This is a genomic window from Enterobacter sp. DSM 30060, from assembly GCF_013375955.1.
Taxonomy (GTDB): Bacteria; Pseudomonadota; Gammaproteobacteria; order Enterobacterales; family Enterobacteriaceae; genus Enterobacter; species Enterobacter intestinihominis.
In genome coordinates, this window is record NZ_CP056118.1 from 4404825 (window position 1) to 4520167 (window position 115343).

Consider the following 115343-nt stretch of genomic DNA (forward strand, 5'->3'; position numbering starts at 1 on the left):
ATTCAGTTGTAGAGTTCTCTCGTGACTGGTGCGATGACATGACAAATTCGAACGATTTTTCACGAAAATTTAACATCTGGTTATTATTTAGCACATTCGTCTGGGTCAGCGTCGAAATTACTAATATCATTTCGGTTATCTGTCAGCAAGCCCCAGAGTATCATGTGAGTAAAATAACAGAGCGTTTGAAGGATTTATGGGCAGAGAAGCAAACTGAAAATAAACAACCTCTTGAAAATCAACAAAAGAGGGTTATTAGTAGAACTTATTATGGCTAGTGCGTATTTCAACTTTATTTATATGATTTGCTGATATTCACGTAAAAAAACGGAGCCGCTGGCTCCGCTCTTTCAAACGAAAGTCAGTGTACTAATCCGGGGAATATACTTTTTATACCGGTAACGATAAATTCGATGCCTAACGCCATTAACAACAGACCCATGATACGGGTAATCACGTTGATGCCCGTTTGTCCCAGCAAGCGAACCAGCCATGGTGCAATACGAAATACGCCCCAGCAGCAAAGTGCGAACAGGGCAATGGCGACAGAGAAGCCAATCAGGTGCATCAGGCTGTGATAGCGTGTTCCCCATACAATGGTAGAGCTGATTGCCCCCGGGCCCGCCATCAGCGGCAGTGCCAGTGGCACCACGCCGATGCTCTCGCGGATAGCTGTCTCTGATTTTTCCTGCTTGTTCTGTTTATCCTCCCCCAGCTTGCCGCTGATCATCGACATGGCAATCGTCACCACCAGGATCCCGCCTGCTATTCGGAACGAATCAATCGAGATGCCGAACACCTGAAGAATGGCGTCCCCCAGATAAAGAGACGTAAGCAAGATAATCGCCACCGACAGGTTTGCCGTCAGGTTGGTTTTATTTCGCGCGGCAGCTGTCTGATAACTGGTCATACTGATGAAGACAGGGATAATCCCTACCGGGTTGACCAGGGCAAACAAGCCAATAAAAAACTTGAAATATGTAGGGAAATCAAAGAGCGTTTGAATCACATTAAGCTCCGCAATTGAGCATGGTCAGGGAGAGACAGCGTGTAATGATAAATCCGCGCTGAAGATACGCTTTTTAGCCGCACACTTCACCAGAAATCTGTTCTAAAACGTTATCAATTCATGATGTTAAACATTTGTATAATCAATGATAGCGCCACTTCCAATAGTTACTTAATTATTTAACACTGGAATAATTAGCACAAAATAACCCTGCTGAAAGGTATCAGCTTAGGACAAAATTGATCTTGATCATAATTTTCGTACTCAGAAGTGAGTAATCTTGGTTACGCCGCCAGGGAGATCACCTATCAAAAAGGTATGATGCTAAGGTAAGGCTCTTTTAGTAAATTAGTGAGCGGAAGCAGTGAGTAATCCTTTGTTTTACTGTGTGTTACGCAAGTGGGATCGGCTCTGACTATACTGTCAGACGTATCGAGCGCTGGTTTACTAAAAGAGTTTAAACATTATCAGGAGAGCATTATGGCTGTTACCAATATCGCTGAACTGAACGCCCTCGTCGAGCGCGTGAAAAAAGCCCAGCGTGAATATGCCAATTTCACCCAAGAACAGGTTGATAAAATCTTCCGCGCGGCCGCTCTGGCTGCTGCAGATGCTCGAATCCCTCTCGCTAAAATGGCCGTTGCCGAATCCGGTATGGGTATCGTTGAAGATAAAGTGATCAAAAACCACTTTGCTTCAGAGTATATCTACAACGCCTATAAAGATGAGAAAACCTGCGGTGTGCTGTCAGAAGACGACACTTTTGGCACCATCACTATCGCTGAACCCATCGGCATTATTTGCGGTATCGTTCCAACCACTAACCCAACCTCTACCGCCATCTTCAAATCTCTTATCAGTCTGAAAACACGTAACGCAATCATTTTCTCCCCGCATCCACGTGCGAAAGACGCCACCAACAAAGCAGCGGATATCGTGCTTCAGGCTGCCATTGCTGCGGGTGCGCCAAAAGATCTGATCGGTTGGATCGACCAACCTTCTGTTGAACTGTCCAATGCCCTGATGCATCACCCGGACATTAACCTAATCCTGGCGACCGGCGGTCCTGGTATGGTTAAAGCAGCATACAGCTCCGGTAAACCAGCCATCGGCGTAGGCGCAGGTAATACTCCTGTTGTGATCGACGAAACGGCAGATATCAAGCGTGCAGTTGCCTCTGTGCTGATGTCGAAAACCTTCGATAACGGCGTTATCTGTGCATCTGAACAGTCTGTTGTCGTGGTTGATTCGGTATACGACGCCGTTCGTGAACGTTTCGCCAGCCACGGCGGCTACCTGTTGCAAGGTAAAGAACTGAAAGCCGTTCAGGACGTGATTCTGAAAAATGGTGCACTGAACGCAGCTATCGTAGGTCAGCCAGCGTATAAAATCGCTGAACTCGCCGGCTTTAGCGTCCCTGCTACCACCAAGATTCTGATTGGTGAAGTGAAAGTCGTTGATGAAAGTGAGCCGTTTGCTCACGAAAAACTATCCCCGACACTGGCAATGTACCGTGCGAAAGATTTCGATGACGCGGTAGAAAAAGCAGAGAAGCTGGTGGCGATGGGCGGTATCGGCCACACCTCTTGCCTGTACACCGACCAGGATAACCAACCAGAGCGTGTTGCTTACTTCGGTCAGAAGATGAAGACGGCACGTATCCTGATCAACACCCCTGCTTCTCAGGGTGGTATCGGTGACCTGTATAACTTCAAACTCGCACCTTCCCTGACTCTGGGTTGTGGTTCCTGGGGTGGTAACTCCATCTCTGAAAACGTTGGTCCAAAACACCTGATCAACAAGAAAACCGTTGCTAAGCGAGCTGAAAACATGTTGTGGCACAAACTTCCGAAATCTATCTACTTCCGCCGCGGCTCTCTGCCAATCGCGCTGGACGAAGTGATTACTGATGGCCACAAACGTGCGCTCATCGTGACTGACCGTTTCCTGTTCAACAATGGTTATGCAGACCAGATCACCTCTGTTCTGAAAGCTTCTGGCGTCGAAACTGAAGTTTTCTTTGAAGTTGAAGCTGACCCAACCCTGAGCGTTGTACGTAAAGGCGCTGAACTGGCTAACTCCTTCAAACCTGATGTGATCATCGCACTGGGTGGCGGTTCCCCAATGGACGCCGCGAAAATTATGTGGGTCATGTACGAGCATCCGGAAACCCACTTCGAAGAACTGGCGCTGCGCTTTATGGATATCCGTAAACGTATCTACAAGTTCCCGAAAATGGGCGTGAAAGCGAAAATGATCGCCGTCACCACCACTTCCGGTACCGGTTCAGAAGTGACGCCATTTGCTGTTGTGACTGATGACGCAACGGGTCAGAAATATCCGCTGGCTGACTACGCACTGACGCCAGATATGGCTATCGTTGACGCCAACCTGGTCATGGAAATGCCGAAATCACTGTGTGCGTTCGGTGGTCTGGATGCGGTAACTCACGCCCTGGAAGCTTACGTTTCCGTACTGGCTTCTGAGTTCTCTGACGGTCAGGCTTTACAGGCACTGAAACTGCTGAAAGAAAACCTGCCAGCTTCTTACAACGAAGGTTCGAAAAACCCTGTAGCTCGTGAACGTGTACACAGTGCGGCAACCATCGCGGGCATTGCATTTGCTAACGCCTTCCTGGGTGTTTGTCACTCCATGGCGCACAAGCTGGGTTCACAGTTCCACATTCCTCACGGTCTGGCGAACGCCCTGTTGATCAGCAACGTTATCCGCTATAACGCCAACGACAACCCAACCAAGCAGACTGCATTCAGCCAGTACGACCGTCCGCAAGCTCGTCGTCGCTACGCTGAAATCGCAGACCACCTGGGTCTGAGCGCACCGGGCGACCGTACTGCAGCGAAGATCGAGAAACTGCTGGCATGGCTGGAAAGCCTGAAGGCTGAACTGGGTATTCCTAAATCTATCCGCGAAGCAGGAGTTCAGGAAGCTGACTTCCTCGCTCACGTAGATAAGCTGTCTGAAGATGCATTCGATGACCAGTGTACTGGTGCTAACCCGCGCTACCCACTGATTTCCGAACTGAAACAGATCCTGCTGGATACCTATTACGGTCGTAACTTCACTGAAAGCGATGTCGCTGCCGTAAAAGTAGACATCCCCGCAGTTGTAAAAGCTGACAAGAAAGCGAAGAAAAATGCTTGATTGACAGTGTGAAAAAAACCCGCCGCTGGCGGGTTTTTTTATATCTGAGGATCCGTAAGACATTTTTTTTATTTGCGATTGTCGCCCTGTAACGCCGTCAGCGAGCCTACAGCCAGCGCCTCTTTATAATGCTTGCGGCAGACCGAGACATAACGTTCATTGCCCCCTATCACCACCTGCTCGCCATCAGCATAAGGCTTGCCCGACTGGTCCAGGCGAAGAACCATACTTGCCTTGCGGCCACAAAAGCAGATAGTTTTCAGCTCAACCAGCTTATCCGACCAGGCGAGCAGATACTGGCTACCGGCAAATAACTCACCGCGAAAGTCAGTGCGTAATCCATAGCAAAGAACGGGAATATCCAGCTCATCAACGACCTCTGAAAGCGCATGGACCTGCTCACGGGTCAGGAACTGGCTTTCATCTACCAGCACGCAATGGACAGGCTTAGAGGCATGCTGGGCACGAATGTCCTCAAGCAGGTCCGTTTCAGGGTTAAACAGCCTTGCAGGCGACGAGAGCCCTATTCTTGAGCTTACCTTCCCTGCCCCAAAGCGATCGTCGATTTCGGCGGTATAAACAACGGTACGCATCCCCCGCTCCTGATAATTGTATGAGGATTGCAGTAACGCCGTCGATTTCCCTGCATTCATTGCCGAATAGTAGAAATAAAGTTGTGCCATTGGCCGAAGAACCCTAATCAATGTGTAATATTCCCGATGGATCATTGTACCATATTTTGTATTGTCATCAGCGGCGGGCTGCGTGCTCCAGGCTGTTCTGCACCAATAAACTCTTCGTTGATAGCGCAAAATAATGCGTTAAAACAGACAGTAAAGGCTTTTAGCACGGACAATAAGGTGAGCTCGACACCGGAGATAACACTTCTTTTTATAGTGGCTTCTGCAATCTTTAAAATTCACTATTTATTAACTATTCTTCTGTTCGCTGCGCTTAGCCGGAGTAATACGAAAGGCTGATATTTATCAACCGCAACTATAATTCCTGAGGTAAAAGTCACAAAACAAACATGCAAATGACGCGCTTTTGCCGTTTGAAACGATATCTCATCGCCCCAGCAAACAATGAAATTTAAGTTAGCGTAATTAATAATAGCGTCATTAATTTTGTATTTTTTGAATTCCTTACATTCCAACCTATTGCACAAGTGAAATTAACGCTCTATTATTAGGACAACAAACCCACCCCCATTATAAGTTTGAGATTACTACAATGAGCGAAGCACTTAAAATTCTGAACAACATCCGTACTCTTCGTGCGCAGGCAAGAGAATGTACCCTTGAAACGCTTGAAGAGATGCTCGAAAAATTAGAAGTTGTCGTTAACGAACGTCGTGAAGAAGAAAGCGCAGCAGCGGCTGAAATCGAAGAACGTACACGTAAACTGCAACAGTATCGCGAAATGCTGATTGCCGATGGTATCGATCCAAACGAATTGCTGAACAGCATGGCTGCGGCTAAAACCGGTACCAAAGCAAAACGCGCAGCACGTCCTGCTAAATATAGCTACATCGACGAGAACGGCGAAGAGAAAACCTGGACCGGCCAGGGTCGTACTCCTGCTGTAATCAAGAAAGCTATGGACGAACAAGGTAAACAACTGGATGACTTCCTGATCAAAGATTAATCTGGAAAGATTCTGAAAAATCCCGCTTAATGCGGGATTTTTTATGCCCATAATATTCCCCAAACATCTCCTTACATTCTGTCATATTGCCTGGCTCACTATTTAACGTCCTTGACAATCTCCAGCCAATTACGGATCGACAGGCATAAAAAAACCGGTGGGCATCGCCACACCGGTCTTGTTCACTGGTCCGTGAGTTTATTACTTAATACCCACGCTACCTTTGAGCCAGGCTTTAAATTCTTCACCCAGGCTGTTATGGCGAATGCCATATTCGACGAATGCCTGCATATAACCGAGCTTATTACCGCAGTCATGGCTCTTACCTTTCATGTGGTAGGCTTCCACGGTCTCTTTCTCGATCAGCATATCGATAGCATCCGTCAGCTGGATTTCATCGCCCGCACCCGGAGGCGTTTTGGCCAGCAGCGCCCAGATTTCAGCACTCAGTACGTAACGGCCAACGACAGCAAGGTTAGACGGCGCGACGTCCGCTTTAGGTTTTTCAACAACGCCAACCATTGGTACGCTTTCACCAGGTTGCAGGGCAACACCTTTGCAGTCAACCACACCGTAAGCAGTCACATCGTCGACTGGCTCAACCATAATCTGGCTGCTGCCGGTTTCGTCGAAGCGTTTAATCATTTCCGCCAGGTTTTCCTGGGAAAGATCGGACTCATACTCATCAAGGATCACGTCTGGCAGAATAACCGCGACCGGCTCATCACCCACTACTGGATGTGCACACAATACTGCGTGCCCCAGGCCCTTCGCCAGGCCCTGACGAACCTGCATAATGGTAACGTGTGGAGGGCAAATAGACTGCACTTCCTCCAGCAGCTGGCGCTTTACGCGTTTTTCCAGCATTGCTTCGAGTTCGAAACTGGTATCGAAATGGTTTTCGATAGAGTTTTTAGATGAATGCGTCACCAGTACAATTTCGGTGATACCTGCCGCAATACACTCATTCACGACATACTGGATTAATGGCTTATCAACCAGAGGCAGCATCTCTTTTGGGATCGCCTTCGTCGCTGGCAACATCCTGGTACCCAATCCCGCCACCGGGATAACGGCCTTTCTGACTTTCGAATTTAGGGCAGCCATTGAAATTCTCCTGAACTGTTCAAGTTTTGAACTTTTATGCATTGAATAACGCGTTGAGTATACAGTCTCAGCCACTAATACGGGTCTGAAAAGAACGCGTTGCCGATCAATTAAGACAAATACGCATGAAACTTGCAGCGATAGTAGCACTGCCAGCAAAAACACAGGTAAAGCAATCTGAAAAATAAAATCTGACTGCTTACTCCGTGGACAACATTAAGCGTAACCGCCCACCGGCACCCCAAATTTGGCACTGCCAGGAGGTGCAGCGATGGCTAATTTGATTAAGGTAAGTATTACCCAACGTTCCCAACGGCACACCGTTACTCACCTGTATATGGTGTTCGCCGGTATTCAGCGTGGCATTTAATCCAGCAGAGACCAGAATAAGGTTATTCAACCCGCTGTGATAATAGCCAACCAGAAGCGGGAACTGCCCCGGCAAATTGGCCTGGCGAAAAAGTTGGTTGACCTGTTTTAGTAAACTGCCTAACTCAGGAAGTCGTTGCCCCTGATGAGATAATTGTTCCTGTAGCAATCCATTAAACAGCGCACGGAGTAATAAGGCCGCCAGAACGCCGTTATCTCCCGCTCGGGTAACATCCAGGCAATAAAAAGCGAGGTCGGAATCTGATAGCGGCGCAATATCCAGCACCAGTCCAGGCTGGTCAGCCGCTACCAGCTGGCGATAATTTACTCTGCAATGAGAGATATTTTGCTGCACCGGCGGCTGAAGTTCCTGAAGCAGCTTCGCGGCCGCGAGCGGATTACTGACTAAAGCATCCCAGTCCTGGAAAAGACGTTCTTCTTCTTCCACCCGGGAATTAAACATATTGGGATACAGGCAGGCCAACACCGTTTCACGCAGTCGGTTTAAATCTTTAACCGGTTTGAGCAGGATATCCTGCACACCCAAACGCAACGCCTTAGCAATATCCGCCATATTTTCGGTCGCCGAGATCACCAGTATCGGTGTCTGATAACCTTCGTTACGCAGGTTTTCCACCAGCATTAATCCGTCCATGCGCGGCATCTCGAGATCGCAGATCATCAGATCAGGCGCCATGCTGGCCATTTTTTCCAGTGCCTCGACGCCATCTTCGGCAAGGGACGTGGTTGCACCCAGTGAGGATAACCACGAATCCAGTAGCGATCGGAAAACGGGCTCGTCTTCTACTATCAAAATATGTTTTCCGGCCAATGGCTGTGTCATGGTTCCTCCCCTGGCTGACAGTTACTCAATAGTGGCATGCTATTGGTACTATCGCCTGTCAGATTTTGCTGAAGTAATCAAAAAAGTGCTTAACGTGCTGTACGCACAAAAGGCAACAGTTCATCTATTTTCTTTTCGACGGCTAACGAGCCCGCTGCTATGGCGGCCTCAGCCCGGTGGAAATCAAGGGTAGAGATTTGTGGACAATAGGGCTGAATAAGAATATCCGGAGGATCGCCAGCCATACGGTTTCGCTTCAGGCGATTCTCAAGAATTTGAATGGAGGTCGTCATGATTTCAATGGCGTTCGGCGCGGTCACCGTGCGACGGGCAGTCAGGCGCCCTATTCTGCCGCGTAAACGCGCATGCCAGGCAAGTTTCTCTTCTTCCGCATCATCGCTCTGAAGATTAACCGGCATCAAATCCTGCTGCATAAGGTGAGCGTCGTGCTGTAAATCCACTGCTATGACGATATCTGCCCCCATGGCGCGCGTCAGAGAGATGGGGACAGGATTCACCACGCCACCATCAACGAGCCAGTAGCCATTATGAGGCACAGGCGCCATTAACCCAGGCATGCTACAGGATGCGCGAACGGCGAGATGAATATCCCCTTCGGTGAGCCATAACTCCCTGCCCGTACTGAGGTTGGTTGCAACGGCGCCGAAAGGCATTTGGCAGTGGCTGAAGTCAGCGAGGGGCATTATCTTACGAAACTGATTGAATACGCGTTCGCCGCGCAGCAGGCCGCCACGCTGCCAGGAGAGATCCATCAGGCGCAGTACATCCCAGTAACTAAAGGAGCGCACCCAGCTTTCAAGCTGCGGGAGCTTACCGCAGGCGTACGCGGATCCGACCAGCGACCCGATAGAACATCCTGCGACAATATCAACGTCAATCCCCATCTGGTTTAAGGTATTGATAACGCCAATATGTGACCAACCCCGGGCTGCACCTGAGCCCAACGCCAGTCCAATTTTTACCTTTCTCATTAGCCCTGTTTTACTTCCCCTGGATTCCCGACATAGCGTCAACGCACCTGCTCAGTTAACATATTGCTACCTTAAGCGTTTAACGCCTTATTTTTTGTTCCAGGAAGAGAATCGTGTCTCAACTCTGCCCCTGTGGTAGCGCTCTGGAGTATAGCCTATGTTGCCAGCGATATCTTTCTGGCGAGCAGGTTGCACCAGACCCGTCACACCTTATGCGCTCGCGGTATACTGCTTTTGTGATCAAAAACGCAGACTACCTGATTAAAACCTGGCATCCGTCCTGTGATGCTGCCGATTTTCGGCAAGAGATTGAAGCCGGATTTGCCAACACCGTCTGGCTGGGCCTTACCGTCTTTGATGCCGCTCCCGGCCGCGATGCCAACGAGGGCTATGTCAGTTTTGTCGCCCGCTTTAGCGAACAAAACAAACCCGGCGCCATCATTGAACGCTCACGGTTCTTAAACGACAGCGGGCAATGGTATTATATTGACGGCACACGTCCGCAATTCGGTCGTAACGATCCCTGCCCCTGTGGTTCAGGAAAAAAATTTAAAAAGTGTTGCGGCAGTAATGCCTGACAACTCAGATTTCGCAAATACATAAACAGGATTTCCCGGCGATGCAATCATTACAACGTAAAGTTCTGCGCACTATCTGTCCCGATCAAAAAGGACTGATCGCACGAATTACCAACATTTGCTACAAGCATGAACTGAATATCGTGCAGAACAACGAGTTCGTTGACCACCGTACCGGTCGCTTCTTTATGCGTACCGAGCTGGAAGGTATTTTCAACGACACAACCCTGCTTGCCGATCTGGACAGCGCCCTGCCGGAAGGCTCGGTGCGCGAGCTAAACCCGGCGGGTCGTCGCCGCATTGTCATTCTGGTCACCAAAGAGGCGCACTGCCTGGGCGATCTGCTGATGAAAGCCAACTACGGTGGCCTGGACGTCGAAATTGCCGCCGTCATTGGCAACCACGAGACGCTGCGTACGCTGGTTGAACGTTTCGACATTCCGTTTGAACTGGTCAGCCATGAAGGTCATACCCGCGAAGAGCACGACAACCTGATGGCTGCTGCGATTGAAGCGCATAACCCGGACTACGTGGTGCTGGCAAAATACATGCGCGTGCTGACGCCATCCTTCGTGGCGCGCTTCCCGAACAAAATTATCAACATCCACCACTCCTTCCTGCCAGCCTTTATTGGCGCGCGTCCGTACCACCAGGCGTACGAGCGTGGGGTGAAGATCATTGGCGCAACCGCGCACTACGTGAATGATAATCTGGACGAAGGCCCAATCATCATGCAGGACGTGATCCACGTGGATCACACCTACACGGCAGAAGATATGATGCGAGCTGGCCGTGACGTTGAGAAGAACGTACTGAGCCGTGCGCTTTATCAGGTACTTGCTCAGCGCGTCTTTGTGTACGGCAACAGAACGATTATTCTTTAATCCTTCGGAAAATGAATTGATTAGCTTTACGCCTTTACGGATAAAAAGCAGGCAAACAGCTTCATTTTCCTAAAGGAATGCTTTACAGGGGCGTCTCATTTGATATGATGCGCCCCGCTTCCAACAGGAAGCAGGCCAGTCAAAAGCATTACCCCGTGGTGGGGTTCCCGAGCGGCCAAAGGGAGCAGACTGTAAATCTGCCGTCATCGACTTCGAAGGTTCGAATCCTTCCCCCACCACCATCTCCAGCTTTACCTCAAAATATGAATTACCCCTGGTGGGGTTCCCGAGCGGCCAAAGGGAGCAGACTGTAAATCTGCCGTCATCGACTTCGAAGGTTCGAATCCTTCCCCCACCACCATCACTTCCAGATTCTTAAGCACTCACTCAAGCACAATGCTCCATATTTCTCGATGCCGGGAGTAATCCTTCCCTGCCTGTTTTCCCCGGTGGCGCTTCGCTTACCGGGGCTACAAATAGGGTCTGTAGGCCGGGTAAGGCGCAGCCGCCACCCGGCATCCGCACGCCCCCCTGGATCGGGGACAAAAAAAACCCCGCAAATGCGGGGTTGTATTAATACAGCGAATCACCGACGGGCACGCACAACCTGATATTTGCGCGTCAGGTACTCCACCGGCGCACTCCAGATGTGCACCAGGCGAGAGAACGGGAACAGCACAAACAGGGTCATACCCAGCACCAGGTGAACGCGGAAGATGAACGCCACGCCGTCCAGATGCTCAGAGGCACCACCGCGGAAGGTCACGACAGACTGCGCCCATCCCACCAGCTTCATCATCTCGCTGCCGTCCATATGCTGCGCAGAGAATGGAATGGTCAGCAGACCCAGCGCACACTGCACCATCAGCAGGGAGAGGATCAGGATGTCCGCTCCGGTCGTGGTAGCCCGCACGCGTGGGCTGAACAGACGACGTTTCAGCAGCAGCAGCCCACCCACCAGGGTCATCACGCCGCAGGCGCCACCGGCGAGCATCGCCATCTTCTGCTTCACTTCAATCGGCAGCCACGCTTCGTACATCCAGTGCGGCGTCAGCATCCCCAGGAAATGACCGGCGAAAATACCCAAAATCCCGATGTGGAACAGGTTTGACGCCAGGTTCATCCCTTTACGATCCAGCATCTGGCTGGAGGCAGCACGCCAGGTGTACTGGCCATAGTCATAACGCAACCAGCTTCCCACCAGGAACACGGTGCCCGCGATATACGGGTAAATGTCAAAGAAGAACATATTCAGGAAGTGCATTAGTGCTGTCCTCCGTTAGAGATATTCAAATATTGCGGAGCCACCGCTCCGGCAAAACGACGCTGATGCGCGGAGATTTCAGATTCGCCACAGCTCTGGTCAGCAAAGAATTTCACCTGTTCTTCTTCCCAGACGGCATCCAGTGCTTGTGGGGTGTCGTCACGGGCTTCATCCGCAATTTTTTCCGCCACTTTTTGACTGTCAACCGAGGCGTTAGCCAGTTTCACCAGTAGATCGAACAGGACTGCATAATTGCTCTCACGTTGCTGGAGACGTGCGCCGAGCAACGCCAGAATGGGAGCGATGTCCTGCAACCCGCCCAGCGCTTCCTCTTTCGGCAGCTGCGCCAGATATTCCAGGTACAGAGGCAGGTGATCCGGCAGCTCGCGGCTGTCGAGTTGCAAACCGTGCTGCTCGTACTGGGCCATCAGATCCACCATCGCCTGACCACGGTCGCGGGATTCACCGTGAACGTGTTCGAACAGCAATAGAGACGTGGCACGACCACGGTCAAACAGCTGGCTGTAGTCCGCCTGCGCATCAAGAAGATCGCGCGCCAGCAGGTCGCGGAGGAAAATGCCCAGCGTCTGGGCATCCTCTTTATCCAGGTTTTCAGATGACGCGAGTGCATCAAAGAGTTCCTGCTGATGCTGCACAAGCGCAGCATCAGGGTACTCGAGCAGACGCGAAACAATGACGAGTTCAATCATTGGTGCGGCTCCGTTTTGCTGGTCACATCCATCGCGTCGATGCGGCGGCTGTTGAACAGGTTGAATTTGCTGTCTGACCCGTGGCAACCGTCGCCAAAGGTAAAGCCACACCCACTTTTCTCCGGGAAGGCCTCGCGAGCCAGCTCGCGGTGACTGCTCGGCACCACGAAACGATCTTCGTAGTTAGCGATTGCCAGATAGCGGTACATCTCCTGCGCCTGCGCTTCGGTCAGGCCGACCTCTTCCAGCGCGCGGGTATCGTTAACGCCGTCAACGGTTTCCGCACGTTTGAAGTGACGCATCGCCAGCATACGTTTCAGCGCCAGCAGCACCGGCTGGGTATCCCCTGCGGTGAGCAGGTTGGCCAGATACTGAACCGGAATACGCAGGCTTTCCACGTCCGGCAGAATGCCGTTGCTGCCCAGTTCACCTGCGTCAGCCGCAGACTGAATAGGAGACAGAGGCGGCACGTACCAGACCATCGGCAACGTGCGGTATTCCGGGTGCAGCGGCAGCGCCAGCTTCCAGTCCATCGCCATTTTGTACACCGGGGACTGCTGTGCGGCGTCAATCACGCTCTGCGGAATACCGTCTTTCAGCGCCTGCTCGATCACCTTCGGATCGTTCGGATCGAGGAAGACGTCCAGCTGACGCTGATACAGATCTTTCTCGTTCTCGGTGCTTGCGGCATTTTCAATCGCATCCGCGTCGTACAGCAGCACGCCGAGGTAGCGGATACGCCCTACGCAGCTCTCTGAGCAGACGGTCGGCATACCGGCTTCGATACGCGGGTAGCAGAAGATACACTTCTCAGACTTACCGCTCTTCCAGTTAAAGTAGATTTTTTTGTACGGGCAGCCGGTGATGCACATACGCCAGCCGCGGCACTTGTCCTGGTCGATCAGCACAATGCCATCTTCTTCACGCTTGTAGATGGCGCCGCTTGGGCAGGTCGCCACGCACGCCGGGTTAAGGCAGTGTTCGCACAGGCGCGGCAGATACATCATGAAAGTGTTTTCGAACTGGCCGTACATCGCCTTCTGCATGTTCTCGAAGTTCTGGTCTTTAGCGCGTTTTTCGAACTCGCCGCCCAGAATTTCCTCCCAGTTTGGACCGCTGGTAATTTTGTCCATGCGCTTACCGGTGATCAGCGAGCGAGGACGGGCGATCGGCTGGTGTTTGCTTTCCGGCGCGTTGTGCAGGTTCTGATAGTCGTAATCAAACGGCTCGTAGTAATCGTCGATGCCCGGCAGATGCGGGTTAGCAAAGATTTTACCGAGCAGCATCGCACGGTTACCCATGCGCGGTTGCAGTTTGCCGTTGATTTTACGGATCCAGCCACCCTTCCACTTCTCCTGGTTTTCCCAGTCGGTCGGGAAGCCGGTGCCCGGCTTACTTTCCACGTTGTTGAACCAGGCGTACTCCATACCTTCACGGCTGGTCCAGACGTTTTTACAGGTGACTGAGCAGGTATGACAGCCGATGCATTTATCCAGATTCAGCACCATGCCGACTTGTGAACGAATTTTCATTTTACGCTCTCCTGTACCTGGTCATTACCTTCGCCATCTAACCAGTTAATATTCTTCATCTTACGTACCACCACGAACTCATCGCGGTTTGATCCTACAGTGCCGTAGTAGTTAAAGCCGTAGGCCAGCTGGGCATAGCCGCCGATCATATGCGTCGGTTTCGGCGTAATACGGGTCACAGAGTTGTGAATACCGCCGCGCTGCTCGGTGATCTCTGAACCCGGCAGGTTAACGATACGTTCCTGCGCGTGGTACATCATGGTCATCCCGGCTGGTACACGCTGGCTCACCACCGCACGTGCCGTCAGGGCACCGTTGCTGTTGAACACTTCGATCCAGTCGTTATCTTCGATACCCAGATCTTTGGCGTCCGCTTCGCTCATCCAGACAATCGGCCCCCCGCGTGACAGCGTCAGCATCAGCAGGTTGTCGCTGTAGGTGGAGTGGATACCCCACTTCTGGTGCGGCGTCAGGAAGTTCAGCGCCTTCTCAGGGTTACCGTTTGATTTCGCCCCCATCACCGCTTTCACGGAGCGGGTATCGATTGGCGGACGGTAAACCAGCAGGCTTTCACCGAAGTCACGCATCCACTGGTGATCCTGATACAGAGACTGACGGCCAGAGAGCGTGCGCCATGGGATCAGCTCGTGAACGTTGGTGTATCCGGCGTTATAGGACACATGTTCATCTTCGAGGCCAGACCAGGTCGGGCTGGAGATAATCTTGCGCGGCTGAGCCTGAATATCGCGGAAGCGGATTTTCTCTTCTTCTTTATTCTTCGCCAGATGCGTATGGTCACGGCCGGTAAATTCACTCAGAGCCGCCCACGCTTTCACCGCCACGTGGCCATTGGTTTCCGGTGCCAGGGTCAGGATCATTTCCGCTGCATCAATTGCCGTGTTCAGCATTGGCTGGCCTTTGGCCGGGCCGTCTGCTTTGGTGTAATTGAGCTTGCGCAGCAGGTCCATTTCGCTCTGGGTGTTCCAGGCGATGCCTTTACCGCCGTTACCGATCTTCTCCATCAGCGGACCGATAGAGGTAAAGCGCTCGTACGTAGCCGGGTAATCACGTTCAACCGGAATAATGTGCGGCGCGGTCACACCCGGGATCAGATCGCATTCGCCTTTTTTCCAGTCCTTCACGTCAAGCGGCTGCGCCAGTTCGGCAGCGGAGTCGTGCTGGATTGGCAGCGTCACCACGTCGGTCTCTTTGCCCAGGTGCCCTACACAGACTTCGGAGAATTTCTTCGCGATGTCTTTATAGATTTCCCAGTCGCTTTTTGATTCCCACGCCGGGTCAACGGCCGCAGACAGCGGATGAATAAACGGATGCATATCCGACGTATTCATGTCGTCTTTTTCGTACCAGGTGGCGGTAGGCAGCACGATATCGGAGTACAGGCAGGTACTGGACAGACGGAAGTCCAGCGTTACCACCAGATCCAGCTTGCCGTCCAGACCGTTGTCTTTCCATTCAACTTCTTCTGGCTTCACGCCGCCCTGCTTGCCGAGATCCTTACCCTGAATACCGTTTTCGGTACCGAGCAGGTATTTCAGCATGTACTCATGGCCTTTACCGGACGAACCCAGCAGGTTGGAGCGCCAGATGAACAGGTTACGCGGATGGTTTTTGCCGTTCTCAGGCTGTTCTGCCGCAAAACGGATTGAGCCATCCTTCAGCGATTTCACGGTGTAGTCCACCGGTGACATGCCCGCTTTCTTCGCCGCTTCCGCAATACGCAGCGGGTTAGTGCCCAACTGCGGTGCAGACGGCAGCCAGCCCATGCGTTCAGCGCGCACGTTGAAGTCAATCAGATGGCCGCTGTAGCGGGATTTATCCGCCATCGGCGACAGCAGCTCCTGCGCGGTCACCGTCTCGTAGCGCCACTGGCTGGAGTGGTTATAGAAGTAGGAGGTGCTGTTCATGTGACGAGCCGGACGCTGCCAGTCAAGGGCAAACGCCAGCGGCTGCCAGCCGGTCTGCGGACGCAGTTTTTCCTGGCCCACGTAGTGCGCCCAGCCGCCGCCGCTCTGCCCGACACAGCCACAGAAGATCAGCATGTTGATAAGGCCGCGATAGTTCATATCGAGGTGATACCAGTGGTTCAGACCGGCACCGACGATGATCATGGAGCGACCGTGAGTTTTGTCTGCGTTTTCCGCAAATTCGCGGGCGATACGGGTGATTTGGGCGCGTGGCACACCGGTGATCTGCTCCGCCCAGGCTGGTGTATAAGCCTTCACGTCGTCATAGCTGGTCGCGCAGTTTTCGTCGTTCAGACCGCGCTCTAGGCCATAGTTCGCCATGGTCAGATCGTAGACCGTAGTGACCAGAGCGGTAGAACCGTCCGCCAGTTGCAGGCGCTTAACCGGCAGTTTGTGCATCAGAACGTTTTGCAGCTCAACCTTGTTGAAGTGCTCGGAACCTTCACCACCAAAGTACGGGAAGCCGACATCGGCGATTTCGTCCTGGCTGCCCAGCATGCTGAGGCGAAGTTCTGTCTCTTCACCCGTGTTGCCGTTACGCTGTTCCAGGTTCCATTTGCCTTTTTCGCCCCAGCGGAAGCCGATAGAACCGTTTGGTGCCACCAGCTCGCCGTTGCTGTTGCAGGCGACCGTTTTCCACTCCGGGTTGTTTTCCTGACCCAGCGCGTCCACAAGATCCGCAGCACGCAGCATACGGCCAGCGGCGTAATAGCCGTCACGCTCTTCAAGCATCACCAGCATTGGCATGTCGGTGTAGCGACGCACGTAATCGGTGAAATACTGGCTTGGCTTGTCGAGGTGGAATTCACGCAACATGACGTGGCCCATCGCCAGCGCCATGGCGGCATCAGTACCCTGTTTCGGTGCCAGCCACAGGTCGCACAGTTTGGCGATTTCGGCGTAGTCCGGGGTCACGGCAACGGTTTTGGTCCCTTTGTAACGTACTTCGGTAAAGAAGTGCGCATCAGGGGTACGGGTCTGCGGAACGTTAGAGCCCCAGGCGATGATGTAGCTGGAGTTGTACCAGTCAGCGGACTCCGGCACGTCGGTCTGTTCGCCCCAGGTCTGCGGCGACGCTGGCGGCAGGTCGCAGTACCAGTCGTAGAAGCTCAGACAGGTACCGCCGATAAGTGAAAGGTAGCGCGCGCCGGAGGCGTAAGAGACCATCGACATTGCCGGGATTGGCGAGAAGCCTGCCACGCGGTCAGGACCGTAAGTTTTCACGGTATAGACGTTGGAGGCCGCAATCAGCTCGTTCACCTCTTTCCAGGAAGAACGAACGAAACCACCGCGACCACGCGCCTGTTTGAAGCTTTTCGCTTTGTCGGCGTCCTCGATGATGGATGCCCAGGCATCAACCGGATCGCTGTGCTGCACTTTCGCTTCACGCCACATTTTCATCAGGCGTTTACGCATCAGCGGGTATTTCAGACGGTTGGCGCTGTAGAGATACCAGGAGTAGCTGGCCCCACGCGGGCAGCCGCGCGGTTCATGGTTCGGCATATCCGGACGGGTACGCGGATAGTCGGTCTGCTGCATTTCCCAGGTCACCAGACCGTTTTTAACGAAAATCTTCCAGCTACATGAGCCAGTGCAGTTTACACCGTGGGTAGAACGGACAACTTTGTCATGCTGCCAGCGTTGACGGTAACCGTCTTCCCAGTCCCGGTTGGTATCCAGAACCTGGCCGTGCCCATCGGCAAAAGTTTCACCCTTCTGTTTGAAGTAGCGAAACCGGTCCAAAAATTTGCTCATCGGGTATCTCCTGTGTGGAGCCTGTGGCTCTCTAAATCGACATTGCTGATTTGCAGCGAAGGTAACGCTATGAAAGATGGTGAGAATTGATAACGATCAAGACGGAGGGGGGTCTCTGAAGGGGGGATTAGATCAAATACCACCAAAGCGGTAGCTGTTAATATTTTTTAACTTAATGATTTATATGGATATATTTTATTTATCGTACAATAAGCGGAGCAAAATTTAACATCTTAGGTATTAAGGGGTAGAGACACCTGTAAAGCGATGGCGATCACAGCGTTACCTGCGTGCGACTACGGGAAACGCTATTAGTATGTTGTAACTATTAAGCGATTAAAAAAAGCGCGGCACTCAGGCCGCGCAAACGGATAATCAAGCTTACTTGTTTTTCTTGGTATTACGGCCATATACCAGCCAGGTGATGACCACACAGGCGATATAGAAGACGAGGAATACCTTCATCGCACCCGCCGGAGAGCCGGTCAGATCCAGTGAGATACCGAACGCTTTTGGAATAAAGAAGCCGCCAATCGCGCCAATCGCAGAGATAAACCCAAGCGCCGCAGCGGTATCGGTGGCGGCTTCACGCATCGCCTGCTCGTCGCTCCCGCCCTGCGCTTTCACGCGGTCCATGGTCAGCTTGCGGAAGATGACAGAGATCATCTGGAAAGTAGACGCACTGCCCAGCCCGGCGGTCAGGAACAGCACCATGAAGACGCCGAAGAAGGCAAAGAAGTTACCTCCCTCACCACCCGCAGGCAGCGTCAGGAACAGCAGCGCACAGAAGATGGCCATCAATACAAAGTTCACCAGCGTAACGCGCGTTCCGCCCAGACGGTCGGAGATCATCCCGCCCAGCGAACGTGCCAGCGCGCCAATAAACGGACCGAAGAAGGCAAACTGAAGGATCTGTACGTCCGGGAACTGGGTTTTCGACAGCATGGCAAAGCCTGCGGAGAAACCGATGAACGAGCCGAAGGTCGCCAGATACAGCAGTGCCATTACCCACAGGTGGCCACGTTTCAGAACCGGCAGCTGCTCGCTCAGGGACGCTTTGGACGCGGACAGGTCGTTCATGAAGAACCATGCCGCCAGGGTAAAGACCACCAGGAACGGTACCCAAATCCAGGAGGCATTTTGCAGGAACAGCACTGAACCGTCGGGCTGCGTCACACCGCCGCCGCCAAACGCCGCAAAGATGGAGACCGAGATCGCCAGCGGAGCAATCAGCTGCATCACGCTCACGCCCATGTTACCCAGACCGCCGTTAATGCCCAGCGCACCACCCTGCTTCGCTTTCGGGAAGAAGAAGCTGATGTTTGCCATACTGGACGCAAAGTTCGCCCCCGCAAAGCCGCACAGCAGAGAGATAATCACGAACACGCTAAACGGTGTAGAGGTATCCTGCACCGCAAAACCGAGCCACACGCACGGCACGATCATGATCCCGGTACTGAAAGCCGTCCAGCGACGACCACCAAAGACCGGCACCATAAACGCGTAAGGAACGCGCAGCAGTGCGCCTGAAAGCGACGGCAACGCAGTCAACATAAACAGCTGATCGGTGGTAAAGGTAAAGCCCACTTTTGGCAGGTTAACCGCAACCGCACTGAACAACATCCAGACGCAAAACGCCAGTAACAGACATGGCACGGAAATCCACAGATTACGACTTGCTATACGGTGGCCGCGCTGTTGCCAGAACGCCGGATCCTCTGGACGCCAGTCTGTAATAACGGCACCAGTTTCCCTTTCGGGAGCGGAAGAGTGACTCATAGACACCTCTGATTCTCGAATGATGCTGCAAACATTAGGGCTTTAGGGCGGCGGTAAGTTGATATAAATCAAAGGAAAAGTGGGAGGTTTTGCGGCGAAAAAAAAGCCATCACTCTTAATGAGTAGATGCAAAACGTAAAAAAGGTGTGGTTTTTCACGGTGCTGACGCATCCCTGCTTCGTCCACCCACTAACCGTTACCTGTCTGGCAATTTAGAGGTAATCCTTTATTGGTATGGGTATACTCCAGGGTATGCACCAGAATAGCGCCATTCCTGCAATCAGGTCACGTCAGGAGCCCGGCAACTCTATGTTAAAAAGATGTTTATCTCCGCTGACGCTGGTTAACCAGCTGGCGCTTATTGTTCTGCTGTCCACCGCTATCGGTGTGACCGGCATGGCTATTTCTGGCTGGCTGGTACAGGGTGTGCAGGGTAATGCGCATGCCATCAACGAGGCAGGCTCGCTACGTATGCAGAGTTACCGGCTGCTGGCGTCGGTGCCGCTGACGCAGGCTGACCAACCGCTTATCGACGAAATGGAGCGTACCGCATTCAGCCCTGAACTGGAAAGAGCCGCCATCCGTGACGGCCAGCAATCTCAGCTTAAGGCGCTTCAGGGCTACTGGCATACTCAGCTGGAGCCCGGGTTAAAGCGGGCGGAAGACCGGGAAACGGTCGCCCAGGATGTCGCCGGGTTTGTTTCACGCATCGATCATCTCGTCTCCTCGTTCGATCGCACCACAGAGTTACGCATTGACCGCGTAGTGATGGTTCACCGCGCAATGGCGCTGTTTATGGGTTTGCTGCTGATTTTCACGGTTATCTGGTTGCGCGCGCGGTTGCTTAACCCCTGGAAGCAACTCCTGGCGATGGCCCGCGCCGTCACACAGCGCGATTTTACCCAACGCACGCACATCAGCGGGCGCAACGAAATGGCGATGCTCGGCGAGGCGCTCAACACCATGTCGGCGGAACTATCTGAAAGCTACGCGGTACTGGAAAAACGCGTCCAGGAGAAAACCGCCGGGCTTGAGCAGAAAAACGAGATCCTCTCTTTCCTCTGGCAGGCGAACCGTCGCCTGCATATGCAAGTACCGCTTTGCGAGCGTCTCTCGCCGGTACTGAACGGCCTGCAAAACCTGACTCTGCTCCACGATCTTGAGCTACGGGTTTACGACGTTGAAGATGAGGAAAACCATCAGGAATTTACCTGTCAGTCGGACATCTCCTGCGACGATAAAGGGTGTCATCTTTGCCCGCGCGGCTTGCCGCCGCTTACCACCAGCGGCACGACCCTCAAGTGGCGGCTGATGGACAGCCATACCCAGTACGGTATTTTGCTGGCCACCCTGCCCGCCGGACGTCACCTGAGCCACGACCAGCAGCAGCTGGTCGATACTCTTGTAGAGCAGCTCACGGCCACGCTGGCGCTCGACCGTCACCAGGAGAAACAGCAGCAGCTGATCGTGATGGAGGAGCGCGCCACTATCGCCCGCGAGCTGCATGACTCCATCGCCCAGTCCCTCTCCTGCATGAAGATGCAGGTGAGTTGCCTGCAAATGCAGGACGAAGGCATGCCCGAGAGCAGCAAACAGCTGCTCAGCCAGATCCGCAACGAGCTTAACACCTCGTGGATTCAGCTTCGCGAGCTGCTGACCACCTTCCGTTTACAGCTCACCGAGCCGGGGCTACGCCCTGCGCTGGAGTCCAGCTGTCAGGAGTTTAGTGCCCGGCTGGGCTTCCCGGTGAAGCTGGATTACCAGTTGCCACCGCGTTTTGTCCCCTCTCACCAGGCGATCCATTTGCTGCAAATTGCCCGTGAAGCCCTGAGCAACGTGCTCAAGCATGCCGAGGCGACGGCCGTCACGGTCACCGTCAGCTGCCAGGATAATCAGGTGAAGCTCAGGGTTCAGGATAACGGCCGCGGCGTGCCGGAAAATGCCGAACGAACGAACCATTATGGTTTAATCATCATGCGAGACCGCGCGCAAAGCCTGCGCGGTGATTGCCAGGTTCGCCGGGGAGAGTCAGGTGGCACCGAAGTCGTGGTCACCTTTATACCCGAAAAGCCCCTCATAACTGCTCAAGGAGAAAACCATGACTAATCAGGAACCGGCATCTATCCTGTTGATTGACGATCATCCGATGCTGCGCACTGGCGTTAAACAGCTTGTCAGCATGGCGCCCGATATCACCGTCGTCGGGGAAGCCAGCAACGGCGAACAGGGTATTGAACTTGCCGAATCGCTCGATCCTGATTTGATCTTGCTCGATCTCAACATGCCGGGCATGAATGGCCTGGAAACCCTCGACAAGCTGCGGGAGAAATCCCTCTCTGGCCGGGTGGTGGTCTTCAGCGTCTCAAACCATGAAGAAGACGTGGTCACCGCCCTCAAGCGGGGGGCAGACGGCTATCTGCTGAAAGATATGGAGCCGGAAGATCTGCTCAAGGCGCTGCAACAGGCTGCCGCAGGCGAGATGGTGCTGAGTGAAGCGTTAACGCCGGTACTGGCCGCCAGCCTGCGTGCGAACCGCGCCACGTCTGACCGTGACGTCAGCCAGTTGACCCCGCGCGAGCGCGACATTCTGAAGCTGATTGCTCAGGGTCTGCCGAACAAAATGATCGCCCGCCGTCTGGACATCACCGAGAGCACGGTCAAAGTGCATGTCAAACACATGCTGAAGAAAATGAAGTTAAAATCCCGCGTCGAAGCCGCCGTCTGGGTGCATCAGGAGCGCATTTTTTAACTTACTCATCCGGCAGCAACTTCCACCGTGGATCGTCGGCAGGCATTGCGACGAGCGGTTGCACCACGGAAAGCGTGATCTCATTGGAGGAGACACGCTGCCCATCCTTATCTTCCACCACGGCCGTAAGCCGCCATTCGTTTTTCGCCCCTTCCGCGTCGTTCCAGGCGGGCATGATTATGCTCCAGCCTTCGCTGCTGTTGCTGTTTGCCGGTGAGGTCAGGCTGAGCGCCTGGGTATCACCCAGCCAGTGGATCTGACGGATACCGTGCGTGCTGCGAATTTGCAGCTTCAGCATCACAGTTTCGCCTGGCTTAAGATCCCACGGCGGCGTGGCCAGATAGACCGAGAGGGTTTTACGCTGACGGAATTCCATCACGGGCAGATTATCACGCTCAGGTGAATCATAGCGGCTGCCCCGCAGCGAGCGCGTCGCCGCCACTTCCCCGGCGGAAAGCTGTTTCGCCAGCGGCACGCCAAAGCGATAGTTGAGCTTCAGCCCGAGGTTATTCTGGCTAACGCCGCTCTCTCCCTGCTTATGGGCAGCCGTCAGGGTGACCAGCGGAACGGGGGTATAGTTCAGCCCCAGGTTGACCGCAACCGGGTTGTGATACCCCGTACCGCTGTTAAACAGATCGACGTTATCGCCAAAATACTGTTCAAAGCTGACGCTGGTGTTCAGGTGATGAAACCAGGGAAGCCAGGCTTTGGCCGTTACGTCGTACCCGCGCGCCATGCGCTGCTCCCGGATGTCGGAACGCGGCTGCCAGCCAGCGAACGGCTGGTAGTAATTGGCCGACAGGCGAAGGTTTTCGCCCCACGCCTCTGCGCCCAGTCCGGCACGTTGCAGGTTGTCTTCCAGCAGGTTGTCGTAAAAGGTGTTGTAGCCCAGCAGCCAGTTTCCGGCAACCCAGCGCTGCCCGATCCCGACGTTGCTCACCAGCCCGTCTGTCTGCTGCGTCAGGCCAAGCTGGCTCCAGCTCAGATAGCGGGTGTTGTCGTTCCAGGGGATAAACCAGCTTCCGCTGCTGCCGTTAAAGTTGCCGTCGTCATCCACCAGTACATTGACGTTGGCGTTACCCCAGGGGGAAAGCCAGGATTCAATCTGCTCGTTGACTTCCCCGCTGACGGCATCCCGCACCTTGCCAAACGCGAACTGTCGCGCCTGCTGACCGGCCGTCAGGCCGTTATCGATCATACTGGCTTCACCGAAGGCCTTTGCCATTTCAGCCAGGTGCTTTTCGCCTTCGGTAGTCGGTTGCGCCATACCGAGATCCGGCAGACTATCGCCGTTATTATCAAACGGGTTTTGCGCCTGCTGCACGAAGGATTTCGGCGCACCGTGAACGGCTCCAGCCGTAAGAAGGGGGAGTAACAGCAAAAAATGGATGCGGGACGATACAGCCTTCAACGTCGTCAATCAGAACCTGTGTTTATGAACAAACACTTATTATGTTAACGCCATAAGCCCTGAAAACCAGTCTTAACAGAAATTTCAGGAATATCCTGAACAGAATTGTCGGGTGGCGGCTTCGCCTTACCCGACCTACAAATTCGTGCCGGTGCGAAGCCGCCACCTGACGCCTTTACACTATTATCCCAACAACCCTTTCAGCTCCGGCAGGCAGGAGCCGCAGTTCGTACCGCAACGCAGCTTCACGCCCAGCGCTGCGGCAGAATTACAGCCTCCGGCTATCGCCTTACGTATCGTATTTTCACCCACGCTAAAGCAGCTACAGATAATTCGCCCGGGATCGGCATCTTCGCCCGGCCGTTGTCCGTGCAGCAGCGCGTGGCGTTCAGCGAGTTGTACGGGCGCAGCAGCAAAGGCTTCTTCAATAAACGCATGCGCCAGCGCCGGCAGCGTCTGGCCTTCCCAGTAGCCCAGCATCAGCTCGCCGTGATGCCAGGCAAGCACGCTGCTGCGTTCTCCCGTCTGTGCCACCTGTAACTGCCAGCCCCGACCGCTGGCGTACGCCATGACCCACGACAGCAACGGCTGCTCCCCCGCCACCGTCAGACGTGAGGCTTTACGCCACCAGCATACCGACGGCGGCAGCGCTGGCAACTCGCGGGCATACAGCTCCCCCTGCCAGGCGGGTAGCCAGGGCAGGATCCTCACCGCGGTTTGTTTACTCTCCGGCTGGCCGGACCAGGCATCAACCCGCCCTTCCACCAGCGCGTTGACCTTCCCCTGCCGGGCAAACTGCGCGTTCCAGTGCATCGGCGCAAACAGCTCGCCCGCACGCTGTGCGGTAGAGATACGTACTCTGGCAACCATGACCCCGCGCGGGGAACTTATCCGCGCCAGCTGGTCGTCAGTCAGCCCCGCGCGCGCCGCATCGGTTGCGTTCATCTCAATAAAAGGCTCATCGATATGCTGCATCAGGCGCGAAACATACCCCGTGCGCGTCATGGTGTGCCACTGATCGCGGATCCGCCCGGTATTCAGTATCAAGGGGTACAATTCGTCGACGCCTGCCCCATGCGAGGAAGGGTCAACCGGTACAAGCTTTCTTTGCGGGAAATCACCGGCATGCCACTGATAAGGCGCCAGCTCGTCCCACGCCTCTCGCGACAGCGACGCCAGTTCGCGCAGGTTTAGCGCCCGTTCGCCGTTATTTTCAAACGCCGTCAGCGCCGCATGTTCACAAAATATCTCATGAGGGTGTTCCCAGGCGAAGGCATCGCCATAACCGAGCTGCTCTGCGATCCGGGCGATGATCCACCAGTCCGGTCTGGCCTCGCCCGGCGCAGGCAGAAACGCGCGCTGGCGCGAAATACGCCGCTCGGAATTGGTCACCGTTCCGTCTTTTTCGCCCCAGCCCAGGGCGGGAAAACGGATATGAGCAAACCGGCTGGTGTCCGTCTCCTGCATCACCTCAGATACTATTACCAGCGGGCAGGCTGCCAGGGCCTGGCACACCGCGTGGCTGTCGGGAAGTGACACGGCAGGATTGGTGCCCATGATCCACACCGCCTTCACCTCGCCGCGGGCAATCGCGTCAAACAGCTCTACCGCCATCAGCCCCGGCGTTTGTGCCAGCCGCTCGGTTCTCCAGAAACGCGCCACGCGCGAAAGATCGTCCGGCTCGAAGTTCATGTGCGCCGCCAGCTGGTTCGCCAGCCCACCCACTTCCCGCCCGCCCATGGCGTTTGGCTGTCCGGTCAGCGAAAACGGGCCGCAGCCCGAACGATTGAACTTCCCGCTGGCAAGATGCACGTTAATGATGGCGTTACACTTGTCGCTGCCGCTGGAGGACTGGTTGATCCCCATGGTGTAGAGCGTGATCGCGCGTGGCGCAGTGACAAACCAGTCGTAGAAGGTGCCAATCTCGTCTGAAGGCAGATCGCAAAACGCGGCCACGTGAGGAATCTGCCACTCGCCGCTCCCCTGAATCAGATTGAGCAATCCTACAAACAGCCCGGCGTCGCTGCCGGGCTTAAGCGCCAGATGCAGGTCAGCGACATCGCAGGTGGCGGTTTTGCGCGGATCGATCACGATCACTTTCATCTGCGGGTTGCTGCGTTTTGCCTGCACCAGCCGCTGATACAGCACCGGATGCGTCCAGGCCGCGTTTGAGCCAACGAGTACCACCAGATCGCTGTTTTCCACGTCCTCGTAGCTGCACGGCACAATGTCTTCACCGAAGGCGCGTTTGTAGCCCACCACCGCTGACGACATGCACAGCCGCGAGTTGGTATCAATGTTCGCCGCCCCGATAAAGCCTTTCATCAGCTTGTTGGCCGCATAGTAATCCTCGGTCAACAGCTGGCCGGAGGCATAAAACGCCACCGCCTGCGGCCCCCATTCGTTGATGATCTTCCGTAGCCGCTCGCCCGCTTCACCCAGCGCCTGCGGCCATGCCACCTCCATGCCGTCAACAACCGGGCGCAGCAGACGTCCCTGCAACCCCGTCGTTTCCCCGAGGGCAGATCCTTTTACGCACAGGCGACCAAAGTTCGCCGGATGAGTTTCATCCCCACGAACGCTTACCGCGCCATCTTCCACACTGGCGACCACGCCGCAGCCCACCCCGCAGTAAGGGCACGTTGTACGGGTTTCCGTCATGAGGCCTCCGCACGCATCACCAGCTCTTGGCTTCCAACCCAAACCTTGCCGTTTTCAATTTTTACCGGCCAGGCGCGCACCACGGGTTCGCCGTTCTCCACCTGACATCCATCGCGCAGACGTATGCGCTGCTTGTAAAGCGGGGAAATCACCACCGGCTCGCCCGCGGCATCGCCAAGGATGCCGCGCGAAAGCACGTTCGCGCTGCTGCCCGGCTCCAGGTCGTCCAGGGCATAAACGGACGTTCCAAAGCGGAACAGCGCAATCGGTTTTCGGCCAAGCCGCGCGCCGATGCCCGCCTGCTCGGGGATATCATCGATGCCGCAAATTTCCTGCCAGCGCTTGCTCTCCGCCGCGGCAGGTACATTCACCGCGGTACGGAACAGCGCCAGGCGATCAGGATCGTTGAGGGTGGTTTGCCATTCGCACTGATAGGTCTCCACCACCCGGGCCATCTCCTGCTCCAGCTCGTGGGCGATCCCAAGGCTGTCGTTCAGGATCACCTCGCGCAGATAGTCGAGGCCGCCTTCCAGGTTATCCATCCAGGTACTGGTGCGTTGCAGACGATCTGCCGTGCGAATGTAGAACATCAGGAAACGGTCAACGGTGCGGATCAGCGTTTCGTCGTCCAGATCGCTGGCAAAGAGATCCGCGTGGCGCGGCTTCATCCCGCCGTTGCCGCACAGATAAAGGTTCCAGCCCTTGTCCGTGGCAATCACCCCCACGTCTTTGCTCTGCGCCTCTGCGCACTCACGGGTACAGCCGGAGACCGCCATTTTGATTTTGTGCGGCGCACGTAACCCCTTGTAGCGATGCTCCAGTTTGACCGCAAGGCCGGTGGAGTCCTGCACGCCATAGCGACACCAGGTCGACCCGACGCAGGATTTCACCGTGCGCAGGGATTTCCCGTACGCATGACCGGTCTCAAATCCGGCCTCCACCAGCGCCTGCCAGATTTCCGGCAACTGTTCGAGCGTCGCGCCAAACAGGTCAATACGCTGTCCGCCGGTGATTTTGCTGTAAAGGCTATAGCGTTTCGCAATCTGGCCTATGGCGATCAGCCCGTCGGCCGTAACTTCCCCGGCAGGCATGCGCGGCACGATGGAATACGTTCCGTCCTTCTGAATATTGGCAAAGTAGCGGTCGTTGGTGTCCTGCAGCGGCAGATGCGCCGGTTTCAGCAGGTATTCGTTCCAGCAGGAGGCCAGCACTGATCCCACCAGTGGTTTACAGATCTCACAGCCGTGCCCTTGTCCGTAACGGCTGATAAGCTGGTCGAAGGTCCGGATATGGTTGACGCGCACCAGGTGGTATATCTCCTGACGCGAGTACGGGAAGTGCTCACAGATATCTTTTTTCACCTCCACGCCCTGCTCCGCAAGCTGGAACTCCATCACCTGCTTCACCAGCGCGCTACAACCTCCGCAGCCGGTCGCTGCTTTGGTGCACTGCTTAATGGCGCCGATATCCGTTGCGCCCGCGCTTACCGCCAGGCAGATATCCCCTTTGCTGACGTTATGACACGAACAGATCTGCGCGCTTTCCGGCAGCGCCGCCACGCCCAGCGCTTTCGGCGTGCAGCCTGACGACGCGGGTAAGATCAGCGTTTCCGGCTCTTTTGGCAGACTGATGCCGTTAAGCATCATCTGCACCAGCGTGGCGTATTCGCTGGCATCGCCCACCAGCACGCCACCCAGCAGGGTTTTGCTGTCGTGACTGACCACAATTTTTTTGTAGATTTGCTGCGGCCCGTGCGTCCACTGGTAGCTCAGCGCCCCCGGCGTGCGCCCGTGGGCATCACCAAACGACGCCACATCCACCCCCAGCAACTTGAGTTTGGTACTCATATCCGCGCCGGTGAAGCGCTTCTCCTCACCCGCCAGCACAGCGGCGGCCACGCGCGCCATCTGGTAGCCCGGGGCCACCAGGCCAAAGATTTTCCCCTCCCACAGCGCGCATTCCCCGATGGCAAGCACGTCCGGATCGGAGGTCCGGCAGCCGTCGTCAATACAGATCCCGCCGCGCTCGCCAATAGCCAGCCCGCTGCTGCGCGCCAGCGCGTCCTGCGGACGAATACCGGCAGAGAAGACGACCATGTCCGTTTCCAGCTGTTCACCATCGGCAAAACGCAGCACCAGCCCGTCGTCTGCGGTGGCAATCTCCGTCGTCGATTTACTGGTGTGTACCCCTACGCCCAGCGCCTCAATTTTCCTGCGCAGCATTGCCGCACCGTCGCTGTCGAGCTGCACCGCCATCAGGTTCGGCGCAAACTCCACCACGTGGGTTTCCAGCCCTAGCTGCTTAAGCGCATTCGCCGCCTCCAGCCCCAGCAGGCCGCCGCCAATTACCACGCCGCGGCGAGAGCCTGCCGCATGGGCCGCAATGTTGTCCAGATCGTCGAGGGTGCGGTAGACAAAACAACCCGGCAGATCGCTGCCCGGAACGGGCGGTACGAACGGGTACGAGCCGGTCGCCAGCACCAGCTTATCCCAGTGGGTTTCATGGCCGCTGGCGGTACGCACAACGTGTGCATCACGATCGATAGCGACAATCTGCTGCGAGAGGCGCAGCTCTATACCGTTATCGGCAAAGAACTCCCCCGCCACCAGCGAGAGCGAGTCCGCGCTGCGTCCGCCAAAATATTCCGACAGATGCACGCGGTCATAGGCGGCATAGCGCTCTTCGCCAAAAACAATAATCTGATACTGCTGATGCAAATTGCGGTTAACGCAGTCTTCGAGGAAATGATGGCCGACCATACCGTGCCCAACCACCACCAGAGTAGGTTTTGTCATAGCGTTCTGTCCTGCAACCTGCGGTTGCGTTGTGAAACGATCGAACAGCCAGTCCGCGTGGGCGGGCGCAGCCGTTGCCAGTAAATCGGTAAAGGTTGCCGCGCTGCGGCAGTCACCCAGCAGCAGCACGCCAGCCAGCGTCCCCTGATGGATCAGTAAACGTCGATAGTGACGGGTCAGCGGATCCCATGAACTCCATACCACATCGTCCGCCTGCGCCGTCGCGCGTCCGAGGCTGAACAGCTCCACGCCGGTCACCTTAAGACGCACGCCGTTGTCGGTCCGGGTAAACGGCGCGGTGATCTCCCCGGCCAGCCGCGCGGCGAGAATATCCGCCTGCGCCAGACAAGGGGCGACCAGGCCAAATGTCTGGCCGTCAATTTCACAGCACTCGCCGATGGCGTAGATATCCGGCACGGAGGTTTGCATCTGGTGATCCACCACGATGCCGCGCGCGCAGTGAATGCCGCTGGCTTTTGCCAGCGCAACGTTGGGTTGTACACCCGTGGCCAGCACCACGCGCGCGGCGGTGACGCTGTGCCCGTTGAGTAGCGTCACGCTCTTGCCGTTAATCGCCGCGATGCCAGAGGCGAATTCACAGCTAACACCCCGCGCCGCCAGCGCCTCTTCAAGCAGCAGTCCCGCCTGCTGATCCAGCTGCTGTTCCATCAGCCAGGGACCACGATGGATAAGCTTGACGTTGTCACCGTTGCGCGCCAGCGCTGCCGCTGCTTCCACGCCAAGTACGCCACCGCCCAGCACTACCGCCGGACCGGAGAGGTTCTGGATGGCGCGGGCCTCTGCCAGGGTGCGAAAGGTGAACACATGCGGCGCATCGCCGCCGGGGATCGGCGGCACTACAGGGGTAGACCCGGTGGCAAACACCAGCGCATCCCAGCCCAGCGTGCGAGCAGAGGTACGCACTTTACGCGCGTTAACGTCTACTGCGAGCACCGTTTCTCCTCGCAGCACCGTCACGCCTCGTGCCGTGTACCAGTCTTCATCGTGCAGACAGATGTGCTCCGCCTGCTTTTCACCACTCAGCACCGGCGAAAGCTGGATGCGGTTGTACGCCTGCTCCGGCTCGTCACCGATGACGGTGATAGCAAAACGACCGGGCACACGCCCGGTGAGCGATGCAATCAGCCGGGTTGCCGCCATACCATTACCGATAATGACCAGTCGCATCGTGCCCCCTCATTACGCCGCTTTCGGCTGTTTTTCGTAGAGGAAATGGAGGATCTGCTGGCGCATATGGTGATAGCGGCTATCGTCCGCCAGCTGCACCCGGTTGCGCGGGCGCGGCAGATCGACGCGCAGGATCTCACCCACGGTGGCCGCCGGGCCGTTGGTCATCATCAGTACGCGGTCAGAGAGCAGTACCGCCTCGTCCACGTCGTGAGTGATGAGCACGATGGTGGTGTTCAGCGCCTGCTGGATCTGCATCACCGAGTCCTGAAGATGGGCACGCGTCAGCGCATCGAGCGCGCCAAACGGCTCATCCATCAGCAGCACTTTCGGCTTCATTGCCAGCGCCCGGGCAATACCGACGCGCTGCTTCATACCGCCGGAGATCTCCCCGGGGCGCTTATGCAGCGCGTGGCCCATCTGCACCCGGTCGAGATTGTGCTCAATCCACTCTTTGCGCTCGGCCTTACTCATGGTGCGACGGAAGACCTGATCCACCGCCAGCGCCACGTTGTCGAAACAGGTTAACCACGGCAGCAGCGAATGGTTCTGGAACACTACCGCACGCTCAGGCCCCGGCCCGGCGATTTCGCGGTTGTCGCAAATCAGCCCGCCTTCCGTCGGCAGCGTGATCCCGGCGATCAGGTTTAACAGGGTCGACTTGCCGCAGCCGGAGTGACCAATCAGACTGACGGTTTCGCCCTCGTGGATATCAAAAGAGACGTTTTGCAGTGCCAGAAACTCGCCGCTGGCGGTGGAAAAACGCTGGCTCACGGCCTGGACCTGAATTAAAGGTTTCATCTTCACTCCTTATTTTTCCTGCCAGCTAAAGCGACGGGCGATCAGCATCAGCCCCTGCTCCAGCAGCAACCCGACCACGCCAATGATGACGATGGCGATGAGAATGTTTTCGACGTTGAGGTTGTTCCACTCATTCCAGATCCAGAAGCCAATGCCTAAACCTCCGGTGAGCATCTCGGCGGCGACAATCACCAGCCAGGCAATGCCAATGGAGAGACGTACCCCGGTCAACACCGCAGGCAGCACGGCGGGGAAAAGAATGCGGCGCATGATGGTCCACTCTGAGAGTTGCAGCACCCGGGCCACGTTGAGGTAGTCCTGCGGAATACGGCGCACCCCTTCGGCGGTGTTAATGACCATCGGCCAGATGGAGCAGATAAAAATGGTCCAGCTCGACGCGGGCTCCGCTTTCTGGAACAGCAGCAGGCCGATAGGCAGCCAGGCCAGCGGGCTGACCGGACGCAGGAGCGCGATCAGCGGGTTGAACATGCGGGAGAAAAAGGTGAAGCGCCCAATCAAAAAGCCCAGCGGAATGCCCGCCAGCGCCGCCAGACCGAAGCCGATGGCGACGCGCTGCAACGACGCCAGCACGTTCCAGCCAATGCCCATATCGTTTGGCCCGTCGCGATAAAACGGATCGGCAAACAGGGTCATGGCCGAATCAAGCGTGCTGAGCGGCGTCGGGAAACCTTTACTGTTTATCGCCGCCAGCTGCCAGAGCACCACCAGCAGACCGAGACCGAGCAGCGCCGGGATGACGCGCTGTAAAAACTCATTCATCCGACGCGTAAACGCTGGCGCACGACGGCGAACCTGTAGCGGAGGCAGGACAATCACTTCCCCGCTCTCTGACTTCTCTTGTGGTTGCGTATTTTGCAGATGCTGCATACTCAGGCCCCTTTACGGTGAATGGCGAAGCGGTTGGCGTACCCTTCCGGATCGGTGCCGTTCCAGACGGTGCCGTCCATCAGGGTACTGCTGCGATACGGTGATGACGGTGTGGACATGCCGCCCACGGCGGTCGCGGCATCCTGCCAGACCGCGGTCTGGTTAATGCGCTGTGCGATGCCCGCATAATCCGGCGCGGCGTTGAGCAAGCCCCAGCGACGGAACTGGGTTAAGAACCACATGCCGTCGGAGAGATACGGGTAGCTCACGGCACCCTCATTGAAGAAACGGATCGGGTGCGCATCCTGCCAGCGCTGACCGAGCCCGTTGTCGTATTCGCCGAGCATGCGTCCGGTGAGGTATTGTTCCTTGCAGTTGAGCCATGCGCGGCGCGAGAGGATCTGCGCGGTTTCACGTTTGTTTTCCGCTGACGCCTCGATCCAGCGCGCGGCTTCCATCACGGCGCTCACCAGCGCCCGTGCGGTGTGCGGATTTTTCACCACCCAGTCGCGTCGGGTGCCGAGGATCTTTTCCGGGTGATCGGCCCAGATGGACTGTGACGTGGCGGCGGTAAACCCGATGCGGTCGTTAATCGCCCGCGCGTTCCACGGCTCGCCGACGCAGAAACCGACCATGTTGCCGATGCGCATGTTCATCACCATCTGTGGCGGCGGGACCACCACAGTGCGCACGTCGTCAAACGGGTTAATGCCCGCACTGGCCAGCCAGTAGTAGAGCCACATAGCGTGTGTCCCCGTCGGGAAGGTATGCGCGAAGGTGTAGGTTCCCGGTGCCTGCTGTGTAATCAGCTTTTTCAGCCCGTCGAGATCACGAACGCCCTTCTCCGCCAGATCGCTGGAGAGCGTAATGGCCTGACCGTTCTGGTTGAGAGTCATCAGGTTCGCCATCTGCTGCGGCTTGCCCGCGATACCCAGCTCCAGTCCGTACAGCAGGCCGTAAAGAATGTGTGCGGCGTCCAGCTCCCCTGCCACCAGCTTGTCGCGCACCGCCGCCCAGCTCGCCTCTTTAGTAGGTACAATGGTAATGCCGTGTTTTTTATCGAACCCTTTCAGGGCCGCGATAACCACTGGCGCGCAATCGGTCAGGGGGATAAACCCGATACGCACGGTATCCTGCTCCGGCTTATCTGACCCCGCCGCCCATGCGGCCTGCATGACACCCGGCAACAGCATCGCACCACTCGCCAGCATGCTGGCCTGCAATAACCGCCGTCTCGACAAATCCGCCATAATTGCTCCTGAAAAAAGGCAAAAAAAAGCGCCCGACGGTGCTGAAGCACCGCTGGACGCCTTTATCCCGAAGACGTATGCACCGCCGTTGGCGCATCGTCAAAAATAGTTAATCTGTTAATGCAAAGGTGATGCCAGCTTTTTAACCCCGGCTTTACGGGGTTTCTGCAAGGAGAGCGCTCTTTTACGCACCTCAATCAGGCATTAAATGCCCACTGACTGTGCAACTACTCCCCAGGGGGTACCTTCCACAGATTTTTCACCGTAAGGAGCGCACGGGCGATATCCACCATGCGTTGGTTTTTATCCATCGCCATTTTGCGCAGGGCTGTCCACGCCTGCTCCTCGCTCATGTTCTGATGCGTCATTAGCACGCTTTTGGCTTTGTCGATGGTCTTGCGCTCCTCCAGCGTGTCGCGCAGGGAAGCAAGCTGACGGGAGAGTTGCTCAATTTCACGCGCCTGCTGGCGCACCAGCGGCAGCAGTGGTCTATCCGGAAATCGCGCCAGGATATCGTCGTACTCATCGTCTACGTGCAGGTTTTCGCTATAGCGACGCTCCTCAACTGCCGTCATCAGATCGGCAATGGCCACCTCCTCCAGCGTGCGCAGATGCTCAAGGCGCGCGGTTTGCAGGGCAAACCATTTGAGGGCGGTATCGCCATTATCTGCCGGAGGCTGGCGGGTGCACGCTTCACGCCTGAGTTTTTCAGTCTCCAGACCCGGCTGACAGTTGAGGGTAAACGTCTCCTGCACGTCTGGAGTGCAATGGGAGATAAAAACCTCAAAGCAGGCCTGCTGGCCATCAATGCGATCCACCAGCCGCTGGCGAGTTTCATCGTCAAAGAAGCCCTGGGTAAAACCAATAGCCCCTAACGCCCGCTCTTGTCCCACAAGTTCTTTGCCCTGCATCAGGCTGTAAAGGGCCACAAATCGGCCCGCGATGTGCGGATCGTCAATGCTGTCGCTGAGTTGAGGTACGATATTGAGCAGATGACGCAGTATGCGGCTGTAGTGTTCCATCGCCTGCGGCGCGGTGACGCGTTGACCTGTAACGCAATCACGCAGCACCGTCAGCGTTTCAAGGCCGTGCAGTGCACTGGCGATACGTTCGCAGAGGGCGCTGCCCGGCAGCGGTTCGTTAAACAGGAGGTGCAATGCCGCAAGGTTTTCATCCACCAAAGCCCTGCTGGCCTTGCATTCAGGCCCGTACAATTTACCCTGCGAGCAGAGCCAGACATTTGACGCACCGCGTTCGCACTGTAGCATATGCACCAGTCGACTGATGCCGTTCACCAGTGCGCCCAGCTGCGCTAATCTGCCGAGCTGTTCCTCCCGCAGCATTCTTGCACGCTGGAACCATTCGGTCGCGCCAGGCGAACTGCCAGCCACTATCGTCATTGTTTCTCTCTCCGATACATATTCTTCGGTATGAGAAGCAATATTCGTGCCTTTTCAAAGAACAGGAGTCAACATGCAGAAGATTGTGATCGTCGCCAACGGTGCGGCCTACGGCAGTGAATCCCTTTTTAACAGTCTGCGCCTGGCAATCGCGCTGCGCGATAAGGAGAGTGAGCTGGAGCTGCGCCTCTTTTTGATGTCCGATGCCGTCACGGCCGCGCTGAAGGGGCAGAAACCCGCTGAGGGCTACAACATACAACACATGCTGGAGATCCTGACCGCGCAAAACGTTCCGGTCAAGCTGTGCAAAACCTGTACCGACGGTCGCGGCATTACCGGGCTGCCCCTGATTGATGGCGTGGAAATTGGCACGCTGGTTGAACTGGCTGAATGGACTCTTACCGCTGATAAAGTATTAACTTTTTAATAATAAATCGCTAAAAATATTATTTTCTTATGGACGCGGTTTCAGCATCAAGTTTACCTGCGCCATTGCCGATAGGCATGGAAACAACACAGCAGGTATTACACTTATGTTCAGATCCATTCGCGCCCGCATTATTGCGGCGACGACAGGCTGTATGGTCGTCGCCCTTCTTCTTAATACCATTATCAACTTTCATGTCACGCGCCAGGATAATCAGCAGTCGCAGCGCGATATACTGACCAGCACCAGCGCCAGCCACAATATGGCGATTGCCGACTGGGTCAAAAGCAAAATGACGGTGATTGCCTCCGCGCAGAGCATCGCGCTGGCTGACGATCCGGTTCCGGTGTTTAAGCAATTAGCCCAGGCGGGCGGCTTCACCAACGTCTACGCAGGCTACGCCAGCAAGACGGCGAAATTCTCCGATCCTGCGGGGGTCCCGGCGGATTATGACCCAACCATTCGTCCCTGGTATCAGCAGGTGGTGAGCACGGATGGCCCGGTTGTGACGGCGCCCTACGTTGATGCCGGGACCGGGAAGCTGGTGGTGACGTTTGCCGTACCGGTGAAGGAGAATGGTACTCTGAAAGCGGTGGTAGCGGGCGATGTCGCCATGGATAGCGTGGTGGCGAACGTGCGCGGGATCCACCCAACGCCTGCCAGCAGCGGGTTGCTCCTGAACAGCGACGGCACGGTTATTGCCGCCAACGAGCCAACCCTGACGCTGAAGCCGTTTACCGGGACGATCAAAGGCATCGACCTTACGGCGCTGAAGAGCGGTAATCCGGTCGACGGGACGCTGAATGATGAGAAAAAAACCTTTATCGCCTCAGCCGTGCCGGGCACGAACTGGCTGCTGGTCGTCGCCCTCGACAGCAGCGACGCCACCTCCGGCATGCGTTCCTTGCTGAAAGCGTCGGCAATCTCGCTGGTGATTCTGGCGCTTCTGAGCGGCGCCATTGTCCACCTCCTGATAGCCCGCCTGCTTAAGCGCCTGTCCGACATTCGCGACGCGATGCACAGCATTGCCAACGGCACCAACGATCTGTCCCAGCGTCTGCCGGATAGCGGTGATGACGAAGTGGCGCAAATTGCGCAGGCGTTTAACGCCTTCAGCAATAAGCTCTCGGTGGTGATGGTCCAGCTTCGCGACGCCAGCGCCTCAGTGAAAAACGCCGCGCAGGAGATTGCGGCAGGCAATCAGGATCTCTCCGGACGTACCGAGCAGGCCGCGTCCAGCCTGCGTGAGACCGCCAGCGCCGTGGAAGAGATAACCGCCTCCGTCACCCAGTCGAATGAATCGGCCGAAGAGGCCAACGACCAGGCCAGTAAGGCCTCTGCGGCCGCAGCGCGCGGCGGCGAAGTTGTCTCGCAGGCAATCAGCACCATGCAGTCCATCGAAGTGGCTTCTGCAAAGATTGGCGATATCACCAGCGTGATTGACGGCATCGCCTTCCAGACCAACATTCTGGCGCTTAACGCCTCCGTCGAAGCGGCTCGTGCCGGTGAGCAGGGCCGTGGGTTCGCGGTCGTTGCGGGGGAAGTGCGTAATCTGGCCAGCCGCAGCGCTCAGGCGGCGAAAGAGATCAAATCCCTTATTGACTCCACTACCGAAAGCGTTGCAACCGGCTCCCGGTTTGTGCACCTTGCGGGCGACAGCATGGATGAGATCCGCGCCAGCGTCGGGAGCGTGTCTGGCATTATGCGTGAAATATCTATTGCCACCCGCGAGCAGATGAAAGGGATCCATGAAATTAACCACGCGGTGACTCACCTGGATCTCATGGTGCAGCAGAACGCTGAACTCGTTGTACAGTCTGCTGCGGCGGCCAGCGCGCTGCAAAGCCAGGCGGGCGACCTTGCTGAGACCGCTGGCCATTTCCGCATATAATTTTTCCCGGACGCGCGTTAAGCAGGGAAAACGCGCGTCCGCTGAAAGGTTTCAGGGATTTTGTCATTTTTGTTTAATCGTTGCGCCATTTTTTGATCGAAATCAGCATCACCCACCTTCCCCTTTGGTGTTATGCAATGAGTAAATTGTGAACAACATCACGCTCGGGATGGGCAAAAACGACGGGGTATAAAAAATGGCACGAGTTAAAACGAGTCTGAAACTGTTTGGCGGGGATACGGTAGTGGTGCGTTGCTCAGAACGTTGCCGCATCCATCTGATGAGTACAAAAGGGCAAAAGCAATCGCAGGCAGATATCCTTACCGTCCAGGATGATAAGGCCTGGCTGACGGTGCCTTACACCGGCACCTGGGATGTGCTGATCGACAGCCACAGCCAGTCGCTCGAACATTCCGTAAGTTACGTGGCAGCATAACCATAAACGCCCGGCCAGCCGGGCGTATTATCAGGCAAAACCCGGGCGGAGCGTATTGCTGAGCGAGTTCCCTTCCAGCAGCGCTTTAACCTTCACCACCAGCTCACTCAGACAGTCGTCCTGCATACCGAGACGCGTCAGCTCCTGATCGAGCGAGAAAAGGTACTGGGCGTTAGTGCCCAGCGGTCCACTGGCGGCGGCAATCAGCGGGGCAATCACCTGGGTTCGGGTGTCGGCTTCATAGAGCGGGTGGCGCGGATCCATAATGAACACCAGCGCGTTGACGGTGCGGCCGTCGTCCAGTTCCAGCTTGCACCAGCTGGGCATATAGCAGCCGGTGATCATCTCGCGCTTCCACAGCAGCGTGAGCTCATCTTCCAGCGTGGTGTCCGGCAGCCGGTATGCCACGCCCGTGGTGCGCCCGCCCTCTTTTAGTGCAAGCATACGTCCAGGCTGACAGGCGCTGCCGCGTCCGGCGGTCAGGCGCAAACAGAAGGCGCGGTGCCAGCCAGGCAGCGTTCCGGTTGCCGATTCAACAAACTCGAGCGCCGGGTTCCACATCAGAGAGCCGTAACCAAAAATCCAGACCGGGCCATCATCCGGGCGGCAGGCCAGCGTTGCCGCAAGCGACGCCGCACGTTGTTCAGCCGACCACAGAAGCGATTCCTCAATAGCACCAAATGCCGTCTTACAATCTGCCTTCATCAAGAAATCACGCGTTAACACATTCCACCTCCGCCACTGCATGCTTCCTTGCGACATCTTTAATGCGCCTTCCCGGCATTCTGTGCTGTTCATTTTAACACCAGTTGAGCAACGATAAGCAATTCGCGGGCCAGATGCAATACAGCGGCAGTTCAACCGCCTGAAATGTCAAAATGGAGGCAGCGTATTATTCGGCAGTTATTTCTTTTTGTGCCATTTGTCATCATCCCCTTTCTCATAGTCATTTTTTACGGCGGCCCAGGCCACTTTATGCGCCGTCTCTTCACGGCTGGCATCGTCCCGGCGATCTTCTTTTTCTTTGTACTGATCCCAGGCGCTGTTAAAGGCTTCTTTGTAGATATCCTGAGCGTGGGCAGGCAGTACGTTTTGCACGTTATCCGGTAATTCGCTTTTCGATTTGTATGGCATCGTTAACCTCTCTTTTGGCTAAAAGATAAGTGTGGACGACGATACGCCAGGGTGCCAGCCGACAGCAAGAAATGAACTAATTAAGAGCGCAAGACGTTGTTATTAAATTAATATTTTGTGTAAATAAGGTATTATAAGCTTCAGGAAGAAAATTCCCATTAAAGGGTAAAATTAAGTAAAAAATACAGGGTATTTAACCGTTTTCTGTTAATTTAACACCCTCAAAATCTATCTATAATTACAAGCACCTGCACTGTTGGAGAAACACATGACAGCAACACACGAGGCGGTAAAGACCCGCCACAAGGAGACCTCTCTCATTTTCCCGGTTCTGGCACTGGCTGTGCTGCTCTTCTGGGGAAGCAGTCAGTCATTGCCAGTGGTTGTGGGGATCAATATTCTGGCTCTGGTGGGTATTTTAACCAGTGCATTTAGCGTGGTACGCCATGCGGATGTTTTAGCCCACCGTCTTGGAGAGCCGTATGGGTCATTAATTTTAAGCCTTTCGGTTGTGATTCTTGAGGTCAGTCTAATTTCCGCATTAATGGCCACCGGCGACGCCGCACCAACGTTAATGCGCGATACGCTCTACTCCATCATTATGATTGTTACCGGCGGCCTGGTCGGTTTTTCGCTTTTATTAGGTGGCCGCAAATTTGCCACCCAGTACATGAACCTTTTTGGCATTAAACAGTATCTGATCGCCCTGTTCCCGCTGGCGATTATCGTGCTGGTATTCCCGATGGCATTGCCGGGCGCAAACTTCACCACCGGCCAGGCGCTGCTGGTGGCGCTGATTTCCGCGGCAATGTACGGCGTGTTCCTGCTGATCCAGACCAAAACGCACCAGAGCCTGTTTGTTTACGAGCATGAAGACGACGGCGACGATGATGACCCGCATCACGGTAAGCCGTCGGCCCACAGCAGCGCGTGGCACACGGTTTGGCTGATCGTGCATCTGATTGCGGTAATTGCGGTCACCAAGATGAATGCTAACCCGCTGGAGGCGCTGTTAACTGAACTGAACGCGCCGGTCGCCTTTACCGGTTTCCTGGTAGCCCTGTTGATCCTGTCGCCAGAAGGCCTGGGAGCGCTGAAAGCGGTGCTCAATAATCAGGTGCAGCGTGCGATGAATCTGTTCTTTGGCTCCGTTCTGGCGACCATCTCCCTTACCGTTCCGGTGGTCACGCTTATTGCCTTTATGACGGGGAATGAATTGCAGTTTGCGCTGGGTGCGCCAGAGATGATTGTGATGGTGGCATCCTTGCTGCTGTGCCAGATATCCTTCTCCACCGGCCGCACCAATGTGCTGAACGGCGCGGCGCATATGGCGCTGTTTATTGCGTATCTGATGACGATATTTGCGTAATTTTTTTGCCGGGTGGCGCTGCGCTTACCCGGCCTACGAAACCCGTAGGCCCGCGCAAGCGTAGCGCCGCCGGGCAAAGAAAAACCCGCCGAAGCGGGTTTTTTTATTAGTTGCTGGTATCCAGCTCGTCGAAGCTCTTCACCAGATCGTCAATCGCTTTAATCTGTTTCAGGAATGGCTCCAGCTTATCCAGCGGCAGCGCGGATGGACCGTCGCATTTCGCGTTAACCGGATCCGGGTGCGCTTCAATGAACAGACCCGCCAGGCCGGTTGCCATACCGGCGCGCGCCAGTTCGGTCACCTGCGCACGACGCCCGCCAGACGCGGCGCCAAACGGGTCGCGACATTGCAGGGAGTGGGTCACGTCGAAAATCACCGGAGACTGGTTAGAGACGTTCTTCATTACGCTGAAGCCCAGCATATCCACAACCAGGTTGTCATAACCGAAGTTTGAACCACGGTCGCACAGGATCACCTGGTCGTTACCACCTTCGATAAACTTATCGACGATGTTACCCATCTGGCCAGGGCTCACGAACTGCGGTTTTTTCACGTTAATCACGGCACCGGTTTTCGCCATCGCTTCTACCAGGTCAGTCTGGCGCGCCAGGAACGCCGGAAGCTGAATCACGTCTACCACATCAGCCACGGGCTGTGCCTGAGACGCTTCGTGCACGTCGGTGATCACTTTCACGCCAAACGTCTGTTTCAGCTCCTGGAAAATCTTCATCCCCTCTTCCAGGCCCGGGCCACGGTAGGAGTGAATGGAGGAGCGGTTGGCTTTGTCAAAAGAGGCTTTAAACACGTACGGGATGCCCAGCTTCTGGGTCACGGTCACGTAGTGTTCGCAGATGCGCATAGCGAGATCGCGGGATTCCAGAACGTTCATACCGCCAAACAGCACGAACGGCAGGTCGTTTGCCACGTTGATATCACCAATGCTAACCACTTTTTGTTTCATAGGATCGCCTTATTCAGGTGTGAATCGGAATTAAGATTAATGCAGTGTAATGTGTTTATGCGCGATCGCGTTGATCTGCGCGCGAATCATTTCGCTGATCGGGTCTTCCGGACATTGCTCGACGAAATAATTCAAATCATTCAGCGCCACGTGCTCGCAGTCGAGCTGCGCATAAATCAGGCCGCGGTCGCGGATTTCGTACGGATCTTCCGGATTGAACTGCAACAGCACTTCGCTTGCGCGCAGGGCCAGCTCCATCTGACGCTCTTCCATCAGCGCAGACTTCAGCGTATCCAACAGCTTGCGGATCACTTCGGCGTTATCGGCTTCATCGAGATCTTCATTGAACAGCTCCGCTATCGGGCTGATGTTGCCTTTCAGCCAGACGTCCAGCGTATGCTCATCCAGCGTGTCGCCGTTAAACGGATTGATTAACCACATCTCACCGTCCAGCCACTCCGCCCGCAAAATCATCTGCGTCGGGAAAATGACCGGCACCAGTGGAATATCCAGTCGGTGCGCAACCCACAGTAAAATGGCGCCCAACGCGACGGCGCTACCCTGTCGATTTTTCAGCACCTGGTCCAGCCACAGTGCGTCAGACAGGCGATACACGCCTCGCGTGTCGCAGAAACCCCATTCGCCGTAGAAAAGCTCAATCAGCTTCTCTAATTGCCAGTCTTGCGGACGTGCCTGATTGATCTCTTCGCGCGCCAGGCTGACCAGATTTTCCAGTTCAGCGTAAACGTACTGTGATGTGAAATCGTCGCGGATCATCTCTGAAATCAGGATCATACCATCGCATAGCGGCACTTTGTTAAATTCGAAATCGGCTAAGGACCTCATGACTTACCCCAGTAACGGTATTCTTGTGGTGGCGAGTTTAATGATGATGTACAGCACCACCAGACCCAGCAGAAAGGCGATAAACCCTGTCTGCTGGCTGCGCGGACGATGACGCCCAAGCGCGATAAAACCCAAAACGATGTAGATGATAACGCCAAACAGCTTTTCAGTCAGCCATAGGCCTTTATCAGTAAATGGCAGATAGCCGGTCTTCCACATTAACCCGGCTCCGGAAAGGAACAGCACCGTATCGATACCGTGTGGGGCGATACGTACCCAGCGGGCGTTAATCAGCGGATTATTGCTGTAGCGCCACCAGTAGCGGACAATGAAAAAGCCGATGGTCAGGGCAACGGAAACCAGGTGAACGGAGATTAGCAGCGTAAACAGGCTCATGACCACTGCCCCAGCGTCAGACGTTCATTGCCGCCGTAATCGCGGCAGGTTTCCACGGCGGCGTATCCGGCACGCGTAAACAGTGCTCGCACCGCCTCTCCCTGCGTCCACCCATGTTCCACCAGCAGCCAGCCACCGGGAAGCAAATGTTGCCGTGACGTTGTCACAATGTAATCGAGATCCGCAAGTCCCTGATTCGCAGCGACCAGCGCGGTCAACGGTTCAAAACGCACGTCGCCCTGCGCGAGATGCGGATCGTCTTCGTCGATGTAGGGCGGATTGCTGACAATCATTTCGAACATGCGGCTTCCAAGCGCGGCAAACCAGCTGCTTTGCAGAACGGAAACATTGTTCAGCCTCAGCCGTTCAACGTTGCGCCGCGCGAGGGCGACCACATCAGGCATCACGTCTACCGCCGTCACGATACAGTCCGGCCGCTCGCTGGCAAGCGCCAGCGCAATCGCGCCGGTGCCGGTACCCAGATCGAGGATCTGACACGACTGCGCCGGTAACCGCGCCAGCGCCTGCTCCACCAGACACTCTGTGTCCGGGCGCGGGATCAGCGTCGCCGCTGAAACATACAGCGGAAGTGACCAGAACTCGCGCTCGCCAACCAGATGCGCCACCGGCTCGCCGGTTTTACGGCGGGCGAGCAGCGCCTCCAGCTGCGATAGCTGTTCAGCTGTCAGTTCGGTTTCGCCGAAAGCCAGCAGATACGTGCGGGCTTTACCCGTCACATGCTCAAGCAGAATTTCGGCGTCCCGCTTCGGGCTTTCACTTTCTGAAAGTTCACGGGCCGCCTCACGTAACCAGCGCTGAAAATCCATTAATCCTGCTCGGACAGCGCCGCCAGCTGGTCGGCCTGGTATTCCTGCACGATAGGCTCAATCAGCATATCGAGCTTGCCTTCCATTGCCTCATCCAGACGGTAGAGCGTCAGGTTGATGCGGTGGTCGGTTACGCGCCCCTGCGGGAAGTTATAGGTGCGGTTACGATCGCTACGGTCGCCGCTGCCCAGCAGGTTACGGCGGGTAGAGGCTTCCGCCTGCTGGCGTTTCGCCATTTCCGCCGCGTGGATACGGGCACCCAGCACGGATAACGCCTTAGCTTTGTTCTTGTGCTGGGATCGCTCGTCCTGACACTCAACCACAATCCCGGTGGGCAGGTGAGTAATACGGATAGCGGAGTCGGTGGTGTTAACGTGCTGACCACCCGCCCCTGAAGAGCGGAAGGTGTCGATGCGCAGATCCGCCGGGTTGATATCCGGCAGTTCCGCTTCCGGCAGCTCGGGCATGACCGCCACCGTACAGGCCGAAGTGTGAATGCGTCCCTGAGATTCTGTCGCAGGCACACGCTGCACGCGGTGACCACCGGATTCAAACTTCAGCCGACCATAAACGCCGTCGCCGCTGATTTTGGCGATAACCTCTTTGTAGCCGCCATGCTCGCCTTCGTTGGCGCTCATGATCTCTACGCGCCAGCGGCGTGATTCCGCATAACGGCTGTACATACGGAACAGATCTCCGGCGAACAGCGCCGCTTCGTCGCCGCCGGTACCGGCGCGGACTTCCACAAAAGCGTTACGCTCATCGTCCGGATCTTTTGGCAGCAGAAGGACCTGAAGCTGCTGCTCCATCTCTTCTGACCGTGCTTTAGCGTCCTGCAACTCTTCCTGGGCCATCTCGCGCATTTCAGGATCGTCGAGCATCATCTGCGCGGTTTCGATATCTTCCTGGACCTGTCGCCAGTCGGTAAAGCATTTTGAAACATCACTTAACTGCGCGTATTCACGCGACAGCGCGCGAAAACGTTCCTGGTCGGCAATGGTCCCGGCATCGCCGAGCAGCGCCTGGACTTCTTCATGGCGCTCGTGCAGAGCTTCCAGTTTAGCGACGATAGAAGGCTTCATAGGCGTAAATGCACCTTGTCTTAGAAAATGGGTATAGGGCGCTATTCCAGCCCGAGGCTGTTGCGCAGAATAGTCAGGCGTTCATCATCCCCGTCACGGGCAGCCTGCTGAAGAGATTTGGTTGGGGCATGGATCAGGCGGTTGGTCAGTTTCCAGGCTAAATCCTGCATAATCGCCTGCGCGTCGCCGCCCTGTTCAAGGGCCGCTAACGCTTTGGCCGTCAGGTCATCACGCACCTGCTCCGCCTGACCGCGGTATTCGCGGATGGTCTCGCTGACGCTTTGCGCGCGCAGCCAGGCCATAAATTCGCTGGTTTCCTGTTCAACGATGGTTTCCGCCTGCACAGCCGCCGCCTTACGCTGGGCAAGGTTGTGCGAAATGATGCTTTGCAGGTCATCCACGCTGTACAGGTAGGCGTTCGCCAGTTTGCCCACTTCCGGTTCGACATCACGCGGAACGGCGATATCCACCAGCAGCATCGGCTGATTGCGGCGGGATTTCAGCGCACGCTCGACCATCCCTTTCCCGATAATCGGCAGCGGGCTGGCGGTAGAACTGATAATAATGTCCGCCTCTTTCAGACGTTCATCGATGTCGCTCAGCGCAATCACCTCAGCGCCCACTTCATCTGCCAGCACCTGCGCACGTTCGCGGGTGCGGTTAGCGATGATCATCTTCTTCACCTTGTGTTCGCGAAGATGGCGCGCCACCAGCTCGATGGTTTCGCCCGCCCCCACCAGCAGTACGGTGACGGTCGACAGCGATTCAAAGATTTGACGGGCAAGAGTACAGGCCGCGAAAGCAACCGAAACCGCACTGGCGCCAATGTCGGTTTCGGTTCGCACACGCTTCGCCACGGAGAATGACTTCTGGAACATTCGCTCCAGTTCGCTGGCTTTCAGATGCCCTTTCTGGGAATCCGCGAAGGCTTTTTTCACCTGGCCGAGGATCTGCGGCTCGCCCAGCACCAGCGAATCCAGACCGCTGGCCACACGCATCAGATGGCTGACCGCATCGTTATCCTGATGCCAGTACAGGCTGTTGCGCAGCTCTTCTTCGTTGAGGTTGTGATAGTCACATAGCCAGCGGATCAGCGCCTCGTGCAGGTTGTCCTGCTCTTCCACGCTTAAATAGAGCTCGGTACGGTTGCACGTCGACAGCACCACGCCACCCTGCACCATCGGCTGTGCAAGCAGGCTATCCAGCGCCAGGTCGAGCGTATCCGGCGAAAACGTAACGCGTTCTCGCAGTGAAACCGGGGCCGTTTTGTGGTTAATACCGAGTGCTAATAGGGTCATGTTGAGCGGGAGTAGTACCAGCGTTAATAAGGTTAGCAGGACGCATCATACAGGATGCGCGAGATCAATAAAAGAGACTGCCCCCTTTCGGAGTAATAGCTTACGCCGCGCTTTGAGATAATTTGAACGTAGACGGTGGCACCCTTCAACGCTAGCATTAACAGTTATAACTGCAACGTATCTCAAGGATTTGTCATCATTATGACCCGAATGATTCGCCTGCTGCCTCTGGCGGCCCTGGTTCTGACCGCCTGTTCCGTTCATCAGCCGAAGGGCCCGGGCAAAAGCCCCGACTCACCGCAGTGGCGTCAGCACCAGCAGGATGTGCTGAAATTAAGCCAGTACCAGACCCGCGGTGCATTTGCATATCTCTCTGACGAACAAAAAGTTTATGCTCGCTTCTTCTGGCAGCAAACGGGGCAGGACAACTATCGCCTGCTGCTGCTCAACCCGCTGGGCAGCACCGAGCTGGAGCTTAACGCGAAGCCTGGCGAAGCGCAGATCACCGATAACAAAGGCCAGCACTACACCGCGACCGACGCCGAAGAGATGATTGGCAAGCTGACCGGGATGCCGATTCCGCTCAATAGTCTGCGCCAGTGGATCCTTGGCCTGCCGGGTGACGCCACCGACTATACGCTTGATGACCAATACCGTCTGAGCCAGGTTAACTACACCCAGGGCGGTAAAACCTGGAAAGTGGTGTACAGCGCGTATGACAGCAAGACGCAACCATCGCTGCCGTCCAATATGGAGCTGACGCAGGGTAGCCAGCGTATCAAGCTGAAAATGGATAACTGGATCGTTAAATGATGACCCACTGGCCCTCTCCCGCAAAACTGAACCTGTTTCTCTACATTACCGGGCAGCGCGCTGACGGCTATCACACCCTGCAAACCCTGTTTCAGTTTGTCGACTACGGCGACACGATCTCAATCGAACCGCGTCAGGACGGGCAGATTTGCCTGCTGACGCCAGTCGACGGCGTGGCGCATGACGATAACCTGATCGTGCGCGCTGCCCGCCTGCTGATGAAAACGGCGTCGTCGTCGGGTCGTCTGCCAGCGGGAAGCGGTGCGGATATCCGTATCGACAAACGCCTGCCGATGGGCGGCGGTCTTGGCGGCGGTTCGTCAAATGCTGCAACCGTTTTGGTGGCGCTTAACCATCTGTGGGGCTGCGGTCTGACAACGGACGAGCTGGCAGCGTTAGGGTTGACGCTGGGCGCCGATGTACCAGTGTTTGTGCGCGGCCACGCGGCGTTTGCTGAAGGGGTGGGCGAAATCCTCACGCCGGTCGATCCGCCGGAAAAATGGTATCTGATCGTTCACCCTGGCGTGAGCATTCCTACCCCGGTCATCTTTAAAGATCCTGACCTGAAAAGAAATACCCCGGTACGGTCAATAAAAACGTTATTAAATTGTGAATTCAGCAACGATTGCGAGGATATCGCAAGAAAACGTTTTCGCGAGGTTGATGCGGTGCTTTCCTGGCTGTTAGAATACGCGCCGTCGCGCCTGACCGGTACAGGGGCCTGTGTCTTTGCTGAATTTGACACCGAATCCGCCGCCCGTCAGGTGCTTGAGCAAGCGCCGGATTGGCTGCATGGTTTTGTAGCACGCGGGATGAACACCTCCCCCCTACAGCAGGCCATTCTGGCGCAGACTGAGTTTCGGTGACAACGTCACCCTGTTCCAGACGTTGCATCGCGCTCTTTAATACACCGCCTGGATAGCGTTTGCTTAGGCCCCGCAGTTTGCGGCGAACGCTATCCACCACTGGACGCATGCCTGAGGTTCTTCTCGTGCCTGATATGAAGCTTTTTGCTGGTAACGCCACCCCGGAACTAGCACAACGTATTGCCAACCGCCTGTACACTTCCCTCGGCGACGCCGCTGTAGGTCGCTTTAGCGACGGCGAAGTCAGCGTACAAATTAACGAAAATGTACGCGGTGGTGATATTTTCATCATCCAGTCCACCTGTGCTCCAACGAACGACAACCTGATGGAATTGGTTGTTATGGTCGACGCGCTGCGTCGCGCTTCTGCTGGCCGTATCACTGCTGTTATTCCTTACTTTGGCTATGCACGTCAGGACCGTCGCGTCCGTTCCGCGCGTGTGCCAATCACCGCTAAAGTTGTCGCAGACTTCCTCTCCAGCGTCGGCGTTGACCGCGTACTGACGGTCGACCTGCACGCAGAGCAGATCCAGGGCTTCTTCGACGTGCCGGTTGATAACGTTTTCGGCAGCCCAATCCTGCTGGAAGACATGCTGCAACTGAATCTGGACAACCCGATTGTGGTTTCTCCAGACATCGGCGGCGTGGTACGTGCTCGAGCTATCGCGAAGCTGCTGAACGATACCGACATGGCGATCATCGACAAACGCCGTCCGCGTGCTAACGTTTCTCAGGTGATGCACATCATCGGTGACGTGGCTGGCCGCGACTGCGTGTTGGTGGACGACATGATCGATACCGGCGGTACGCTGTGTAAAGCCGCTGAAGCGCTGAAAGAGCGTGGTGCGAAACGCGTATTCGCTTACGCAACTCACCCGATCTTCTCCGGCAATGCGGTAAACAACCTGCGTAACTCCGTCATCGACGAAGTTGTGGTGTGCGATACCATCCCGCTGAGCGACGAGATCAAAGCGCTGCCAAACGTGCGTACGTTGACTCTGTCCGGGATGCTGGCCGAAGCGATTCGTCGTATCAGCAACGAAGAATCGATCTCCGCAATGTTCGAACACTGATCGAACACGGCCAAAAAACCCGCTACGGCGGGTTTTTTTGTTTATAGTATTTATTTGTATGACTTATGCCTCCTTCACCTGCCATTCATATGACAGATGATGCGCACACGGATGATAGATAATTGTGAAAAACGTAACCTCCTCACATGTTCTGCCCTTTCGCGCCCTCATCGACGCCTGCTGGAAAGAGAAATACACGTCGTCACGCTTTGTTCGTGACCTGATAGCCGGGATCACCGTCGGGATTATTGCCATCCCGCTGGCGATGGCACTGGCGATTGGTAGCGGCGTCGCGCCGCAGTACGGGCTGTACACCTCAGCCGTTGCGGGGATTGTGATTGCGCTGACGGGCGGGTCCCGCTTCAGCGTCTCCGGCCCAACTGCCGCCTTTGTGGTGATCCTCTACCCGGTTTCCCAACAGTTTGGTCTGGCAGGCCTGCTGGTTGCCACCCTGATGTCCGGCATCTTTTTAATTCTGTTCGGTCTGGCCCGCTTTGGTCGCCTGATTGAATATATTCCCCTTTCCGTGACGCTGGGGTTCACCTCGGGGATTGGGATTACCATCGGGACCATGCAGATTAAAGATTTCCTCGGCCTGCAAATGGCCCATGTTCCGGAGCACTACTTACAGAAAGTGGGCGCGCTGTTTATGGCGTTGCCGACGGCCAACCTGGGCGATGCAGCCATTGGCATCGTTACCCTCGGCACACTCATCGTCTGGCCTCGCTTAGGCATTCGTCTCCCGGGGCATCTCCCCGCTCTGCTGCTGGGCTGCGCGGTGATGGGCGTCGTCAACCTGCTCGGTGGACAGGTCGCCACCATTGGCTCCCAGTTCCACTATGTTCTGGCGGATGGCTCACAGGGTAACGGTATTCCGCAGCTGCTGCCGCAGCTGGTTCTGCCGTGGGACATGCCGGGCTCCAGCTTCACCCTGAGCTGGGATTCCCTTCGCGCTCTGCTGCCTGCCGCGTTCTCCATGGCAATGCTGGGCGCGATTGAATCCCTGCTCTGCGCCGTCGTGCTCGACGGCATGACCGGCACAAAGCACAAAGCCAACAGCGAACTAGTCGGTCAGGGCTTAGGGAACATCGTTGCACCGTTCTTCGGCGGTATTACGGCTACGGCTGCGATTGCCCGTTCCGCCGCGAACGTACGTGCGGGCGCGACATCACCGGTTTCCGCGGTCATTCACTCCCTGCTGGTGATCATGGCGCTGCTGATCCTTGCCCCGCTGCTTTCATGGCTTCCACTCTCGGCCATGGCTGCGCTGCTGTTGATGGTGGCCTGGAATATGAGTGAGGCGCATAAGGTGGTGAATCTGCTGCGCCGTGCGCCGAAAGACGACATTATCGTGATGCTGATCTGCATGTCGCTGACCGTGCTGTTTGATATGGTTATCGCTATCAGCGTCGGCATAGTGCTGGCCTCGCTGCTGTTTATGCGCCGCATCGCGCAGATGACGCGTCTCTCTCCGGTTAACGTTGAGGTGCCTGACGATGTGCTGGTGCTGCGCGTGATTGGCCCGCTGTTCTTCGCCGCGGCGGAAGGTTTGTTCAGCGATCTGGCGTCCCGCATCGCGGGCAAACGGATTGTGGTGCTGAAGTGGGATGCCGTCCCGGTGTTGGATGCCGGCGGTCTGGATGCCTTCCAGCGCTTTGTTGCCCGCCTGCCGGAAAGCTGCGAGCTGCGGATCAGTAACCTCGAATTCCAGCCCCTGCGCACCATGGCGCGCGCGGGCGTGCAGCCGATCCCTGGCCGATTGTCCTTCTACCCTAACCGTGAAGCTGCATTAGCGGATCTGTGAGTCATCTGATGCAGAGACACGTCTTTGCATCATCACCCCGATCGCCTGCTGGAGCCATTCAAGCACGGCAGGCGTCATCCACGTGCCTTTCATCAGATGCGGCTCCTGCTGCATGGCGAGACGAAATTTTTGCTGGGTCTGCGGGTTTGTTCCCGCATAGGACTGGAATAAAACCAGCCACTTTTCTGCCAGCTTTTGCGCATCGTCAGAAGCGGGACTGAGATTATCCCGCTGCGCCTGATGCAGCTTCGCCACCAGCGGCGGCCATTCCATCATCCGGTCAAAGTAGTGCGCCCGGGTAAAGGCCATCTCTTCGGCAGTGAGATATTGCTCCCAGATGCTGAGCTTTGATTCGGCAAACGCCCGCGTGATGTAATCCGTAATCTCCGGCGTAATGCCGGTTTGCTCCTGCATCTGCGGCTCCCCGCTGTGCATTTCGTTCAGACGGGTCAAAAATTCCGGTTTGCCTGCGGTATCCTGTTCCAGGCGTTCCATCCACCGTGAAGCCAAATCGGTCGCCCGCGCGTCCGTGACGCTGACGTTCTGTTCCAGCAAGTGTTTAACCTCCGTCACCAGACCCGACCAGATATCCGCCAGCGCCTCTTTCTCTACCGCAAACGGCAGTTGCTGCAACTCTTCTTTGCTAAACCAGCGATCGTACATATTCATTAACTCCAGAGTCTGTAGCCAGGATTCCAGATCCGGCGTCGCATCGTCAGTCAGCCCGGTACGCAATTCCACCAGCCGGTTGCGCAGCGTATGGATGCTACGCAGTTGCTTGTCCAGCAAAGTGATTTGCCCGTCGAGTAATTCCGCTAATGACAGCGAACGCTGTTCCAGAAAATCCCTGATTTCGGCAAGCTCCAACCCGGCTTTTGCCAGCGTCTGGATCATATGCAGACGCTGCACATCCGCCAGGTTGTAAAGCCGGTAGCCTGCCGCGCTTCTGGCAGAAGGTAACAACAGCCCTGTTTGCTCGTAGTGATGCAAAGTCCGCACGGTAATCCCAGCACGTTTCGCCAGTTCACCCACCTGAATCAACATAACGGCTCCTTTTGTTCTGCCAGTGTCGCTACTCTGAAGCCTTACGTTACGTGAGGGTCAATGCGTCATGCAAAAAAAAACGACTTCAGATGAAGTCGTTTCGGTGTTCTTTATGGGGCACTAGCCGTGCTTATGCTGGTCGCGGCGGCATCGTTTATCGTAATGGCGCACCCACCAGTATTTATCGCAGACTTCCTCATGTCCGCTCACGCGCGCCCCGGCGAGCCACAATACCGCACCGAGGAAGATACTCAGCACCGCGCCATGCGCAAAGTATTGTGGGAGGTCAAGCTGCGGTAATTGGTTTAAAATTGAATAACCGACACCGGCGACCATCACGAACAGTCCCAACCCCATTAGCACGTTACCGAGCATTGAAGCGTTTTTGCGTTTCATATGTCACCTCCGGAACTTTGGGTTGTCAGGGGAAAAACCCCTTCTCCTTGTGTGTAAAGTATAGACAACGCCACTTATATGAGTTGCGTGAATGATCACATTTACAGATAACTCCCGGACAAAAATTTACAAATAAGACATTGAACAGCTTGAAATTCTAATTGTTCAAAGAAGAAATTATTCGCATTTCGGTGTACAGCAGGCAGAACTTTGTCAAGCGGCGCGCCAGACAGTAAACTACGCGCCAGATCTGGAACCCATTAGGAAGTAAATCGTGACGATTAAACTGATTGTCGGCCTCGCCAATCCGGGCGCAGAGTATGCCGCTACCCGCCATAACGCCGGCGCCTGGTATGTTGATCTGCTGGCGGAACGTCTGCGCGCTCCCCTGCGTGAAGAACCCAAGTTTTACGGGTTTACCTCACGCATCAATCTTGCGGGTGCTGACGTGCGGTTGCTGGTGCCAACCACCTTTATGAACCTGAGCGGCAAAGCCGTGGCGGCTATGGCAACGTTTTATCGCATCAATCCGGATGAGATCCTGGTGGCCCACGACGAACTGGATCTGCCGCCAGGCGTGGCGAAGTTCAAGCTGGGCGGCGGTCATGGCGGCCACAACGGCCTTAAAGACATCATCAGCAAACTGGGTAATAACCCTAATTTCCACCGTTTGCGCGTGGGAATCGGCCATCCGGGCGATAAAAACAAAGTTGTTGGTTTCGTACTGGGTAAACCACCGGTTTCTGAGCAGAAGTTGATTGACGAAGCGGTGGACGAAGCGGCCCGCTGCACCGAGATTTGGCTTCAGGACGGCCTGACGAAAGCCACCAATCGACTGCACGCTTTCAAAGCGCAATAATCGGCACCATGGGGCTTTTTTACCGCGCGTCGTGCGGGTTACGTGTATAATAGGCGTAGTTATTTACTTTTCTTCAATCGGTTATCGTTAACGGATTGATTATCAAGATATTAAGGTGATTTAGAAATGGGATTCAAATGCGGTATCGTCGGTCTGCCAAACGTGGGCAAATCCACCCTGTTCAACGCGCTCACCAAGGCAGGTATTGAAGCGGCGAACTTCCCGTTCTGTACCATCGAGCCGAACACCGGTGTTGTTCCTATGCCCGATCCGCGTCTGGACCAGCTCGCGGAAATCGTGAAGCCGCAGCGCATTCTGCCAACTACCATGGAGTTCGTGGACATCGCGGGCCTGGTAAAAGGCGCATCCAAAGGTGAAGGCCTGGGCAACCAGTTCCTGACCAACATCCGTGAAACCGAAGCGATCGGCCACGTTGTGCGCTGCTTCGAGAACGACAACATTATCCACGTTAACAACAAAGTGGATCCGGCTGACGACATCGACGTCATCAACACCGAGCTGGCCCTCTCTGACCTCGACACCTGCGAGCGCGCCATTCACCGCGTGCAGAAGAAAGCCAAAGGCGGCGACAAAGACGCGAAAGCGGAACTGGCTGCCCTGGAAAAATGTCTGCCACAGCTGGAAAACGCGGGCATGCTGCGCGCGCTGAAAAACCTGACTGAAGAAGACAAAGCGGCGATCAAATACCTGAGCTTCCTGACCCTGAAGCCAACCATGTACATCGCCAACGTTAACGAAGACGGTTTCGAGAACAACCCGTACCTCGACAAAGTGCGTGAAATTGCCGCGGCTGAAGGTTCTGTGGTTGTTGCCGTGTGCGCGGCCGTTGAATCTGATATCGCCGAGCTGGACGATGCCGACCGTGAAGAGTTCATGGCCGAACTGGGTCTGGAAGAGCCGGGCCTGAACCGCGTGATCCGCGCGGGCTATGAGCTGCTGAACCTGCAAACCTACTTCACCGCTGGTGTAAAAGAAGTGCGTGCATGGACCATCCCTGTCGGTGCGACTGCGCCTCAGGCGGCTGGTAAGATCCACACCGACTTCGAGAAAGGCTTCATTCGTGCGCAGACTATCGCGTTTGAAGACTTTATCACCTACAAGGGTGAGCAAGGCGCGAAAGAAGCTGGCAAGATGCGTGCTGAAGGGAAAGACTACATCGTTAAAGATGGCGATGTGATGAACTTCTTGTTTAACGTCTGATTAGTTTTGAATTAAAAAAATCCACGCTTTGGCGTGGATTTTTTTCGTTCTTATTTAGTTATTATTAACGTTAAAAAACACCTTCTTTGAGTGGATTATCTTTTTTTCCGCCCCAAGGGTCGTCTAATAAAAACTTAGCTGTGACAGTGTCTTTTTCCGGCACAAGAGTGAAATTGTAATAAATTTCATCCCCTTCACAAATCTCATAATAGAGCGAATACGTTTTGTTGGTTACATTTATGTTTATGTCAAATTTCTCTGTCGCAGAAGCCACCTGAAGCTTATTTTTATCTGTAATAAAAAATGGCACTACAATGCAGCGTTGAGCATTTTCATCTAAATTAAAAGTATTTTCTATTTTAATATTTACGTTTGCTCCAAATGCGTCCTCAGGTAAAGGATCAAAAATAACATAATCTTTATGAATCACAGCGCCTTGAGATACATTACCTTTACCCCACTGGCTCAGTTTTTCATCATAGTCTCGTGATCGTAGCAATATTTGACGATGTGAAATCAGTAGGTCAACATGTTGACTATATCTATGCCTCATTATGTAAAAAAGACTATTTTTCATATTCTTCTATCGTTTTTGTTGCTATGTACATATCTTCTCTTTGAGGATTGATTGACCATAAAGATAGCGATTATTACGCAAGGATGCCCCCATAACTGAAGTTGACAAATGCTAATTGAGTAAAAAATTCGTTGTAATTATGCTATATAAATAAAAACGAGCGGTTTGTCACCGAGTTTAGCAATGAAATTAACTATACAACAATAGTTACGTACAAAATAAAACAATAACTATTTTAAAATATTAATTAATTACAACTATAGAATATAGTAAGCTACAATTTCAACGCTATCAATTATACAACTCCTGATTTTTTGGCTGTAAAATATCCCCCCTGCATAAAACTATTAATCCTTTGAAAAAAAGGGCTTGTTTTTCCCTTCTCTAGTCTGAGTGGCAACAATAACTTCATAAGCATCTCTTTCACTTCTTTGTGCTTTCAATGCTTCTTCGGATGTAATTTTCGACTCTTTATCAATCATAGCAATAGTTCCAGCATCATATCGGATAAAATATTCATTATCTCTTTTAATTATGTCAATGCCAAAACCAGTAAAAATAACTTCACTCATTTTTCGTACCTCTATTTGTTTATAATCGGTGTAATCAAAGCATCACCGACAGGCGTTTGATCTATTACGGCTTCAGGGATCCCTCCTGACGTCTTACCTCCAGGAACCCAAAAATCATTAGCCCCTCCCTCGTTGCCTGAAGGCATCCTAAGCCCTTGAGGTTTAAGGATATCTATTCGGACCGGTGAATCGCCAAGATCTCCAGGGTCTAATCCTAACATTTTCTCTAACTTCCCGACATCTCCGCCAGCTTTCTTAATAATGTTATCAGCAACTGATTTTGGCATCACAAAATGACCAGATGGAGGGCCAATCTCAGCTCTATTCACTCCCCATGCAATTTTAGAAATACCATCATTAAATAAAGCAAGATGTTGCTTAACATAAGAAGGGTCTAGATAGTTCGTTGGGTTTGGCCGATTGGGCTTCGTCGTGCCTTTTAAAGAATTATACGCCTTTGCTGCCCAAGCCCTACTTGAGAAAACCCCTTTTGTTTTATTCTGGAAATCATTCCAGCTATTTCTGCACGATAACCCCCACGGATCCACCCACCCCAGCGCATTCGGCGCATACTGGTAAAGGTTTATTCCCCCCGCCAGCCCTATCGGGTCCTGCTGCGTAAACCGTCCGCAGTCCGGGTCGTAATACCGGAACAGATTGTAGTGCAGCCCTGTCTCACGGTCCAGGTATTGCCCCTGCATGCGCAGGTTCTGAGAATATCCTGATACCTGCGTTTCGCTTTCCCGCAGCAGTTTGCCCCAGGCGCTGTTCACCCCTTCCCAGCGCACCTGCCCTTCGCTATCAGTCATCCGCTCCGGTGTGCCGTTGGGCTGACAGTGGAACCAGAAGATTTCCGGGGCATCAACGCCGTCAATTCGTGCCAGCGGATCGTAGCTGTCCTGATCGCTGTAGACGTAGGTCAGCGGCACGTCCCCGTGCACCTCCTGCAACAGCCGGAACCCTTCCCAGACAAACCGCGTGGTGACCGGCTTGCCGGTTGGCTGCCCGCCCAGCATCTGGCGGCGCGTTTTGCTGATGCGTCGCCCGAGCGGGTCATAGCGGAAGCTGACCTGCGTCTGCGGCCTGTTGCGGTCCCGCGGCTGGCTGATGACCTCCGTCAGGCGGTGCTCGCCGTCGTAGCGGTAGTGCCAGCGGGTCTGGCCGTTATCCTTCTCCACGGTGCGGCCATGGATGTCATAGCACCAGCGAATGCCGTTCAGCTGCGTCAGGCGGTTGTGCGTGACCTTCTCAGCAGAGCCTTCGAGCGGGTTACCGGCAGCATCCCAGCGCCACTGCTCCTGGCCGGGCAGCGTGCCGTCCTGAACCAGCAGACGTCCGGCGCTGTCGTACTGCCAGCGGTACCAACTGAACGGGTTATCGTCCCGCTCTTCGCGGACCAGGTTATTGCGATAGTCGTAATCCCAGCGGCGGGACCAGCGGCGCGGCGACGGGCGCTGGGCATTGCCGGTAAAAACGTCCCGGCGATGCAGTCGACCGAGACGGTCATATTCGCTGCGTGTGGTTAGCAGCCCCTGCGTACGGCTGGTTTCACGGTGAAGTTCGTCGCGGGTAAAGTCGGAGACCGAGAGCTTATCAAGCGCGATGCTGAGCAGATGCCCGCTGCCGTAGTAGAACTGTTTCAGCTCCCGGCCATCGGGCAGCGTGACGGAGGTGCGGTTGCCAAGGGCGTCATACTGCCACGCCAGCTCGCCGTGTTCGCACGTTTCGCGCGTGACGCGCCCGAGCGCGTCATACTCAAACACAAGCTCCTGCTCGGCTTCGGCGCTCCAGGCATCGGCTGAAAGCGCGGGATGCAGCCCAATCCGGCTCAGAAGGCCGGACGGGGTGTAGTGGTAGCGGGTCTGCCCTTCCGGCGTGGTGCGGGCGACCAGCTGGCCGCTCGCGCTCCAGGCAAAGGCATGGGTAATGGCCTCCGGATGTCCGGCGGCAAAGGTGCGCGCTATCGTACGCCCACAGGCGTCGTAGCGATACTGCGAGGCCACGCCATCCAGCCCCACCTCTTCCAGCAGCAGCGAGTCCGCACCCCAGCGGAACTGGTACGCTTCGCCGTTTTCGTTTTCCAGGGCAATCAGACGCCCGCGGCTGTCCCAGCGGCGACGCACCTCTTCACCCTGCGTATTACGGGTGGCGGTTAAGCGCCCTGCCTCGTCGTATCTGAACTCGCTCTCTTTCCCGTCGGCGCCCGCATGCTTCACCGGCAGGCCACGTTCGTTCCATTTGAGAGATTCCATCCAGCCTTCCGGGCGATCGAGCTGCACCGGACGCCCTGCGGCGTCGTAGCGGTAACGCGTCTCTTCGCCGTCGGCGCTTATCTCAGCCACCAGCCAGCCCAGCGGATGATAACGGTATTGTGTCACACGGCCCGAACAGTCCGTAACACGCACCATCTGCCCGGCCTCGTTGTACTCCTGGTAGCGGCTGTTGCCGGCGGCATCAACTTCTTCCACGACCTGACCAAACTCGTCCCGACGAAGCAGCGTGGTCTGCCCCATCGGATCCACCACGCACTTCAGCCCGTGATGTTCGTCATACAGGAAACGGGTGGCGCTACCGTCGGCTTCGATGATGGAGGCCGGAAGCGCACGGTGCTCCAGCCAGGTGGTGGTGCGGGTATTGCCGTCGGCGTCGATCTCCTGCACCCGGTTACCCATGTCGTCATAGACGAAGGTAACGGCATTACCGAGCGGATCGATGCGACGCGTGAGGAGTTCGTTGTCATCCCACTCGTAGCGCCAGTTCTCACCGCGCTCGTCAACGTAGCGAACAATCAGGTTTTGCGCGTTCCAGTAATGCTTTCGCGTCTGACCGTCGTAGTGATCGACGGTCGTCAGCCCGGCGGCTAGATCATAGCTAAAGCGACAGCCATCGCCGGTGCTGGTGCGGTTTTCCACCACGCGCCAGTGGTCGAATTTTTGCCAGCGGTATTCACTCTCCAGACCGCCCGGCAGACGGTGCCAGACCATCAGGCCATCATCGTTATAACGGTATTCACGGGTTACCACGCCGGAGGCATCCGTTGCGCTGGCCAGCTGGCCGCGCACGTCGTACCCCCACTGCATCAGCGGCCATGTCTGGTTGCCGTCGAAATGGCTCGCCGAGGTAACGCGCTGCGGGAAACGTTCATTTTCATAGCGCAGAGTGACGTCGATCGCCCGCGGCTCATCATGCAGACCGACCAGCCGCCCGTGTTCATCCCACGCCGTCAGCAGTGCGTTGCCGTATTCGTCGCTGAGGGAGGCCAGGCGCAGGATTGAGGAGTTCGCCCGGGTTGGTTTATACAGACGCCACACCGCGCCGTCATCGTCGGCAATCGCCACGTCGCCGCTCTCATTGCGGCGGATGATAATGCCTTCGCTGATGCTGTAAAACGCGCGGTCGACCGGCGGCAGTTCAAAGCTCAGCTCGCGCCCGGTTTCATCGAACCAGGTGGCGTTGTTTTCTTCCAGCGTCAGATAGCTGTCAAAGGTGGTCGCCCAGCCCAGACCAAACAGCCCTTCGCGGGTGGTCAGGCTGTTGTAGCTGCGCTGCCAGCGCAGCGGGAAGCGCCCCGGCAGCGAGAAATCGAGTTCGTCGTCGTCATTCAGCACCTTCACACCGGTAGCGGCGTGAACCGGGTGCGAGGAGCCGAACATGGCGTTGACGGCCATATCGGCCAGCATCCCGCCACCGGCAGCAGCCAGCGCGCAGGGCATGTTTTTCAGGATCTTGCCCGGACGCCCGCGCAGCAGGGAGAGCGCAATCATCCCCAGCGCCAGGCCCGGCGTTTTGCCGCTTTTAATATCGCGAACCGTGAGGGTGTCGCCGCCGATGATCACGTTCGGGGAGACGTCGTCGGAAACGGTGCCTTCGCAGGTGGTGCGATCTTTCGCACGCACCGCGGGCTGCCCGTTGATAAAGACGCTTTTCGAGCCTTCCGCCAGATACTGCGGCCCGGAGTGTTTCTCGCACGCCACCTTGTCTTCTTCCAGCGGCGAGGTCCAGGCAGCGGCAGAGGCCACGCTCGGCTGCCACATTTCGCTGCCGAACTGTCCGGCAGCGGCAAGCAGCATGCCCGCGTAATCGGCAAAGCTGCCCGGCGACTGCGGCTCAGGGGAAGGGGTATCGGCGGGCGTCAGCGTGCCTGCCGCGCGCGCGGCGGGGATTGCGTTGGTGAGAACGTTATTTGAACCGGTGGTGATCTTACCCGCAGGCGACGGCGGAAAAAGCGCGTTGCCCAGCCCTTCAGCAGCATTGCTGATATCGTCGGTGATCCCCGCGACGTTCGCCAGAACCCCACCAATAATGCCGCTCAACAGACAGCTGGATCCAATTGCCGCCACGCCTGCCGCTGCGGCCCCGGCTCCCAGCAGTGGGGCCGCGACGGTCGCTGCCGCGCCCACCGCCGCGCCAATCACCGCATAGGCAGCGCCTTCCGCCACAATGCTGGTAATATCAGCAAAAATGCTGGAGTGAATAATCTCGTCGCCCTTACGGGCCGCGTTGTTATCGCTCATGCCTTACACATTCCGGTTGTCGTTTAGCGTCAGACTCTGCTTCAGTGCGCTCCAGCGCGCCTCGTCCTCTTCCGTAAAGGCTTTTAAGGCCGAGAGGGTAAAAATCATCAGTACCGGTTTGCCCGGCGTCTGCACGGCCAGCTGTTTTTGCCACAGGCGCTGGCCGTTACGGTCAAAGGTGGTCTCAACTTCCAGTCCGCTAATGTTTCCGTCTGGCCCGGCTTTTACGTGCTGAAATTCGCTCTGGGCGATCTCACCCATCTGAGAACGCAGCACATCCCACTGGCGGTGAAACTCTTGTTCGTAATTGCTGCCATCCGGGATGACGCCGCGACTGACCACTACAGATAACCCGCTTTCGTCATCGCGAATAATGTTCATGCTGTTATCCTGCCAGGCAGCAGGGAAAAGGGAAAACGAACCTTCCTGGAGGGTGTATTTCATAAGTGAACTCGGGATGATATTAGAAAAATAAGATTAAAAGCGCTAAAGTTTATACAGCCAATATTAATTACTGCTTAGCGACTCAGAGGGACAAGATCATTACAACGTTAGCACTTTCTTTTTTTTCCGCAAAAACTTTAGGGGCAGCGATATTATTGGCCGTTTGATAATTATCTTCTTTCACAGCCCGTAAAGTTGCCTCGCAACTTAATGTTCGTAGCGTGACATAACTACCCTGCTCAGGCATTCCTGATTCAAAACTGGAAAGCCAAATGCCCATGCCAGCCCGCGTTCATCGGTAGGAGTGCGATATCCAACTGATTGTCCCGGCGTGTTTCCGCGAGGGATATTAGACAATTTCAGATCTGGAAAATGAGATTTGACTTGTTCAAGAGTAATACATGGATGATTAATTACGAAAGAAATCAAAGATACGCTGTTATCGCCATTTCCCCATAAACGAACATCCACATCGCTGATCCGTGTGCCATCAGTTAACGTAAAGGGAGCTGAAGTATAACGGTCTTCTTTCTCCTGTGTATTATTAATCAGCGGTTGGTTAAACAGTTTACTGACATCCTCAACTTGTTTACCCCACACTGATTTCATTTCTTTGATCATTTGCCACAACGAATCTTGATTCATTTTATTATGCCCTGCATAGGTAAATGCTGAAAATAGTGGAAGAACAATGAGGAATGTAGCTTTAATCATCCTACTTTCCATAGAATCCTCCATAGTAATCATTATAATTTAAATTAGTCCCTGAGGCTATTTCGCCTTTACCATACACTTTTCCTATTGCTTTGGCTGCATCAATGCGAGATAACTCACCGCTCACCATTTTATCATATGCAGAATTATATGCTTTTAGGTTTTCGGCACTTCCCGCTATATCAATATCAATACCGCCGTTTGCAAGGATCTCGCGTTGTATTTTAATGTTATTCAGCGTTGCTCCACCTTCATCCATAAGCTGGCTGTTGATGAAGTTTTCCTTACTCGAAGCATCTACCGCAACAGGATAAGTTGCATGCCCTGCCTCATGTGCCAGAGTTTGCACAGTTGTGGCTGTATCCTCCATGTGTTCAGGGTCCATGACAATCAATTTGTTATTAGTATCAGCGTAACTCCCTCCTCCTGCGGCTCCCGGCTGGATAGCCCACCCTTTATCTTTTAGATCTTTTAATTGTGTCTGAAGCGTTGGTGACTTATTGATTTCCTTAACTACATCTTCACTGAAGGGCATCACATCAGAGTTGTAGGAATTATTTTGATAAACGTAACTCCCTTTTAATGGTGGAGCTGCTGCAAATTTTGTTGTTGGTTTTGGTCTGGATGCTGCTGGCGCTGAAACTGCGGGAGCCGGATTCTTAGCACTTTTATTTGGAGAAAACTTCTCCTGCACCGCCGCATCAATATCCCCTTTATGCCCCGATCCCGGTGCCGTTGTGCCCGGCTTGGTTCCCGAGGTATTCAGATGCAGCTTACCACCCGTGGTGATATACCCATCTCCCTCAACGAAAAAGTTAAACTCTTTGCCAATCAGGTTAATCTTGCCGTTAGCGTTAAGCTCAATAGCACTCTCACCCGAGACCAGCCGCAGCTTCGTCCCGGAAGCAATGACATACTGCTCTACCGCTGCATCCAGCTTGCCTTTTCCCGTCAGGATCTCGGTTCCGCCTTTCACGGCCTGGATCTGGTTCGCTTCAACACGATGCAGCTCATTTTTCTTCACGTAATGGCTGCGCTCGCCGCCAACGCTGTGCGTTTCATCATTCTTGACGCTGGTGTCCATGTTGCGCTCGGCCTGGATCCACACCTGCTCTGCTCCCGCCTTGTCCTCAAAGCGCAGGGCGTTGGCGTTGTCCACTGAACCGTCTTTCGTACGGCTCATAAAGCCCATCTGCGTCGCCGCAGCCGGCAGCGCCCACGGCGGCATGCTCGCCTCGTTATACACGCGCCCGGTGATAATCGGTCGGTCCGGGTCACCGTTGATAAAGTCCACCACCACCTCATCGCCGACGCGCGGGATTTGCACCCCGCCGTAGCCCTGGCCCGCCCATGCGCTGGAGACACGCACCCAGCAGGAACTGGTGTCGTCACCCTTCGCCAGCCTGTCCCAGTGGAACTTCACCTTCACGCGGCCATATTTGTCCGTCCAGATACTCTCCCCCTGCGGCCCCACGACTTTCGCCGTCTGCGGGCCGTAGGTCCGCGGCCACGCCGTGCTCTGCGCCGGACGGTACGACACCGCCGCCGGGATAACGGTGAAATCGGTGCGGTGAATGGTTTCCCCCTCGCCGCTCGCGTAGCGGTTCTCCTCGAAGTGATACCCGGCCGCCGTCACCAGATACTCACCGTTATCGCTGAAGAATGGCGCGTTGGTCAGGGTAAAGATGTGGCCCGGCGCAATGCCCGCCGCCGTGGCCGTCGCCTGAATCTGCTGATGCTCCACCTGCCAGCGCTCCTGACGAATGCGGGCGTAGAACTCCGCATGGCCTGTCTCCACAAAGCGGCCCGGCCAGTCGTACACGTCGATGCTGCCCGGTTTCGGTGACGCCGGGTTCTGCTGCGCCTGGAACAGCCACGCGTTCGGCTTGCGGAAGTCGTAGTCGTCGAGGCTGTAAATCCCCGGCGTCACGCTGTCCTCCAGCGCCCACTGGCTGATGCCCTCTTCATCCGTACTGCCGCCGGACGGCGTCTGATGGTAAGGAATGACCTCATAGCCGCTGAACGGCTGATGCTGCGTCGCGGCGTCGGTCAGTACCAGGGTGTGCTTGTCCGCCTCGTGGCTGAAGTGATACGCAATCCCCTCCAGCTCCATCAGGCGGCTGATGAAGTCCAGGCTCGATTCCTGATACTGCACGCAGTAGTCCCACACCCGGTAGCTGCCGGTGAGTTTGTCTTCGAGGTTAACCTGATGCTCACCCAGCAGGGTTTTCACAATCTGCGGTACCGTCTGGCCCTGGAAAATCCGCAGGTTACGGTCGCGCTTCATCGGCCACAGGTCCGGCTCCACCGTCAGCTGGTAGACCGCATAGCGGGTGCCCGTCAGCTCCACGGCACTCACCGCCACGCGCGTCACCTTGCCGTTGATATAGCGGGGGGTAAGCAGGTTCTGGGTGGGGATGGTCACCGTGACCGGCTGACCGAGCAGCCTGCTGCGGTCAATGCGCGCATCCGTGCCGAGCAGGGTCAGCGTCAGCGCGAACGACTCCGACATCGCCTCGCGGCCGGAGAGTTTCCAGAAAAGCAGCCCCTCAACCGGGAGCTGAACGGTAATTCGGTTGAGCATAATCTTTATTCCGTAATGGTTTATGCTGAGAGTATTTTTAACGCAAGGTTTTTTTAAACGTGAATGTTCTGGTTGTTGGCCGTCTTACTCTTTAACCGGGGGCCATTCCCCTTCATATTTATAAATCCACAGGGAATAGATTTTCAGAAACTCTGACAAAAAGAACAAAAAGCCATTTAGCCAGACATTCATCACGCCCGTGAAACTTAACACCAGGGGAAAAAGGGAAACTGAGTAGCGAAATCCAACCAGACGCAGTATTTCCTGGTAGAGCGCCAGTCTTCTCGCGTATAAATTCCGGGCGAAGAAGCACCATGCTGAGGCAATAAAAGAGAGCAACAACAAGAAATCGAGAATAAAGAAAAGAATAACCAGAGCGCTATACCCACCAGCAGACAGCGTGTTCACAACCGTACTGAAGGCGTGTATATCGGAAATAAAAGGGATTCTGTCATGTCGCACGGACTGGGCACAATAGAGCACAATGGCCAGGGCATCCATGCATCCCCAGAAAACGAAAACCTTATCTCTGGCGTTCATGACAGTTGAGCAATCACTTAACCGGCGCGGGTGGCCATTCGCCCCCCTTCTGGATGAGCTTCTCTTTTATTTCGTTTAATTTCTCGTATTGCTCACTGCCTCGGTCAAGTCCATTCAGCGCGTCCGCGAGCGCATTGCTCATCGACCAGCCATTTTTGGCCTTAATTGACGGATCCGCTCCCCGATCGAGCAGCAACAAGACATGATCGTAAGCCTGGTTATCCAGCGCATCAAACACCAGCGTTTTACCCAGTGAGTTGATTGAGTTGACGTCAGCACCGCGATCGAGCATGGCTTCCAGCGTCTCTGTATTTTTCGCTTTAAGCGACTGGAAGACGATCGGTTCGTGGAAAACCTTATCTTTCACGTTGGGTGAGAGGCCACCGTCCAACATCGCGTCGATCCAGTCCGCACTGTCTCCCTTTAGGGCAAATTCAGCAGGACTGCTTTTTCCCTGCGGTCGAGGCTGGAGCGGATCTGCGCCATCCTTAACTAGCAACGTAATCACCTTTAAATGGCTCGACGTTTTTTTATCATTAATTGCGTTGCCAAGGGCCCAGAAAAGCAGGGTCATATCCTGCTTTCCTGGTTGATTAAGGTCGCTGTCTAGCGCAAGCGTCTTCACCGCATCGACGTCGCCTTCCTCAATCGCTTTCGCCAGTTCAAGCTGCTGGCCGCTGAAGTAGTCCTGTGGATTAAGGTCCATATCCTGCTTACACCCCTGAATCATGAATAAAAAACATAACGCGACAAAAGCCATCAACCCTTTTTTCACAATCGACTCCCGATTATCGAAATATCCTCATCCTTCTGTTGCTCTATGCAATCAATCGCTTGATTAATTCCGTGGCGGTCCAGCGCGCTTCCGGTTCCACCGGGAAGATCATGGGGTATTCCGGCAGCATTAGGGCTCAGCGCAGAGATTTCCTCTTTGAGGATCCACGAAGGGACATGCCCTTTCATCGTTTTCAGATCTTCCCAGGGGTTAACTTCCTGAATCTTCGTCAGCAGTTCACCTTCAACCCGATACGCCTGGATATTATCCGTACTGCCTAATATCTTACCGCCGTATTTTTCTACGGTTCCGGCATTGAGGCCGGCGGCGTTAAACGTCCACCCCGCTTTCCCGCTGCCCATAGAGGTTGCAGAGGCGAGACCACCGCCAAGGGAATGACCGGCAATATCAATATTCTGCCCTGACCTTGCCAGCTCCTTACCGATACTCACGGCCTTTTTATAATAATCTGAAGCCATACCCATGCCCTGTGAGAAGTTATTCGACCAGTCAGCCCCGTTTACCACCGGCGCCAGTTCCCCTTTGGTCAGTAGAGAGGAGACATTCTCAGACAGAGAGGCGAAACCAGGCTCGCGCGATCCCCTGAATACCAGCGTGGGGTTCATATCTGCACCAAACACTTCCGGCTTCGGTTGATAGACGCGCGCCAGAAAATTGGGGGACGTATCATCGTCAAAGAGCATGGATTTGTTCAGCCCGAACTTTCCTAACAGCGCATCGTCATTACTGATATCTGTCCAACCCTCCGGCACGTCCGGTGTGGTTTCGAGCGGGTTCACGGTCTTATAAATATTTTCCGCAAGCTTCGCTTTTTCCACCGCGATATTATTCGCTGCCAGACGTTTTGCGGCGATCTGGGCATCCGGATAAAGGCTATTGCTCCCCTTCGCAATCAGATCCTTACGCGCCTGCCAGCGTTCTGCTTTGGTCATCTTCTGAAGCTGCCCGGCATAGGTTTTACCGTCCTTGCCGGGAGTAGGTTCATCCGGCACCTGTGCCGTTTTAGATTTCACTACCTGTTTTGGCAGTACCGTTGGCGCAGGGCGAGATCCGTACGTTCTCACCATGGTTTCGTAGCGGTCAACAATCGTACTCACCGGATACCAGCCCAGGCCGACCAGCGAGGCAGCCTGGAGTTGCCCTTTGGCGTTGATATAAAAAATTTCCGTTACTGATGACCAGTCACGAAAACTTTCGTCAATGGCAACCACTCTGCCCATCTCTAAATCCTGCGCGATCAGCGTGCGGGTATCGCGCCCGGACTGATAAGGATTCGCACCGGTGATCGTGCGCAGCAGATCGTAGCGCGTGAAGAGCGAGCGCAGCGAATGGTCGGGAACCGACATAATCCACTGTCCGGCAACGGACGGGCGGATTATTTTCGCAAACAGCGCTGGCGAGACGTTCTCGTGGAACAGATAGACAAACTTGATGTTATACATTCGCTCCGTCCTGTTACCCGCAGGCTTACGGATTCACCAGCCAGGTGCCTGGCTTCGCAATATCCAGCGTCTGGGTACGCGTTCTTCCATTGCCTTCCAGTTCAATGCGGGTCTCGCCCGCAGGCAGTTTCAGCGATGCGTAACCGTTATTCCCCGGACGCAGCGCTTTCGGCTCGCCGTTCACCTTCAGCGTCTCGCCATCAAGCATGCGGATATAGACCAGCGCGACCGGGCTGGCGTCGACTGGCGGCGCACTCTGCTGTGCCGTAGCAGGTGGCGCTACCGGCTCGCTCACGTCGGCCGTTGCCGGTCTGGTTTCCGCTGCGGCGGAGGTTTCAGCCGGAGGGCTCACGGCAGGGGTTTGCGCCGTCTGCGCTGGCGTTTCCTGGCTGCCGCCGCCGAACAGCATCGCCCCGGCAACCACCCCAACCAGCACGCCCGCGGCCACCAGCCCCGGAAGCTTGTAACGTCGCCAGTCCAGCGCGGAAGCAGATGTCTCCTCTTCCACCGGCACCAGCATTGTGCCGGTCTTCTTCGCGGTCAGCACCTCGTCGATACCGGCGACGGGCATCTCGATCAGCGCCGCAAACTCCTCGATGGATTGCGGACGGTCTTCCATATGCAGCGCCAGCGCCTTGTCGATGGCCTGAAGCAGCGGAATGGAATACCCCTGCGGCATCAGTTCCACCAGTGGTTTGCAGGTGTCCTGAATCGAACGCACCACGCTGACCGGCGGCGGAGAGCCAACGATAAGGGTGCGCAATACGGCGCCGAGCGCGTAGATATCCGTCCACGGCCCCTGCTCGCTTTCATTGTCGTCGGTATACTGCTCGATAGGCGCGAACCCCGGACGCAGCATGGTTTCCGTCTCATCCGAGAGATTACCGATGGTGCGGCGCGCCGATCCGAAATCGAGCAGCACCGGCAGGCCGTTATCCTGAATCTGAATGTTATCCAGCGAGATGTCGCGGTGCAGGTAGCCCTCATCGTGGATCGTTTTGATGGCGCCGAAGAGCATTGGCAGCATGCGGCGGATCCACGCCTCGTTAATCAGCTCCGGTTTCTCTTCGCGCAGACGCGACAGCGTGGTGCCGCTGTAAAACAGCGTCCCCATATAGGCCGTGTCGTTTTGCACCCAGAAGCGCAGCACGTGCAGCAGGTTCGGGTGGTTAAAGCGCGCCAGCAGGCGGGCTTCCTGAATGAAGCTGTTCAGACCGGCAGAAAACGCTTTGCCGAAGCGCTCGCTGCGCAGCACCAGCGTCATATCCTCGCCGCGCACGGCGAGGGAGGAAGGCATAAACTCTTTGATAGCGATAGTGCGTTCGAGCTGGTGATCCCAGGCGCGATAGACGATGCCGAATCCGCCGCCGCCAATCACCTCTTTTATCTCAAACTCATTGAAACGGTACCCGACCGGGAGCGCGTTTGGGACAGTCCGATTGTTATCATTATCCGTCATCTTTTACAGTTCTCTTGATGATTATTACGCGGCAAACTGACAGTGGAACTCGCCCTGCTCGCAGGTGACATGCAGACGTCGGTATTGCTCGTCGCTGCGGCTGGCGGTAAGTAAAATCTGGCTCATCTGAGGCAGCAACGTATTGGTCAGAATCGCATCCACCATACGCCCGCCCGACTCAACCTCGGTACAGCGCTGAACAATCTGTTCGACCACGCTGTCGTCAAATTCAGAAATAATATTGTGATTCTCTTCCAGACGACGCTGAATGCGCCTGAGCTGAAGACGCACAATCTGCCCCAGCATCTCGTCGCTCAGAGGGTAATACGGCACCACCAGCAGGCGGCCCAGCAGCGCAGGTGGGAACACCTCCAGTAGCGGCTGGCGCAGGGCGCCACTTAACGCATCAGGATCCGGCATCAGTTCCGGGTCGGCGCACATGGCTGCGATCAGCTCGGTACCGACATTAGAGGTCAGAATAATAATAGTGTTACGGAAATCAATGTGACGCCCTTCACCGTCCTCCATCCAGCCCTTGTCGAAGACCTGGAAGAAGATCTCGTGCACGTCCGGGTGCGCTTTTTCAATTTCATCCAGCAGCACCACGCTGTAGGGACGGCGGCGCACGGCCTCGGTTAAGACGCCGCCTTCACCATAGCCCACATAGCCCGGAGGCGCACCTTTTAACGTCGAAACGGTGTGCGCTTCCTGGAATTCACTCATGTTGATGGTAATGACGTTCTGCTCGCCGCCGTAAAGCGACTCCGCCAGCGCCAGCGCGGTTTCGGTTTTGCCCACGCCGGACGGCCCGCAGAGCATAAATACGCCGACCGGTTTGTTCGGATCGTCAAGCTTCGCCCGCGAGGTTTTTACCCGACGGGCAATCAGATCCAGACCGTGACGCTGACCAATAACCCGCTGGTTCAGCGTATCAGCCAGGTTCAGCACCGCGTCGATCTCATTTTTCACCATCCGGCCCAGCGGGATCCCGGTCCAGTCTGAGACCACCGCAGCCACCACGTTTTCATCGACCGCCGCAAACAGCAGCGGTTCGTCACCCTGTAAGGTCTTCAGCGCCTGCTGCTGTTCTGTCAGCTGGCCGCGCAGTTCAGCCGTATCCTCATCACTCGCCGCAAACAGTGCGGCACGCAGACGGATAATTTCCTGCACCCGCGTGCGCTCTTCTTCCCAGCGACGAGCCAGGGCCTCGCGTTGGGTTTCGAACGCGTCACGTTCGGCGCTTAATGTCGCCACGCGCGCCGGATCGCCCGCCCCCACGCGCGCTTCACGTTCGGCAATCTCCAGCTCCACGTCCAGGGCCGCCAGATGACGCAGGCAGTCTTCCAGCTGGGCAGGCGGCGCGCTCTGGCTGACGGCCACGCGCGCGCAGGCGGTATCCAGCAGCGCCACCGCTTTATCCGGCAGCTGACGCGCAGGAATATAGCGATGCGACAGTTTCACCGCCGCGCTGACCGCTTCGTCGAGGAGTAAAACCTGATGATGAGTTTCCAGCGGCGACACGGTGCTGCGCAGCATCAATACAGCTTTCGCTTCATCCGGCTCGTGAACCTGTACGGTCTGGAAACGGCGGGTCAGCGCCGGATCTTTCTCAATGTATTTTTTGTATTCCGCCCAGGTGGTCGCGCCGATGGTGCGCAGTTGCCCACGCGCCAGGGCAGGCTTGAGCAGGTTAGCGGCATCGCCGGTACCCTGCTGGCCGCCAGCGCCAATCAGGGTGTGGATCTCATCGATAAACAGAATAATCGGCGTGGCGCTGGACTGCACCTCGTTAATCAGCGCCTGGAGGCGCGCCTCAAATTCCCCTTTCATGCCCGCTCCGGCCTGAAGCATGCCGATATCCAGCAGCCACAGCTGAACGTTTTGCAGCGGCTCAGGCACGTCGCCGTCAGCGATACGCAGCGCCAGCCCTTCCACCACTGCCGTTTTCCCGACGCCAGCTTCCCCGGTCAGCAGGGGGTTGTTCTGGCGACGACGCATCAGAATATCGACCATCTGGCGGATCTCTTCATCGCGCCCCACCACCGGGTCAATTTTCCCATCCCGGGCGCGCGCCGTCAGATCCTGACCATACTGCGCCAGCGTGCCCTGCGCAGCCGGTACTGCCCCGGCAGCTGCGTCCGCAGCGGCGGCGGCCTGCTGGCTCTCTTTGCTGCTGGCGCAAATAGCGTCGAACTGTTCGATCAGCACCTCGACGTTAAGACGGGTGAACTGCGCCGAAATACTTTTCAGCACGTTAGCCAGATTCCACGTTTTCAGTATGCCGATCAACAAATGGCCGCCGCGGATGCGGCTGACGCCAAACTTCAGCGAGCCGTAGACCCAGGCGCGCTCGACGGCGCTGTCGATATGCTCGGAAAGGTCAGAGACGGAACTCGCGCCACGCGGCAGGGCATCCAGCGCCGCCACGATATCGCGCGTCAGCTGCTGTTCATCAAGGGCGAAGTGACGGATGACCTGTTGCAGATCGCCATCCTGCTGCTGCATCAGCTGATGCAGCCAGTGCACCAGCTCAACGTACGGGTTGCCGCGCAGCTTACAGAAGGCAGTCGCGCTTTCCAGAGAGGTAAATAACAGCGTATCCAGTTTGCCGAAAAGCACGGCACGGCTAATTTCTGACATGTTAGTTTCCATTAACAATGATTCGGTATACGGAAGGATTATCGCTCTGCGCGATACACCAGATCGCCACGCGGAACAGGCTGAGGCTGAAGGCCCAGCCAGGTGTTGTACCCTAATCGCCCGGCGCTGCCGAGCGTGGTGCCCTGCACCGCATCGGCGCGCAGGATCACCCGTGTTTCCCATTCAAATTCCACCCCGGCGTACTGTCGCACCCAGTCGCGCAGCTCGGTGACCCACCCTTCACCCGGCAGAAAACGGTTGTATTCGTCTGCGCTCAACGGGCCAATCTCAAGACGAAATTTATGCTGCACGTCGCGTACCGCAATGCCGAGAAAAGCGGACTCCCCCATGCGCGGCAGGCGACGCCCCTCACCCAGCTGTGCCTGCTCCCGCGTTGAGAGCGGCATCCACTGCGGTACATTGGCCACCAACCTGACCGGAATGTTGAAATAGTTGCGCAGGATCTTCTCCAGCCCTTCCGGGTCCCGCCCATGGCGGGTCAGGTGACCGGCGTGAGTAAAGCGGGCATGCGGGCTCAGGCTGCCTTTCGACATCTGGCCGGGCTGACCCATGCCAATCAGCGATGCAAGATACCCTTCGAAGCGCCTGTTGTCGTCGCGATCCAGTGAAACGGCAGGCTGCGCGTCCGCCCAGGCGCGGTAAAACAGCAGCGTCAGGCGGTGGTGAAAGAGGTCGGCAAACGCGCTGAGGCTGTGATCCTGATGATGATGAATACGCTCGCGGGCATACTCGGTCATGTGCACCGGCAGTGGGCCGTTAGGACCAAACAGGCCGAAGCTCAGAATGGAAACCTCATGCAGTCCGTTCTCTTCCCGCTGCCGGACCTCGGCAACCGTTGACGGCGCAAACCCCATTGAAGGCTGCTGACCAATACGCAGCGGCTCAAATTTAGGCAGCGGCGCGCGCCCCAGCGGGTAACGTTCTCCGCCCTGGGCATCAATACGTCTTAACAGCTGAAACAGATCGTAGCGCCACGGCGTCTCGCGCACTCCGCGCCAGAACGCATCGGGCAGCGGCGTCAGGCGATGCACGCGCAGCGTTGCAGGGGCAACTTCACTCATACCAGCGCCCTTTTACCCATGCGCGGCGCCCAGTAGCCAATTTCGCCGCGCTGCTGGCTCTTGAGCGTGAACTCCGTAAAGCTGTTGATGGAGACCAGGCGGGCAAAAAGGCGTTCCAGCACGCTGCCGAAAAGCCACGGGCTGGCACCGGAAAAGGCGCGTTCGTCCACCGTCAGGGTGATGCCGATCCCGCGGGCGAACACCACCGGGCCGGGTTCCGGCACGCGGCGGTGCACCGGCTCCAGCACGCAGTGACGAACGCCATCCACCTGACGGGCAACCGGCGTCTCGGCGAGGTTAGCGTACAGCCCTAACAGCTGACGCAGCGCGGCAGCGCCCTCTTCGTTTTCGCTGTCCATCAGGCTGAGGTAGTTCATTTGCAGCTGGCTGATGAGCCGCCAGGTACTGAACCCTTCCGCCAGCGCCGGACGCGGCGGCGTCGGGCCTTTACGCAGGGTTAACGCCTTCACCGGCATGGAGTCGGCCATAATAAACTGCCCAAGCTCCTGCTGGAGCATCAGCGGCAGGTCGCGGCTGGTACACAGCACCTCGGCGGAAATGTAGCGCAAATTCTCCTGCCACGGCGCGTGCTGCGCATCCACCAGCGAGACGAAGACCTCCGAGCCGATATAGCCCGTGCGGGTGCCGTAGCGCAGCGCGTGTTCAGAGAGGACGCGCTGTTCACGGCGCAGGGAAAAATAGGCGCCGTAGTTGCCCGCGTCTCCGCTCCAGGTACTCCAGAACGGACGAAACGTCTGGTCGTCCCGCTGACCATCCGCGCTGGCATAGATTTTTTTCACAGCATAAATTTCATAATCCAGCGGGCGGATGTTATCCACCACCAGATGGTATTCATGCTGGCTTTCGCTCAGCTTCTGCCGGGCCGCCACTTTCGGGAACAGGTTGATCACCGGGGTACAGTGCAGCGCCATGTGGCTGGCATCCACCACGCGCTCCAGCTGATCGTCGCTCTTGTCGAGCAGAACGAAGATATCAAACGCTTTTTCGTCTTCGCAGCGCTGGATCAGCTTGCCCAGCCCGCTCAGGCTGATGAAGCGAAAACGCGCCGGGAACGCAAAGTACTCCTGCAACAGGCGATAGCCGTCGAAGTTACGCAGATCGTCCGGGAGCAGCGCCTGATCCGCATCAAAGCCTTCCTGACGCAGGGCGTCAGACGACAGCAGCTGGCGCTGGGGCTGCTTGCTGACCGTCTGGCAGACAATACCCGCGTGGTGCTCCATCACCAGCTCCAGCAGCTTCAGCGCCTCGATGTCCGGGCCGCTTAAGAAGAACTCCAGGCGGTCAAAATCCAGATGCCCAAGATGCTGCGGGCCATCGCAGGCAATGCGGATCCGTAAGGCGCTGCTGATCCCCCGCTGACTCAGGCCGAGCTGGGCCAGCGGCAGATCGGCGGGAACGCCGCCCAGCTCGATCCGCTCAATTTTTAACGGCAGCAGGTTGACCTCGTGCGCCGTGGTATAGCTGCACGTAACGCCGGTTTTTTTCAGCGCCAGGCTGTCCATCATGGTGCCGCGCGGCACAATAAAGCCTTTGCTCAGGTCGCCGCGGCTGCTGTCGGGCTGAATCTCAGCGATCGCCATCGACGGCGTAGGCGCCAGGTAATTTGGCGCAATCATCTCAAGCATACGCTGTGAAAAGCGTGGAAATTCGGCGTCCATTTTCATCTGCACGCGGGAGGTCAGGAAGGCGAAACCTTCCATCAGGCGCTCTATGTACGGATCCGCCACTTCGATGCCGCGCATGCCGAGCCGCCCCGCCACTTTTGGGTAGCGTTCGGCGAACTCCGCGCCCATCTCGCGCAGATAGGCCAGTTCACGGTTGTAATATTCGAGCAGTTTGCTTTCCATAATTACCCCGCATCCTTCAGTTCAAAATGGCCGTTCTCAAGATCGACGTCGGTGCGAAAGAGAAACTCCAGCGGATACGGTACGCACCACAGGCGGCCTTTGATTTCGATAGACAGCACGTTGTGCAGATCTAATGAGGAGGTATCGGACACGCAGCGAACCTGAAGCCCCTGCGGCAGGATCCGCGGTTCAAAGTTAATAATCGCTTCGGTGAGCTTGCGCTGAATGTCGTGCCATTCGATATCGGACATTCTTTTCCCCGCCAGCGGCGCGACGCCAAAGTTAACGACAGAACGGCTCACCTGCGTCAGACCACTCAGATCGCTGGAGGCATCGTGGTTAATGGTGTTAAACAACCACTGTAAATCCCGCAGGACGTTACGACGCAGCGCGGCGTGGGTAATCAGATTACTGTTGGCGGACTCGCGTTTTTTTTCCGGATCGTTATCCGTCAGGCGATCCAGCAGTGACGGCTGCATTTTGTCGCGCGCCCCCACTTTCTCCTGCCTGCTGCGGGCCTGCCAGCCGCTGCGCAGCAGATCGCCTTCGCCAGCGGGATTACTCATCCGCGCCATCCGCGGCGAACGTCACCAGGCTCAGGGTGAGCAGCGGGCTTTCGCTTTGCTCGCTCAGCCAGGCTTTCTGCCCCATGCCTTCATACAGGGTGCCGTCATCGTCGAGTGGAAGCCACTCGGTGGTGCGCCCCAGCTTAACGCTGTCTGGCGCTCCGTCAGCAAACGGATAACGCGCCGGGATCTGACACACCTGCTCGGTGCCGTCCGTGAGGCGGACCAACGCATGACGCCACACCAGATCGGTCACGCTGGCCGGAGCCTGAAAACGGATCGTGTCGATGGCGCAGAACGGCACCCAGAAATAGCGGCCGTTGACCAGGGTTTCACACACCGGCCCCAGACGGGCATCGCCGTCCATCAGCCATTCAAAGGTGTGGCTCTCTTCATTCTCCAGCGTGACCTGCCCGCGGCTTGCCGGGGCCTGTTCGAGTGCCGCCAGGCGCAGCGTTTGCGCATGCCCTGCGCTTTCGGTAAGCGCCTGGGCTAACGTGGTCAGCCACGGCCACTGCGCCTCGGGCATTGCCGGTCGTACCTCTCCCGCGAACACGCGCGCCCGCTGCTGTTCACCCTGAATGGCCTGCTCCAGCAGCGTCACGGTTGGTTTTGCCTGCGGCTTCAGCGCCAGCCAGCTTTTCAGCTGGGTCAGGGCGCGCGCCCAGTTGCCGCTGAGGATCAGAAACTGCACAAACGCAGCGCGCAGATCGGCATCCGCCGGACGAGCTTTGATTTCGGCTTCCAGGCGAAGCAGCGCGTCGCTAATCGACTCACCCGCCAGACGTTGATAAAGCGTATTCATAGCCCCTCCTTAATTCGCCGCGCGCCAGGCGCCCACAGCCGGATCGCGTAGCTGCGGACGCAGCGTGTCAATCAGAACAACGTTCAGCTCCGCGCCCGGTGTAATCCATGCGCTCCAGATCTTCTTCACCTCTGCGATACGCGCCTGGAGTCTGGCGTCGTCGCTGGCGATCTCACGGGTGATTTCCACCGCCACCGTGCCGTTGCTCTTCCAGCCGTTCAGGGTGCTGTCGTACGGCAGGATCATCCAGCTCTGATCGCTGTTCGGGGTGCTGAAGACCATGCGCTCTTTGTTGACGGAGGTGATCAGCGCCTTTTCAGGATCGACCGCGTTGTTCAGTCCCATCACCGGGAAGCCGTGAATGTAGGTGACCGGAATCGCTTTCTGCGTCCCGTTACGATTCTGCGTCACCACGGTGTGGCCGCTGAGCCAGCTGCCGTTGCCGCAGCGAGTGGTGTCGGAATCGGGAATAAACAGCGCTGGCGCGGAGGAACCGCCCTCCCAGAAGGTGCGCAGGTGGCAACCGTCCTGAAGGGTGAACTCCTGCCATGGCGTACGATCTGCCGCCACGGTGTGCGTCTCCGGATTCTGGTCAGGCGGTAGCAGCGCGCCTGAGGTGGTGGTCGTTGCCGCCGCCGTTTCCTGCTGTTTCACCACCAGCGCCCAGTCCTGCGCTTTAGCCGCTGTGCCCCGGGCAAGCGCCGTGCCTTCCGGATCGTTAAGCGTCCAGTTCAGGGTATTCAGTTTGCTACACTGATGCTCCAGCAGCGAGCCAAGGCGCGGTACGAAGTTTTCCAGCACCGAAACCTCTTTCTTGCCGTTCGCCACGATACGCAGCGCCACGTCCGCCTTACACCAGCTTTGCGGCGTATTATCTTTAATGTTGTCGATCCAGATATCCAGCTTCTGCGCAGGAGACTGCACGATGCGGAAGTTTTCAGCCTGTGCGGTGGTCGCCACCGTCAGAAGAGCCAAACCCGATAGCCAAAGTTTCATATCAATCCTTGTGTGTCTAATCAGTTCCGCAGGGAAGAAATTGTGCTGCGTCAGAGAGCGTATGCAGCAAAGTGGTGTCCTGAGGGTTGCCCATCCACACCGCCACGGCGGTATAGTTATCCTGAGCTTTGCCCTCCTGTTCAGCATTCTTTTGAATGATTTGGTTCATCAAGGTCAGCCACTCTTGTGGCGTATTGACCATGTGCAGCGACTGTTTCATCTGCTCTTCGCTGACGCCGTGCCAGAAACCGTCGGTGCAGAGTAAAAACGCATCACCGTCTTCAACCTGCACGACATCGCTGTAGCTCGCTTCCGGTCCGCCATTCTCAATACCCAGCGCCAGATACAGGAGGTTGCTGTTGAGATCGTCGGTCTGATGCCCGGCATCTTTCATCTGCTGCACCAGGCTGTGGTCGGTGGTGACGTGCCACAGCCAGCCGCGGCGAAACAGGTACAGGCGGCTGTCTCCGGCGTGCGCCCAGTAAGCCAGACGGTAATCCCTGTCGATAAACAGGCTGACCAGCGTGGTGCCCATCCGGCGATAGTCCTGCACGGCCTGTTGTTCGCTGAGGATGGTGCGGTTCGCCGTTTGGACGTAGTCACGAATATGCTGCGCATTCAGGTGCTTGTCGCCGTCAAAGCGGGAAATAATGCTGTTGCGGGCCAGCTCAGCGGCCACTTCGCCGCCCGGCAGGCCCGCAATGCCGTCACAGACGACAAAGCAGGCTGAACGTTCCCCGATGGTTTCTCCCGTCTGATCCTGGTTGCTGGCGCGCGTCCCCTGGCGGGAGAGAGAAGCCGTTGCGATATTCATTTTTCTTCCGATCCGCTTTGTGAGTCTTTGTACTGATTGACCTCCATGTCATAGGCATGGAGGAAGGCTTCGCCAAACAGGGTATGGAAGTCGTCCTCGATCTCGCCCGCCGTCTCGCCATAGCTGCGAACAAAATAATCCCACAGCGCGGCTTTACGGCTGCCCGGCAGCGCCAGGCGTGACGTCATTCCGTTCTGTTTCGCCTGCTCTTCCAGCTGTTCCGGGTTAAAGGATTGCAGCATGGCGGCGATAATGGCACGGATACCGGAGATCATCCCCAGCTGGTGCGCCTGCAGATCGATCAGCGCATCACGCACCGATTTGGTCGGCGGCATAAAGCCCGGCATCGGCGTGCCGAACATCTGGATCAGGACCGTTTTACCGGTTGGCAGCAGCTTGAACGGGTTGTTGGCATCGTCGAGCACCATGGTCATATCAGCCTTCACCCCACGCTTGAGGATGGAGCGCGAGGAGAGCAGCGCCACGGTCCCCTGCGAGAACATGCCCAGGATCTGCCCCAGCTGACGCATATTTTCCCGGTCAAACTGCGGCACCGGCTGCATTTCGCTCAGGCCCATGCCCTCCAGCAGCGCCTCCAGCAGTTCGCCCTGAAGCACCTCGCCCCGCTCGCCGGTCTGCGCTGAGGCAGCAGGCGATGCAGCGTTTTTAACCGGGTCGATACGCAGGCGGCCTTTCGGTGCCTGCGCGTTGCTGCGCGCCACGGCCTGCGGCGTTGGCATGGTGAAGCCAGCGTAATCGGGACGCGCGGACTCTTCTTCCGCGCGCGGCGCGTCCTGTGGTTCAGTCGGTTCCGGATCGAACAGCGGTGAACTGGCCAGCACATCCTCTTCCTGTGCGGCTTGCGCTTCAGGCTTTGGCTCCGGCTTATCAGCCACGATTTCATCCGGATGGGTTAACGGCGCGCCGCCCATCAGGCCAAGGGGGTCATCGTGACGCGCGGCAGGCGCGCTCGCCGACCCGCCAAACAGGGCTAACGGATCGAGTTCATCCGACGCCTCTTCCTTTGGCTGGGCAGGTTTGCTTTCGTCCGGCTGTACCAGCGTTGAAGGGGTGACATCGTCAAAGATGCTCTCTTTTTTAAACAACGCTTCATCGCTGAACAGCGTGTCCGGGTCCACGTTTTTACGTTCAAGCGACGGATCGGCATCGTTGAACATCGCCAGCGGGTCTTCGGCATTCCGCTCCGGGGCCGCAGGCTGGGAGAACGGGTCGTGGGAGGCCGCGGGCTGTGGCTTTGCCCGATTGCTGGAGATGCTGTCGGAGATGGAGAACTCCTGCATCAGGCTGTCCCAGATTTCCGACGGCACGGCCGTAGGTTCAGCTTTTCCGCGAGGCGCGGCGCTGGCCGGTTTCGGTTGTGCCGCCGGAGCAGGTGTCGCCGCTGGGCGCGCCTGCTGCATGCTGGCCGCCATGCGGCTTACGGGCTGGGTGTCATGAATGAGTTCGCTGACTTCAATGCGATAATCATCAATACCGAGAATATCCCCATCCTGAAGCTCAACCTGACGCCCACGCTCCAGCGGAATATCATTCAATACCACGCGGGTGACGCTGCCACGGTTCGTGACGCGACATTCGCCGCTGGCGTCGACGTGAACGATGGCCTGCAAACGCGAGATGGTGCGATCGTTGTCCGGCAGCACCAGATTGTTATCCGTACCGCGCCCAATGGTGCCGCCCGGGGCATAAAAATCACAGCTGCTTTGCGGCGGCTGATGACCGGGTTTCGTAGAAATAATCGTGAATCGCATGGCGTATTCCTGCTGGTATGATTAGCGCTCAAACGCTGCCGCTCTCGGGGGTGAGAACGGCGGGGTTTGGGGGTTAAGGGCTGATTAAAGCTATTTGACTACATTCAGGAAAATAATGCCGATAAGCAGCCATAGCGTAAAAAGTAAGGCCTGAACTTTATAGCGTCGATGCAGTTTTAATATCCAGCCGATTCTCTCTTCCGGTAAAGCCTGAACGAATTTATAGGCATCATCCTGAACATTTCTGTCTTTGGTAAATTTCATCTTCACGCCTTTGCGAAGACGAACAAACCAGATTATTTTTTGATAGTTCGCCAGCGAGCCAAAAAAAGATGCGTAATTTGTCACCAGATCGAGATCGTAGCCTTTTTGGCGATATTCTGAAAGAAGCTGATTATATTCGGCCTCGTGTTTTTTAAAATAAAGAGAACTGATGAAGTCCATAATTACGACAAGTAAAAATAAAACAACGATCAGAAATAAAAGAATATTTTCTACATTCACCATAGTTTATCCATGACATATTCAGTTGCTCCACCGGCAACTTCGCCACCAATGTATCCACCCGCAGCGGCGCCTACCACAGAACACGCGAGCAACCCTACACCACCTGTTGCCACGCCCAATGCAACACATACGCCAGCCCCAGCCATGGCACCATATTTTCCGCCATAAATCCCGCCCGCAAGACTGGCGCCAAATTGACTGTACTTCTTAACGGCGACTTTGGAACAACTCTGCTCTCTACCTACTGTACAGGCATCGTAAACTTCATTGGTTGTGTTTGCTCCAGCGAAGCCGATAGCAAGCCATCCTCCCATTTTCAGAAAACGGGCAGCTTTTGATGCATTGTCTACATATGTTGAATACCCTCGTATTGAGGCAACACCCGCAGTACTCCATTCGTGGACAATTGACCTGCTTGATAAACCTAAAGCGTGCTTGATTTCTTCATAAGGTTTCAGTTTCAGCGTTAGTCTGGACAGCTTATTTAATAAAACGTCCAGCTCAGAAAAAAGTTTTTGCCTCTCAACAAAAAACTGCTGCCCGATCAATGTGCCTTGCGTTCTGTATTGATTTTGATAAGCCAGTTCGATAGCTTTTAATTTCTTTTCTATTTCGCTAAAGTACCTTTCACCTGCATCAGCAACCACCCCGAGAGATTTATCCATAAAATTAGTTAATGCTGCGATGGTACTAAAATGCTTGTTAAAGAAATTAGCTTCATCTGTATTCAGTTCTGCCAATGCTCCATTAACCTTTTGCTTTGCATTTTGTAATTGTTTTAGCTGAACCGCATTTTCAGCACCCGGAGCATTAAGGATCAATATTTGCCCGGGTTTTAACCACCGTGTGTCCCTGTTCACTTGCATAAAATAACGTGCCGCTTCACTGTCTGGTTTATTGAACAGTAGTCTTGCCTGGAAATCTAACGTACCAGCCTGCTGAACAACACAATAACCAGGAGCAACCGTTGATTTTACACTCATATTGACATCCCTTTGCAAACGAAATTAAGTCTCTGTAAATAATGACCGGGGAAAACTCCCCGGCCATACGGGCAATTACGCTTCTTTGTTCTCTTTGATGTTCCAGCCAGCGCTGCTTTCAGCACCTTTACCACCGGCAGTGGTCTGCTCCCAGTACTGCTGTTTCACTTTCGCAGCCTGGAATGCATAGGTCACGCCAACGGTATCGCCGTTGTCGGCACCGGTGTACTGAACGGAAGTCACGAGAACGTCTTCCAGGGTGATGCGGGTATATTCAACCTGCTGACCACCCGCTTTGCAGACGGACAGTTCAACTTTGGTCAGGTGCTTACCGCTTGCGCAGTGTTTCAGGATTGCTGTAGTGGATTTGTCGATCAGAGCGTTAACGTGCAGATCGTTAAAGTTAACCTTACCGGCACCGCCGCCGCCACCAACGCTCATATTACCCGGCTGGGACGCGCCCCAGGAGAAGGAGGTAATATCAGTCCAGCCGGTGTGGTTAGAATCTTTAGATTCGCCCGTAACACCCTCGACCTTCAGAAACATATCAATAGCCATAATATCTACTCTTCGTGGATGAACAATATTGCTTTCGAAAAAGCCCTTATATGGGAAACAGGAAAGCATGGGGCTGAATAAAACCGTCCATATTTTACCTCTGCCTCATATCAAACGACCCGTGTCATTTGACAGTCTTACATTCCCCCTGAATGAACGGAAAGAATGTGAAGTCTTTTACTACGGCGGATTATCCTGAATCCAGGTACGATCAGGATCGCCAATGATGAGCTGCGGAACCAGTTTATTCAGTTCGTCGCTATGATAAAGACGTAGACAATTTAAGGTTACGCCTTTTACATCAGGTTTGCGCTCCGAGTGGAAACCATTAATTTGGTTTTTATACTTCCCAATAATGGCGTTAACTTTGTCAGTACCGTTTTCAGCATCAAACGGCATCCACTCAATAAATGCACTCGCACTGCGGGCCGCATCAGCAGAAAATTGACTGCCTTTATCTGCAACCTGCGCAAGGCAGCGCGCCAGGACCAAATCTTTTACCACCTGCCGGTATGTTTGCTGCTGATAAAAATCAACGTAAGGGTTGTCACCGCGAGCAGAAAAAGATAAGCAAGTGAGCAAAAGAAATGCGGCCTTTAGAAACCTGAATATAATTATTTTAATTCCCAAAACCAGATTTCCTGACAGTACGGAAAGCAATCGGAGTTACATATAAACGAATTATTACTCAGAGGCTCGATAAGGTCGATATGACCACCCCCATACCCATCAATTTTATTGAAGAAAACAACACCTTTTCGGCCCAACATTGAGCGTGCACCAGCCTCGCGGTCTTTAAAGATTTCTGCCTTGCCAAACACATGGGATTTATAAAGCTGATCGGCAAGTAATTTTGCGCCAGGCTCGATTGTTTTTCCCTTATAGGGACCGGTCTTTATGGGTAAACGCCCTGTAAATTCAACATTGCATTTTAACAATGCCAGGCTCATTCTTACCGCACAGGTATTTTCGTATGCCGGTTGTTGCTTGATAATCGTCGAATAATCGTAGCCAATTTCTGAAAAAACCTGTTCACCCGAGGCAAAACCCGCGCGTGTGTGATTTGAAGAGTAATGCTGACGTTTAAGTTGTTCGTATAATGGTCTCATTTGTCACTCTCCTTTTTTGCACGGGCGTAATTCTTTCATGCCGTCAATGATGATTTTTGAAGCGCGCTCCTCGCCTTGCTGTTTCGATAAGTTCGCAAAACGAGAATAGAGAAACTCATGTATTGTATTTGGCAAAAAAGGCCTGCCCTTGCACCATGCAGTGCCCTCAGACGCGTCGACTACGCCGAGAAGATACATATTTGCCTTAATGCGTTCACGTTCATTCGTTTTCGACAGCCAGGCTTTAGCAAAACGCTCTGCACTCAGATTTAAATCGTACCCTGTTAACAGCGTCGGATCGCGTTGGAAGTTTGATGTGTCATCCTGAGGCAATGCTTCCGCTTGAGGGTATTTGTAATTTCCTGCCTCCGCGCTTGCGAGAGTAGAAACTGCCAGCAAACTGGTCGCGATCAAAAGTATATGTTTCACCGTCTATCCTTATTCACTGACAGAAACAGGCTAAGCTCTTCCGCTCAAATTGCCGGCCCCTTCGGGCCGGCAATCATCATTACGCGTCCTTCGTCTTCAGCGACGGCAGTTTAGATACCAGACGCAGGGAAACGGTCAGGCCTTCCAGCTGGTAGTGTGGACGCAGGAAGAACTTCGCGGCGTAGTAGCCCGGGTTGTCTTCAATTTCCTGCACCTGCACTTCCGCCGCCGCCAGCGGTTTACGGGACTTGGTTTCCTGGGAGGAGTTAGCCGGGTCGCCGTCCACGTAGTTCATCACCCAGTCGTTCAGCCAGCGTTCCATCTCTTCTCGCTCGCGGAAGGAGCCGATTTTGTCGCGCACGATGCACTTCAGGTAGTGAGCAAAACGACAGCAGGCGAACAGGTAAGGCAGACGGGAGGCCAGACGCGCGTTAGCGGTGGCATCCGGGTCGTGATACTCGGCCGGTTTTTGCAGGGACTGCGCGCCGATGAAGGCGGCGAAGTCGGAGTTTTTGCGGTGAACCAGCGGCATAAAGCCGTTTTTCGCCAGCTCGGCTTCACGACGATCGCTGATGGCGATCTCGGTCGGGCATTTCATGTCCACGCCGCCGTCATCGCTCGGGAAGGTGTGGCACGGCAGGTTTTCCACCGCCCCGCCGGACTCCACGCCGCGAATCGAGGTGCACCAGCCGTACTCTTTGAAGGAACGGTTGATGTTGGCGGCCATCGCGTAAGCCGCGTTCGCCCAGGAGTAGCTGTTGTGGTTCGCGCCGTCGGTCTGCTCTTCAAAGTCAAAGCTGTCGACCGGATTGGTGCGAATGCCGTACGGCAGACGCGACAGGAAGCGCGGCATGACCAGGCCCAGATAACGGGCATCTTCCGATTCACGCAGTGAACGCCAGGCGGCGTATTCGGTGTTCTGAAAGATTTTTGTCAGGTCGCGCGGGTTAGCCAGCTCCTGCCAGGACTCCATCTGCATCACGCCCGGCGCGGTGCCGGTAATGAACGGACAGTGGGCCGCAGAGCCGATGCGCGCCATCTCGCCCAGCAGCTCAACGTCCTGCGGGCTGTGGTCGAAGTAGTAGTCGCCTACGATGCAGCCAAACGGCTCGCCACCGAACTGGCCGTACTCCTGCTCGTAGATTTTTTTGAAGATCGGGCTCTGGTCCCAGCCCACGCCCTTGTAGCGCTTCAGGGTGCGGCCCAGCTCCTGCTTGGAGATGCTCATAAAGCGGATCTTCAGCATCTCGTCGGTTTCGGTGTTGTTCACCAGATAGCTCAGCCCGCGCCAGGCGCTCTCCAGCTTCTGGAACTCCTCGTGGTGAATGATCTGGTTCACCTGCTGTGAAAGCTGCTCGTCAATACCGGCAATCAGGTTCTGAATGGTGCGGTAGGTATCGTTTGAGAAGGTTACGGTGTTTTCCAGCGCCTGCTGCGCCAGGGTTTTTACCGCGCTTTCTACGGCAGAGCGCGCCTGATCGGTTTTCGGGCGGAACTCTTTATTCAGCAGCGCGCTGAACTCGTCCTGGCTGAAGGCCTGGCCCGCCTGCTGATCGTGTTGTTGAGTCTGGTTGCTCATCGATTATTCCTCGCTACCTTTCGCACTTTCGTCATTTTTTGGCATCTGGCTCAGGGATTTGAGCAGCGTCGGATCCTGAAGGATTTTTGCAATCAGCTCTTCCGCGCCGTTTTTGCCGTCCATGTAGGTCAACAGGTTAGAGAGCTGGGTACGAGCCTCCAGTAGCTTGTTCAGCGGCTCAACCTTGCGGGCCACCGCGTCCGGCAGGAAGTCGTCCATGCTGTCAAAGGTCAGATCGACGTTGAGCTTACCTTCGCCGGTCAGGGTGTTATCCACCTGGAACGCCACGCGCGGCTTCAGCGCCTTCATGCGTTCGTCGAAGTTGTCGATGTCGATTTCAAGGAACTTACGCTCGTCGACGGCTGGCAGGTTTTCCACCGGCTTGCCAACCAGATCGGCCATAACGCCCATCACAAACGGCAGCTGAATTTTGCGTTCTGCGCCGTAGATCTCTACGTCGTATTCGATCTGCACGCGGGGAGCACGGTTGCGTGCGATGAATTTCTGTCCACTGTTACTCATTGCCATGATGTTCTCCATCAAAGATGCGCGGTGAAGGTGAAACGGCAGACTCCATGCCTGTCGTCATAATGCCAGGACGCGTCATTCGCGGCGTCCAAAGATGTTTTCCAGTTGGTTAACGCCGTCTGGCGCCAGGTCGCGAATAATGTCCATAAAGTTGAGTTCAGACAGCCGCTGCACCCGTTCAATCATCAGCGGTGCGGGGTGGCTGGGTTCGTACTGCGCAAAATACTGTTTCGCTTTTTCCAGCATCAGCTGCGCGTCGGCGCGGCTGGTCACCTGCACGCTGCGCCAGTCCGTCACCTGCTGAACGGGCGACGCGGTCACCGGCTGCGGCTCGGCGTGCTGCTCAGCCTGCGCGTCACGGTTCGGCAGCAACTTGCTGATATCGGTCACCTGACAGGCGCTCGAAACTTGCCCGACGGTTTTCAGCAGCTGTTCCATCTCCGGTACGCCACTTTCCCCGAGATAGCCGGTAAGCAGTTCACGGATGGCGAGCAGGCGTTCGTTGATCACGATTACCGCTTCGGTGCCTGGCTGATCGCCCCGGGCCAGCTCATCGATCAGTCGTGGACGACCGCCCGGATAATCCGGACACTCTGTTTTACTGCCATCAAGCAGCGCCTGGGCGTCACGGAGCGAAATCTCATCGCCGTTAGAGCGGAGCAGTGAGGCGTTACGCACCGCGACCGTCAGGTCAGATTTATCGCTCAGCCCGGCGAGGGCGTTAATGCGGTAGAACGGATCGGTTTCGCCATACTCTTCCAGCAGCGGGTAAAGTTGCTCCCAGTAACGGGACAGGGCTTCCTGCACCAGCAGTAGCCCGTCGGCGTAACCTGCCAGCCCGCGACGACGCGTCCAGGCATGGGTTAACGCCAGCATGACGCGAAGATCTTTGGTGCGGCCCAGCAGGCTGGTGGCGAGTTTTTCCACCGTGTTCCAGTCGGCAGGCTCTGCCGGAATGATGGTGTCGCCAAACTGCTGTTCGGCTTTGCCCTGACTGGCCTGCCCCATGGCCTGGAAATCAGCGTCGTACTCCAGGTTTTCACCGCAGGGGTTATCGGGGCTTATCGGCGCGAGAAATTCATCGATATTCATAAGATCCCTGCTTATTCAAACATAGGCGGGTAAAGACCGTGGCGGCCCGGACGGGCGCCGCCTGCCGGATCGAACAGCAGCGTAAAGAGCTGCCCGGTGAAGTTTCCGCTGTGGACGTGGGTGTAAAGCGGATAGCCGTCGCAGCGGTTTGTCCACCAGTAGCTGGTCTGGCGCAGCGGATCAAAACACTCCGCCGCCTGCGGCCAGCCCAGCGTGCTCTGACCCTCGTCGTCATAGCCAATCACGTCGAGAATGTCGGAACGCTTTTGCGGCTCAACCGGCTGGGGCGCCGGGATGGTCATCAGCATTTCATCCAGCTGGGAGGCAGAATAGCTGTTACGCACCGCGTGCAGCCCCAGACGGCCAAGCTGCTGGTACCAGCTTTCAGCCTGCCCGAGCAGACGGGATGACCACTCGGTCGGGGTGAAACTCAGTTGCAGGCATACCGGATAGTGGCGGCCTACGCTGTCACGGCCCGGCAGCAGGCAGCCCATCTGAATCATCTGGCTACCAAGCATCGGCGGGACGACAAAGTTCCACACCGGGGCTTTAGAAAACGGGCGCTCGCCGCTGCGCTGCTCTTCCTGTTGCCAGGCCAGCAGGCCGACCTGAAACCAGTGCGACCACTGGCGTTGCAGGGTATCCGGAAAGCGACGCTGCAAAAAATCTCCGGCGCTGGGTAATTTGCCATACCAGCTATAACGGTTCATCGCAGGGGTATTCGTCATACGGCTGTCCTTGCGGTTATGGGCATGAGAAACGGGGAAGCTGGAACGGGTTACGGATGCTGTTCGGGGCAAACTCCAGCGTGACCTGATGTCCGTCGACGTTGAAGGTCGCCTGACGGCTCAGGCTACCCGCGCCAGGACTGGTGCGCGCCTTGTCGAAAAAGCGGTTCAGCGCCCAGGAACCGTTGGTCACCAGCGTTGCGGTGCTGCCATTGGCAAGACCGAGCTGCATACGCACCTGGTTCGTCCCGCCCGGCCCCGGCCAGGTCATGATCTGCACCGCCTGCGGACCGTGGCTGTAGCGCAGCAGTTGGCCGTCCACGTCCAGCGTCAGGTTCAGAATGGTATTGTCCATACGCACGGTGCGCACCGTCACCTTGAAGGATGGCGTGGTCGCGCCGTTTGCGAAGAAGGCATCGCGGACAGACTGCGCCTGCTGGAACGGACGCAGCAGCCCTTCACTGCCCGGCAGCGTTTTACCGTCGATGCCCGGCATAAAGCGCCAGTTCGCCTGGGTGGTGTCCACCTTGTTGGTCAGGTTGTCGCGGAAAAAGGTGTCCATCAGTCCGGTGCCCGGCGCGAACATGCGGGCGAGATCGTCCGGCGTCACCTCAGTGCTGGCGCTGCGCACCAGCGGATAACGCCCGGCAATCGCCTGACGGCAGAACCCACCCACTTCCACGTTAATGCGCTTACGCACGTTCTCCAGATCGCGACGCTGAGTGTCGCTGCTGGCGCCGACGGCCATATTGCTGAACATGGTTTGCAGCCCGCCCGGCAGACGTCCCGCGCTGGCTTGCAGGCGGCTGATTGCATCGCCGCCCGGCGCAGGCATACCGCTGTTGGCTGCATCCTGAACGGCGGTCAGGTAGCGATAAAGCTCGTCAACCTGCTTAAGAAAATCATCAAAGACGATGGTCTTGCCGCCCTTCTCCAGCGGCTGCGCCAGCTCAATCATCGGCGCATAGTGGTCGGTCACCAGTTGCTCAGGCGCCTGCGTCACAACCGCGCCCTGCGTCGGGGCATTGTCACCGTTGCTGAACAGTGCTTCCAGCGTGCGGGTGGCGCGGTTGCTTTGGTCTTCCGCTTTCTGCGCATCTTCCGGCGCAGGCGCAGTGCGCGACAGGGTCAGCACCTTGCTCAGGTTAAGTACCAGACGGCGCAGCGGCGAATTGGTGCCTGAAAGCAGGCGCGCGGTGTTGATACGCTGGGAAAGATCGGCGCTGTTGTTGAGCTGAATGTCAGCGAGAAAGCGATCCCAGTTAACGATAAAGTCGCGCATGTAGAGCTGACGCACGGCGTTGTCGATCTGCTGTTTATCTTCCTGGGCAGTGGTCGCTCCCAGTACCCAGGCATCGTCCTCGTGCAGGGCGGTGGTCACGCTGTCGATCTGGTCGTTGAAGCTTTTCCAGTAGCCGTCCGGCGTATAGAGGCCCGGTACGCCCTCACTCACCGGCTTGCCGCTTTTACGCGAAAACACCAGCTCGCTCTGCGGGCCGCCGAGATCAGAAAGCGAAACCGGCTTCAGGTTCTCATCATGCTCCAGCAGACGTTTCAGGCGCCCATATACGCGTGTTGAGAGCGGCTGCTGGTTGATCAGCGCCCTCTCGCGGGCCACCAGATCCTCATCCTGCGCATACGGTGAAGCCTGAATTTTTGGCTCCAGCAGCAGCTTCAGGTGCCATTCCAGCTCCTGAAGCTGCGCCTGCGTCACGTTCTGCGGCAGGTTGCGTTGCAGGTTGAGCATAACCCACGAGTGCAGGAATTTACCGTCATAATGCTTAGGCTGGTAGAGCATCTGATAGGCTTTCAGCGCCTCATAGCTGTACTCCACGTCGCTGCCGTTGTCGTTGCGCAGCCAGGTGGTAATGTGCATCGCCACGGCAGGCAGCAGCATCTGATCCAGCGCCTTCTGATACAGAGACTGCGAGGCATCGCTGACGTCATCCCCGCGATAAAGCCCCATGCGGCGGGAAACCGGCGGGTTGTTAACGTCGAAGGCATCGCTTTTCGGCAGATCCACCAGGCTGTTAAGCAGCGGCAGAAGCGCAAACAGATCTCGCTGGGGCTGGTTTTGCAGCGCCTTGCTCTGCTGCTCCAGCATCGGCACTTTTGCATCTACCTCTTCCAGATAAGCTTTATTTTTGGCGTAGCTGGTCAGCCACAGACCACCCAGGATCACCAGCAGGGCCAGCAGCGCCGCGTAGCCGGACCACATCACGGCGCGGTTGCGCAGCTCCCACCAGCGGTTTTCCCCGGCGATGCCCGCTTCCTGGAAAATCACGTTTTGCAGCAGATTTTTAATGAAGAAGCTTTGGCCCTTCGCGCCCGGGATCGGCGCCTCTTTGCTTACCGAATCCCAGCGCGTGCTTTCCTCCCCTTCAGGTAAGGAGAGCGCGCGGTTCAGCTCGCCCATCACGCGGTCAAACGGCATCCCTTCCTGGGTGCCGCTGGCAAAGTAGATGCCGCGCGGCGAAAATTCGGTTTCGAAGTTTGAGCGGGCAAAGACCGTGCTCAGGTAGTCTGCCAGCAGCGGACGCAGCGCGGCGAACTCCTGCGGGAAGAGATAGGCTTCCGCACGGGTTTTGGCGTCATGCTCTTTAAGCATGGTTTCCGGCAGGCCAGCATCCAGACGCTGTTGCAGCAGGGAAAATTCCTGCTGGAAGTTGCCCATCAGGTCGTAATCGGCGTGTTTGGTCTGCTCCCACGGCAGCGTAAAGCCCCAGATCTGATCGCGCTGGGCTTTGTCGTAATCCGCAAACCAGGCGCGGAAGCCTTTAAGCAGATCCGCTTTGGTCACCATCACATACACCGGGAAGCGAATCCCCAGCTGTTCATGCAGCTCGGAGAGACGCTGGCGCAGGTTGACCGCCTGCTGGCGGGAGGCCTCAGCGGACTGCGAAAGCAGGTCGGAAATGCTGATGGTGATAATCACGCCGTTGATGGGCTGGCGACGGCGGTATTTACGCAGCAGGTTGATAAATTCCAGCCACTCCCCGGCGTCCTGAACCTGCTCGCTCTCCTGAGTGGTGTAGCGCCCCGCGGTATCCAGCAGAACCGCCTCGTTGGTAAACCACCAGTCACAGTTGCGCGTGCCGCCAATGCCGCGCAGCGCGGTTTTACCGAAGCGGTCCGCCAGCGGGAATTGCAGCCCGGAGTTGGCCAGCGCGGTGGTTTTACCTGAACCCGGCGCGCCAATAATGACGTACCACGGCAGCTGATAGAGGTACTGCGTACTGAAGCGCTGCGTCCACTGCGCGCCATGTCCCGCTTTGCTGAAGTGGGCTTTTTTCAGCATCTGGGCGGCTTCATCGAAACGCCCGGCAAGGATCTGCTCCTCGCTGTTCAGACGTTTCTGCGGATCGGCCGCCTCCGGGCTGGTGGTATTTTCGTTAAGCTTGTCCATCAGCTTACGGTTCAGCCAGGCGTTATACAGCCGCGGCAGAATGTGGCTCTGAGCCCAAATCAGGTAGACCACCGCAATGCTGATGACGCGGTTCTGCTCTGATTCAAGGGGCCGGGTGTCCACGATGGACAACAGCGGGCCAATCATCCAGATGACCGCCGCGAGTGCCGTTACGCCCAGGAAGCTCCACAGAATGCGATTGGTCAGTATAGAAAGTAGAGTAGTCAGCATCCTTAGTTTCCTTGCGGCAATCCGTTCAGCTCGGCCTGGGTATTGTCAGGCGATACCAGCAGCGTAATCTCCACGCGGCGGTTACGGGCGCGATTTTCAGGCGTCGTGTTAGGCGCTACCGGGTTGATCTCGCCCCGCCCTTCGGCTTTGACGCGCTCAGGCTGCGAGAGGCTACCCTGGAGCTGTTTTTGCACCGAACGGGCGCGCTCAAGCGAGAGTTCATAGTTAGAGGCGAAGCGTGCGCTGCGGATCGGCACGTTGTCGCTGTACCCCACCACCAGAATTTTGCCGCTGACGTTATTCATCGCCTGGGCGATGCGGTCGATGACCGGCTCATAGCGATCGCGCACCACCGTTGAGGCCGAGGCAAAGAGTCCGTCCCCTTTCAGGATCACCACGCTGCGATCCGCCTCATCCTTAACGGCCACCAGACCGGCATCAATTTCCGGTTTCAGGAAGCCGCGCAGGTTCAGTACCGCCGGCAGCTGGCGCGCAGGTTGCTGGATCGTGGTTTCCGGCAGTTGGGACTGGTAAATTTTCGCCAGCACCGGGCTGGTGTTATCACCGAGACGCCAGTTCAGCACGATATAGAACAGGCAGGCGATAAAGCCGACCAGCGCCACGCACGCCCAGAGTGGAATCATCGGCCGCCAGAGCTTGCGCAGAACGGGGCGATCTTCCGGGTGCGGCGAGAGCGGCGGCGGGTAGCTGCCGCGAACGCCACGGATCATCTGCCACAGGCGCTGTTTGATGGTTTCAAGCTGGGTCCGGCCATTGTCCAGCACGCGGTAGCGGCCTTCAAAGCCGAGCAGCAAACAGTAGTTGATCATCTCCAGCAGCAGAATGTGTTCGCGCGGATTCTGAGACAGACGTGCCAGCAGCTGGAAAAACTTCTCGCCGCCCCAGGTTTCGTTATGAAACGTCACCAGCAGACCATTGCTTGACCAGACGCCGCTGCTTCCCCAGGGGGTCAGAGCGGCGGCTTCGTCCAGCGCCGTGCAGAGGCAGTAGCGCGCGCCGACAATCACTTCATATGGTAAGCCCGCCTGCTGGCATCGCACCTCGAAACGGCGAATTTCGTCAATCAGGCGCTGGCGCAGCCCGACCTGATCGTCGTGGGAAACCGAATGACGGATTTGCGGAATCGCATTGAGCAGCGGATTGGCGGCCGCCACCAGCTGATTGTTCCCACTGGCTCCGGTAAACACGGCATCACTGCCGGTATCCTGTCGTTCCTGCATATTAAGCGCTCGCTTTATTATTCTGTCGGGCTACGGATGGCCCAGAACTCCATATCGAGACCCGGGAATTCCCCTGCGAGATGCAGCGCGAATGCCCCAGACTTGTCCATCTCGTGCCACAGTTCGCTGCCCCTCTCGAGCTCGAAATAGCTGTAGCCTGCATGCCACGGGATCTGCGGCGGCGCGACGGGCATTGCCCGAAGCATGATGCCCGGCAGTTGGAGCTGAACCAGATCGCGAATTTTCGAGACTGGCGCAACCTTCATCTGGGCAGGGAAATGGGTTTGCAGGTGTTCGCCGGGGACATTGGCTTTTACCGCCAGCACGAAGCCAAATTCGCGGACCATGCTGGTCTCCGGTACGGTGGCGATGTTCAGTCCGTGAGAGCGTTCGTGCAGCGGCAGCTGGATGGCATGATCTTCCATGACCAGCGACAGCCCCTGACGCAGCATTAGCATCAGTTTGCCGAAGCAAAGGGCGAGATCGTCATGGTCGTATACCGGCAGTACGCTCTCTGCGGTACGCTGCGGCGTCCAGGTAGCGAGTTCCGTGGCAAACGGCAGCCAGCTTCGCCAGAGCGCTTCAGGGTGAAGCAGCGGCAGCGTTTTTAAATGTGAGATGTCGCCAAGGTGGCGGTTGATCAGCGAAAGAAGCGTGAACTCAACCATCTCGGACGTATTGAAACGCCCCGGCTGGCGCAGACGGCCGCCGATCTGCTGGCTACGCTGCACCAGCAGGCCGTGCAGGTCATTGATCATGCCGTACAGCTGCGGGCTGTTATTGGCGTTCAGCATTGGTGGGATGTAGCTGTTATCCAGCCGCACGTGGTTGTCGTTGCGCTTTTCAGCGACGCACGCCACGCCGATGGCGGTCCATTCTGCCGTCAGATCTTTCTCCAGCATCAGGGTCAGACGCAGGCGGCCAAACTGAACCGTCGCTTCCCCGACCGACATGGCGTTGTCGTCTTCTACCTCTTGTTCAAACGTAATAAAACGCGCCAGAGAAGAGTGCTCCTCGCTGAAAATCACCTCTTCACGTCCACCGCGACGAACCGGCAGCGCAAGCACCACCTTTTCATTGGTAAGATTATCGGGGATTTTTAGCGGGGCCGGACCGTTGCGGTCGCTGCGCACCTGGAAAAAGGTGCCGTCAGGGAGCAAACCGCTACAGTAGCTCAGGGCAATACAGCCCTGGCGAAGCATCGCTTCATCCAGCTCAAGGTCGAGAAAGCCCCAGAGATACGAACGCTGCAAGGCCCCCCACTCACGAACGTGGTTGAGGAGGTAACTTTCTGTCCGCTGAAAATGGTGGGGACGCAGGAACATGCCCTCGGTCCAGACGACCTTTTCTGCTTTCGTCATGATGATCTCTTTCCTGTTATGAAGGGCGTTACTGGCTGATGACCCGGATACCATTTACGTCAAGGAAGACGCTGGCCTGGAGTTCATCTGCGGACCATTTCCAGAACTGGTAAATCGCGTTTTCGCCGGGAACAGGCAAAGGAAGTGAGACGCGCCATTTTTTGCCGTCCAGTGCCTGGTATTCCGCCATTACGCCGATATAGCGCGCTTCCGGTGAGCTTTGACCGCTCAGGGTTTTCGAAAGCTGGCCCGGCATCAGGAAGAACACATCGCTGTTCAGCAGATTCGCGCCAAGCGTGGCTGACGCGTTGTTCTGTAAGGAGTAGAAGTCGCTGGACATGAAATCCGCATCGGATTTCAGCAGCAATACTCTGACCTTAAGCGGTGCAGAATCATTGATTTGAGGATGAGCCTGAAACTGAAGATTGTAGCGGGAGGGGTCGCTGTGTGAAGACGACGTACAACCACCGATCAGCGCGAGAATCAACGCAAAAAAAGGGAACCACATCCGATGGAAATTTTTATTATTCATAAAAATATGCTCGTGAAACCCGTTTAGTTCAGGATCCAGGTACCGTTCGCGCTGTCTTTGCAGGCTTTGCTGTTGCCATCGACATCAACACAGGTGGTTTTCTTGCGCGCTTTAGGGCGCAGTGCCTGTTTACGCACGGTGGCTTCGTACTGGTCGGCCTTGATCACGGCACGCATCGGCACGTAACCAATCAGCTGTTCACTCCCTTCATCGGCCAGCGCCATCCAGAAATGTTCAACCTGCCCCAGCACGACGTAAGTTTTTCCGGTCTCAAGCGTACGGATCACTTTTCCACCGTAGTCAGGACGGCTCATCAGGGATGCCGGGTACATAGCACGATACGGTTCATTCACCTGAGTGAACTCCGCCGGAGGGGTAACAGCGTGACGGTGCGTCAGCGTGATGCCATTAACCTGGCTGGTCACAATCGTATCATCGGTGATCGCTGGTTTTTGCGGCGCCTTACAGCCCGCCACCGCCATAACAAACAGAAGTGATAACAATACACGCAGTTTCATATGCTTTTCCGTAGCGATATTTAGAGGATGAAGAGAGGGGATAAAATTTGACTTAGGTGCTATTGTTAAAAAAAGTCAGGTTTTTCCGGGGCGTTACTATTATTTGGGCATAGCTACCGCACGAGCCTTCGAGAATAAGGCCCAGCGTAATCCTGACATATTTTGACAAACGGTAAACAAGTTTACATGAGCTTATCGCCTTTTCAATATTTCCTTTTTCGCTACTGCTGATTCATGAGGCATTCGCCTCACTCTGAGATTAATCTAAAAAATAGAGAAATCGCGCAATTAACTGATTTAAAGACAAAAAAACCCAAAAGAGAACCATTATCACTAACGTAATACCACTATTTCTGCCACTACCATAATTAGTAGAACGGAGAATTTTTCAGTTGCATATGAATATATCTCACACGAATTATTTGTTGTATCGATAGCAAATCGTCAATACTCAGGACGATGTCCCATCAAATTAAGAAAACACAGTAAGGATGAAAAAAATAATTTCACGCCGCAAATTAACTTTATGCTCTCCCCCCTTCTTAAGATAATTTTCTTTCGTCTGGGCCGTATGAATAATTAAGCCTGACTACACTCTTGCTCGCCAAAGCATTGCTCAAAATATAACCCACCCTTTCCAGGTAATGAATAAAGACGCTGCTTTCGACAGGCGAACTTCATTTGGCATTTTACCGTCACTACACTATTGCTTGCTTTCCACCACTCCGACGATTTATTACAAACATGATGAAAATTTGTTATGAGTTCTTTGTTTTCCCGCACCATAGCTTACAGGCCGAGCGGTAAAAACAGGTTAAGTAGGTATCAAAATATGTGCCGGTGCCGACATCGGGGTTGACCATAACCGTGCTCGGTAACTGTCAACGTCCTCCACTTGACTTATATTGTAAGAAAGGTACTTTTCAGGACATGAAGAAGATCCTGATAATTGTTCCTGATGGTGGCATGTTGTTTGAAGCCGCCGGTATAGCCGACATTCTGATGCAGGCCAACCGTCTGCACCCGGACGGTCTGGCGCAGCCCCGCTACCGCATCATTATTGCCACTACCCAGCCTCACCTGGTGATCCATGGCCAGTCCGGCTTAAATCTGCTGGCGGACTATCGCCTGCCGGAGCTGGATCCGCGCGAGCCGCTGGACACGATTATCATCACCGGCCGTGGCATGAATGAGCAGGAAAGCACTGCGGTGGTGGACTGGCTGCACCTGGCCGCGCCGCATGCGGGACGCGTCGCCTCTGTCTGCGGCGGGGCCCTGCTGCTGGCACAGGCCGGACTGCTCGATGGGCGCCGGGCAACGACCCACTGGCGGCTTCTGGAAACGTTGAAAACCCGCTATCCTGCGGTCAACGTTGAGGGCGGCCCGCTCTATGTTCAGGATGGTCCCGTCTGGACGTCCGGCGGCGTCAGTTCCGGGTTTGATCTGACACTGGCGCTGGTAGAGGATGATTACGGCTTCACCCTCGCCCGCAACGTGGCGCAGGATATGGTGATGTACCTGCGTCGGCCTGGCGGCCAGCTACAGTTCAGCCGCTATAATCTGGAGCAGTCCGGCGCGACCGGACCGGTTAGCGAACTGCAAAGCTGGATCCTGCAAAACCTCACCGCAGATTTGTGCGTCGAAAGGCTGGCCGAACGGGTCGCCATGAGTCCGCGCAATTTCACCCGCGTGTTCACGCGTGACGTCGGTGTACCTCCGGCCCGTTATGTCACCGAAGCGCGCCTGGCCGCCGCACGACAGCTTCTGGAGCAGACCCCGTATCCGCTTGAGGTCATTGCCGAAAAAAGCGGGTTTGGGACCAGCATCAACCTGCGCCGCGTTTTTGAAAAGCAGCTTCATCTCACGCCGGGCGAATATCGCCAGCGCTTCCACTGCCGCAGAATGGCGTAATCTGATCCTTTTTTGTCATTTACGCCAACCGACCTGACACCTACAGTAACTCCAAACAACACAGATAAGGAGTGCATCATGGTTAAGGTCGGTATTAACGGTTTCGGCCGTATCGGACGTAATGTCCTGCGCGCGGCGCTGGGCAATCCGGATCTCCAGATTGTGGCCATTAACGATCTGACGGACAGTAAAACCCTCGCCCATCTGCTGAAATATGACTCTCTGCTTGGCACGCTACCGGTACCTGTGGAAGCGGCGGACGGCGCGCTACAGGTTGACGGGCAACGCATCACCGTATTCAGTGAACGCGACCCGGCAAACATTCCGTGGAAAGACGCTGACGTTGAGGTGGTAATCGAAGCCACCGGTTTCTTCACCGAACGTGATAAAGCGGCGGTGCATATCACGAGCGGCGGCGCAAAACGCGTCATTATTTCCGCCCCGGCTAAAAATGATGATCTTACGGTGGTAATGGGCGTGAACCACACGCTGTACGATCCGGCCCAGCATTTTGTGGTCAGTAACGGGAGTTGCACCACTAACGGTCTGGCGCCAGCGGCGCAGGTGCTGCACCAGCAGTTTGGCATTGAACACGGGCTGATGAACACCACGCATGCCTACACCAACAGCCAGGCGCTGCATGACCAGCCAGAAAAAGATCTACGCGGCGCGCGTGCGGCAGCATTATCGATTGTGCCTTATTCCAGCGGCGCGGCAAAAGCGCTCGGGAAAGTAATCCCCGAACTGGACGGTAAACTCACCGGGTATTCCCTGCGCGTGCCGGTGCCAGTGGTGTCGATTGTCGATCTGACGGTGACGCTGAGCCGCAACGTGACCGCCGAAGAGGTGAATGACGCGTTCCGTCAGGCTGCCGGTAGCGGGCCGCTGAAAGGCATCCTGGGCTACAGCGATGAACCGCTTGTCTCCAGTGATTATCAGGGCGACCCGCGCTCATCCATTATCGACGGGCTTTCAACGCTGGTGATTGGCGGGAATATGGTGAAGATCCTGTCGTGGTATGACAACGAGTGGGGCTTCTCAAACCGTCTGGTGGATTTGGCGGTGCTGATGGATAAAAAAGGGTTGTAGGGCTTAAGCCGGGTGGCGTGAAGCTTACCCGGCCTTTCCGTGGTGTGGTTAAAAATTAAGTAATCCAACCCTGGTGTAGTGAAAGCGCACCCGAATTATCTGGTTATGCGAAAAATGGGACATTCAACACGCGAAGTTATCGATATTCGTCTAAGGTTTTCAGGTAATTGACAACAGCGGTCACGCTGCTCAGCGAAGACAGGAGACGAACCGATGATAAGACCTCGCGCACGACGCCCCGCTTTTTTACCCCTTGCGTTGGCAGGCGCACTACTCGGTGTTACCGCATTTGGTTATGCTGAAGACCAGCCAACGAGCCAGCAAAGCTCACCTGATATTCTTCTTGGCCCCCTCTTTAATGACGTTCAGAGTGCCAAACTGTTCCCGGATCAGAAAACCTTCGCGGATGCCGTTCCCAAAAGCGACCCGCTGATGATCCTGGCGGATTACCGGATGCAGCATACCCAGTCCGGTTTTGACCTGCGTCACTTCGTGGAGATGAACTTTATCCTGCCGAAGGAGGGTGAGAAATATGTTCCCCCTGAGGGCCAGAGCCTGCGGGAACACATAGACGATCTGTGGCCTGTGCTGACTCGCACCACCGACAAAGCGAACAAATGGGACTCCCTCCTGCCTCTGCCAAAACCCTATGTCGTGCCGGGAGGACGATTCCGCGAAGTCTATTACTGGGACAGCTATTTCACCATGCTGGGGCTGGCCGAGAGCGGCCACTGGGATAAGATCGGCGACATGGTGGACAACTTCGCATACGAGCTTGATACCTGGGGCCATATCCCTAACGGTAACCGCAGTTACTACCTGAGCCGCTCTCAGCCGCCGTTCTTTTCTTTGATGGTGGAACTGTTGGCCACGCATGACAGCGACGCGTTGAAGAAATACCGTCCGCAGATGGAGAAGGAGTATGCCTACTGGATGGAGGGGGCTGATGGGCTCCAGCCTGGTCAGGCAAACAAACGCGTAGTGAAGCTGGATGACGGCTCCCTCCTCAACCGCTACTGGGACGATCTGGACACGCCACGCCCTGAGTCGTGGCTGGATGACGTGACCACCGCCAAAAATAACCCTAACCGTCCGGCCACCGAGATTTACCGTGATCTGCGCTCTGCCGCGGCCTCGGGCTGGGATTTCAGCTCCCGCTGGATGGACGATCCCCAGAAGCTGGGTACCATCCGCACCACCAGCATCGTGCCGGTGGATCTGAATGCGTTGATGTTTAAGATGGAAAAACTGCTGGCCCGTGCCAGCCAGGAAGACGGGGATACCGCAAGCGCAAGTAAATATGACGCGCTGGCCTCCGCACGTCAGAAAGCCATGGAGAGCCACCTGTGGAACGATAAAGAGGGCTGGTATGCGGATTACGATCTGAAAACCAGGAAGGTGCGTAATCAGCTGACTGCCGCGGCCCTCTTCCCGCTGTATGTGAAGGCCGCATCACAGGATCGCGCCGATAAAGTGGCCGCAGCCGCATCGTCGCGCCTGCTGAAACCGGGCGGTATTTCTACCACCACCATCAACAGCGGGCAGCAGTGGGATGCGCCGAACGGCTGGGCGCCGTTGCAGTGGGTAGCGGTGGAAGGGTTGCAGAACTATGGTCAGCAGAAAGTGGCGATGGACGTGACCTGGCGTTTCCTGAAAAACGTTCAGCATACCTACGATCGCGAGAAGAAACTGGTTGAGAAGTACGATGTCTCTTCGACAGGTACCGGCGGTGGCGGCGGTGAGTATCCGTTGCAGGACGGTTTCGGCTGGAGTAACGGTGTGACGCTCAGGATGCTGGACATGGTCTGCCCGAAAGAGAAGCCGTGCGACAGCGTACCGGAGAATCAGTCTGCGGCAAACGATGATGTTGCACCTGCTAAACAGGCGGCGCAGTAGCGCCCCTCACCCTAACCCTCTCCCCAAAGGGGCGAGGGGACTGTTCAGTGCGGTAGCGCCACCGGGCTTTTTTCAGAAGCTGTAGTTCGCCCCGACCTGGAAGGTGCGGTCGCGGCCTATCCAGCAGTTGGTCGCGTCATAGCAGGTGAGCGTCTCTTTGTTGGTGACGTTCTGCGCGCTCGCTTTCAGCGTCAGCCCCTCCAGCGATGGCGCCAGTTCGCCCATGCGGTAAGATGCCGCCAGATCGTACTGCGTCGTACCGCCCAGCTTGCCTGCGTCATTGGCTGGCGAGATCTCCATCGGGCCGGTGTAGCGTGCACCAGCCCCCAGCGTTAACCCTCTCAGCGGCGTGCTGTCAAAGGTGTAATCTCCCCACAGATTAAAGGCGTTCTCAGGGACCTGCGTCGGTCGTTTGCCCTGGTACTTGTCATCTTCGGTATTGATGGCGTGGGTGTAGGCATAATTGGCAATCAGCGTCAGGTTATCCGTTGGACGACTAATAGCGGAAAGCTCCGCGCCTTTCGATTCCACTTCCCCGGTCTGGCGGTAGTTGAGGAAGCCCGGATCGCTGGTCACCACATTTTTCTGACGAATGTTAAACACCGAGGCGGTGAAGGTAGTTGCATATTCCGCCAGCAGATATTTCACCCCACCCTCCACCTGCTTACTGGTGGTGGGCTTAACGTCTTTCGCGGTCAGCGTACCCTGCGGCGATACCGGTGCGAAACCTTCCGAATAGCTGATAAACGGCGAGAGACCATTGTCGAAGGCATAAAGCGCCCCCAGTCGTTTGGTGAGGCGATCCTGCGATACCCAGGCTTTGTCACCGTTTTGCAGATAGTTGGTGGTGACGGAACGGTAGTCGTCAAAGCGCAGGCTGGCCAGCACGTTAAGCCCGCCAAACGCAATCTGATCCTGAAGGTAATAGCCATTCTGCTGATAGCCGAGACGGTTTTTCTGCGCGGTTTCAAGCCCCAGCGCATCGTTATCGATCTGCGAGTGATCCGGATTGCGCATATCGATACCCGGTGTGGACGAGGCGTAACGATAATGGAAGTGAGAGTTAAGCTTCTGGTAGTCAAAGCCCGCCAGCAGATGATGTTGCCAGTCCCCCAGCGCGACGGTTCGGGTAACCTGATTATCAATGTTGAAGCTCTGCAAATCTTCATCCGTGGTATAGGCGAAGCGGTTAAGCTGGTAGACCTCGCTGCCCGTCCCGGTGGAATAGGCGCTGCGCTGGTGGGTATCCACGTCAAAGTAGCGCGCTTTCTGGTTAAAGCCCCAGCCACTGTCAAACTCATGTTCAAAGCTGTAGCCCAGCATCCACTGGCGCTGTTTGAAGCCGCTCCACTCATCCCCGGCATAGTCACGACGATCGGCGTATTTAGACCGCAGATAGCTTAGCGGCATCGGATCAGACGGCGTCAGGCTCGGCGTATTTTGCGCCAGCGCGTCAATGGTCAGGCGCGTTTTGTCATCCGGCTGCCAGGTCACGGAGGGGGCCACCAGATAGTTTTCATAGCGCGTGGTGTGCACTTGTTCGTCACTTTCCGTCGCTTTGCCCAGCAGACGATAGTTCCAGTCGCTGTTCGCGATCTGCCCCGTGGAATCCAGGTACCCCTCTTTCAGATTGCGGTTTCCGGTATTAAAGCCCAGTTCCGTTTTCGCCTCTTTCTGCGGCTTTTTACTCTGAATATTGACCAGCCCACCCGGGGAGCCGCCGCCATACAGCACGGATGACGGCCCCTTCAGGATATCGACGCTCTCAATCAGCAGCGGATCGATTCGCGCTTTGGTGTTCCCGGTGACGTTATAGGGAAGTTGCAGGCCGTTGTAGAACTCCTGATCAACGTTGAACCCGCGGATTTTGTACTCGCTCATGTAAGAGGTGCTCCCGCGCACCTCCGTGGAAACGCCCGGCGCATAGCGCAGGATCTCGTTTACCGAACTGGCGTGCCGCTGCTCAATCTCTTTAGCGGCGATGGTGTTGATCACCTGCGGCGTTTTACTTTCCGCAACGGCTGATTTCGTGGCGCTATTGGTCCAGGCAGGGAGCGCGCTGCCCTGCTCTGTACCGGTTACCACGATGGTGGGTTCTTCTGCGAAAGCCTGTGTCTGCAATGCCAGCGTAACGGCGCCTGCCAACGCGCATAACGCAAAACGTGAGGTGCTCATAGTGTCGTCTTATTATTAGATGATATTGGGAACGACAATTATTATCATTTTTATTACCGAATCAATATCAGCGGAGAAAAACAGATCGTTTGTATTAAGTTTCATGCCAGCGTGCCGATAACCCAGAGACAGTCTGTCATCTATCGAGGAGCCATCTGGCGTGAGTAGCTACAGTGAGCAGTTCCTGAAACAAAATCCGCTGGCTGTATTAGGGGTGTTACGCGACCTGAAAAAGGGCGAGGTGCCGCTGCGCATCAACTGGTCAACCAGCCAGTTTATCAGCAAGATCCTGGACGTGACGGCAGAACACCTGATCGTGGATCTGGGTAGCCAGAGCGATGAAAACCGTGCCGCGCTACAGGCAGAAAACCTCTCGGTGATGGCCGAAACGCAGGGGGCTAAAGTCGAGTTTATACTGCCTCGCCTGACCACGATCGTGTACCAGGGTTTGCCTGCGTTTATCACCCCCCTGCCCGCTAATCTCTGGTTCGTGCAGCGCCGCGAGTATTTTCGCATCAGCGCCCCGCTTCACCCGGCCTACTTCTGTAAGGCGAAAATGCCGGACAAAAAAGAGATCCGCTTTCGTCTCTTCGACCTGTCGCTGGGCGGCATGGGAGCGTTGATGGATATGCCGAAGCCGGAAGGGCTGGTGGAAGGTATGCGTTTTAGTCAGATCGAGCTGGATATGGGCGGATGGGGACGCTTCTGGTTTGACGCCCAGCTGATTGCCATCAGCGAGCGCAAGGTGGTGGACGGCAAAAACGAAACCATTACCACGCCGCGACTGAGTTTTCGCTTTCTGAATGTCGGGCCAGGCGCCGAGCGCGAACTACAGCGCATCATTTTTTCACTGGAGCGTGAAGCGCGGGAACGCGCGAATAAAGTGCGCTGAAAGGCGTCGGGCAGCGTGCTGCCGCCCGACAAAGACGTTACATGGCGTCCATTGCTTTCTGTACTTTCCAGATATAACGTGGAGCCTGTGCTGACGGATGATTCTTCACAACGTGTTCGAAGAATTCATCTTTATCCATATCGTTAATCTCTTCTATCGCCTCTTTGCGATCGGATGAGAAGGTTCGGAGCAGCGCGCCAGCTCCGTTAACGTACGACACCACCAGCGCATATTGCATCACTTCCGGATCGTCAATCCCCTTCAGAATGCCATGCTCCAGAATGCTCAGGTAAGCGGTTCCCATAGAGATATTACGTTCCGGGTTTTTCAGCTCGCTGGTGGATGGCTGTCCCTTCCAGCCCATGTAGCGATAGACCTCTCTTCCCGCCGTAGAGGCTTTTAACTGCATCAGCCCCACCGCATTCGATTTACTCACCAGCGTCGGGTTACCGCCGGACTCCACGGCGATGATCGCGGTGATCAGGCGCGGGCTCACGCCCCAGGCCTTCCCGGCTTGTTCGCTGATCGGCATCCACTGCATGGCCCGCTTTACCGGGACTTCAGGATTCCAGGGGGGATTTTTATAATCATGTTTTGAACTACAGCCAGCGAGCAACACAATCAAAAAAGCAAACCATCTCAATTTCACGTCATCTATCCTTATAGCCGGTCATCGCGGTACGTCGCCCCTTGAAGCAGGCGGCGTATAAGCGGCATGATATAGACAATTAGATTCTCATTCAGCAAGGAATTGCCATGCCTCAGTTTCATCTCATCGCACCGTCGGGCTACTGCATCAACCAGGAGGCGGCACAGCGGGGCGTTCAGCGCCTGCTGGAAATGGGCCATCAGGTAGAAAATCAGACAATTATCCCCCGCCGCATGCAGCGTTTTGCCGGTACGGAGGCGCAGAGACTGAGCGATATCAACAGTCTGGCGACGCTGGAAGGTGAAAACACTATTGTGCTGGCCGTGCGCGGCGGCTATGGCGCAAGCCGGCTGCTGGAGAGCATCGACTGGGCCGGGCTGGCCGCACGCCAGCAGCAGGATCCGCTGTTTATCTGCGGACACAGCGATTTCACGGCGATCCAGCTCGGCCTGCTGGCGTTGCATAACGTCATTACCTTTAGCGGCCCGATGCTGGCCGGCAACTTTGGTGCGCCGGAGCTGGATGCGTTTACGCAGGACCATTTCTGGCGCGCCCTGCAAAACCCGACGTTTACCGTCGCGTGGCAAGGCAACGGACCGCACTGGGAATGTGAAGGGCAGCTGTGGGGCGGAAACCTCGCGATGCTGGTATCGCTGATTGGGACACCGTGGCTGCCGCAGATCGAGGACGGCATTCTGGTGCTGGAAGATATCAACGAACACCCGTTCCGCGTCGAACGCATGCTGTTACAGCTTTATCACGCCGGGATCCTGGATCGGCAGTCGGCCATTGTGCTGGGCAGTTTCAGCGGGTCAGCCCCCAACGATTACGACGCGGGCTACACGCTGGAGACGATGGTCGATTTCATTCGTTCCCGGCTGGATATTCCGGTGATCGCCGGTCTGAATTTCGGCCATGAGCAGCAAACCGTTACCTTGCCACTGGGTGCCCGGGCGCACCTTGCACACGGTAATTCAGGCAGTCGGTTAACAATCAGCGGTCATCCGGTCTTAAAGGCATAAAAAAGCCGTTATTCCCCCTCAATAAAACGCAGATACAGTTGTTAATATGTTAGGGTTTTAATAACAGCGTTCACATTGAGGTGGGAGTAAGACGACATTGAGTGCCACAGCGATAATCAGTCTTTTCATTCTGGGTTCCATCCTGGTAACCTTCAGCATTTTATTAAGTTCATTTTCATCGCGCCTTGGCATACCTATTCTTGTCATTTTCCTGGCTATCGGCATGCTGGCGGGGGTTGACGGAATCGGCGGTATCCCCTTCGATAATTACCCTTTCGCCTATATGGTAAGTAACCTCGCGCTGGCGGTGATCTTGCTGGACGGCGGCATGCGCACCCAGGCAAGTTCGTTTCGCGTTGCCTTAGGCCCGGCGCTGTCTCTGGCTACCGTCGGCGTGCTAATCACCTCCGGCCTGACCGGTATGATGGCAGCCTGGCTGTTTAACCTCGATATGATGGAAGGCCTGCTTATTGGCGCGATTGTCGGCTCTACCGATGCGGCGGCGGTGTTCTCGCTGCTCGGCGGAAAGGGGCTGAACGAGCGCGTTGGCTCCACGCTTGAGATTGAATCCGGCAGCAACGATCCGATGGCGGTGTTCCTGACCATCACCCTGATTGAGATGATCCAGCAGCACGAAACTGGCCTGAGCTGGATGTTCGCCTGGCACATCCTCCAGCAGTTTGGCCTCGGGATTATCATTGGTCTCGGCGGCGGTTACCTGTTACAGCAGACAATCAACCGTATTACGCTGCCTTCCGGCCTTTACCCGCTGCTGGCCCTGAGCGGCGGGATCCTGATCTTTGCCGTCACCACCGCGCTGGACGGCAGCGGTATTCTGGCGGTTTACCTCTGTGGATTCCTGCTGGGCAACCGACCGATTCGTAACCGTTATGCGATACTGCAAAACTTTGACGGGCTGGCCTGGCTGGCACAGATCGCCATGTTCCTGGTGCTGGGCCTGCTGGTGACGCCTTCCGACCTGCTGCCTATCGTCGTGCCAGCGCTGCTTTTGTCGGCCTGGATGATCTTCTTCGCCCGTCCGCTGTCGGTGTTTGCCGGGCTGCTGCCATTCCGCGGGTTTAACCTGCGTGAGCGGATATTTATCAGTTGGGTGGGGCTGCGCGGCGCGGTGCCGATTATCCTGGCGGTTTTCCCGATGATGGCCGGACTGGACAACGCTCGTCTGTTCTTCAACGTCGCCTTCTTCGTGGTGCTGGTATCGCTGCTGTTCCAGGGGACGTCGCTGGGCTGGGCGGCGAAAAAAGCCAAAGTGGTGGTACCGCCCGTTGGCTGGCCGGTCTCCCGCGTGGGGCTGGATATTCACCCAGACAACCCGTGGGAACAGTTTGTCTATCAGCTAAGCGCCGATAAGTGGTGCGTGGGTGCTTCGCTACGCGATCTGCATATGCCCGCTGAAACGCGCATTGCCGCCCTGTTCCGGGATAACGCCCTGCTTCACCCGACCGGCAGCACGCGGCTGCGAGAGAACGATATCCTCTGCGTGATTGGCCGCGAGCGCGACCTGCCTGCCCTTGGCAAGCTGTTCAGCCAGTCGCCCCCGGTGGCGCTGGATCAGCGTTTCTTCGGCGATTTTATCCTCGAAGCCAGCGCCCGCTTTGCGGATGTGGCGCTGATTTATGGGCTGGAGGGAGGAATGGAGAATCGCGATAACCAGCAAACACTGGGCGAGATTATTCAGCAATTATTAGGGGCTGCACCGGTCGTCGGTGACCAGGTGGAGTTTGCCGGGATGGTCTGGACGGTGGCCGAGAAAGAGGATAACGCGGTGCGCAAAGTCGGCGTAAGGCCGATGGAGGAGGAGGCGGAGTAGCTGCTTTTTTGCCGGGTGGCGCTAACGCTTACCCGGCCTACGTTCGGGCTTTTGTAGGCCGGGTAAGGCGAAGCCGCCACCCGGCACACACATGTTACACCGTCACAACAGGCACTCTTGACGCCAGCGTGCACATCAGTTCATACCCGACAGTGCCCGCCGCAGCGGCCACATCATCAATTTTAACCTCGTTGCCCCACAGCTCAACCGGTGAGCCGATCCCCGCCTGAGGACATGGCGTCAAATCAATAGCCAACATGTCCATTGAGACGGTGCCTACCGTGCCCGTACGCACGCCATCGACCCACACCGGCGTGCCGCTTGGGGCGATGCGCGGATAACCATCTGCATAGCCCCCCGCCACGATACCGATACGCTGTTCGCCCGCTGCCCGATAGCGGCTGCCGTAGCCCACCGTATCGCCCGCTTTCAGGGTTTGCACGCCGATAATTTCGCTTCGTAACGTCATCACCGGCTTCAGGCCGCTGTTGGCGATATCCTGCCACTGACCTGAGGGTGACGCGCCGTACAGAACGATCCCCGGGCGCACCCAGTTGTAATGCGCCTCGGGATGCCAGAGCGTTGCCGCTGAGTTCGACAGCGAGCGCGGACAGTCCAGCCCTTCTGCCGCCTGCTCAATGCGGACCATAGCATCGGCAATGCCGTCCGGCTTTTCCGCATCGGCAAAATGCGCCATCAGCGTCATCTCACCGACGTTTTTCAGCGCACGAAGCTGCTGCCAGACCGTGTGCACACGTCCAGGCTGGAAGCCCAGACGATTCATACCGCTGTTCACTTTGAGATAGATATCCAGCGGGGCATGCAGCTTCGCGTCCTGAATGGCCTTGATCTGCCAGTTACTGTGAACGCTGGTCGTCAGGCGGTACTTATCCAGCAGAGGCAGATCTTGCGCATGGAAGAATCCTTCCAGCAGCAGGATCGGTCCTTTCCAGCCGCGCTCACGCAGCAGGATGGCCTCTTCCAGATTCAGCAAGGCAAAACCGTCGGTGGCGCCGAGCGCACTCCAGATACGGTCGATACCATGACCGTAGGCGTTGGCTTTCACCACCGACCAGACACGAGAACCCGGCGCAGCACGACGAACAATTTGCAGGTTATCCTTCAGCGCCTGCAAATCCAGCTGGGCCAGAATGGGACGGGACATGACGACTCCTTAATTATGCGCGCCGTGCAGGTGTTGTGGACGCGAGGGGGTAAACCCTGATTGATAGCGTGCGGCGCTTAAATCGTCAAACGTAATTGCCGGCGTCCGCCCTGAAATCAGGTCGCTAAGCAGCTGGCCCGAACCGCAGGCCATGGTCCAGCCAAGCGTACCGTGGCCGGTATTTGTCCACAGATTTTTGTAAGGCGTACGGCCCACAATCGGCGTGCCGTCCGGGGTCATTGGACGCAGGCCGGTCCAGAACGTCGCCTGCTCAATGAAACCGCCGCGCGGGAAGAGATCGCCGACGACCATCTCCAGCGTTTCACGACGTGGTTTGAGCAGTTCGGTATTGAAGCCCACGATTTCCGCCATGCCCCCGACGCGGATCCGGTTATCGAAGCGGGTGATGGCGATTTTGTAGGTTTCATCAAGAATAGTTGATACCGGCGCGCCGCTGTCCTCTTTCACGGGAATGGTCAGGGAGTAGCCTTTCAGCGGATAGACCGGGATATCCAGAATCCCTTTCAGCATCGCGGTAGAATAGGATCCGAACGCCATCACGTAAGCATCGGCTTTGATCACCTCTTCTCCACACTTCACGCCGTAAATCTTCTCCCCTTCCGACAGCAGCTTGTCGACAGAGGTGTTGAAGCGGAATTTCACCCCGGCCTGCTCACACATGCGCGCCAGACGCTGGGTGAAAAGCTGGCAGTCGCCGGTTTCATCGTTCGGTAAACGCAGGCCGCCCGTCAGCTTGTGCGCGACCTCGGCAAGTGCTGGCTCCACCTGGGCAAGTTGGCTGGCTTCCAGCAGCTGATAGGGTACGCCCGCATCTTCAAGCACGGCGATATCGCGGGTCGCGTTTTCATACTGTTGCGCGGTACGGAACAGCTGAAGTGTGCCGCCCTGGCGCCCTTCATATTCGATCCCCGTTGAGGAACGCAGCGCTTTCAGGCAATCGCGGCTGTATTCTGCGAGGCGCACCATGCGCCCTTTGTTTTCCATGTAGTGGCGGGTATCGCAGTTGCGCAGCATCTGCCACATCCACTTAAGCTGGAACTGTGTGCCGTCAAGGCTTATCGCCAGCGGCGCATGTCGCTGAAACATCCATTTGATCGCCTTCAGCGGAACGCCCGGGGCCGCCCACGGCGCAGCGTAGCCCGGGGAGATCTGCCCCGCATTCGCCGCACTGGTTTCCAGCGCCGGACCGGATTCGCGATCGATAACGGTAACCTCATGTCCCGCCTGACTTAAATACCAGGCGCTGGTTACGCCAACGACACCACTTCCCAGTATGACAACACGCATAGCCACTCCATTATGAGCAAAAGAACAATCATCTAATTACAGATTGATAACCTAGCTGAAAATATTATTCAACATATGACTTTTTTATGGTGACTCAACTCACATATCCCGCTGTATCAGGGGATGGCGCTTATTTGGGATCTCCTGCTGCGCGTTATTTTTAACCAGTAGAAAATTCTGCGAGCACCGCTTTTTTTGCCGTATCGAAAACGGGAAATCGCAAAGAAAAAATTTCTGCGCCCCGCGTATTTGAATGGGGTGATCTATGCTTGAAAGGAGGCTCTCCAGTCAGAGAGAGCGACCAACAACGAGGGCGCGCTAATGGCTACACTAGATTCCATGTCAAGGGACAGCACCCGTCTGAGCGATGGACCCGACTGGACCTTCGAGTTGCTGGATGTCTACCTGGCGGAGATCGACCGGGTGGCCAAACTCTATCGTCTGGACACCTATCCCCATCAGATTGAAGTCATCACCTCGGAACAGATGATGGACGCTTACTCCAGCGTCGGGATGCCGATTAACTATCCGCACTGGTCGTTTGGTAAAAAATTCATTGAAACGGAGCGACTGTATAAGCACGGACAGCAGGGGCTGGCGTATGAAATCGTTATTAACTCTAACCCGTGTATTGCCTATCTGATGGAGGAGAACACCATTACCATGCAGGCGCTGGTGATGGCGCACGCCTGCTATGGACATAACTCGTTCTTCAAAAATAACTATCTGTTCCGCAGCTGGACGGACGCCAGCTCCATCGTCGATTACCTTATCTTCGCCCGCAAATACATTACCGACTGCGAAGAGCGCTACGGCGTGGACGAGGTAGAGAAGCTGCTGGACTCCTGCCACGCGCTGATGAATTACGGCGTTGACCGCTATAAGCGTCCGCAGAAGATCTCATTGCAGGAAGAGAAAGCCCGGCAGAAGAGCCGCGAGGAGTATCTGCAAAGCCAGGTGAATATGCTGTGGCGCACCCTGCCGAAACGTGAGGAGGAGAAAACCGTCGCCGAGGCGCGTCGTTACCCTTCCGAGCCGCAGGAAAACCTGCTCTATTTTATGGAGAAGAACGCCCCACTGCTGGAGCCGTGGCAGCGTGAGATCTTGCGCATCGTGCGCAAGGTGAGCCAGTATTTCTATCCTCAGAAGCAGACCCAGGTGATGAACGAAGGCTGGGCGACCTTCTGGCACTACACCATTCTTAACCACCTGTATGACGAAGGAAAAGTCACCGAGCGGTTTATGATGGAGTTTTTGCACAGCCACACTAACGTGGTATTCCAGCCAGCGTATAACAGCCCGTGGTACAGCGGCATTAACCCGTACGCACTCGGCTTTGCCATGTTCCAGGATATCAAGCGTATCTGCCAGTCGCCCACCGAAGAGGACAAATACTGGTTCCCGGATATTGCCGGTTCTGACTGGCTGGAAACGCTGCACTTCGCGATGCGTGATTTTAAGGATGAGAGCTTTATCAGCCAGTTCATGTCGCCGAAGATCATGCGTGATTTCCGCTTCTTCACCGTACTGGATGATGACCGCAACAACTACCTGGAGATCTCTGCGATCCACAACGAAGAGGGCTATCGTGAGATCCGCTCGCGCCTGTCGTCTCAGTACAACCTGAGCAATCTTGAACCGAACATTCAGGTCTGGAATGTTGATCTGCGCGGTGACCGCTCTTTAACGCTGCGCTATATCCCTCACAACCGCGCGCCGCTGGATAAGGGGCGTAAGGAAGTGCTGAAGCATGTGCATCGCCTGTGGGGATTTGACGTGTCGCTGGAGCAGCAGAATGAAGATGGCAGCGTGGAGCTGCTGGAGCGGTGTCCGGCGCGAATGAATACGCTGTAGTGCGTTTTAGCCGGGTGGCGGCTACGCCTTACCCGGCCTACGGGTTTTGTAGGCCCGGTAAGCGAAGCGCCACCGGGCGAAAAAAATCCTCTCAATAGAGAGGTTTTTTCTTTTACCGGCCCTGAATCGCCAGATCGCCCGGCAGGGTTTTCTGCATTCGGTGCCAGATTTCACCGGAGTCGTGGCCATAACGACGCACCGTTTCATAGACCTGATCGTGCAGCCCTTCGGTGCAGAGCTTGCTCAGTTTATGGTAGAAGCCGAGCGCCAGGCTGCGGGCTTCAGGGTTGGCAAAGTAGTGACGACCAATGCGTGTATATAATCCTTTCATTCCATTCAGGATCAGACCGTAAACCGGATTGCCGGAAGCAAACGCCAGACCGCGGAACACGTTGTAGTCGAGGGTCGCAAAGGCGTCCGCGTGGTCTTCCACCTCATTGGCGGTGGCAAGCACCTTCAGCGCATCTTCAGGATGCTGACGAAACGCGGTGCGGATGAAAATGGTAGCGATGTTGGTGCGCACCGAAAGCAGATTGTCAATCAGCTGCGGTACGCTTTCGTGATCGAGACGCGCCAGCGTTTCCAGAATATTCAGCCCGGACGTTTCCCAGAAGTTATTCACTTTAGTGGGTTTGCCATGCTGTATCGTCAACCAGCCATCGCGCGCCAGACGCTGGAGCACTTCTCGCAGCGTGGTACGGGTGACGCCAATCAGTTCAGAGAGTTCGCGTTCAGCAGGTAGAATTGATCCCGCAGGGAAACGATTATTCCAGATGCTTTCAATGATGTACTCTTCCGCGAAACCCGCCGGGCTCTGCGCCTTAATGACCATAGTGAGATTTCCATTACACAGCTTTAGCAAATTGCACTCATCATACCAGAGGCGCGCAGAGGCAGATAGCGCAGCAGAGACAGAAAAGAGGGATCGCCGTTTCATTTTTATGAAATTTACAAAATGGCTTTATCCCCCTCTCCGCCGCCGTTTTTGCGTATACTGATGTCTTGTCTTATTTGACGGGGAAAGGACGTCTGTCGTGGAAATTTCATTTGGGCGCGCGCTGTGGCGCAACTTTTTAGGTCAGTCACCTGACTGGTACAAACTCACTCTACTGGTATTCCTGGTCGTTAATCCCGTTATCTTTTTGCTGGATCCCTTCGTTGCCGGGTGGATGTTGGTCGCCGAGTTTATCTTTACCCTGGCGATGGCATTGAAGTGCTATCCGCTGTTGCCCGGCGGGCTGCTGGCGCTGGAAGCCGTGATCATTGGAATGACCAGCGCGGAGCATGTTAAAAACGAGATTGCGTCGAATCTTGAAGTCCTGCTACTGCTGATCTTCATGGTGGCGGGGATCTACTTTATGAAGCAGCTTCTGCTGTTTATCTTCACCCGTCTGCTGCTGAGCATTCCGTCGAAAACGCTGCTCTCGCTGGCGTTTTGCCTCGCCGCGGCTTTCCTCTCTGCCTTCCTGGATGCGCTGACGGTTGTGGCGGTGGTGATCAGCGTCGCCGTCGGCTTTTACGGTATTTACCACCGGGTCGCTTCGTCTCGTCCTGGCGATAACTTGCAGGACGACAGCCACGTTGAGGCGCACAACCGCGATGTGCTCGAGCAGTTCCGCGCGTTTCTGCGCAGCCTGATGATGCATGCGGGCGTGGGGACGGCGCTGGGCGGCGTGATGACAATGGTTGGAGAGCCGCAAAACCTGATTATCGCCAAAGCGGCTGAGTGGCATTTTGGCGAATTTTTCCTGCGCATGGCGCCGGTCAGCGTGCCCGTTTTGATCTGCGGCTTAGCGACCTGCGTGCTGGTCGAAAAATTCAACCTTTATGGGTATGGCGCGAAGTTGCCCGATCAGGTCCGTCAGGAGCTGCATAAGTTTGACGAGCAGAGCCGCAAACAACGCACGCGCCAGGAGACGCTGCGCCTGATTGCACAGGGCATCATCGGCGTGTGGCTTATCGCTGCGCTGGCCTTCCACCTTGCCGAGGTGGGGCTGATTGGTCTGTCGGTAATTATTCTGGCAACCAGCCTGAGCGGCGTCACGGACGAACATGCTATCGGAAAAGCCTTTACCGAAGCGCTGCCGTTTACCGCCCTGCTGGCGGTGTTTTTCGCCGTCGTGGCGGTGATTATTGACCAACATCTGTTCGCGCCAATCATCGCGTTTGTGCTTCAGGCCACGCCAGATTCGCAGCTAACGCTGTTCTATTTGTTTAACGGTCTGTTGTCTTCTATATCCGATAACGTCTTTGTCGGGACGGTATACATCAATGAGGCCAAAGCCGCGATGGAGCAAGGGATTGTCAGCAGTGAACAGTTCGAGCTGCTGGCGGTGGCGATCAACACTGGAACCAACCTCCCCTCCGTGGCAACCCCGAACGGTCAGGCGGCCTTCCTCTTCCTGCTGACCTCGGCGCTGGCGCCACTCATACGACTTTCTTATGGAAGAATGGTCTGGATGGCGCTGCCGTACACGCTGGTGCTTACCCTTGTTGGTTTGCTGTGCATCAAAATTACTCTCGTTCCCTGTACGCAATGGTTGTTGCAAGCAGGTATACTTGCGGCGCATTAAAATTCGTTTACACTGCGCTGTCTAAGCATGTTCCAGGGAAATGATTATGTTGCGATTTTTGAACCAGTGCTCACGCGGTCGCGGAGCGTGGTTGTTGATGGCCCTGACCGCCTTTGCGCTGGAAATGGTCGCGCTGTGGTTTCAGCATGTGATGGGGCTGAAACCTTGCGTCCTGTGTATTTATGAGCGTTGTGCGCTGTTCGGCATTATGGGCGCAGGTCTGGTAGGTGCGATTGCACCTAAAACACCGTTACGCTATGCCGCAATTGCCATCTGGCTGTACAGCGCCGGGAAAGGGATTGCGCTTGCCTGGGAGCACACCCAGATGCAGCTTCACCCGTCGCCGTTTATGACCTGCGACTTTGCGGCCCGCTTCCCGAGCTGGCTGCCGCTGGATAAATGGCTGCCGCAGGTGTTTGTGGCCTCCGGTGACTGCTCTGTACGCCAGTGGGAGTTTCTGACGCTGGAGATGCCGCAGTGGCTGGTGGGCATTTTTGTCGCCTACTTCGTGGTAGCGCTGCTGGTGCTGATTGCCCAGCCGTTCAAGCCAAAGAAACGCGATCTTTTTGGAAGGTAAAAGCGAAATGGCAACGTCAGTTTTGTAGGTCGGGTAAGCGCAGCGCCACCCGACAAAATTGCGCACAATAAAAAACCCGCCTCGGCGGGTTTTTTATTATCACCGATTAGGGTGATTCATAATGTGGTCTTCCCAGTCCTGCACCTCGGACTCTTTCACCGCAATGTGGCGCACGGAAATACGCTCGCCGTGCATCGCCGCTTTCGACCCCGTCAACAGCGGATGCCATGTGGGCAGATCTTTACCTTCCGCCAGCAGGCGATACGCGCAGGTATGCGGCAGCCACTCAAAGGTCGGCAGATTTTCACGGGTTAACTTGATGCAGTCCGGCTCATAGTCGAAACGGCGCTCGTAGTTGCGGCACTGGCAGGTTTTGATGTTTAACTGCTTGCAGGCTACGTTGGTGAAATAGATCTCATCCGAATCTTCATCCATCAGCTTATGCAGGCAGCACTGCCCACAGCCGTCACACAACGATTCCCACTCCGCGTCGGTCATGTCGTCGAGAGTTTTGCTTTGCCAGAAAGGAATGTCGTTCATCGGGATGTCCACACGTCAAAATAGAGCGCACCTTATAACGAGTCTGGCACGTTGATGCAAGTTTTGCCGCCCTTTTCAGGCGGCAAGGTGCTTTTACAGCACGCGGGTTTTCAGCGACAGGCCGTTAAAACTGACGTCCAGCTCGTCGCCACTGTGCAGCGGCCCCACACCTTCCGGAGTGCCGGTAAGGATCACGTCGCCGGGTTTCAGGGTGAAGAAGCGGCTCATGTAGGCAATCAGCGGAACGATCTTATGGATCATGTCAGCGGTCGTCCCCTGCTGGCGAATCTCGCCGTTGACCTTCAGGCTGAGGGGCGTATTCTGCGGGTCGTCGGTAAATTCACTCACCGGAACGAAACCGGAAATCGGGCATGAATTGTCAAAGCCCTTGGCTTTTTCCCACGGCTGCCCCGCTTTCTTCATTTTGCTCTGGACGTCGCGCAGGGTCAGGTCGAGCGCGACACCGTAACCCGCAATCGCTTTCTCTACATGCTCTTCGGTCGCCTGGCGCAGCGTCGCGCCGATCAGCACCGCCAGCTCCACTTCATGATGCACCGAGCCCAGCCCCTGCGGCAGAACCAGCGGCTGGCGAATATCGCACAGTGCGGTTTCTGGCTTAATAAACAGAACCGGCTCATCCGGCACGGCGCTGCCCATCTCCTGAATATGTTTTGCATAGTTGCTGCCCACGCAGATCACTTTGCTGACGGGATAATCCAGTAATGCACCTTGCCAGTTATGATGTTGATACATGGTCGACCCCTAATCGGTTGATGAGTTGTTCCCGGAGTGACCCGGGCTTATTTCTTTCCGCTCACCTCAAGATGCTGTTTTAATAAATTCTCCGGTGGCGGCGGAAGCTGTAAATAATAGCCCTGCTCGGTTAACGCCTTTTTGACTTTCTCCAGATCGGCGTTCACCAGCTTCTTACGGCCGTCCAGCGGCAGCAGCATCGCCAGTTGCGGTCGGCCAAAGCTTTTCATTAATTCCTCAGGCACGCGGGAAAAATCGTCTTTCTTTTCGACATAAAGGTAGGTCTGGTCGCGGCTGGTACTTCTGTAGATCACACAAAACATGTTTTTACTCTGAATTAATGGGTGGTTGCTTGCCTCAATATACTCCTGACTATAACATGCCTGATACTCTTCGGAATATCGCGGCGATGTGTTGCGGTTAATAGCAAATTGAGTAAGGCCAGGATGTCAAATACGCCCATCGAGCTTAAAGGCAGTAGCTTCACCTTATCAGTGGTTCATTTGCATGATGCAAAACCCGAGGTTATTCGTCAGGCGTTAGAAGACAAAATCGCGCAGGCTCCCGCTTTTCTTAAGCATGCTCCTGTTGTCGTTAATGTAAGCGACCTTGAGGGGCCGGTTAACTGGAAGCGACTCCAGCAGGCCGTCGTCTCCACGGGGTTGCGCATCGTGGGTATAAGCGGCTGTAAAGACGCAGAGTTAAAAGCCGAAATTGAACGCGCGGGTTTGCCCTTGTTAAACGAGGGTAAAGAAAAATCCCCGCGCGCAACGCCTGCAACCGTTCCCGCTCCCCCGCCTTCGGCGCAAAATGTAGCCCCAGTCACAAAAACGCGATTGATTGATCTGCCGGTTCGTTCCGGTCAGCGCATTTATGCGCCAAACTGTGATCTGATTGTTACAAGCCACGTCAGTGCGGGCGCAGAACTGATTGCAGACGGCAATATTCACGTTTACGGTATGATGCGTGGGCGTGCGCTTGCGGGCGCCAGCGGCGATCGAGAAGCACAAATTTTTTGTACTCACCTGACGGCAGAATTGGTGTCTATCGCAGGTGAATATTGGCTGAGCGATAAAATCCCAGCCGAATTTTATGGCAAAGCGGCTCGTCTGCAGCTGGCAGATAACGCTTTGACCGTTCAACCGTTAAATTGATCCCTTTTAACAAGGAATTTCTATGGCACGCATTATTGTTGTGACTTCGGGTAAAGGAGGCGTTGGCAAGACCACCTCCAGCGCGGCCATCGCTACTGGTTTGGCCCAGAAGGGAAAGAAAACCGTCGTAATCGACTTCGATATCGGTCTGCGTAACCTGGACCTGATCATGGGTTGCGAGCGTCGCGTGGTGTATGACTTCGTGAACGTCATTCAGGGCGATGCCACGCTTAACCAGGCGCTAATTAAAGATAAGCGTACCGAGAACCTCTACATTCTCCCGGCGTCCCAGACCCGTGATAAAGACGCGCTGACCCGTGAAGGCGTGGAAAAGGTGCTCGACGATCTGAAAAAGATGGAGTTCGACTTCGTGGTCTGCGACTCCCCGGCCGGTATCGAAACCGGCGCGCTGATGGCGCTCTACTTCGCGGATGAAGCCATCATCACTACTAACCCGGAAGTCTCGTCAGTACGTGACTCCGACCGTATTCTCGGCATTCTGGCCTCGAAATCTCGTCGCGCGGAAAATGGCCAGGAGCCGATCAAAGAGCACCTTCTGCTGACCCGCTACAACCCGGGTCGGGTGAACAAAGGTGACATGCTGAGCATGGAAGACGTGCTGGAGATCCTGCGCATCAAACTGGTTGGCGTGATCCCGGAAGATCAGTCCGTATTGCGCGCCTCTAACCAGGGCGAGCCCGTGATCCTGGATACACAGGCAGACGCGGGTAAAGCGTATGCGGATACCGTTGACCGTCTGCTGGGAGAAGAACGTCCTTTCCGCTTCATTGAAGAAGAGAAGAAAGGTTTCCTCAAACGCCTGTTCGGAGGATAAGTTATGGCATTACTGGACTTTTTTCTCTCGCGGAAAAAAAGCACCGCCAACATCGCAAAAGAACGTCTGCAAATCATTGTGGCGGAACGTCGTCGTAGCGACGCCGAACCGCACTACCTGCCGCAGCTGCGCAAAGACATTCTGGAAGTGATCTGCAAATACGTGCAGATTGACCCGGAAATGGTCACCGTTCAGCTGGAGCAAAAAGACGGGGATATTTCGATTCTGGAGCTGAACGTGACGCTTCCGGAAGCGGAAGAGTCACGTTAATCCGTTTGTGGTTTTGTAGGCCGGGCAAGTATCGTACCGCCCGGCAATTTCCCCGGTGGCGCGGCGCTTACCGGGGCTACAATTCTTTAGCGCGGATACCCTTCCAGCAGGGTATTCAGGCGTTCAGCCATCAGTTCCCCCCGCCATCCGGCGACCAGTTCAGGTAAACCATTTTGCGGTTTCAACTTCCAGTGCCAGTTCAGCAGCTGGTTAATCTGACGACGTGAAGCCAGCAGTTCGGCACTCAGTTTGCTTTCCCCCGCCACCGTCTGCACCAGCGCTTTGATATCTTTGAACGCCTTGCGGTAGCCCGGCATATCCATCAGGTTAAGCAGTGGTTCTGGCAGTGCGTCCTCCGG

The 115343-nt window shown here is 55.9% G+C and carries 97 protein-coding genes and 2 tRNA genes (1 of these 99 only partly in view); 30 read left to right on the forward strand and 69 right to left on the reverse strand.

Annotated elements, in window-relative coordinates; translation table 11 throughout:
- Positions 1–361: 361 nt before the first annotated feature.
- Complete coding sequence (locus HWQ15_RS21050; RefSeq protein WP_063149411.1) at positions 362–1009, reverse strand: YchE family NAAT transporter; 648 nt, start codon at positions 1007–1009, stop codon at positions 362–364.
- Positions 1010–1489: 480 nt separating this feature from the next.
- Between HWQ15_RS21050 and adhE the strand changes: the two genes are divergently transcribed.
- Positions 1490–4171 (forward strand): bifunctional acetaldehyde-CoA/alcohol dehydrogenase, encoded by a 2682-nt coding sequence (gene adhE, locus HWQ15_RS21055; RefSeq protein WP_032624107.1) that lies wholly within the window; start codon positions 1490–1492, stop codon positions 4169–4171.
- Positions 4172–4239: 68 nt separating this feature from the next.
- Here adhE and tdk read toward each other — a convergent pair whose 3' ends face one another.
- Entirely contained in the window at positions 4240–4854 is a 615-nt protein-coding gene (gene tdk, locus HWQ15_RS21060; protein WP_032622434.1) for a thymidine kinase, read from the reverse strand.
- A gap of 550 nt (positions 4855–5404) precedes the next feature.
- Between tdk and hns the strand changes: the two genes are divergently transcribed.
- A complete protein-coding gene (gene hns, locus HWQ15_RS21065; RefSeq protein ID WP_003856724.1) occupies positions 5405–5818 on the forward strand; it encodes a histone-like nucleoid-structuring protein H-NS in 414 nt (137 codons plus the stop codon).
- Between the two features lie 201 nt (positions 5819–6019).
- Here hns and galU read toward each other — a convergent pair whose 3' ends face one another.
- From galU to rssA, 3 genes are all read right to left on the reverse strand, one after another.
- Positions 6020–6925: a UTP--glucose-1-phosphate uridylyltransferase GalU gene (gene galU / locus HWQ15_RS21070; protein WP_022648355.1), complete on the reverse strand. Its 906-nt coding sequence runs from the start codon at positions 6923–6925 to the stop codon at positions 6020–6022.
- Between the two features lie 199 nt (positions 6926–7124).
- Positions 7125–8138: a two-component system response regulator RssB gene (gene rssB / locus HWQ15_RS21075; protein ID WP_003856721.1), complete on the reverse strand. Its 1014-nt coding sequence runs from the start codon at positions 8136–8138 to the stop codon at positions 7125–7127.
- Between the two features lie 89 nt (positions 8139–8227).
- Positions 8228–9130, reverse strand: coding sequence for a patatin-like phospholipase RssA (rssA, locus tag HWQ15_RS21080; protein ID WP_022648357.1), 903 nt, complete (start codon positions 9128–9130; stop codon positions 8228–8230).
- Between the two features lie 113 nt (positions 9131–9243).
- Here rssA and HWQ15_RS21085 point away from each other — a divergent pair, with 113 nt between their 5' ends.
- From HWQ15_RS21085 to HWQ15_RS21100, 4 genes are all read left to right on the forward strand, one after another.
- Positions 9244–9708, forward strand: a complete 465-nt coding sequence (locus HWQ15_RS21085; RefSeq protein WP_023306420.1) for a YchJ family protein — start codon at positions 9244–9246, stop codon at positions 9706–9708.
- Between the two features lie 41 nt (positions 9709–9749).
- On the forward strand, positions 9750–10592 hold the full coding sequence (gene purU / locus HWQ15_RS21090; protein WP_003856715.1) for a formyltetrahydrofolate deformylase: 843 nt from the start codon (positions 9750–9752) through the stop codon (positions 10590–10592).
- Positions 10593–10749: 157 nt separating this feature from the next.
- A tRNA-Tyr gene (locus HWQ15_RS21095) sits at positions 10750–10834 on the forward strand.
- Positions 10835–10868: 34 nt separating this feature from the next.
- A tRNA-Tyr gene (locus tag HWQ15_RS21100) sits at positions 10869–10953 on the forward strand.
- A 225-nt stretch (positions 10954–11178) separates the two neighbouring features.
- Here the strand turns inward: HWQ15_RS21100 and narI are convergent.
- The 5 genes from narI to HWQ15_RS21125 form a co-directional block, all read right to left on the reverse strand.
- Positions 11179–11856, reverse strand: a complete 678-nt coding sequence (gene narI / locus HWQ15_RS21105; protein ID WP_038416180.1) for a respiratory nitrate reductase subunit gamma — start codon at positions 11854–11856, stop codon at positions 11179–11181.
- Positions 11856–12566 (reverse strand): nitrate reductase molybdenum cofactor assembly chaperone, encoded by a 711-nt coding sequence (gene narJ / locus HWQ15_RS21110; RefSeq protein ID WP_022648360.1) that lies wholly within the window; start codon positions 12564–12566, stop codon positions 11856–11858. Before narJ ends, narI begins: the two co-directional genes overlap by 1 nt.
- Positions 12563–14098 carry a nitrate reductase subunit beta gene (gene narH / locus HWQ15_RS21115; protein ID WP_032624103.1) on the reverse strand — a complete coding sequence of 512 codons (1536 nt, stop codon included), beginning with the start codon at positions 14096–14098 and terminating at the stop codon, positions 12563–12565. The genes narJ and narH overlap by 4 nt, the downstream gene beginning before the upstream one ends.
- Positions 14095–17838 carry a nitrate reductase subunit alpha gene (locus HWQ15_RS21120; protein WP_046619563.1) on the reverse strand — a complete coding sequence of 1248 codons (3744 nt, stop codon included), beginning with the start codon at positions 17836–17838 and terminating at the stop codon, positions 14095–14097. The genes narH and HWQ15_RS21120 overlap by 4 nt, the downstream gene beginning before the upstream one ends.
- Positions 17839–18219: 381 nt before the next feature.
- Positions 18220–19617, reverse strand: a complete 1398-nt coding sequence (locus HWQ15_RS21125) for a NarK family nitrate/nitrite MFS transporter (RefSeq protein ID WP_022648363.1) — start codon at positions 19615–19617, stop codon at positions 18220–18222.
- Between the two features lie 309 nt (positions 19618–19926).
- Between HWQ15_RS21125 and narX the strand changes: the two genes are divergently transcribed.
- On the forward strand, positions 19927–21723 hold the full coding sequence (gene narX / locus HWQ15_RS21130) for a nitrate/nitrite two-component system sensor histidine kinase NarX (protein WP_058677184.1): 1797 nt from the start codon (positions 19927–19929) through the stop codon (positions 21721–21723).
- Complete coding sequence (gene narL / locus HWQ15_RS21135) at positions 21716–22366, forward strand: two-component system response regulator NarL (protein ID WP_003856701.1); 651 nt, start codon at positions 21716–21718, stop codon at positions 22364–22366. The genes narX and narL overlap by 8 nt, the downstream gene beginning before the upstream one ends.
- A gap of 1 nt (position 22367) precedes the next feature.
- On the opposite strand, the gene HWQ15_RS21140 is transcribed toward narL, so the two are convergent.
- From HWQ15_RS21140 to nasR, 7 genes are all read right to left on the reverse strand, one after another.
- Positions 22368–23786 (reverse strand): YchO/YchP family invasin, encoded by a 1419-nt coding sequence (locus HWQ15_RS21140; RefSeq protein WP_063148601.1) that lies wholly within the window; start codon positions 23784–23786, stop codon positions 22368–22370.
- 174 nt (positions 23787–23960) lie between these two features.
- Positions 23961–26438 carry a nitrate reductase gene (locus HWQ15_RS21145; protein WP_063148600.1) on the reverse strand — a complete coding sequence of 826 codons (2478 nt, stop codon included), beginning with the start codon at positions 26436–26438 and terminating at the stop codon, positions 23961–23963.
- Positions 26435–30421 (reverse strand): nitrite reductase large subunit NirB, encoded by a 3987-nt coding sequence (gene nirB / locus HWQ15_RS21150; RefSeq protein ID WP_074143578.1) that lies wholly within the window; start codon positions 30419–30421, stop codon positions 26435–26437. Before nirB ends, HWQ15_RS21145 begins: the two co-directional genes overlap by 4 nt.
- 12 nt (positions 30422–30433) lie before the next feature.
- Entirely contained in the window at positions 30434–31222 is a 789-nt protein-coding gene (locus tag HWQ15_RS21155) for an ABC transporter ATP-binding protein (RefSeq protein ID WP_042715167.1), read from the reverse strand.
- Between the two features lie 9 nt (positions 31223–31231).
- Complete coding sequence (ntrB, locus tag HWQ15_RS21160; protein WP_022648369.1) at positions 31232–32110, reverse strand: nitrate ABC transporter permease; 879 nt, start codon at positions 32108–32110, stop codon at positions 31232–31234.
- A 2-nt stretch (positions 32111–32112) separates the two neighbouring features.
- The gene (locus HWQ15_RS21165; RefSeq protein ID WP_022648370.1) at positions 32113–33360 is read right to left on the reverse strand and encodes a CmpA/NrtA family ABC transporter substrate-binding protein; all 1248 of its coding nucleotides are present in this window, start codon (positions 33358–33360) and stop codon (positions 32113–32115) included.
- Positions 33361–33587: 227 nt separating this feature from the next.
- On the reverse strand, positions 33588–34760 hold the full coding sequence (nasR, locus tag HWQ15_RS21170) for a nitrate regulatory protein NasR (protein ID WP_063148599.1): 1173 nt from the start codon (positions 34758–34760) through the stop codon (positions 33588–33590).
- Between the two features lie 73 nt (positions 34761–34833).
- Between nasR and HWQ15_RS21175 the strand changes: the two genes are divergently transcribed.
- The 3 genes from HWQ15_RS21175 (at position 34834) to HWQ15_RS21185 (ending at position 37514) form a co-directional block, all read left to right on the forward strand.
- Positions 34834–35187 (forward strand): DsrE/DsrF/TusD sulfur relay family protein, encoded by a 354-nt coding sequence (locus tag HWQ15_RS21175; protein WP_023300288.1) that lies wholly within the window; start codon positions 34834–34836, stop codon positions 35185–35187.
- Positions 35188–35293: 106 nt separating this feature from the next.
- The gene (locus HWQ15_RS21180) at positions 35294–37078 is read left to right on the forward strand and encodes a methyl-accepting chemotaxis protein (RefSeq protein ID WP_063148598.1); all 1785 of its coding nucleotides are present in this window, start codon (positions 35294–35296) and stop codon (positions 37076–37078) included.
- A 196-nt stretch (positions 37079–37274) separates the two neighbouring features.
- Positions 37275–37514 (forward strand): hypothetical protein, encoded by a 240-nt coding sequence (locus HWQ15_RS21185; RefSeq protein ID WP_015570352.1) that lies wholly within the window; start codon positions 37275–37277, stop codon positions 37512–37514.
- A gap of 30 nt (positions 37515–37544) precedes the next feature.
- Here the strand turns inward: HWQ15_RS21185 and HWQ15_RS21190 are convergent, their stop codons facing one another.
- A complete protein-coding gene (locus tag HWQ15_RS21190) occupies positions 37545–38240 on the reverse strand; it encodes a gamma-glutamylcyclotransferase (RefSeq protein WP_058646419.1) in 696 nt (231 codons plus the stop codon).
- Positions 38241–38417: 177 nt separating this feature from the next.
- Positions 38418–38648 carry a putative cation transport regulator ChaB gene (gene chaB, locus HWQ15_RS21195; protein WP_045308279.1) on the reverse strand — a complete coding sequence of 77 codons (231 nt, stop codon included), beginning with the start codon at positions 38646–38648 and terminating at the stop codon, positions 38418–38420.
- 268 nt (positions 38649–38916) lie between these two features.
- Between chaB and chaA the strand changes: the two genes are divergently transcribed.
- Positions 38917–40017: a sodium-potassium/proton antiporter ChaA gene (gene chaA / locus HWQ15_RS21200; protein WP_003856672.1), complete on the forward strand. Its 1101-nt coding sequence runs from the start codon at positions 38917–38919 to the stop codon at positions 40015–40017.
- A gap of 106 nt (positions 40018–40123) precedes the next feature.
- Here the strand turns inward: chaA and kdsA are convergent, their stop codons facing one another.
- The 6 genes from kdsA to hemA are packed head-to-tail and all read right to left on the reverse strand — an operon-like array spanning position 40124 to position 45427.
- On the reverse strand, positions 40124–40978 hold the full coding sequence (gene kdsA / locus HWQ15_RS21205) for a 3-deoxy-8-phosphooctulonate synthase (RefSeq protein WP_022648375.1): 855 nt from the start codon (positions 40976–40978) through the stop codon (positions 40124–40126).
- A gap of 36 nt (positions 40979–41014) precedes the next feature.
- The gene (sirB1, locus tag HWQ15_RS21210; RefSeq protein WP_022648376.1) at positions 41015–41824 is read right to left on the reverse strand and encodes an invasion regulator SirB1; all 810 of its coding nucleotides are present in this window, start codon (positions 41822–41824) and stop codon (positions 41015–41017) included.
- 3 nt (positions 41825–41827) lie between these two features.
- The gene (gene sirB2 / locus HWQ15_RS21215; protein WP_022648377.1) at positions 41828–42220 is read right to left on the reverse strand and encodes an invasion regulator SirB2; all 393 of its coding nucleotides are present in this window, start codon (positions 42218–42220) and stop codon (positions 41828–41830) included.
- The gene (gene prmC / locus HWQ15_RS21220; RefSeq protein ID WP_022648378.1) at positions 42217–43047 is read right to left on the reverse strand and encodes a peptide chain release factor N(5)-glutamine methyltransferase; all 831 of its coding nucleotides are present in this window, start codon (positions 43045–43047) and stop codon (positions 42217–42219) included. Before prmC ends, sirB2 begins: the two co-directional genes overlap by 4 nt.
- The gene (gene prfA, locus HWQ15_RS21225; RefSeq protein WP_003856667.1) at positions 43047–44129 is read right to left on the reverse strand and encodes a peptide chain release factor 1; all 1083 of its coding nucleotides are present in this window, start codon (positions 44127–44129) and stop codon (positions 43047–43049) included. The genes prmC and prfA overlap by 1 nt, the downstream gene beginning before the upstream one ends.
- Positions 44130–44170: 41 nt before the next feature.
- Positions 44171–45427 (reverse strand): glutamyl-tRNA reductase, encoded by a 1257-nt coding sequence (hemA, locus tag HWQ15_RS21230; RefSeq protein ID WP_003856666.1) that lies wholly within the window; start codon positions 45425–45427, stop codon positions 44171–44173.
- 201 nt (positions 45428–45628) lie between these two features.
- Between hemA and lolB the strand changes: the two genes are divergently transcribed.
- The 4 genes from lolB to dauA all read left to right on the forward strand — a co-directional run bounded on the left by lolB (position 45629) and on the right by dauA (position 49983).
- Entirely contained in the window at positions 45629–46240 is a 612-nt protein-coding gene (gene lolB, locus HWQ15_RS21235; protein ID WP_003856665.1) for a lipoprotein insertase outer membrane protein LolB, read from the forward strand.
- Positions 46237–47106 (forward strand): 4-(cytidine 5'-diphospho)-2-C-methyl-D-erythritol kinase, encoded by an 870-nt coding sequence (ispE, locus tag HWQ15_RS21240; protein WP_032624093.1) that lies wholly within the window; start codon positions 46237–46239, stop codon positions 47104–47106. The genes lolB and ispE overlap by 4 nt, the downstream gene beginning before the upstream one ends.
- 125 nt (positions 47107–47231) lie before the next feature.
- On the forward strand, positions 47232–48179 hold the full coding sequence (gene prs / locus HWQ15_RS21245) for a ribose-phosphate diphosphokinase (RefSeq protein WP_003856663.1): 948 nt from the start codon (positions 47232–47234) through the stop codon (positions 48177–48179).
- Between the two features lie 124 nt (positions 48180–48303).
- Entirely contained in the window at positions 48304–49983 is a 1680-nt protein-coding gene (gene dauA / locus HWQ15_RS21250; protein ID WP_063216151.1) for a C4-dicarboxylic acid transporter DauA, read from the forward strand.
- Here dauA and HWQ15_RS21255 read toward each other — a convergent pair.
- Together HWQ15_RS21255 and ychH are read right to left on the reverse strand one after the other, a co-directional pair.
- Positions 49969–51027, reverse strand: coding sequence for a MerR family transcriptional regulator (locus HWQ15_RS21255; RefSeq protein WP_045621913.1), 1059 nt, complete (start codon positions 51025–51027; stop codon positions 49969–49971). The genes dauA and HWQ15_RS21255 overlap by 15 nt on opposite strands.
- Before the next feature lie 120 nt (positions 51028–51147).
- Positions 51148–51423: a stress-induced protein YchH gene (gene ychH, locus HWQ15_RS21260; protein WP_022648382.1), complete on the reverse strand. Its 276-nt coding sequence runs from the start codon at positions 51421–51423 to the stop codon at positions 51148–51150.
- Between the two features lie 274 nt (positions 51424–51697).
- Here ychH and pth point away from each other — a divergent pair, with 274 nt between their 5' ends.
- A complete protein-coding gene (pth, locus tag HWQ15_RS21265) occupies positions 51698–52282 on the forward strand; it encodes an aminoacyl-tRNA hydrolase (RefSeq protein WP_039030723.1) in 585 nt (194 codons plus the stop codon).
- Between the two features lie 126 nt (positions 52283–52408).
- Positions 52409–53503: a redox-regulated ATPase YchF gene (ychF, locus tag HWQ15_RS21270; protein ID WP_010432886.1), complete on the forward strand. Its 1095-nt coding sequence runs from the start codon at positions 52409–52411 to the stop codon at positions 53501–53503.
- A 70-nt stretch (positions 53504–53573) separates the two neighbouring features.
- Here the strand turns inward: ychF and comJ are convergent, their stop codons facing one another.
- From comJ to HWQ15_RS21435, 33 genes are all read right to left on the reverse strand, one after another.
- On the reverse strand, positions 53574–54080 hold the full coding sequence (gene comJ, locus HWQ15_RS21275) for a competence protein ComJ (RefSeq protein WP_223861993.1): 507 nt from the start codon (positions 54078–54080) through the stop codon (positions 53574–53576).
- Positions 54081–54427: 347 nt separating this feature from the next.
- Complete coding sequence (locus HWQ15_RS21280) at positions 54428–54652, reverse strand: hypothetical protein (protein WP_023330151.1); 225 nt, start codon at positions 54650–54652, stop codon at positions 54428–54430.
- 11 nt (positions 54653–54663) lie between these two features.
- Positions 54664–59166, reverse strand: coding sequence for an RHS repeat-associated core domain-containing protein (locus HWQ15_RS21285; RefSeq protein WP_063216154.1), 4503 nt, complete (start codon positions 59164–59166; stop codon positions 54664–54666).
- Positions 59167–59169: 3 nt separating this feature from the next.
- Positions 59170–59610: a DcrB-related protein gene (locus HWQ15_RS21290; protein WP_038416219.1), complete on the reverse strand. Its 441-nt coding sequence runs from the start codon at positions 59608–59610 to the stop codon at positions 59170–59172.
- A 207-nt stretch (positions 59611–59817) separates the two neighbouring features.
- Positions 59818–60324, reverse strand: a complete 507-nt coding sequence (locus tag HWQ15_RS21295) for a hypothetical protein (RefSeq protein WP_223861994.1) — start codon at positions 60322–60324, stop codon at positions 59818–59820.
- 1 nt (position 60325) lies between these two features.
- Positions 60326–62908 carry a type VI secretion system Vgr family protein gene (locus HWQ15_RS21300; RefSeq protein ID WP_063849903.1) on the reverse strand — a complete coding sequence of 861 codons (2583 nt, stop codon included), beginning with the start codon at positions 62906–62908 and terminating at the stop codon, positions 60326–60328.
- A gap of 84 nt (positions 62909–62992) precedes the next feature.
- On the reverse strand, positions 62993–63409 hold the full coding sequence (locus tag HWQ15_RS21305) for a hypothetical protein (protein WP_022648397.1): 417 nt from the start codon (positions 63407–63409) through the stop codon (positions 62993–62995).
- Positions 63410–63461: 52 nt separating this feature from the next.
- Positions 63462–64223 carry an ankyrin repeat domain-containing protein gene (locus HWQ15_RS21310; protein ID WP_074143595.1) on the reverse strand — a complete coding sequence of 254 codons (762 nt, stop codon included), beginning with the start codon at positions 64221–64223 and terminating at the stop codon, positions 63462–63464.
- Positions 64220–65686, reverse strand: coding sequence for a hypothetical protein (locus tag HWQ15_RS21315; protein ID WP_023300317.1), 1467 nt, complete (start codon positions 65684–65686; stop codon positions 64220–64222). The genes HWQ15_RS21310 and HWQ15_RS21315 overlap by 4 nt, the downstream gene beginning before the upstream one ends.
- Positions 65687–65711: 25 nt before the next feature.
- Positions 65712–67145 (reverse strand): serine/threonine-protein kinase, encoded by a 1434-nt coding sequence (locus HWQ15_RS21320; RefSeq protein ID WP_023300318.1) that lies wholly within the window; start codon positions 67143–67145, stop codon positions 65712–65714.
- A 24-nt stretch (positions 67146–67169) separates the two neighbouring features.
- Positions 67170–69785: a type VI secretion system ATPase TssH gene (gene tssH, locus HWQ15_RS21325; RefSeq protein ID WP_063138102.1), complete on the reverse strand. Its 2616-nt coding sequence runs from the start codon at positions 69783–69785 to the stop codon at positions 67170–67172.
- 38 nt (positions 69786–69823) lie between these two features.
- Positions 69824–70867: a type VI secretion system baseplate subunit TssG gene (tssG, locus tag HWQ15_RS21330; RefSeq protein WP_022648402.1), complete on the reverse strand. Its 1044-nt coding sequence runs from the start codon at positions 70865–70867 to the stop codon at positions 69824–69826.
- Positions 70864–72735 (reverse strand): type VI secretion system baseplate subunit TssF, encoded by a 1872-nt coding sequence (gene tssF / locus HWQ15_RS21335; protein WP_063148593.1) that lies wholly within the window; start codon positions 72733–72735, stop codon positions 70864–70866. The genes tssG and tssF overlap by 4 nt, the downstream gene beginning before the upstream one ends.
- Positions 72736–72737: 2 nt before the next feature.
- Positions 72738–73301, reverse strand: coding sequence for a type VI secretion system baseplate subunit TssE (gene tssE, locus HWQ15_RS21340; protein ID WP_015570336.1), 564 nt, complete (start codon positions 73299–73301; stop codon positions 72738–72740).
- Complete coding sequence (locus tag HWQ15_RS21345; RefSeq protein ID WP_022648404.1) at positions 73294–74106, reverse strand: type VI secretion system accessory protein TagJ; 813 nt, start codon at positions 74104–74106, stop codon at positions 73294–73296. Before HWQ15_RS21345 ends, tssE begins: the two co-directional genes overlap by 8 nt.
- A gap of 9 nt (positions 74107–74115) precedes the next feature.
- Positions 74116–75102: a hypothetical protein gene (locus tag HWQ15_RS21350; protein ID WP_022648405.1), complete on the reverse strand. Its 987-nt coding sequence runs from the start codon at positions 75100–75102 to the stop codon at positions 74116–74118.
- Between the two features lie 16 nt (positions 75103–75118).
- Positions 75119–75916 carry a PP2C family serine/threonine-protein phosphatase gene (locus HWQ15_RS21355; protein WP_022648406.1) on the reverse strand — a complete coding sequence of 266 codons (798 nt, stop codon included), beginning with the start codon at positions 75914–75916 and terminating at the stop codon, positions 75119–75121.
- The gene (gene tagH / locus HWQ15_RS21360) at positions 75913–77688 is read right to left on the reverse strand and encodes a type VI secretion system-associated FHA domain protein TagH (RefSeq protein ID WP_063148592.1); all 1776 of its coding nucleotides are present in this window, start codon (positions 77686–77688) and stop codon (positions 75913–75915) included. Before tagH ends, HWQ15_RS21355 begins: the two co-directional genes overlap by 4 nt.
- A gap of 90 nt (positions 77689–77778) precedes the next feature.
- Entirely contained in the window at positions 77779–78195 is a 417-nt protein-coding gene (locus HWQ15_RS21365; RefSeq protein WP_063148591.1) for a hypothetical protein, read from the reverse strand.
- Positions 78189–79178 (reverse strand): hypothetical protein, encoded by a 990-nt coding sequence (locus tag HWQ15_RS21370; protein WP_015570333.1) that lies wholly within the window; start codon positions 79176–79178, stop codon positions 78189–78191. Before HWQ15_RS21370 ends, HWQ15_RS21365 begins: the two co-directional genes overlap by 7 nt.
- 75 nt (positions 79179–79253) lie before the next feature.
- Positions 79254–79736 (reverse strand): type VI secretion system tube protein Hcp, encoded by a 483-nt coding sequence (locus HWQ15_RS21375; RefSeq protein WP_014884229.1) that lies wholly within the window; start codon positions 79734–79736, stop codon positions 79254–79256.
- 180 nt (positions 79737–79916) lie between these two features.
- Positions 79917–80366, reverse strand: coding sequence for a T6SS amidase immunity protein Tai4 family protein (locus HWQ15_RS21380; protein ID WP_063148589.1), 450 nt, complete (start codon positions 80364–80366; stop codon positions 79917–79919).
- Positions 80351–80845, reverse strand: a complete 495-nt coding sequence (locus HWQ15_RS21385) for a T6SS effector amidase Tae4 family protein (RefSeq protein WP_022648411.1) — start codon at positions 80843–80845, stop codon at positions 80351–80353. Before HWQ15_RS21385 ends, HWQ15_RS21380 begins: the two co-directional genes overlap by 16 nt.
- A 3-nt stretch (positions 80846–80848) precedes the next feature.
- Positions 80849–81274 (reverse strand): Rap1a/Tai family immunity protein, encoded by a 426-nt coding sequence (locus HWQ15_RS21390; protein ID WP_038416233.1) that lies wholly within the window; start codon positions 81272–81274, stop codon positions 80849–80851.
- Between the two features lie 79 nt (positions 81275–81353).
- Positions 81354–82853, reverse strand: coding sequence for a type VI secretion system contractile sheath large subunit (gene tssC, locus HWQ15_RS21395; RefSeq protein ID WP_006810956.1), 1500 nt, complete (start codon positions 82851–82853; stop codon positions 81354–81356).
- 3 nt (positions 82854–82856) lie between these two features.
- Entirely contained in the window at positions 82857–83381 is a 525-nt protein-coding gene (gene tssB / locus HWQ15_RS21400; protein WP_022648413.1) for a type VI secretion system contractile sheath small subunit, read from the reverse strand.
- A 75-nt stretch (positions 83382–83456) separates the two neighbouring features.
- Complete coding sequence (gene tssA, locus HWQ15_RS21405) at positions 83457–84473, reverse strand: type VI secretion system protein TssA (RefSeq protein ID WP_023300332.1); 1017 nt, start codon at positions 84471–84473, stop codon at positions 83457–83459.
- A gap of 11 nt (positions 84474–84484) precedes the next feature.
- On the reverse strand, positions 84485–85201 hold the full coding sequence (gene tagF, locus HWQ15_RS21410; RefSeq protein WP_045308303.1) for a type VI secretion system-associated protein TagF: 717 nt from the start codon (positions 85199–85201) through the stop codon (positions 84485–84487).
- Between the two features lie 16 nt (positions 85202–85217).
- Positions 85218–88838 carry a type VI secretion system membrane subunit TssM gene (gene tssM / locus HWQ15_RS21415; protein ID WP_063148588.1) on the reverse strand — a complete coding sequence of 1207 codons (3621 nt, stop codon included), beginning with the start codon at positions 88836–88838 and terminating at the stop codon, positions 85218–85220.
- A gap of 2 nt (positions 88839–88840) precedes the next feature.
- Entirely contained in the window at positions 88841–90079 is a 1239-nt protein-coding gene (locus HWQ15_RS21420) for a DotU family type VI secretion system protein (protein ID WP_003859963.1), read from the reverse strand.
- A gap of 17 nt (positions 90080–90096) precedes the next feature.
- Entirely contained in the window at positions 90097–91440 is a 1344-nt protein-coding gene (tssK, locus tag HWQ15_RS21425) for a type VI secretion system baseplate subunit TssK (protein ID WP_022648417.1), read from the reverse strand.
- Between the two features lie 28 nt (positions 91441–91468).
- Positions 91469–91972 (reverse strand): type VI secretion system lipoprotein TssJ, encoded by a 504-nt coding sequence (tssJ, locus tag HWQ15_RS21430; protein ID WP_022648418.1) that lies wholly within the window; start codon positions 91970–91972, stop codon positions 91469–91471.
- Between the two features lie 23 nt (positions 91973–91995).
- Positions 91996–92490 carry a hypothetical protein gene (locus HWQ15_RS21435; protein WP_006810964.1) on the reverse strand — a complete coding sequence of 165 codons (495 nt, stop codon included), beginning with the start codon at positions 92488–92490 and terminating at the stop codon, positions 91996–91998.
- Positions 92491–93420: 930 nt separating this feature from the next.
- Here HWQ15_RS21435 and HWQ15_RS21440 point away from each other — a divergent pair.
- The 3 genes from HWQ15_RS21440 to HWQ15_RS21450 all read left to right on the forward strand — a co-directional run bounded on the left by HWQ15_RS21440 (position 93421) and on the right by HWQ15_RS21450 (position 97386).
- A complete protein-coding gene (locus tag HWQ15_RS21440; RefSeq protein WP_022648419.1) occupies positions 93421–94401 on the forward strand; it encodes a GlxA family transcriptional regulator in 981 nt (326 codons plus the stop codon).
- Positions 94402–94479: 78 nt separating this feature from the next.
- Complete coding sequence (gene gap, locus HWQ15_RS21445) at positions 94480–95490, forward strand: type I glyceraldehyde-3-phosphate dehydrogenase (protein ID WP_023306461.1); 1011 nt, start codon at positions 94480–94482, stop codon at positions 95488–95490.
- Positions 95491–95703: 213 nt separating this feature from the next.
- Complete coding sequence (locus tag HWQ15_RS21450; protein WP_045623225.1) at positions 95704–97386, forward strand: alpha,alpha-trehalase; 1683 nt, start codon at positions 95704–95706, stop codon at positions 97384–97386.
- 72 nt (positions 97387–97458) lie between these two features.
- Here the strand turns inward: HWQ15_RS21450 and HWQ15_RS21455 are convergent, their stop codons facing one another.
- Positions 97459–99561, reverse strand: coding sequence for a TonB-dependent siderophore receptor (locus HWQ15_RS21455; RefSeq protein WP_063148587.1), 2103 nt, complete (start codon positions 99559–99561; stop codon positions 97459–97461).
- 160 nt (positions 99562–99721) lie between these two features.
- Between HWQ15_RS21455 and HWQ15_RS21460 the strand changes: the two genes are divergently transcribed.
- Positions 99722–100453: a flagellar brake protein gene (locus tag HWQ15_RS21460; RefSeq protein WP_022648423.1), complete on the forward strand. Its 732-nt coding sequence runs from the start codon at positions 99722–99724 to the stop codon at positions 100451–100453.
- A gap of 37 nt (positions 100454–100490) precedes the next feature.
- Here HWQ15_RS21460 and emtA read toward each other — a convergent pair whose 3' ends face one another.
- Positions 100491–101102 (reverse strand): membrane-bound lytic murein transglycosylase EmtA, encoded by a 612-nt coding sequence (gene emtA / locus HWQ15_RS21465; RefSeq protein WP_022648424.1) that lies wholly within the window; start codon positions 101100–101102, stop codon positions 100491–100493.
- 107 nt (positions 101103–101209) lie between these two features.
- On the opposite strand from emtA, the gene ldcA reads away from it, so the two are divergent.
- Both ldcA and HWQ15_RS21475 read left to right on the forward strand, forming a co-directional pair.
- Positions 101210–102124, forward strand: a complete 915-nt coding sequence (gene ldcA / locus HWQ15_RS21470; protein ID WP_063148586.1) for a muramoyltetrapeptide carboxypeptidase — start codon at positions 101210–101212, stop codon at positions 102122–102124.
- Between the two features lie 97 nt (positions 102125–102221).
- Positions 102222–103955: a potassium/proton antiporter gene (locus HWQ15_RS21475; RefSeq protein ID WP_063148585.1), complete on the forward strand. Its 1734-nt coding sequence runs from the start codon at positions 102222–102224 to the stop codon at positions 103953–103955.
- Between the two features lie 94 nt (positions 103956–104049).
- Here the strand turns inward: HWQ15_RS21475 and dadX are convergent, their stop codons facing one another.
- Together dadX and HWQ15_RS21485 are read right to left on the reverse strand one after the other, a co-directional pair.
- Positions 104050–105120, reverse strand: coding sequence for a catabolic alanine racemase DadX (dadX, locus tag HWQ15_RS21480; RefSeq protein WP_063148584.1), 1071 nt, complete (start codon positions 105118–105120; stop codon positions 104050–104052).
- 9 nt (positions 105121–105129) lie between these two features.
- A complete protein-coding gene (locus HWQ15_RS21485) occupies positions 105130–106428 on the reverse strand; it encodes a D-amino acid dehydrogenase (RefSeq protein ID WP_063148583.1) in 1299 nt (432 codons plus the stop codon).
- Between the two features lie 321 nt (positions 106429–106749).
- Here HWQ15_RS21485 and HWQ15_RS21490 point away from each other — a divergent pair, with 321 nt between their 5' ends.
- Positions 106750–108282, forward strand: a complete 1533-nt coding sequence (locus HWQ15_RS21490; protein WP_048966754.1) for a SpoVR family protein — start codon at positions 106750–106752, stop codon at positions 108280–108282.
- A gap of 112 nt (positions 108283–108394) precedes the next feature.
- On the opposite strand, the gene fadR is transcribed toward HWQ15_RS21490, so the two are convergent.
- Positions 108395–109114 carry a fatty acid metabolism transcriptional regulator FadR gene (gene fadR, locus HWQ15_RS21495; protein ID WP_003859951.1) on the reverse strand — a complete coding sequence of 240 codons (720 nt, stop codon included), beginning with the start codon at positions 109112–109114 and terminating at the stop codon, positions 108395–108397.
- Positions 109115–109316: 202 nt separating this feature from the next.
- On the opposite strand from fadR, the gene nhaB reads away from it, so the two are divergent.
- Both nhaB and dsbB read left to right on the forward strand, forming a co-directional pair.
- Complete coding sequence (gene nhaB, locus HWQ15_RS21500) at positions 109317–110855, forward strand: Na(+)/H(+) antiporter NhaB (RefSeq protein ID WP_063216257.1); 1539 nt, start codon at positions 109317–109319, stop codon at positions 110853–110855.
- A gap of 46 nt (positions 110856–110901) precedes the next feature.
- Positions 110902–111432 carry a disulfide bond formation protein DsbB gene (gene dsbB / locus HWQ15_RS21505; protein WP_032622423.1) on the forward strand — a complete coding sequence of 177 codons (531 nt, stop codon included), beginning with the start codon at positions 110902–110904 and terminating at the stop codon, positions 111430–111432.
- A gap of 99 nt (positions 111433–111531) precedes the next feature.
- Here the strand turns inward: dsbB and HWQ15_RS21510 are convergent, their stop codons facing one another.
- The 3 genes from HWQ15_RS21510 to HWQ15_RS21520 all read right to left on the reverse strand — a co-directional run bounded on the left by HWQ15_RS21510 (position 111532) and on the right by HWQ15_RS21520 (position 113048).
- Positions 111532–111972: a YcgN family cysteine cluster protein gene (locus HWQ15_RS21510; RefSeq protein WP_022648432.1), complete on the reverse strand. Its 441-nt coding sequence runs from the start codon at positions 111970–111972 to the stop codon at positions 111532–111534.
- Between the two features lie 93 nt (positions 111973–112065).
- Entirely contained in the window at positions 112066–112725 is a 660-nt protein-coding gene (locus HWQ15_RS21515) for a fumarylacetoacetate hydrolase family protein (protein ID WP_022648433.1), read from the reverse strand.
- Positions 112726–112772: 47 nt separating this feature from the next.
- Positions 112773–113048 (reverse strand): YcgL domain-containing protein, encoded by a 276-nt coding sequence (locus HWQ15_RS21520; RefSeq protein WP_006810982.1) that lies wholly within the window; start codon positions 113046–113048, stop codon positions 112773–112775.
- 123 nt (positions 113049–113171) lie between these two features.
- On the opposite strand from HWQ15_RS21520, the gene minC reads away from it, so the two are divergent.
- The 3 genes from minC to minE are packed head-to-tail and all read left to right on the forward strand — an operon-like array spanning position 113172 to position 114984.
- Positions 113172–113879, forward strand: a complete 708-nt coding sequence (gene minC, locus HWQ15_RS21525; protein WP_022648434.1) for a septum site-determining protein MinC — start codon at positions 113172–113174, stop codon at positions 113877–113879.
- Positions 113880–113901: 22 nt separating this feature from the next.
- Positions 113902–114714, forward strand: a complete 813-nt coding sequence (gene minD / locus HWQ15_RS21530) for a septum site-determining protein MinD (RefSeq protein WP_003859938.1) — start codon at positions 113902–113904, stop codon at positions 114712–114714.
- 3 nt (positions 114715–114717) lie between these two features.
- Complete coding sequence (gene minE, locus HWQ15_RS21535) at positions 114718–114984, forward strand: cell division topological specificity factor MinE (RefSeq protein WP_003859937.1); 267 nt, start codon at positions 114718–114720, stop codon at positions 114982–114984.
- A gap of 86 nt (positions 114985–115070) precedes the next feature.
- Here minE and rnd read toward each other — a convergent pair whose 3' ends face one another.
- Positions 115071–115343: the end of a ribonuclease D gene (rnd, locus tag HWQ15_RS21540; protein WP_123059168.1), read on the reverse strand. It continues 843 nt past the right edge of the window; 273 of the gene's 1116 nt are visible here — the last part of the coding sequence; its start codon lies beyond the right edge, outside the window — the gene reads right to left on this strand; it ends in the stop codon at positions 115071–115073.

Excerpts from the sequence above, each read along its gene's own strand:
- adhE (WP_032624107.1), top strand. The coding sequence starts at position 1,490 with ATGGCTGTTACCAATATCGCTGAACTGAACGCCCTCGTCGAGCGCGTG.
- HWQ15_RS21485 (WP_063148583.1), bottom strand. The coding sequence starts at position 106,428 with ATGCGTGTTGTCATACTGGGAAGTGGTGTCGTTGGCGTAACCAGCGCC.
- chaB (WP_045308279.1), bottom strand. The coding sequence starts at position 38,648 with ATGCCATACAAATCGAAAAGCGAATTACCGGATAACGTGCAAAACGTA.
- HWQ15_RS21350 (WP_022648405.1), bottom strand. The coding sequence starts at position 75,102 with ATGAAACTTTGGCTATCGGGTTTGGCTCTTCTGACGGTGGCGACCACC.
- tdk (WP_032622434.1), bottom strand. The coding sequence starts at position 4,854 with ATGGCACAACTTTATTTCTACTATTCGGCAATGAATGCAGGGAAATCG.
- tssJ (WP_022648418.1), bottom strand. The coding sequence starts at position 91,972 with ATGAATAATAAAAATTTCCATCGGATGTGGTTCCCTTTTTTTGCGTTG.
- tssH (WP_063138102.1), bottom strand. The coding sequence starts at position 69,785 with ATGTCAGAAATTAGCCGTGCCGTGCTTTTCGGCAAACTGGATACGCTG.
- HWQ15_RS21295 (WP_223861994.1), bottom strand. The coding sequence starts at position 60,324 with ATGATTAAAGCTACATTCCTCATTGTTCTTCCACTATTTTCAGCATTT.
- narX (WP_058677184.1), top strand. The coding sequence starts at position 19,927 with ATGTTAAAAAGATGTTTATCTCCGCTGACGCTGGTTAACCAGCTGGCG.
- sirB2 (WP_022648377.1), bottom strand. The coding sequence starts at position 42,220 with ATGAGCCTGTTTACGCTGCTAATCTCCGTTCACCTGGTTTCCGTTGCC.
- sirB1 (WP_022648376.1), bottom strand. The coding sequence starts at position 41,824 with ATGAGGTCCTTAGCCGATTTCGAATTTAACAAAGTGCCGCTATGCGAT.
- rssA (WP_022648357.1), bottom strand. The coding sequence starts at position 9,130 with ATGAGAAAGGTAAAAATTGGACTGGCGTTGGGCTCAGGTGCAGCCCGG.
- tssG (WP_022648402.1), bottom strand. The coding sequence starts at position 70,867 with ATGAGTGAAGTTGCCCCTGCAACGCTGCGCGTGCATCGCCTGACGCCG.
- comJ (WP_223861993.1), bottom strand. The coding sequence starts at position 54,080 with ATGAAAAATAGTCTTTTTTACATAATGAGGCATAGATATAGTCAACAT.
- narI (WP_038416180.1), bottom strand. The coding sequence starts at position 11,856 with ATGCACTTCCTGAATATGTTCTTCTTTGACATTTACCCGTATATCGCG.
- fadR (WP_003859951.1), bottom strand. The coding sequence starts at position 109,114 with ATGGTCATTAAGGCGCAGAGCCCGGCGGGTTTCGCGGAAGAGTACATC.
- HWQ15_RS21320 (WP_023300318.1), bottom strand. The coding sequence starts at position 67,145 with ATGACGGATAATGATAACAATCGGACTGTCCCAAACGCGCTCCCGGTC.
- HWQ15_RS21515 (WP_022648433.1), bottom strand. The coding sequence starts at position 112,725 with ATGTATCAACATCATAACTGGCAAGGTGCATTACTGGATTATCCCGTC.
- HWQ15_RS21145 (WP_063148600.1), bottom strand. The coding sequence starts at position 26,438 with ATGACGGAAACCCGTACAACGTGCCCTTACTGCGGGGTGGGCTGCGGC.
- HWQ15_RS21385 (WP_022648411.1), bottom strand. The coding sequence starts at position 80,845 with ATGAGACCATTATACGAACAACTTAAACGTCAGCATTACTCTTCAAAT.
- HWQ15_RS21490 (WP_048966754.1), top strand. The coding sequence starts at position 106,750 with ATGGCTACACTAGATTCCATGTCAAGGGACAGCACCCGTCTGAGCGAT.
- HWQ15_RS21370 (WP_015570333.1), bottom strand. The coding sequence starts at position 79,178 with ATGAGTGTAAAATCAACGGTTGCTCCTGGTTATTGTGTTGTTCAGCAG.
- HWQ15_RS21345 (WP_022648404.1), bottom strand. The coding sequence starts at position 74,106 with ATGAATACGCTTTATCAACGTCTGGCGGGTGAGTCGATTAGCGACGCG.
- chaA (WP_003856672.1), top strand. The coding sequence starts at position 38,917 with ATGACAGCAACACACGAGGCGGTAAAGACCCGCCACAAGGAGACCTCT.
- HWQ15_RS21375 (WP_014884229.1), bottom strand. The coding sequence starts at position 79,736 with ATGGCTATTGATATGTTTCTGAAGGTCGAGGGTGTTACGGGCGAATCT.
- purU (WP_003856715.1), top strand. The coding sequence starts at position 9,750 with ATGCAATCATTACAACGTAAAGTTCTGCGCACTATCTGTCCCGATCAA.
- kdsA (WP_022648375.1), bottom strand. The coding sequence starts at position 40,978 with ATGAAACAAAAAGTGGTTAGCATTGGTGATATCAACGTGGCAAACGAC.
- HWQ15_RS21300 (WP_063849903.1), bottom strand. The coding sequence starts at position 62,908 with ATGCTCAACCGAATTACCGTTCAGCTCCCGGTTGAGGGGCTGCTTTTC.
- tssF (WP_063148593.1), bottom strand. The coding sequence starts at position 72,735 with ATGGAAAGCAAACTGCTCGAATATTACAACCGTGAACTGGCCTATCTG.
- HWQ15_RS21450 (WP_045623225.1), top strand. The coding sequence starts at position 95,704 with ATGATAAGACCTCGCGCACGACGCCCCGCTTTTTTACCCCTTGCGTTG.
- ychF (WP_010432886.1), top strand. The coding sequence starts at position 52,409 with ATGGGATTCAAATGCGGTATCGTCGGTCTGCCAAACGTGGGCAAATCC.
- narJ (WP_022648360.1), bottom strand. The coding sequence starts at position 12,566 with ATGATTGAACTCGTCATTGTTTCGCGTCTGCTCGAGTACCCTGATGCT.
- narH (WP_032624103.1), bottom strand. The coding sequence starts at position 14,098 with ATGAAAATTCGTTCACAAGTCGGCATGGTGCTGAATCTGGATAAATGC.
- ntrB (WP_022648369.1), bottom strand. The coding sequence starts at position 32,110 with ATGCAGCATCTGCAAAATACGCAACCACAAGAGAAGTCAGAGAGCGGG.
- ychH (WP_022648382.1), bottom strand. The coding sequence starts at position 51,423 with ATGAAACGCAAAAACGCTTCAATGCTCGGTAACGTGCTAATGGGGTTG.
- tssM (WP_063148588.1), bottom strand. The coding sequence starts at position 88,838 with ATGCTGACTACTCTACTTTCTATACTGACCAATCGCATTCTGTGGAGC.
- minE (WP_003859937.1), top strand. The coding sequence starts at position 114,718 with ATGGCATTACTGGACTTTTTTCTCTCGCGGAAAAAAAGCACCGCCAAC.
- dadX (WP_063148584.1), bottom strand. The coding sequence starts at position 105,120 with ATGTCCCGTCCCATTCTGGCCCAGCTGGATTTGCAGGCGCTGAAGGAT.
- HWQ15_RS21180 (WP_063148598.1), top strand. The coding sequence starts at position 35,294 with ATGTTCAGATCCATTCGCGCCCGCATTATTGCGGCGACGACAGGCTGT.
- minD (WP_003859938.1), top strand. The coding sequence starts at position 113,902 with ATGGCACGCATTATTGTTGTGACTTCGGGTAAAGGAGGCGTTGGCAAG.
- HWQ15_RS21125 (WP_022648363.1), bottom strand. The coding sequence starts at position 19,617 with ATGAGTCACTCTTCCGCTCCCGAAAGGGAAACTGGTGCCGTTATTACA.
- HWQ15_RS21175 (WP_023300288.1), top strand. The coding sequence starts at position 34,834 with ATGCAGAAGATTGTGATCGTCGCCAACGGTGCGGCCTACGGCAGTGAA.
- nirB (WP_074143578.1), bottom strand. The coding sequence starts at position 30,421 with ATGCGACTGGTCATTATCGGTAATGGTATGGCGGCAACCCGGCTGATT.
- tssK (WP_022648417.1), bottom strand. The coding sequence starts at position 91,440 with ATGACGAAAGCAGAAAAGGTCGTCTGGACCGAGGGCATGTTCCTGCGT.
- HWQ15_RS21290 (WP_038416219.1), bottom strand. The coding sequence starts at position 59,610 with ATGAAATACACCCTCCAGGAAGGTTCGTTTTCCCTTTTCCCTGCTGCC.
- HWQ15_RS21435 (WP_006810964.1), bottom strand. The coding sequence starts at position 92,490 with ATGAAACTGCGTGTATTGTTATCACTTCTGTTTGTTATGGCGGTGGCG.
- HWQ15_RS21510 (WP_022648432.1), bottom strand. The coding sequence starts at position 111,972 with ATGAACGACATTCCTTTCTGGCAAAGCAAAACTCTCGACGACATGACC.
- tssC (WP_006810956.1), bottom strand. The coding sequence starts at position 82,853 with ATGAGCAACCAGACTCAACAACACGATCAGCAGGCGGGCCAGGCCTTC.
- narL (WP_003856701.1), top strand. The coding sequence starts at position 21,716 with ATGACTAATCAGGAACCGGCATCTATCCTGTTGATTGACGATCATCCG.
- HWQ15_RS21315 (WP_023300317.1), bottom strand. The coding sequence starts at position 65,686 with ATGTATAACATCAAGTTTGTCTATCTGTTCCACGAGAACGTCTCGCCA.
- HWQ15_RS21520 (WP_006810982.1), bottom strand. The coding sequence starts at position 113,048 with ATGTTTTGTGTGATCTACAGAAGTACCAGCCGCGACCAGACCTACCTT.
- HWQ15_RS21440 (WP_022648419.1), top strand. The coding sequence starts at position 93,421 with ATGAAGAAGATCCTGATAATTGTTCCTGATGGTGGCATGTTGTTTGAA.
- HWQ15_RS21120 (WP_046619563.1), bottom strand. The coding sequence starts at position 17,838 with ATGAGCAAATTTTTGGACCGGTTTCGCTACTTCAAACAGAAGGGTGAA.
- galU (WP_022648355.1), bottom strand. The coding sequence starts at position 6,925 with ATGGCTGCCCTAAATTCGAAAGTCAGAAAGGCCGTTATCCCGGTGGCG.
- ispE (WP_032624093.1), top strand. The coding sequence starts at position 46,237 with ATGATGACCCACTGGCCCTCTCCCGCAAAACTGAACCTGTTTCTCTAC.
- HWQ15_RS21155 (WP_042715167.1), bottom strand. The coding sequence starts at position 31,222 with ATGAAACCTTTAATTCAGGTCCAGGCCGTGAGCCAGCGTTTTTCCACC.
- nasR (WP_063148599.1), bottom strand. The coding sequence starts at position 34,760 with ATGACGATAGTGGCTGGCAGTTCGCCTGGCGCGACCGAATGGTTCCAG.
- ldcA (WP_063148586.1), top strand. The coding sequence starts at position 101,210 with ATGCCTCAGTTTCATCTCATCGCACCGTCGGGCTACTGCATCAACCAG.
- hemA (WP_003856666.1), bottom strand. The coding sequence starts at position 45,427 with ATGACCCTATTAGCACTCGGTATTAACCACAAAACGGCCCCGGTTTCA.
- lolB (WP_003856665.1), top strand. The coding sequence starts at position 45,629 with ATGACCCGAATGATTCGCCTGCTGCCTCTGGCGGCCCTGGTTCTGACC.
- tssB (WP_022648413.1), bottom strand. The coding sequence starts at position 83,381 with ATGGCAATGAGTAACAGTGGACAGAAATTCATCGCACGCAACCGTGCT.
- HWQ15_RS21455 (WP_063148587.1), bottom strand. The coding sequence starts at position 99,561 with ATGAGCACCTCACGTTTTGCGTTATGCGCGTTGGCAGGCGCCGTTACG.
- HWQ15_RS21255 (WP_045621913.1), bottom strand. The coding sequence starts at position 51,027 with ATGTTGATTCAGGTGGGTGAACTGGCGAAACGTGCTGGGATTACCGTG.
- tagH (WP_063148592.1), bottom strand. The coding sequence starts at position 77,688 with ATGCGATTCACGATTATTTCTACGAAACCCGGTCATCAGCCGCCGCAA.
- HWQ15_RS21185 (WP_015570352.1), top strand. The coding sequence starts at position 37,275 with ATGGCACGAGTTAAAACGAGTCTGAAACTGTTTGGCGGGGATACGGTA.
- gap (WP_023306461.1), top strand. The coding sequence starts at position 94,480 with ATGGTTAAGGTCGGTATTAACGGTTTCGGCCGTATCGGACGTAATGTC.
- HWQ15_RS21305 (WP_022648397.1), bottom strand. The coding sequence starts at position 63,409 with ATGGATGCCCTGGCCATTGTGCTCTATTGTGCCCAGTCCGTGCGACAT.
- HWQ15_RS21355 (WP_022648406.1), bottom strand. The coding sequence starts at position 75,916 with ATGAATATCGCAACGGCTTCTCTCTCCCGCCAGGGGACGCGCGCCAGC.
- tssE (WP_015570336.1), bottom strand. The coding sequence starts at position 73,301 with ATGAGTAATCCCGCTGGCGAAGGCGATCTGCTGCGCAGCGGCTGGCAG.
- hns (WP_003856724.1), top strand. The coding sequence starts at position 5,405 with ATGAGCGAAGCACTTAAAATTCTGAACAACATCCGTACTCTTCGTGCG.
- HWQ15_RS21365 (WP_063148591.1), bottom strand. The coding sequence starts at position 78,195 with ATGGTGAATGTAGAAAATATTCTTTTATTTCTGATCGTTGTTTTATTT.
- HWQ15_RS21420 (WP_003859963.1), bottom strand. The coding sequence starts at position 90,079 with ATGCAGGAACGACAGGATACCGGCAGTGATGCCGTGTTTACCGGAGCC.
- HWQ15_RS21280 (WP_023330151.1), bottom strand. The coding sequence starts at position 54,652 with ATGAGTGAAGTTATTTTTACTGGTTTTGGCATTGACATAATTAAAAGA.
- dsbB (WP_032622423.1), top strand. The coding sequence starts at position 110,902 with ATGTTGCGATTTTTGAACCAGTGCTCACGCGGTCGCGGAGCGTGGTTG.
- HWQ15_RS21285 (WP_063216154.1), bottom strand. The coding sequence starts at position 59,166 with ATGAGCGATAACAACGCGGCCCGTAAGGGCGACGAGATTATTCACTCC.
- prmC (WP_022648378.1), bottom strand. The coding sequence starts at position 43,047 with ATGGATTTTCAGCGCTGGTTACGTGAGGCGGCCCGTGAACTTTCAGAA.
- prfA (WP_003856667.1), bottom strand. The coding sequence starts at position 44,129 with ATGAAGCCTTCTATCGTCGCTAAACTGGAAGCTCTGCACGAGCGCCAT.
- HWQ15_RS21165 (WP_022648370.1), bottom strand. The coding sequence starts at position 33,360 with ATGGCGGATTTGTCGAGACGGCGGTTATTGCAGGCCAGCATGCTGGCG.
- rssB (WP_003856721.1), bottom strand. The coding sequence starts at position 8,138 with ATGACACAGCCATTGGCCGGAAAACATATTTTGATAGTAGAAGACGAG.
- tagF (WP_045308303.1), bottom strand. The coding sequence starts at position 85,201 with ATGACGAATACCCCTGCGATGAACCGTTATAGCTGGTATGGCAAATTA.
- tssA (WP_023300332.1), bottom strand. The coding sequence starts at position 84,473 with ATGAATATCGATGAATTTCTCGCGCCGATAAGCCCCGATAACCCCTGC.
- minC (WP_022648434.1), top strand. The coding sequence starts at position 113,172 with ATGTCAAATACGCCCATCGAGCTTAAAGGCAGTAGCTTCACCTTATCA.